This window comes from Streptomyces sp. RB17, from assembly GCF_009604455.1.
GTDB lineage: Bacteria > Actinomycetota > Actinomycetes > Streptomycetales > Streptomycetaceae > Streptomyces.
Genome location: NZ_WEGL01000005.1, coordinates 222,921 through 336,217, shown reverse-complemented (window position 1 = coordinate 336,217; position 113,297 = coordinate 222,921). Strand labels below are relative to the sequence as shown.

Below are 113,297 nucleotides of genomic sequence, written 5' to 3'. Positions count from 1 at the left end.
GCCCACGGCTACCGTCGGCGCACACAGGGACCGCCGCCGACCCCCCTCATCGAGATCGTCTTCCACGAGCTGGAGAGCGTCTGGGCGATGGAGCTCATCCGCGGCGTGGAGAACGTCGCCAAGCGGCACAACGCGACCGTCGCACTCACGGAGAGCGGGACGCGGCAGACCCCCGGACCCGAATGGATCGAGGGGGTTCTGCGCCGTCGGCCCCTGGGTGTGCTCCTGGTCTTCTCCACCCTGCCGGAGGACGTGAAGCGCCAACTCGTGTCCCGGGCCATCCCGTTCGTCATCGTGGACCCGGCCGGAGATCCCGACCCCGACGTCCCGTCCGTCGGTTCGGCGAACTGGGCCGGCGGGCTCGCCGCCACCCGCCACCTCACCGACCAGGGTCACCGGCGCGTCGCTGTCATCACCGGCCCGGAGGACCTGATGTGCTCGCTGGCACGTCTGGACGGATACCGCTCGGCACTGGCGATGGCAGGCCTCCGGGCGGACCCTCGACTGGTGCGATTCGGTGACTTCCATGTCCAGGGCGGCTTCGAGCACGCGATGGACCTGCTGCAGCAGCGGGACCGGCCCACGGCGATCTTCGCCGGCAGCGACCTGCAGGCCCTGGGAGTGCTGGAGGCCGCCCGGGTGCTGGGCCTGAGCGTGCCGGAGGACCTGTCGGTGGTGGGATACGACGACGTGCCGCCGGCCCAGTGGTCGAGCCCGCCGCTGACCACCGTCCAGCAGCCGCTTCAGCGCATGGCCGAGGAGGCGGCCCGGATGCTGCTCCAACCCGCGGACTCCAAGAGGACGGACTTGCGGATAGAACTGGCCACGCACCTGGTCGTCCGGCAGAGCACGGCGCCGCCTCGCCCGGGAGCTCGAAATTTTCGTTCGCGATGACCGAATGCGTTCGCTGAGTGTCTCGTCGTTCTGGGTGTGCGATTGAAGACCAATAAGGAATCGGTCGAGGTCAGTCACCCATCCTGGACCAGGCGGCGAAAGTTTCGACCACTTCTCGGGCGATTTCCGAGATAAATTTCGTTGCACTTTCCGAAACACGAGCGTTGACCGTCGTTCCGAGCCGGCCGCATACTCTCAGCGATCGAAACGCCCGCAGCAGACCGATCCACCTTGCTGCTTGGCGCGTGCATGTCAGTGCCTAACGGCCCCCACAGGAGGAAGCATGGACATGAACGACGCGCTCGACCACCCGATGAGCCGCAGGGGCTTCATCGGACGTGCCGGTGCGCTGGCACTGCTCACCACCACGTCCGGGCTGCTGCTGCCCGGCACCGCCCACGCCGCCACGACCATCACCACCAACCAGACCGGCACGAACAACGGCTTCTACTACTCGTTCTGGACCGACGGCGGCGGGTCGGTCTCCATGACCCTGGGGTCCGGCGGCAACTACAGCACCTCGTGGACGAACTGCGGAAACTTCGTCGCCGGCAAGGGCTGGAGCAACGGCGGGCGCAGGAGCGTGCAGTACGGGGGCAGCTTCAACCCGTCCGGCAACGGCTACCTGTCCCTGTACGGGTGGACCTCGAACCCCCTCGTGGAGTACTACATCGTCGACAACTGGGGCACCTACCGGCCCACCGGCACCTACAAGGGCACGGTCACCTCCGACGGGGGCACCTACGACGTCTACGAGACGACGCGCTACAACGCCCCCTCCGTGGAGGGCACCAGGACCTTCAACCAGTACTGGAGCGTGCGGCAGTCGAAGAGAACGGGCGGCACCATCACCACGGGCAACCACTTCGACGCCTGGGCACGCTACGGAATGCCGCTGGGCAGCTTCAGCTATTACATGATCCTCGCCACCGAGGGATACCAGAGCAGCGGGAACTCCAACATCACGGTGAGCGGGTGAGGTCATGCGCACCGCATGGCACTTCCCGGCCATGGGGTCGGCCGTCGCCGCGGCAGCCGTGGCCGGCACCCTCACCTTCACCGTCGAAGAAGCCCCGGCGCACGCCGCCGTCTGCGCCGGGTACGTCGGACTCACCTTCGACGACGGCCCGTCCAACGATCACACGCCGGCCCTGCTCGACGCGCTCAGGCAGAACGGGCTGCGGGCCACGATGTTCAACGAGGGCCAGTACGCCGCCGCCTACCCCGCCCAGGTGCGGGCCGAGGTCAACGCCGGTATGTGGGTCGGCAATCACAGCTACACGCATCCGCACCTGACCCAGCTCAGCCAGTCGCAGATCGACTCCGAGATCTCCCGTACCCAGCAGGCCGTCGCGGGCGCGGGCGGGGGGATTGCGCAGCTGTTCCGCCCGCCCTACGGCGAGACCAACGCGACCGTGCAGGGGGTCGCGGCCAAGTACGGCCTGACCCAGGTCATCTGGGACGTGGACTCGCAGGACTGGAACGGGGCAAGCACGGACGCGATCGTGCAGGCCAGTGCCCGGCTCACCAACGGCCAGATCATCCTGATGCACGAGTGGCCCCCCAACACGCTCGCCGCGATCCCGCGCATCGCGCAGACGCTCGCGAACAAGGGACTGTGCGCCGGCAGGATCTCGCCGCAGACCGGCCGCGCCGTGGCCCCCTGAGGCGCGGTCCTGGGCTCGTCGGCCCGTGGGTAGTTCCCGGCCCTGCAGAGCACGCTCCGCGTGACGGCCCGGTCCCGTTCGGGGCCGGGCCACCTCCTGTCCGGGGAGGAGGCCCGCGAAAGAGCGGCGGCCGGTGGGCACTTGCGGATGGCTGCCGGCACGCTCCGTGCTTCTGTCACGGGGCCGGATGATGATTGGCTTGGCCCTGCTTCGCACCACCACCCCGTACGGCAGTCTGGAGGACTCCGCACCATGAGCAGTGGCTACGCGTACGAGTACAAGGTCGTCACCTTCCGGGAGTCGCTGATCGGCGACGCGCTGGACAGCGACAAGCTGGAGAAGGTCCTGAACAAGCACGCCGAGGACGGCTGGGGCCTGAAGGCCATCACCTCCGCCGACGTCAAGGGCCGCATAGGGCCCGGAGCCGTGGAAGGACTGCTGCTGACCTTCGAGCGCGCGCGGCAGTAACGCGCGTCGGGCGGCCCCGGCACGGCATAGGTCGGATCGGATCGGGTCGGGCTGGATCGGATCGGGCTGGATCAGAAGCCCGTCGCCGGCCTCGGCCGGGCGGAGCCACCGGCACCCTCGCGCGGTCCCGCGTGGGAGACGGCGGCGCGCCCCTCTGTGGCCTGCGCGCATGCCGGGGCGGCCGGCCCGGAGACACGCCCGGGTCCATGTGAGACCGTGGTGTCAGTATCTCCGCCTGCGGATGCGGCCGACACGATGGTTCTCAGGGATCTGGCCGACAAGCAAGGGGACGATCCGTTCGGCATCACGTCTGCCGCCGTCGCCCTCGTGGACGTACACGGCCTCATCCGCTACTGGAGCCGCAGGGCGGAAGACCTCCTCGGGTATCCGGCACCCGGCGTGCTGGGGCGGCCCGCGATCTCCCTCCTCACGAGCGACCGTTCACCGGCGTCCTTGCTCGCCGCGGCGCAGCAGATCGGGGACGGCTGGGAGGGGCTGATCACCGCGCGTCACCGGGCGGGTCACCCGGTCGAGCTGGCCCTGCGGGTGTGTCCGCTGCACGCGGAGCAGGGTTCCGTCTGGCTCGCCGTGGCCTGCAAGGTCTCCGACTCGCGCCGGTGGGAACTCGATCAGGCCGTGGTGCGCGGCCTCCTGGAGGAGTCACCGATCGGCATCGCCGTCCTCGACAGCGAGCTCCGCTTCCAGTGGGTGAACCAGGCGCTGGCCACGATGGAGGGCCTGCCGGCGGACCTCGCGGCCCCGCGCACGGCCGCGCCCGCCGGCCTGGAACAGGTGCCCTCGGCCGTGGACTGGCAGGCGCGCCAGGCGCTGGTGTCGGGCCAGGTCACGCCGGCCGTGGAGCACGTGGCGCCCCGGCACGGCCTGTTCCGCCGGAACTGCCAGGGCCGGCTCAGGCTCCGCTCGTCGTTCCCACTGCGGGACGTCGACGGCAAGACGCTCGGGGTGTGTCACACGGCGGTCGACTTCACCGCCGAGGACCGGGCACGCGAGCGGCTCGCCCTGGTCAACGAGGCGGCCCAGCGCATAGGCACCACCCTGGACCTGGACCGCACGGTGCAGGAACTGGCCGAGGTCCTCGTGCCTCAGCTCGCCGACTTCGTGGCGATCGACCTCTTCCAGGGCGTGCTGGCGGCCCGGGACCTCGCCCCCGGACCGGTCACCGGCGGCACGCTCCAGCGGGCCGTGCACCTGTCGATCCAAGCGGAGGCGCCGGAGGCGATCGTTCCCATCGGGGAGTCCACCGAGTACCCGTCGATGTCCCCGCAACGACGGTGTCTGACGACAGGGCGGCCGATCCTCGATCCGGTGCTGGACCCGACGACGTGGTGGCTGGCCCGCGATGACCAGCGCCTGGCCAAGATCGTCGGTCTGGGTGTGCACACCCACCTGGTGGTGCCGCTCCGGGCGCGGGGCGCGACCATGGGAGTGGTCACGCTGCTGCGCTGGGAGAACCCCAGCCCGTTCGACGAGGACGACCTGCTGCTCGTGGAGGAGCTGGTGGCGCGGGCCGCGGTGTGCGTGGACAACGCCCGGCGGTTCGTCCGGGAGCACAGCGCGGCCCTGGCCCTCCAGACCAGTCTGCTGCCCCCCGAACTGCCCGATCACTGCGCCGTCGAGGTCGCCTACCGCTATCTGCCGGCCGACGCCGAGGCCGGCGTGGGCGGCGACTGGTTCGACGTCATCCCGCTCTCCGGCGCCCGCATCGCCCTGGTCGTGGGGGACGTCGTGGGCCATGGCATCCACGCGGCGGCCAGCATGGGCCGGCTGCGGGCGGCGGTCCAGACACTGGCCGACATGGATCTGCCCCCCGACGAGCTGCTCGCCCATGTCGACGATCTCGTCCTGCGCCTGGCCGACGAGGCGGAAGCGGCCGAGCACGGGCCGATGGTGTTCGGCGCGACCTGCGTCTACGCGGTCTACGACCCGATCTCGCGGAAACTGAACGTGGCGCGCGCCGGACACCCCACCCCCGCCATCGCCCACCTCAGCGAGCCGGTCGAACTGCCCGACATCCCCGCCGGCCCCCCGCTGGGACTGGGCGGTCTGCCCTTCGAGTCGGCCGAGATCGAGCTGGAGGAGGGCAGCGTCGTCGCCCTCTACACCGACGGGCTGATCGAGGCCTCGGACCGCGATGTCGACGTCGGTTTCGAGCGGCTCTGCTTCGCCCTGGCCCACCCCGACCGGCCGCTGGAGGAGATCTGCGACACGATGGTCCGCATTCTTCTGCCGGAGCATCCGCACGACGACGTCGCCTTCCTCATCGCCCGCACGCGCGCCCTCTCCCCCGGCCGAGTGGCCTCCTGGGAGGTGCCCGACGACCCCCAGGCGGTGCACGAGACACGCGACAACACCGCCCGCTGCCTGGCCGCGTGGGGTCTGGAGGACATCGCCTTCACCACCGAGCTGATCGTGAGCGAGCTGATCACCAACGCCATCACGCATGCCTGCGGACCGATCGGTCTGCGTCTGATCCACGAACGGACCCTGATCTGCGAGGTGTCGGACGCCAGCAACACCTCTCCCCATATGCGCCGTGCCCGCACCACCGACGAGGGAGGGCGAGGCCTCTTCCTGGTCGCGCAGGTCGCCCAGCGCTGGGGCACGCGCTACACCGCCACGGGCAAGACCATCTGGGCGGAGCAACAGCTGCCGGACGACGCGCCCTGCTGAGGGTGGTACGGGGCCTTCTCCCACTGCGAGTTCCGCGCGCGGCCGCCCGGCCGCTGCCGCGTCCGTCGTGCCTGCACATAGGACAGCCATGGCCGCAGGTCGCCGCGTCCGAGCAACTCGAAGCCGGCGCCGGTGACGAGGACATGGGTGTGGGGGACTTGGCCCAGGCCTCGTCCGTTACTAGTGCGCTCTAGTGCCCGCCCAACATGGATCGCCCTCTCACGGCACTCACGGCGCGTCGGACAACCACGGTCAGCCACGGGCGTCGACCCTTCCATGACTTTCAATGCGGGCCAAACTTCAGCCGCCGCCTCTACTTTGCAGGCACATCGCGGCCAAATCACTGCAATACAAAGGGCCATGCTTTATTCATTGACAACGAAAAAGAACCTCTCTAGGTTTCCGGCCATGCGCTCGGCCCCCTCGCACCAGGCGGCTCCGGACATGGCTCCGGCCGCTTCCCTGGTCTTCACCACGCTGCTCTCCCACGGTCCGCTCACCCGGGCCGAGGTGGGGCGGCGGACCCGGCTCTCTCCGGCCGCCGTCACCAAGGCGGTCCGTCCGCTGATGGAACTCGGCTATCTGGTCGAGGGCGTGGACGAAGAGGCGCGGCCCGCGGTGGGACGTCCCGCCAACCTGGTGTGGGTGGACGGGGGAAGGGCGCTGTTCATCGGGATCAAGGTGACGGGCGACGAGATCATCGCCGTACTGGCCGACCTGTGTTGCCGTGTCCGGCTGTCCCGGCACGTACGGCTCACGGGCCGCGAGCCGGAGGCGGTGCTCCCCGTCATCACCGCGCTGGTACAGGAGTTGCTCACGGAGGCCGACGGATTCGGTGTGCAGGTGCGCGGCCTGGGCATCGCGATCTCGGGGGATGTGGACCGCGCGGACGGTGTGGTCCGCTACTCGCCCTTCCTGGAGTGGCGGGACGTACCGCTTGCCGAGATCGCCGGGACCGCGACCGGACTGCCGGTCACGGTCGACAACGACGTGCGGGCGCTCACGGTCGCCGAGCACTGGTTCGGGGCCGGAGTCGGTCTCGCGGACTTCGCCCTGGTGACCGTGGGCGCCGGCATCGGTTGCGGCCTGGTGGTGCATGGGCAGGTGGTGTCGGGCGCGCACGGTGTGGCCGGCGAGATCGGGCACCTGTCACTCGACCCGCTCGGCCCGCGGTGCCACTGCGGCAACCGGGGGTGTGTGGAGGCGATCGCGGCGGATCCGGCGATACTCCGCGCGGTACGGGAGGCCACGGGCGGGCAGGTGACCGATGCGGCCGAGGCGCTGGAACTGGCCCACGGCGGAGACCCCGGGGTCAGAGAGGTCTACGCACGAGCCGGTGAGGCCATCGGCAAGGCCATCGGCTTCTTGGTGAACATCCTCGGTCCCGAACGGGTGGTCATCTCCGGCGAGGGCCTGGCCGCCTACGACCTGGTCGCCGAGGGCATCCGGGACGCGTTCGCCGCGGCCGCCTTCGGCACCGCTGCGCAGTGCGACGTGGTGACACGGCCGCTGCCCTTCGAGGAGTGGGCTCGCGGAGCCGCGGCCACCGCCATCCAGTCCTTCATGGGATCGGGCCTGTGAGAAGGAGGAGTGATGCCGCTGCGGAGCCGCAGCCCCCAGCATCCGGCCTCGTCGCGGCGGGGTTTGCCGTGACCGCGATCCGCACGCTCCTGATGTGCCGCACGGTGCGGCGCCGGTTCATCGGCGGGCTCCGCGTCGGCTCGGGCGACGGCTGAGCAGACGGCCCGCCATGTCTCTGCCCGGCCGGCCGACCTCGGCCCGGCTTCGGGCCCGGTAACACTCCTCTCCCGCGGAACAACGCCCCTCTCCCGCCCCGAACAACGCCCGGCCCCCACCGGGTGCCACCGCACGTTCCCCTTCACCTCACCTCAGGAGGCGACCCATGCGGTCATCCCCGTTCAGAGTCCTGCGCGGAGCCCGCCCCGGCTTCCCGCGTCGTACCGTCAGAGCGACGCTGGTCCTGGCCGTCACGGCCGGACTCGCCACGGTGGTCCCGGCCGCCGCCACCCAGGCCGTCGCTTCCGGCTCCGCCAGGGCGACCGCCACCTCGGCCGCTACCACCGACGACGCCGCCTCCGGCCTGGCGGCCAAGCCGTACATGGGCTGGTCCAGCTGGAGCATGCAGTCCTCCCAGTACCCGGGCCTGAACCCGGACGGCAACTACAGCTACCTCACCGAGGCGAACGTCCTGAAGCAGACGGACGCCCTCGCGGCCACGCTGAAGCCGTACGGCTACAACTACGTCAACATCGACGCCGGCTGGTGGATGGACAAGAACTGGACCTCCGAGTTCGACCAGTACGGCCGGCAGACACCCGACCCGGTCCGGTTCCCCGACGGCATGAAGTCGGTCGCCGACCACATCCACTCCAAGGGCCTCAAGGCTGGTATCTATCTGCCGGTCGGCCTGGAGAAGGGGGCGTACGGCGACGGCAAAGTGCCGGTCCACGACGCCCCGGGCTGCACCACGGCGGACGTCGTCTACCCGGATCTGCGCACCACCAACGGCTGGGACAGCGCATACAAGCTGGACTTCGACAACCCGTGCGCCCAGAAGTACATCGACTCGCAGGCGCAGATGCTCGCGGACTGGGGCTACGACTTCCTCAAACTGGACGGGGTGGGCCCCGGCTCGTCCAAGTCCGGTGACAACTACAACAACGTCCCGGACGTGGCCGCCTGGCACCAGGCCATCGCCGGCACCGGGCGCCCGATCCATCTGGAGCTGTCCTGGTCGCTCGACAGGGGCCACGCGGCCGACTGGAAGAAGTACTCCAACGGCTGGCGCATCGACACCGATGTGGAGTGCTACTGCAACACCCTGGTCACCTGGGAGAACTCGGTCAACGACCGGTGGAACGACGCCCCCGCGTGGAGCCATGTGGCAGGCCCGGGCGGCTGGAACGACCTCGACGCGATCGACGTCGGCAACGGCACGATGGACGGTCTCACCAACGCCGAGCGGCAGAGCTACATGACCCTGTGGGCCATCAACAAGTCGCCGTTGTTCACCGGTGACGACCTCACCGAGCTGGACAGTTACGGCCTCTCCCTGCTCACCAACCAGGAAGTCATCGCCGTCGACCAGAGCGACTCGCCCGTCGCACGCCCCGTCACGCCTATGGGTGACCAGCAGGTCTGGGGAACGAAGAACGCCAACGGCACATACACCGTGGCCCTGTTCAACCTCGGCGGCTCGCCGGCCTCCGTCACCGCCGACTGGGCGTCCTTCGGCTTCACCGGCGCGGCCTCCGTACGCGACCTGTGGAACCACCGGAACCTCGGCACGTACAAGAACAAGATCACCGCGACGCTGCCCGCCCACGGCTCACGGCTGTTCACCGTCAAGTCCGCCGGCACCACGCTCGCGACCACCCGCTACGAGGCCGAGTCCACGGACAACACCCTCGCCGGCAACGCCTCCGTCGCCGCATGCGACGCCTGCTCCGGCGGCAAGAAGGTCGGCAACCTCTATCTGGACAGCAAGCTGCAGTTCAACGACATCACCGTGAAGAAGGACGGCATCTACACCGTCACCATCGCCTACGTCAGCGGTGACCCGCGCTCGGTGACCGTCTACTCCAACAGCGGCAACGGCACCAGCCTGAAGTTCCCCTCCACGGGCGACTGGAGCACGGTCGACACCGTCAGCGTCCCGTTGGCGCTGAAGGCGGGCTCCAACACCGTCACGTTCGACAGCGGCTGGGACTACTCCCCCGACATCGACCGGATCGACGTACCCAAGTCCGCCTGACCCCTCGCACAGGGCCCGGGGGTGGCAAGACCCCGGGCCCACCCGGCCCCGCATGCGCCGTTCCCCCGACCTGGAGTGCACACCGTGGACACCCAGCACACCGAGCACACCCCATCGCGCGACGACCACCCGAGCCGCAGGGGCTTTCTCGCCCTCGCCGCCACCGCCGGCGCGGCAGCCGCCCTCGGCGGTCTGCCCGCCTTCACCGCCTCGGCGGCCCCGGTCCGCCCCACCTCCTCGCCCCTGCTGTCCGCGGCAGCCGCCGCGAAGAACCAGCTGTGGTGGCAGGCTCCCGGCTCCGCCGGCTCGATGATCCAGCAGGGCCTGCCGGTGGGAAACGGGCGCCTGGGAGCGCTCGCGAGCAACGACCCCGCCGCCGAACTGCTGACGATCACCGACGCCACCCTGTGGACCGGCGGCCGCAACGACACCCTGCAGAGCGACGGCCAGTTCCCCTACGGCCGGGACGACTTCGGCTCCCTGACCCTGCTGGCGGAGCTCACCGTCGACATCCCCGGGCACGACCTGGAATCCGTCGACGACTACCGCCGCTCCCTCGACCTGGCGCAGGGCCTCGTCAGCGCCTCCTACGACCTGTCCGGCGTCACCTACCGGCGGCAGATCTTCGCCAGCCGCCCCGACGACGTCATCGTCCTGTACTTCTCCCAGCAGGGCGGCGGCACCTACACCGGTAGCGTGACCCTCGCCGGCACGCATGGGGAGAGCACCACCGCCGACAGCGCCGGGCGCTGCGCCTCGTTCGGCGCCGCCCTGTCCAACGGGCTGAAGTACGGCGCCGCCGTCACGGCCCGCACGAGCAGCGGCAGGGTCGCCGTCGACGGTACGTCGATCTCCTTCAGCGGATGCAAGGACCTCACGGTCGTGGTCAGCGGCGGCACCGACTACGCACCCGACGCGGCCGCCGGGTTCCGCGACCCGTCCGTGGACCCGGAGCGCCTGGCGCGGACCAAGGTCCTGGGCGCGGCCGGCCACTCCGCGAGCACCCTGCTGCACACCCATGTCGCCGACTTCCGCCCCGTGTTCGAGCAGCTGGACATCGACCTCGGCACGTCGTCAGCCGCACAGCGCAGGCTGGACACCTGGCAACGCGTGCAGGCCCGCTACCGCGACGACATCCCCGACCCCGAACTGGAAGCCGCCTACCTGCAGTTCGGCCGCTACCTGATGATCTCCGGATCGCGGGGCACGCTGCCGATGGGCCTGCAGGGACCGTGGCTGGACGGCAACGACCCGGACTGGATGGGCGACTACCACACCGACATCAACATCCAGATGAACTACTGGATGGCCGACCGCGCAGGCCTGTCCGGATGCTTCGACGCCTTCGCGGACTACTGCCTCGCCCAGCTGCCCTCCTGGACGGACGCCACACAGCGGCTGTTCAACAGCCCGACCAACAGATACCGCAACTCCAGCGGGAGGCTGGCCGGCTGGACCGTGGCCATCTCCACCAACCCCTACGGCGGTGGCGGCTGGTGGTGGCATCCGGCCGGCAACGCCTGGCTCTGCCAGAGTCTGTTCGAGCACTACGAGTACACCCAGGACCGTGCCTACCTCGAGAAGATCTACCCCCTCGTCAAGGGTGCCGTGGAGTTCTGGGAGGCCCGCCTCCTCACCACGACCGTCACCGACGCCTCCGGAGCCGCACGCGAGGTCCTGATCGCCGACAGCGACTGGTCGCCCGAGCAGGGCCCGCTGGACGCCAAGGGCATCACCTACGCGCAGGAACTGGTGTGGAACCTCTTCGGCACCTACCGCACCGCGGCCCAGGTACTCGGCAGGGACACCTCCTACAGCGCGACGATCGACGGTCTGCGGCAGCGCCTGTACCTGCCCGTGGTCAGCCCCGAGACGGGCTGGCTGGAGGAGTGGATGTCGCCCGGCAACCTCGGCGAGACCACACACCGGCACCTCTCCCCGCTCATCGGCCTCTTCCCCGGCGACCGGATCCGTCCGGACGACTCCACGCCGAAGGACATCCTCGCCGGCGCGACGGCCCTCCTGACCGCCCGTGGCATGAACAGTTTCGGCTGGGCCAACGCCTGGCGCAGCCTGTGCTGGGCCCGGCTGAAGAACGCGGAGAAGGCCTACCAGCTCGTCGTGAACAACCTGAAGCCGTCGGTGAACGGCAGCAACGGCAGCGCGCCGAACCTCTTCGACATCTACGAGGTCGAGCAGGGGCGCGGCATCTTCCAGATCGACGCGAACTTCGGCACGCCCTCCGCGGTCATCGAGATGCTCGTCTACTCACGGCCGGGTCACGTCGAGTTGCTGCCCGCGCTGCCGGCCGCGTGGGGGGCATCCGGCTCGGTGTCCGGCGTCGGCGTGCGCGGTGGCTTCGTGGCCGACGTCAGCTGGAAGAACGGCAAGGTCACCCAGGTGACGCTCAGGAGTGTCGGCGGCCGTGACACGACCGTGTCCGCGGGCGGCACCTCACGAAGGATCAGCCTCGAACCCGGTGAGTCCGTCACCCTGGGCAACTTCGGCTGACGATGCGGACCACGAGAAGAGCGGAGAGACCCACGATGCCCCCCAAAGAGAGAAGCACGACAGCCGGTCGCCGACCGCGCCGTAGAACCCTGCTGCCCGTGCTCGGCGCGCTGACCGGCCTGGCCCTGACGGCCGTTCCGCTGAGCACCGCGCAGACGGCAAGCGCCGCCGCGTCCGCGTCCCAGGTCAAGGGCACCCGGGTGAGCGCCTGGTCGCCGAGCATGACGACCGGCGGCCCGTCCTTCACCGATGAGACCCTCCGGATGGTGGTGCACAGCGGCGTCTCGGGCTCGGGTGCCCGCATCACCCTGTCCAACCGGTACAGCACCGCCCCGCTCGACGTCAGTGCCGTGGACGTGGCCGTGCAGGCGAGCGGTGGCGAGGCGACGCGTGGCACCACGCGGAACATCACCTTCGGCGGAGCCCACCACGTCACGATCCCCGCCGGGGAAGAGGCGGTCAGCGACGTCGTCCCGATCTCGGTCAGCGCCGGGGAGAACCTGCTCGTCAGCCTCTACGTGCCCGGTACCGCGGGGATGTCGACCTGGCACTCCGACGCGTTCGACACCACCTACATCGCCTCCGGCAACCACACCGGTGACGACACCGCCGCCGCGTTCGGCACCACCACGACCTCCTGGTACTACCTGGCAGGGCTGGACGTCGTGTCACCGACCGCGCGGGGCACCGTCGTCGCCTTCGGCGACTCCATCACGGACGGCTACCACTCCTCGACCGGCACCTACAGCCGGTGGCCCGACGTCCTCGGGCGCCGGCTGGGCGCCGGACCGAACCCGCAGAGACTGAGCGTCGTCGACGCCGGCATCGGCGGCAACCGGGTCCTCACGGACGTCCCGAACCTGTGGCAGGGCGTCAGCGCCCTCAAGCGGTTCGGACATGACGCCCTCGGCCAGCCGGGCGTCAAGGACGTCATCCTCTTCGAAGGCATCAACGACATCGGCAACAACGCGGGCCCCGACGGCCGGCCGCTGACCGCCCAGGACCTCATCGACGGCTACCTCACCCTGATCGAGGAGGCGCATGCCGCCCATGTCAGCGTGATCGGCGCGACCCTGATGCCCGACGAGGGAAACGGGTACTACACGCCTGCCGCCGAGGCGATCCGCCAGAGCGTCAACCAGTGGATCCGCACCAGCGGTGCCTTCGACGGCGTCGTCGACTTCGATCGGGCCATGCGTGACCCCGCGAACCCGGCCGCCCTCAACCCGGCCTACGACTCGGGCGACCACCTCCACCCGGACGACGAGGGCATGAAGGCCATGGCCGACGCGGTGGACCTGCGACTCCTGCGCACCTGACGCCCAGCGCCGGGCGCAGGGTCCAGGGCAGTCACCGACGCCGCGACACCCCCAGTTCGATGAGTTGACGCTTGGTCACCCGGCCGCCGTACCGCTGCTCGACGAGTGCCGCGATGCACTCCAACAGCCCGGTTCTGGCGGCCGGTGGAAGAGCCCGGTGGCCGGAGTAGGTCCGCAGCAGCTCGAGATACTCCGCCGTGGTGTAGGTGAGGTCCTGCTCGTAGCGGCGAAAGGCGGTGGGGCCGAACCGGCCGCTGCGGGCCACCTCCTGCGCGTGGTCCGAGCCGTCGACGTCGGCGGCCGCGGGGAGCCGCAGCCCGGGCGGGGTCGCGGGGTCGAAGCGCTCGTAGCAGCGCTGGACCTCCACGAAGAACTGCTCGGTGCCGCCCCGCACATGCTGGGTGCGCACCACGGCGAGCGCGCCACCCGGGCGCAGCGCGTCGGCCGCCTTGGTCACGCGCACCGCCGGATCGATCCAGTGGAACGCCGTCGCGGAGACGACCGCGTCGAACGGCTCGTCGGGCAGCGGCCAGTTCTCGAACTCCGCCGTCACCACCTGGACCGTCCCGGCCCCGGCCAGGTTGCGGCGGGCGAGCGCTGCCATGCTCGGTCCCGCCTCGACGGCCGTGACACGACAGCCCCGCCGGGCCAGTGGCACCGTCGCCTGACCGGTCCCGCAGCCCACCTCCAGTACGCGGCTGCCGGGGCCGGCACCGGCGAGTTCCGCGAGGTCGTCGTACAGCTCCGGCGGATATGCCGGCCTGGCGCGGTCGTACAGCTCCGCCTCTTCGTCGAACGTCCGTCTCAGGTGCACCCGCCGGGATTCCTCGGGCCTGTCGTCGCGTCGCGCGTGCGTGATGTGGTCGGACACGCGGAGCAGACTAGCGAGGTCCGCCCGATCACGAGCGGAGCGATGTGCTCGGGGCAGGAGCATCGCGACGGTTCGCGGACACGCAGGGGGCGGGTTGCTGGAGAGCGTCGGGGAGCGCCTGCATCGGCCGGCGGTCCGCCCGCCGTCTCCAGAGCGGGCCGGAGCTGAGGGAGGCCGGGTCAGGCGTCGACCGGGCCGCTCTTCTCGCGCAGCACGCGGACCTCGCTGCCGTCGAGGGCGGCGAGCACCTCGGCGCAGATGGCCAGGGCCGTCTCGGCCGGGGTGCGAGCGCCCAGGTCGAGGCCGATGGGGCCGTGGATGCGCCCGAGGAGTTCCTCGCCGAGGCCGGCCTTGGTGAGATCCGCGGCACGGCGGGCCTGGGTGTGGCGTGAGCCCAGGGCGCCGACGTAGGCGATGCCGGTGTTCAGCGCGGCGGACAGGACGGGGACGTCGACGTCCGGTTCATGACTGAGGACGATCAAGCAGGTCGCGGCCGGACGTTCGGCGAACCGACGGAGGGCGTCCTCTACGCCGGACCCCACCGTGGCGTGCCACTCCAGCAGGTGAGCCTGTGCGACGAGCAGTTCGGCGAGTTCGCCTCCTCCCACGATGACCAGATGGGGTACGGCCGGGAACGTCTCGACGAGGACGAATCCGTCATCCGTGGAGCAGAGATCCCGGTCGGCCCGGCGGCGGGTGAGCAACTCCCGAGCACGTGCGACGGCCTCGGCCGGCCCGTCCCCCCTCTCCGGTGCCGGTGTCGCCACGGTGCCGGCCACCCGGGTCCGCGCCGCGTCCAGCCGGGTGATCAGGGCGGCGTCGGCTCCCTCGGCCAGCAGGTCCCACCAGCGGGCGGGAACGGTGTGGAGGGACTGCAGCAGTACTTCGGCCTGCCCGCCGCAGGTCAGGCCCGCCCGCTTCACCTCGTCGCCGTGGACGGACACCTGGCGCACGCCCGCGGTGTGGTCCGCGGGCAGGGCAGCGGCCTCCGCCGCCAGGTACGCGTCGAACGCCCCCTGGTACAGCCTGCCGTGGCAGTGACCGTCCTGGTCGATCAGGAGGGCGTCGGCCGGGCGCCGGGGGCCGAAGCCCCGCTCGGTGAGGGGCCGGGCGAGGACGCCCGTACGTCCCTGAGCCGCCCACTGCCGTGCTGTCTCCGCCAGTTCACGCATGATCGCGGCCCTCCTCCGATGGGGGTCGGCGCCGGGAACCGTCTGGTCGGCGCCGGTACCGTGACCGGAATTCTTGCATGATCACCGATCTCGGCGCCGCACCCGCCGTGAGAGAGGGACGATGAGGACTGCGGCGGCGTGCTCGGCGATGTCGTCCTGTACGACCGACAGGAAGCTCGGGTCGGGCTGAAGCCGAGTGCGGCGGCGCGTTCGCTGTCGAAGACGGCGGGCCATGAGGCCACGACGGCTTCGACGGCCGGGTCGTGCGTGATGCTCACGAGGTCGGCGACGGCGTCGCCGGCCACCTGCCCCAGGGTGGCGAGCATGTCGGCGACCGAGACCGTGAGCGCGGGCAGGTTGACCGGTGCCGTGCCGTGGAGCCGTCCGGGCCCGGTCCCACACTCGGCCTCGGGGAAGCCGGTCCGCGCCGCGTCCCCGGCCGGGCGCCGGCGAGGTGCTCCTCTCCGCGCGTGCCGCCTCCATCACCAACGGTGAACTCACATGGGACGCCACTTGGACCGACAACTTCGACGGGCCCGGCAGTGGGAGACGAGGTGCACGAGCTCATCCCGTTCACGCGGGACGGGGCCACCACTGCCGAGTACGTCGCCGTTCCCGCGGTCGCGCCGGCGGCCGGGCCGTCCCGGCTGGACCACGGCGGCGCGGCGGCCGTCCCGCCGGCGGCCCTCACCGCCTGGCAGGCCCTGGCCGGCCACGCCTCGCCGGCCCCCGCCATGGGCGTCGAACCGCAGGAAGCCGTGGACCAGATGATCAACGGCCTGGGCGGCCTCGCCACCGGTCGTTTCACCCGCCCCGACGAGGTCGCCGACCTCGTCCTGATGCTCGCCGGCCACCGCACCGCCAACATCACCGGCGCCGACTTCACCATCGACGGCGGTCTCATCAAGACGCTCTGATCAACCACCAGAGCACCTGTGCCCGATCCCTTCGCCCGGAGCGGGCACCGGCGCTTTCGGCCCCCCGGCACCGAGGTCCGCAGTCGCCGCGGCACGAGCGCGGTCCGGCGGCCCGACCGCACCTTTGGCCCGACACGCTCCCAGCCTGTAGACGCTCGACGCAGGTCGGATTCGATACTGGGGCGCATGCGCGTCGAGTACGACCCTGAGGCGATGAACAGCACGGCCTTCTACAGGTTCCTGACATCGGTCGTCGTGCCACGGCCGATCGCCTGGGTTTCCACGACCACCCCGGACGGACGCACCGAAAACCTCGCCCCGCACTCCTTTTTCAGCATCGCGAGCACCGATCCCCCCATCGTCCAGTTCACCTCGATCGGCCGCAAGGACTCTCTGCGCAACGTCGAGGACACCGGGGAATTCGTCGTCAACTTCTCGTCCGAACCGCTGCTGCAGCTGATCAACGCCACCGCCATCGACTTTCCTCGTGCGGTCAGCGAATTCGACACCGCGGGTGTCGAGCGCGAAGCCAGCAGATGTGTGCGGCCGCCCAGAGTGGCGGGCTCCCCTGTGGTTCTGGAATGCCGCTCGCACACCACTCTCCACATGGGCAACTCCACCCTGGTCTTCGGACGGGTGGTCCACGCCGCGGCGGACGAAGACTACATCGTCGACAACCTGCCGAGCAGCGGGCTGTTGCGTCCGCTCACCAAGCTCGGCGGCGACGAATGGGGCACTCTGGGCGAGGTCCTGCACTTGAGCCGCATCCCTTACGAAGATCCCGGGCGCGACGATCCGGACGAGCGGAACGGTTCCGGCCACCACGGATGCGGGCCATGAGCGTGATGACACCCGCTGGAGCGGTGAAAAGCCCCGGGAGGGCGTCGTAGACGGTGCTCGCGACGAGCGTGGTGGCGAGGCTGCCGACGACCGCGAGGATGCCGAGACCGAGCACTCGTCGCGCGAACGACAGCCACGGCGCCAACTGGTACGTCATCTGACCGAACAGACCCGTGGCATCGGGCCGCCGGTGGCCGACTGTGCCCGGGCGGCGTCGAGCAGGGCGCGGATCGTGTCCACGTCGGCGCGCATGCCGAGGTCGACGTCGGCCTCACATTCGACCGACACCGCGGCGGCGAGGTGGAAGAGCACATCGACGGGTTCCGCGAACACGTCGCCCAGGCGGTCGGTCAGCTCGCCGTGCACGACGTCCACCAGGGGGTCGGTCGCCGGTGGCGAGCCGGCGGCCCAGGAAGCCGAAGCCACCGGTGATGAAGACCCCCACGTGACACCTCCTCGTGTGGGCCGGCCGAGCCCTTCAACGCCTCTGTAGTGTCTGCCGGTCCGCGCCGTGGGGTGAGCGCCGTCGTGCGGGTGGGCCGGTGGGAGACGGGACTTGCGGGTGGAGGTGCCGGGCTGTGGTCGCTGCTCCGCTACGGGTCGGTGGGCGGGTGCGGTGCCGGTCCCGTTCTCCGGCTGCGAGGAGTTCAGCGGGTGCGGACGCTCGTGAGGACCAGTGCGGTGTAGTGCATGGTGAAGGCGCCGCCCATCGAGTCGATGGCGTCGCCGAACCCGGTGAGGAGCGCATCCAGCCGGTCCGGCGGGAGTTGGCCGTGGCCGCCGAAGGTCGGCACCTGGTCCAGCCAGTCGTCGCGGCTGTAGTCGCGGTCCCAGCCGAAGTGCCACTGCGCGGGCTCGGCGAACGCGCCGGAGTGCTCCAGCCCGTCGGACGCCTTGGCGAGCACGCCGGCGTAGCTCTGCCGGCCGGCCATCGCGAGCCGGTAGATCGGTGCGTCGGGCAACACCCGGGCGTAGACCGAGCCGAACGCCTCCGCCACCTCGGGGGCAGCCTGGAAGGCGTTCCAGAAGAGCGCCAGCCGGCCTCCGGGCCGCAGCGTTTGGGCCGCCTTGACGGCGCCGGCCACCGGGTCGATCCAGTGCCAGGCCGTTCCGGCGATCAGGGTGTCGAACGTCCGATCGGCCGGGTCCCAGTCCTCGAACGTGGCGATCTCGACCTCAAGGCCCTTGTGACGGGCGAACTCGGCCATCCGCGGGTCGGGCTCGACCCCGAGGACCGTGCAACCCGCGGCCTGGAACGCCAGCCCGGCGATACCGGTGCCCGCGCCTACATCGAGGACGCCTCGGCCGGGGCTGCCGGCGATGATGCGCTCCACCAGGGCGTCCGGGTAGCGGGGCCGCGTCCGGTCGTAGCGTTCGGCGTCTTCGCCGTACGACTCGGCTACTTCGCGCTGCGTATGTGACTCGTGCTCGGCACGGCGACCATGGCGGGCCGGAGGTAGAGTGGGCATGCGCCCACTCTAAGTGGGCGCATGCCCACTCGCAACGGAGAGCACGAACTGACGAAGGATCGAGGTGTGCGGTGCCGACAGGGGTCGCTCTGCGTGACGCGCGTGAGCAGCTGTTCGCCGCCGCGGAGCGCGTACTGCTCCGGGACGGTGCGAACGCGCTGACCAGCCGGGCGGTCACCACCGAGGCGGGCGTCGCCAAGGGCCTGGTGCACCGGCATTTCGCGGACTTCGACGAGTTTCTCACCGAGTTCGTGCTGGACCGTATCGGCCGGATCGAGATCCAGGCCGCCGTACTGCGCGACTCCGCCGGCACCGGCAGCGTCGTGGCCCACCTCACCCGTGCGCTGACCGACCTGTTCGGGTCGATCGCCCTGAGAATCGTCGGCCTGGTCATCTCCCGCGACGCCGTGCGCACTCGGCTGCGGGAACTCACCGGAGGCGGCGTGCCGGTCCTCAGGGAGGCCACCCGCATGATCTCCACCTACCTCACCGCCGAGCGTGAACGGGGCCGCATCGCGGCCGAAGCCGACATCGACACGCTCGCACCCACCCTGATCGGGGCCGCTCACCTGCTGTTCGCCGACCGGGAAGCCGCATCGCCCGCGCCCGCGGACGTCGAGAAGGTCGTCACCGCGGTCATCGCGGACGCCGTGACGTAGCGGATCCGGTTCCTCGAGCGGCGACGGTGGCCTCCCCACCGGCGGTCGTACGTGGCTGGCCATCGTCTCGGGCGCGGCGCGGCGGGCGGACGTCGAATCGGCAGCCGGCGGCTGATCACGCAGGGGGATGGAGCAGGACGCGGTGACGTACGACGGCCACGCCGGGGCGCGCACCCGGGACTCGAAACCCCGCCGACGCCCTTCAAGGTGCGTCCCCGTCCCAGTCGAAGTGGCGGGGGTCGCCGGGGCGCGGGGCGTACATCGCCCGGCCGCCGGCGCCGAACTGTCCCAGCTCGGTGGGGAGGGCCGCGACGGTGCCGACCTCGGCCTGCGGCCAGCCGGTTATGTCGAGCAGGAGCCCGTCCAGCGGACCGCCGACCAGTTCGGCGTACCGGCGTCCCGGCCGCGGGCCCGGCTGGTCGTGGTCCTGGCCGTAGACCCGGCGGCGCAGCAGTTGCTCATCGTCCCTGTCCATGCGGCCAGCCTCGCAGCCACCACTGACAACGCCCCGTGCTCCGCATCGCGGCGCGGACGCGTTCCCCGGCGAGGTCGCGGTCGGCGGCATGGGGCGTGATGGCCGGCGGCGCGGTGCCGGCCACTGGCGGCGGGCCGCGGAGCTTCGCAGGACATCCACCAGCGCGGCCACCGTCGGCCGGTGCTCGGCGAAGGAGCGGAAGAGGACCACGATGTGACGTTCCATCGTCTCCCGCAGGTGCAGGAGATCGAGGCATGAGGGGCGCAGCCGGAGCATCAGACCCGTCACCACGCTGACCCCGACACCGGCCTCGACCAGGGCCAGGGGCGGCAGCCGTGTCCGTCACCTCGTGCAGCACCCGCGGTTCGAAACCGGCCCGGCGGCAGGCGGTGAGCACGGCCCGGCCGTAGTGGCTGCCGGCCGACGGCAGGATCCAGTCCAGGTCCCCGGTGTCGGCCAGGGAGACCTTGTGCCGGCCGGGCACCGTTCCGCTGGGAACGGCCGGCGAGAAGGCTGCCGCCGGCGACGGCGTCGTACACCTCGTCCACGTCCATGTCCCGGCTGCGCACGGTCACTCCGGGTGCGTCTCGCGGACCCTGCGCAGGGCCGCCGGCAGGAGCTCGGCGGCGGCCGTGGCGAAGAGGCCGACCCGTAGCGTCCCGGATATCTCGCTGCCAGGCGCGGCACCATCACCGCGGTCGCGGAACGCAGCCGCGCACTCGTCCAGTCCATAGAGAAAGCCCGAAAGTTCAGAAGCACCAACCGTTGATGGACGTCAACGGTCGGCTTGCTGCACGATGGCGCACAGACAGCTGACCGGCATCACCCTGTCACTGACAGCCCCCGCCGCTCCGGCCACGGAACCGTCCGGCGCGGTGGCCTCCGGAAGGGAGTGGCCCGTTGTCCTCCTCCGCCTTCCGCACCGTTCCGGACTCCGCCGATGTAGTGATCATCGGTGGCGGCGTCATGGGGGCGAGCACCGCGTTCCACCTCGCCGAAGCGGGGGTGACGAACGTCGTCGTCCTCGAGCGTGGCGACCTCGGCTGCGGCAGTTCGGGCAAGCCGATCGGCGGCGTACGTGCCCAGTTCTCCGATCCGCTCAACATCGAGCTGGGCAGCCGCAGCCTGCGTGCCTACCGGGACTTCCCCCGACGGCCCGGCGCCGGCATCCGGCTCGACACCGTCGGCTATCCATTCCTGCTCGACAGCGAACGGCAGGCGCGCGACTTCGAGGCCGGCGTCACGCTGCAGAACAGCCTGGACGTGCCGAGCCGCATGACCAGCCCCGAGGAGGCCCGGCGCCTGTGTCCTTACCTGAGCACCGACGGCCTCGTGGCCGCCGCGTACTGCCCCACCGACGGACACGCCCGCCCCGGACCGGTCGTCCAGGGGTACGCGCGGGCCGCGGCCGGGGCCGGCGTCACCCTCGCCACCCACACCGAGGTCACCGGCATCGACACGGCCGGGAACCGGGTCGCCGGTGTGCACACCGGCCGAGGCCGCATCGCGTGCTCCACCGTGATCTGCACGGCCGGGGCCTGGTCGGCGCGGATCGGCGCCATGGTCGGTGTCGACCTCCCGGTACGGCCCGTGAAACGGCAGTTGGCGTTCACCGCGCCGCTCTCACCGCCCGTCCCGCGAATCCCGTTCACCATCGACTGCTCCTCGACCGCCTACTTCCACAACAGCGACGACGGTCTGCTGTTCGGGCTGGCCGACCCGGGGCAGGCGGACGGCTTCGACACCACCTGGACCCCTCGGTGGCTGGAGCTGTTCCGCACCGTCGCCCGCTGCCGCGCCCCAGCACTGGCCGGCATGGAGACCGTCGGCGGATGGGCGGGCCTGTACGAGGTCACACCGGACCACAACGCGCTGATCGGCCGCTCCGCCGAACTTCCCGGCTTCCTCTACGCCACCGGGTTCTCCGGCCACGGCTTCCTGCAGGCGCCCGCGGTCGGCGAGGTGATGCGCGACCTGTACCTGGAGCGCGCACCGTTCACCGACGTCTCCCCGCTCAGCGCCGACCGGTTCCGCCACGGCACCGGCATCCGACCCGAAGCGCACGTGGTGTGAGTGCCGCAGGCCCACGCGGTGTGGCCGACGACGGCTCACGCGCCGCGCGTACCGACGGCTCACGCGCCGCGCGTACCGACGGCTCACTTGGTGCCCCCGACCGAAAGGCCGAACCATGTCGACGATCAGTCAGTGGCAGCTGCGGGCCGCGTTCGCGGCGCGCCTGTCGGAGATGTACGGGCAGGAGGTTCCCGCCTACACCACGCTCGTGGACGTCTCCCGCGAGGTCAACGAGGACGTCCTGCGCGCCCGGGGAGCCTTCGCCGAACGCCTCGGATCCATCAGCCGGGTGACCGCCGAGCGGCACGGGGCCATCCGTGTGGGCACGCCGCGCGAACTGGGGCAGGTCGCCCGCGTCTTCGGCGCCCTCGGCATGCACCCGGTGGGGTTCTACGACCTGCGGGAGGCAGCGGCCAGCGCCGTCCCCGTCGTCTCCACCGCGTTCCGGCCGGTCGACGGCGAGGAGCTGGCACGCAACCCCTTCCGGGTGTTCACCTCGATGCTCACTCCGGCCGACCCCCGCTTCTTCGACGCCGACCTGCGCACGCGCCTCGACACCTTCCTCGCCGGCCGCGAGCTCTTTCCCCCCGAGTTGCTCGCCCTGGCCGACCGTGCCGCCGCCGAGCGGGAACTGCCCGAGGAGGCGGCCGAACGCTTCCTCCACCTGGCCGTGCGCGCATTCGAGTTGTCCCCCGAGCCGGTCGACAAGGCCTGGTACGAGACCCTGGAGCGGATCTCCGCCGTCGCCGCGGACATCGGCGGCGTGCGCAGCACGCACATCAACCACCTCACCCCGCGCGTCCTGGACATCGACGAGCTGTACCGGCGCATGACCGAGCGCGGCATCGAGATGATCGACACCATCCAGGGCCCGCCCGCCTGGAAGGGCCCCGATGTGCTGCTGCGGCAGACCTCCTTCCGGGCCCTGGCCGAACCCCGCGCGATGCGGACTCCGGACGGCAGCGTGGTCAGCGGCGCCCTGCGGGTCCGTTTCGGCGAGGTCGAGGCCCGCGGCATCGCCCTCACACGCGAGGGCCGCGCCCTGTACGACGAACTCCTCGGCCGTGTCGACGAGCAGGCGTCCCAGCGCGCCTCCGAGGCCCGCGGCGACATCGCGCGCGCCGTGTGGGAGCGGCACATGCCCGGCGGCGAGCAGGAACTCGCCGCCGAGGGACTGGCCTGCTTCACCTACCGGGTCGACCCCGACCGGCCGCGCGACGGCAGCCGTCCGCCCGCCGGCCTCGGCGAGCTGGTGCGGCGGGGCTGGGTACGCGCCGAGCCCATCGTCTACGAGGACTTCCTGCCCCGCTCCGCCGCCGGCATCTTCCAGTCCAACCTCAGCGGCGCGGGCGTCCGCGACAACGACCAGCAGGGCACCTCCTACGACGCCGCCCGGCTCTCCGGCGCCATCGGCCGCGACGTCCTGGACCCCTTCGACCTGTACGAACAGCAGCAGAACCGCTCCCTCGCCCGCGTCGCCCGCGAACTGGGCCTCACCGACATCCCCGGCTGACCTTTCACATCCCGAAGGACCACCATGACCAGCACCGCACTGCCCACCACGGACGACCTGCGCGCACACGCCCGTGCCGCCCTTCGGAACATCGGCGTCGACGTGGCCGAGGGCACCGGCCTCCACGCCCGCACTCCCCTGACCGGCGAGCACCTCTTCGCCCTGCCGGCCGCGACCGACGCCGATACCGGGGAGGCCATCGCCGCCGCCCGTACCGCTTTCCTCGGCTGGCGCACCACGCCCGCCCCACGCCGCGGAGAACTGGTCCGCCGCCTGGGCGAGTTGCTGCGCGAGCACAGGAGCGACCTGGCCGACCTCGTCACCATCGAGGCGGGCAAGATCCGCTCCGAGGCGCTCGGCGAGATCCAGGAGATGATCGACATCTGCGACTTCGCCGTGGGCCTGTCCCGTCAGCTCTACGGCCGTACGATCGCCTCCGAACGTCCCGGACACCGGCTGGCCGAGACCTGGCACCCCCTCGGCGTGGTCGGTGTCATCTCCGCCTTCAACTTCCCCGCCGCCGTGTGGTCCTGGAACACCGCCGTCGCCCTCGTCTGCGGCGACACGGTGGTCTGGAAGCCCTCGGAGCTCACGCCGCTGATCTCCCTGGCCTGCGACCACCTGCTCGCCCGTGCAGCCGAGGAGGTCGGCGCGCCCCGTGACGTCCACCGTCTGCTCCTCGGTGACCGCACGGTCGGCGAGAAGCTCGTCGACGATCCACGTGTCGCCCTGGTCAGTGCGACCGGCTCCACCCGGATGGGCCGCGAGGTCGGCCCCCGCGTGGCCGCCCGCTTCGGTCGCAGTCTGCTGGAACTCGGTGGCAACAACGCCGCGATCGTCGCTCCTTCCGCCGACCTCGGCCTCGCCGTCCCGGCCGTCGTCTTCGCCGCGGCCGGCACCGCGGGCCAGCGCTGTACGACGCTGCGCCGCCTGATCGTCCACCGCGACATCGCCGACACCCTCGTCGAGCGGCTGACCGCCGCCTACACCAGGCTGCCCATCGGCGACCCGTTCGACGACTCCACGCTGGTCGGCCCGCTCATCTCCACCGCCGCACTCGACGCCATGCGGGGCGCCCTGACCCGGGTCCAGGCCGAGGGCGGCAAGATCCTGGCCGGCGGAAACCGGCGCCTCGCCGAGGCGGCACCTGCGGCGGCGTACGCCGAGCCCGTCCTCGTCCGCGTCGACGAACAGACCGACGTCGTACGGGAGGAGACCTTCGCACCGATCCTGTACGTCCTCACCTACGGCACCCTCGACGAGGCGCTCGCCCTGCACAACGACGTCCCCCAGGGCCTGTCGTCCAGCATCTTCACCCGCGACCAGCAGGAGGCCGAGATCTTCCTGTCCACCGCCGGCTCCGACTGCGGCATCGCCAACGTCAACATCGGCACCTCCGGAGCCGAGATCGGCGGTGCCTTCGGCGGCGAGAAGGACACCGGCGGCGGCCGGGAGTCCGGCTCCGACGCCTGGAAGTCCTATATGCGCTCGGCCACCAACACCATCAACTACTCAGGCGAACTGAACCTCGCCCAAGGCGTCAGCTTCCTCTGACCGGACACCACGAGCCGCAGCCGACGGGAACCGTCTCCGCGGCGTTCGTGGAGAAGCCGGCGGCCACAATGGCGGCGTGGACACACGCGATCAGATCATCGTCGCCCTGGACTGCGACGACCGGGCCGGCGCCGAGCGCATCGTCGGTCAGCTGGGTGAGGAGTGCCGTTTCTACAAGGTCGGCCTGGAGCTTCTCACCGCGGCCGGACCCGACTTCGTCACGTTCCTCGTGGCGCAGGGCAAGGAGGTCTTCCTGGATCTCAAGCTCTTCGAGATCCCCAACTCGGTCGCCGGTGCGGTGCGCGCGGCGGGCACGCTGGGCGTCTCCATGGTGACGGTGCACGGCATGGGCGGCCTGGGCATCATGACTGCCGCCGTCGAGGCCGCCCGTGCCTTCCCCGGACTGCGGATCCTCGCGCTGACCGTGGTCACCAGCATGACCGACGAGGACCTCACCGACATCGGGATCGGGGGTTCGGCCGCGGAGCAGGTGCTCAGACTGGCCCGGCTCGCGGGCAAGGCCGGCTGTCACGGGCTGATCGCCTCGCCCCAGGACGTCGCGGCCCTGCGCAGCGCACTGGGGGCCGATCCCCTGATCGTCACTCCGGGAGTCACCCTGCCCGGTGACTCTCCGGCCGAGCACGCCCGCCCCGGAACACCACGCGCCGCCATCGCCGCCGGCGCCTCGCACATCGTGGTGGGACGAACGGTCACACGCGCCCCGGACCCGGCGGCCGCGTTCCGTCTCGTCCGCGCCGGCCTGTCCCGGTGAGGGCAAGGCATTCTGCTGTGGGCCGAGGTTGTGGCACCTCGGACGGCGCGCGGGGCAGCATCGTCGCATGCAGCCGGTCTTCGTTCTCGTACACAGTCCGTCCGTGGGCCCCTCGACCTGGCACCCCGTGGCCGAACACCTGGCGGCGGCGGGACACCAGGTACGGGTGCCGTCCCTGCAGCACATCGGTGCGAGTGGGCCGCCGTTCTGGCCCCGGGTCGTCGCGGCGGTCCGCGACGACCTGCGGCAGGTCCCGGCCGACCGCCCCGTGACGCTCGTGGCCCACAGCAACGCGGGGTTGTTCCTTCCCACGATCCGCTCGGGGCTCGACCACCGGGTGGCCGGCTCGATCTTCGTCGACGCCGCACTGCCGGCGCGCACCGGGCCCACTCCCGTCGCCTCGCCCGAGGTACTGGCGTTCCTCCGCCCCATGGCCGTGAACGGCAGGCTGCCGCGCTGGACCGACTGGTGGGACGAAGCAGACGTCGCCCCCATGTTCCCGGATCCGGTGACGCGGCGGACGGTCGTCGAGGAGCAGCCCACCCTGCCACTCTCCTACTACGAGCAGCGCGTCCCGGTCCCCGACGGATGGGACGACCATCCCTGCTCCTACGTGCTGTTCAGCCCGCCCTACGACGGCCTGGCCGCGGAGGCGCGCGCACGCGGCTGGCGCGTGGTCCAGCTGCCCGGCGAACACCTCCACCAGATCGTCGACCCTGCCGGCACGGCCCGCCACCTCGTCCGACTCGCCGGTACGGCGTGATTCCACCGTCAGTCGGGAGAGAATGATCAGATGACCGACGAGAAGGCGGCGACGCTGTCACGCAAGGCCTATGAGGCCGAACTGCTGCGACTGCAGATCGAGTTGGTGAAGCTGCAGGAGTGGGTGCGAGCCGAGGGCGCCCGGCTGGTCGTCGTCTTCGAGGGGCGGGACGCGGCCGGCAAGGGCGGCGCCATCCAGCGGGTCACCCACTATCTCAACCCTCGTGTCGCCCGGATCGTGGCGCTGCCCAAGCCGACGGAGCGCGAGCGCACGCAGTGGTACTTCCAGCGGTACGTCGCGCACCTGCCGGCCGCCGGCGAGATCGTGCTGTTCGACCGGTCCTGGTACAACCGGGCCGGCGTCGAGCGCGTCATGGGCTTCTGCACCGGGGAGGAGCACCGGCTGTTCCTGCGCCAGTGCCCCACCTTCGAGCGCATGCTGGTCGAGGACGGGATCCTGCTGCGCAAGTACTGGTTCTCGGTGAGCGACGCGGTGCAGCAGGAACGCTTCCAGCGCCGCCTGGAGGATCCGCTGCGGCGCTGGAAGCTGTCGCCGATGGACCTGGAGTCGATCACCCGGTGGGAGGCGTACTCCCGGGCGAAGGACGAGATGATGGTGCACACGGACATCGCCGAGGCGCCCTGGTACATCGTGGAGAGCGACGACAAGCGGCGCGCCCGGCTGAACATGATCGCCCACCTGCTGTCGTCCGTGCCGTACCACGAGGTGCCGCCACCGGTGCTGGACCTGCCGGAGCGGCCGCCGTCCACCGGCTACGAACGGCCGCCGCGTGATCTGCGGACCTACGTCCCCGACCACGCGGCACACCTGTGACCCGCCCCCGCCACCGGAACGCGGGAGTCCCGGATCCGTTCAGCCGTCCCACGACCAGTCGGCCACCTCCGGCAGGTCCGTGCCGTGTTCCCGGATCCAGACGTGGTGCCGCTGCCGGGCGTCCTCCATCCGCTGGCGTACGGCCGCCGCCCGCACCGCCAGACCCGGGACGCGGTCGATGACGTCCATCACGAGGCGGTAGCGGTCGAGGTCGTTGCGGACCACCATGTCGAACGGCGTCGTCGTGGTGCCGAACTCCTTGTAGCCGCGCACGTGCAGGTGCTGGTGGCCGGCGCGCCGGTAGGCAAGGCGGTGGATCAGCCACGGGTAACCGTGGTACGCGAAGATGACCGGCTTGTCGGCGGTGAAGAGACCGTCGTACTCGAAGTCGCTCATCCCGTGCGGATGTTCCTCGCTCGGCAGCAGGCGGGCGATGTCGACGACGTTCACCACGCGCACCGCCAGACCGGGCAGCTCCCGCCGCAGCAACTGGGCCGCCGCCAGCACCTCCTGCGTGGGCACGTCGCCCGCACAGCCCAGTACCACGTCGGGCTCGCGGGTACCGTCCTCGGTGCCGGCCCACTCCCAGATCCCGGCGCCGCGGGCGCAGTGGACCTTCGCCTCTTCCATCGACAGCCAGTCGAAGCACGGCTGTTTGCCGGCCACGACGACGTTGACGTAGTCGCGGCTGCGCAGCACATGGTCGGCCACCGACAGCAGGGTGTTGGCGTCCGGCGGCAGATAGACCCGTACCACCTCGGGGCTCTTGTTGAGGATGTGGTCGACGAACCCGGGATCCTGGTGGGAGAAGCCGTTGTGGTCCTGCCGCCACACATGGGAGGTGAGCAGGTAGTTGAGGGACGCGATGGGGGCGCGCCAGGGCAGGCGGCGCGTGGTGCGCAGCCACTTGATGTGCTGGTTGACCATGGAGTCGACGATGTGCACGAACGCCTCGTAGCAGGAGAAGAGGCCGTGCCGGCCGGTGAGGAGGTAGCCCTCCAGCCAGCCCTGGCAGGTGTGTTCGGAGAGGATCTCCATCACCCGGCCGTGCCGGTCGAGGTGTTCGTCGACGGGCAGGGTCGCGGCCTGCCAGGCCTTGCCGCTGGCGCCGTAGACGGCCTGCAGCCGGTTGGAGGCGGTCTCGTCGGGGCCGACCAGGCGGAAGTCGCGGCGCTCGGCGGTGGCCGCCATGACGTCCTGGAGCAGGTCGCCGAGGACACGGGTCGGTTCGTGCAGGGTGGCACCGGGCTTGTCGACCTCCACGGCGTACCGCTCCAGCGGCGGCACAGGCAGCTCGCGCACCAGGAGCCCGCCGTTGGCGTGCGGCGTGGCCCCCAGCCTGCGGGTGCCCTCGGGGATGCAGGCGAGTACGTCCGGGCGCGGCGCCCCCTGCTCGTCGAACAGCTCCTCCGGGCGGTACGACCGCATCCACTGCTCCAGCTGCCGCAGGTGCTCGGGGTTGTCCCGGACGGCGGCGAGCGGCACCTGGTGGGAGCGCCAGGTGCCCTCCACCGGCAGCCCGTCGACCTCGGCCGGGCCGGTCCACCCCTTCGGGGTGCTCAGCACGATCATCGGCCAGCGGGGGCGCTGCGTCGCGCCGCCCTCCCGCGCGGCCCGCTGGAGCGCCGCGATGCGGCTGACGGCGGTGTCCATGGCCTCGGCCATCGCGCGGTGCACGGCCGCCGGGTCGTCGCCGGTGACGTGGATCGGATCGTGGCCGTAGCCCCTGAGCAGCTCGTCGAGTTCCGCCTCGGGGATCCGGGACAGCACGGTCGGATTGGCGATCTTGTAGCCGTTGAGGTGCAGGATCGGCAGGACGGCGCCGTCGTCGACCGGGTCGAGGAACTTGTTGGAGTGCCAGGAGGCGGCCAGCGGTCCGGTCTCCGCCTCACCGTCGCCGATCACACAGGCGACCAGCAGGTCCGGATTGTCGAGGGCGGCGCCGTAGGCGTGGGAGAGCGAGTAGCCGAGCTCGCCGCCCTCATGGATCGAACCCGGGGTCTCCGGGGCGACGTGGCTGGGCACCCCGCCGGGGAAGGAGAACTGCTTGAAGAGCCGGGCCATGCCCGCCGCGTCCCGGGTGATGTCCGGATAGGTGTCGGTGTACGACCCCTCCAGCCAGGAGTTGGCCAGGACGGCGGGACCCCCGTGGCCCGGTCCCCAGATGCACAGGGCGTTCAGTCCGCGGGCCCTGATGAGGCGGTTGAGGTGGGTGTGCACGAGGTTGAGGCCGGGTGAGGTGCCCCAGTGGCCCAGCAGGCGCGGCTTGATGTGCTCCGGGCGCAGCGGTTCGGTCAGCAGGGGGTTGGCCATGAGGTAGATCTGGCCGACGGAGAGGTAGTTCGCGGCGCGCCAGTGGGCGTCCAGCGTGGCGAGCTCCTCGTCCGTGAGCCCGGCGGGCGCCTGCTGCGTGTCGACGGACATCGGGATTCCTTCCGGATCGGACGGCGGTCGGGGCGTGACGCATGCCCGGGCGGGCACAGCTCCACCCTCCGGCGGACCGCCGGGTACCCGACAGGGCCGTCCGGTCCACGGCCACCGGCAGGACGGCCCCTTCGGGCCGGCCCAGGTCCGGCGCCCACCCCGTACAGCGTCCGCCCACCGCCGGGCGCCGGCCCGGTGACCAGCTCCGACTGGAGGTGCGCGGACACCCGCTCGGGGGACGGCCGGCCGCTGTCACCAGGACCTCTTCGCCGACGTCGCCCGCACTCCCTACGACAAGGTGGCGGCGGCCGGTACGGCCGACCGGGCCCTGCCCGTCACGATGTGGCGCCGGTCCGGCCCGGGTCGTTGGGGTGAGCCTCCAGTGGGGTGACGGTGAGGGTCATCCACGGGCGCAGCGGGAGCGTGCCGAGCACCTTCTCGTGCAGCTCGTTGTCGTCGGTGGCACGCCAGACACCGATGCTGCGCAGCTCGCCGACCGGGCGCCACAGCCGTACCAGGTGGCCGGCGGCGGCCAGCTCACGAGCGCGGACGGCCTCGGCGGCGCGCCGGCGGTCGACCTCATCATCTGTGGTGCCCTCGGGAATCGTGGTGGTGATCTCGACCAGGAACTCTCGCATGTCCCCACTCCGCTCGCTGGGACGTCCGCCGGGCCGGAGAACGCCACGGACGGCTCGGCGCCGCCGTGCCCTCATCGTCCGTCGCTGTCGGTCCGGCGGCCACGTCCGGCCTCCTCACTGCTGATAGGCAGGGCCTCCTACAGCGCACCAGGGCCGGGGACGTCACAGAGACGGTCGGCGGCGTCACGGACCGCCTCTTCGACGAAGGGGGCAGGGGCTGCGTCGGCCTCGCGACTCACACCTCTGTGGTACCAGTCCGTGCCGACGATGTGGTGGTCGCGCAGGGTGTGCAGGGTGTGGTAGCCGGGGAACTGATCGGCCTCGGCGGCGTGCAGCCCGGCGCGGTGTTCGCTCAGCCACCGGTCGGCGATGCGTACCGCCCGGCCGGATCCGACTTCCGGTGCGCCGGGCCGGCGGGGTGCGGGCATCATTCCGTAGGCGGTGTTCCACATCATGGCCGGGCCGTACTCCAGGTGCGGGTGCCGCTCCCCGGGTCGAGGAGGACTTCGGTGGCGGGGCGGCCGTCGGGGCGGAGGAGTTCGGCCTGGTAGCCGTTGCTGAACCGCATCACCTCCCCGACGCGCAGGCCCCACCGGTCGGCGAAGCGCCCCGCGGCACGGTCCGCATCGGCCATGCCGTGGACGCGGCCTTCCCGGGGCCCGGCGCCCGCCATCACCCCGGGGCCGGGGCGCCATGGCCCGGTACCGGCGCCCGTGACCCACACCAGCGAGTCGATGAGCGCGGCCACCTCCGCGAGCAGCACGGCCAGGTACGGCCATCGGCGCGACAGCCCGGTCATCGGGGCCCGGCCTGTGGGCGGCCAGGCGTCGACGCGCCTCGGTGTAGGTGTCCGCGTCGATCTCGCCGGTGGCGAAGCGCCGGTCGAGGATCTCCTCCGGTGTCTCTCTCTGTTCCGGAGCGCGGTGGGTGTCGCCGCGCGCCGCGGGGTGCTGGGCGAAGCGGATTCCCGCCCACACGGCCAGAGCGATCAGCGCGATCCACAGCAACGGCATGAAGGCCATCCACGCCCAGCCGCCCATCCAGTACATCATCGCGGCTCACCTGCCCAGGAGGGTCCTGCTGCCCACTCTCCCCGGGGGCACGGAACGGCGGCAGGGGCCCTTCGGCCTCATCACGGGGCCTGTGGGCACCTCTGCGGCGGCGAGCGGCCTTCCCGCCTGCCGAAAATACCCCCCGGGGTACTCGTGCTACCGTCGATATATACCCCGGGGGGTAATTTCACCGGAAGGGAGCACCCGTGTTCTTCATCGACACGATCGAGGTGGCCGGGCTCGGCAACCGCAGCTATCTGGCGGGCGGCGAGCGGACGGCCGTGGTGGTCGATCCACCGCGTGACATCGACCACGTGATCGCCGCCGCCGCACGGCGTGGGGTGCGGATATCCCACGTCGTCGAGACGCACCTGCACAACGACTACGTCACCGGCGGACTGGAGCTGGCCCGGATCACGGGCGCCGCCTACCTCGTCCCCGCCGCGGCCCGGGTCTCGTACGAGCGCGTGCCGGTGCACGACGGCGACCACCACGAGATCGACGCCGTCGCCGGACTGGTGCTGCGCGCGATCGCGACCCCCGGCCACACCCCGCACCACACCTCGTACGCGCTGGAGGAGAACGGCACGGCCGTCGCCGTGTTCACCGGCGGCTCGCTGCTGATCGGCACCGTGGGCCGGCCCGACCTGGTCGAACCACGGCTGACGGAAGACCTCGCCCGGGCCCAGCACGCCTCCGCGCACCGCCTGGCCGGCGAACTGCCGGACGACACCACCGTGCTGCCCACGCACGGCTTCGGCAGCTTCTGCTCGTCGAGCCAGGCGGAGGGCACGTCCACCACCATCGGCAAGGAGAAGGCGTCCAACACGGCCCTGACCCGGGACGTGGACAGCTTCGTCGCCGAGTTGCTCGCCGGTCTGGACGACATTCCCGCGTACTACGCCCACATGGGCCCGGCCAACGCCGCGGGGCCCGCCCCGCTGGACCTGACCCAGCCCGCCCTCGCGGACGCCGGTGAGATCGCCGCCCGGCTCGCCGCCGGGGAGTGGGTGGTCGACCTGCGCAACCGGGTCGCCTTCGCCGAAGGCCATGTCGCCGGCTCGTTCAACTTCGAGGCCGACGGACAGCTCGCCACCTACCTGGCCTGGCTCATCCCGTGGGGCAAGCCGGTGACCCTGCTCGCCGAGTCCGCCGGACAACTCGCCGCCGCCCAGCGCGAGCTGGCCCGGGTCGGCATCGACCGCCCGGCGGCCGCGGCCACGGGAGAGCCGAGGAGCTGGGCCCGGGAGGGCGACGCTCTCGCCTCCTTCCCGCGGGCCACGTTCGCCGACCTCGCGGAGCGCTCCGGGGACGGCATCGTCGTCCTGGACGTCCGACGGGACTCGGAGCGGGCGTCGGGCCAGGTGCGGGGATCGGTCCACATCCCCGTCCACGCCCTGCACCGCCGCCTCGGCGAGGTCCCCGACGGGCAGGTGTGGGTGCACTGCGCCGGTGGCATGCGCGCCGCCGTCGCCGCCTCCCTGCTGGACGCCGCGGGCCGCGACGTCGTCGCGGTCGACGACCGCTTCGACTCGGCCGAGAAGGCCGGGCTGACCGTCCGCACCCTCTGACGGCCCCCGACTCTCTGACGGCGTCCGCCGCAGAGCACCCCAACCCAGAAGACGAACAGGAGCGAGAACCACGATGAGCCTCTTCGGACGCGGCCGGGGCGGCCCGGCCCGGGTGACCGTGCGGGAAGCCGCCGCCCGCACAGGGCACGCCCGGGCGGCAGGAGACAGCGGAGTCTGCGTGTTGCTCGACGTACGCGAAACCGGCGAGTGGCAGGCCGGTCACGCCCCCGGCGCCGTACACCTGCCCCTCACGGCGCTGGCCGCCGGTGCCGGGCTGCCCGCTGAGGCGCTATCGCGGCCGGTCGTCGTGATCTGCCGCTCGGGCCGCCGTTCCCGGCAGGCCGCGGAACTGCTGCGGGCCAGGGGCGTCGAGGCCGTCGACGTCGTGGGCGGCATGCAGGAGTGGGCCGGTGCGGGACTGCCGGTCGTGGACGCGCGGGGCGGGAACGGGACCGTCGCGTGAGCGCGGTGATACTCGCGCTGGCCGCCGGGGCCGTCATCGGTCTGGCGCTCGGCGCCCTGGGCGGCGGCGGCAGTGTGCTGACCGTGCCCGCCCTGATCTACCTGCTCGGTTTCACCCCGGTCGCGGCCACCACGGCCAGTCTGGTCATCGTCACCGTCACCTCCGCCACCGCCCTGTCCGCGCACGCCCGGGACGGGCATGTCCGCTGGCGTACGGGGCTGCTGTTCGCGGCGGCCGGGACCGGCCCGGCCATGCTGGGCGGCGCGCTCGCCGGACGCCTGCCGGCGGCCGTGCTGACCGTGGCCTTCGCCGTGGTCGCGGCCGCCGCCGCGGTACGCATGCTGCGGCCCCGCTCCGACCCGGACGGCACGGTCCGCGTACGGCCGGTGCGGGCGGCGGCCGCCGGCGCCGGACTCGGCGCGGTCACCGGCGTGCTCGGGGTGGGCGGCGGCTTCCTCGCGGTCCCCGCCCTGGTCGACGTCCTCGGCATGCGGATGCGGGCGGCCGTGGGCACCAGCCTGCTCGTCATCACCGTCAACTCGCTGGCGGCACTGGCGATGCGCGCCGGTACGGCCGAGGGCCTGGACTGGTCCGTCATCGGACCGTTCGCGGGGGCGGCGATCCTGGGTGCCTGGGACGGCAAGCGCCTGTCGGCGAAGCTGTCCGGACACACCCTGCAGCGGGTCTTCGCCCTCGTCCTGCTGGCGGTCGCGGGCTTCATGCTGGCCGATGCGGTGGTGGCATGACCCGGCGACCGCGAAGTCCTACGCCAGCGACAGGAACAGCTTCTCCAGCCGCGCGCGCATCGCCTCCGTGTCCTCACCGTTCTTGCGGCCCGATTCGATGTCGGCCACGCACTGCTGCAGGCCGGTGGCGATGATCGCGAAACCGGCCCGGTCCAGGGCCCGCGAGGCGGCGGCCAGTTGCGTGATGACGTCCTCGCAGTCCCGCCCCTCCTCGATCATCCGGATCACACCGGAGATCTGGCCCTGCGCACGCCGCAGCCGGTTCAGCACGGCCCTCAGGGACGCACCCTCAAGCTCCAGTTCCACGCTCACTCCTCGAAAAATACCCCTAGGGGTACTGTACGTCCCGGTTCGGGACGGCGGCGACCATCAAGGATCACATCTGCCATGACCACCACCCCCGTCACCCTCGACGCCGGCCAGGCCCGCGCCCGGCTGCACGAACTCACCGTCATCGACGTGCGCACCCCGGGCGAGTACGCCTCCGGCCACCTGCCCGGTGCCCTCAACATCCCCCTGGACCGGATCCGGAGCGCGCTGCCCGAGATACGGCACGCCGCCGGACGCGGCGACGTCCTCATGGTGTGTGCCTCCGGCGCGCGCTCGGAGCGCGCCTGCGGGCTGCTGGCCGAGGAGGGCATCCGGACGGCCACCCTCACCGGCGGCACCGGCGCCTGGGCCGGCGCGGGACACGACCTGCACCGGCCGGCCGCCTGCGACACCCGGGCCGGCTGGAGCATGGAGCGGCAGGTGCGCTTCACGGCGGGCACGGTCGTGCTCCTGGGCCTGCTCCTCGGTCTGCTGGTGCATCCGGCCTTCCAGATCCTCTCGGCCGGCATCGCGGGCGGCCTCGTCTTCTCCGCGCTCACCGACACCTGCGGCATGGCCGCCGTACTGGGCAAGCTGCCGCACAACCGCCCCCGCCCGGCGGACCTCGCCGCGACGCTCGCCGCACTGCGCCGGGGCTGACCGCCGCCACGAAGAGGACGCAGCTGGTCAGGAGGTGCCGCTCTGCGGCCGGGCACCGGCGGGCTGCTCGGCCGCACCGATCCGCTGAAGGAGCAGGTGGGCCAGACCACGCGCCTCGTCCGGGGTGAGTGCCGCCCAGACTCCCGGTTCGCCGCCCTGGTCCTCCCCCACCTCCAGGGCGATCCGGCTGACGGGCCGGCCCGGGTCTCCGAGGCGCAGGCACCGTACGTCGATCCTGCGTCCGCACCTCGTCACCAGAGGGTTCTCTTCCGTACGGCCCGCCTCGGTCCTGTGCAGCCGGTCGTTCCCCGCCGTCGCCATCGGTCTCACGCTCCTCCGCCGCTCGGTTCCGTCCCCAGCGGTGCGCCGGCCCTGTGGCCCCTCATACCCGCTGGGGTATGAGGGGCAGCGCTTCGTGCGGCGGAGTTGTTCCCGGGTGTCAGCACCGGAACCCCGGGTCCGAAAGCCGCCGGAAAGAGCCGAAGGGCCCTCGTGCCCCGACCGGAGCGGATGCAACCGTGAAGTCGGCGCCAAGTGCCGCACACCCGACTGGCAGCCCCGTGAAAGGCGGTGGGGACGATGGCACTCCCCCTGGTTGTCGGCGTCGACGGATCGGATTCGTGCCTGCTCGCCGTCGACTGGGCCGTGGACGAAGCCGTACGGCACGGCGTTCCCCTGCGGCTCGTCCACGGCTCCCTCTGGGAGCGTTACGAGGGCGCCCTGCCGGGAACCGGCGGCGGTCGGCCCTCCGAGCAGGTGCTGGCCGAGCACATCGTGGCCCACGCGGCGGAGCGCGCCGAGCGGCACCACCCCGACGTGAAGGTCACCACCGACACCCTCCCGGAGGACGCCGCGACCGCCCTCGTGCACGAGGGCGCCGCCGCATTCGCGGTGGTGACGGGCTCACGCGGGCGCGGCCCGCTCAAGGGACTGCTTCTCGGCTCAGTGGGTCTGGCCGTCGCGGCCCGGGCGCACTGCCCCGTGGTCGTGGTCCGGGGTGACCGAGCGGGTCTGGCCGGTACGCACGGACGGATCCTGCTCGGCCTCGGAGACGCCGACACCGGCTCCGAGGCCCTTCGGTTCGCCTTCCGCGAGGCCGACGTCCGGGGCTGCACCCTGGACGTCGTACGTGCCTGGCGCCACCCCGCCCACGAGGTGAGTGGTGAGGGGACCCGGGCGGACGAGCCGGCGGACGCGACGGCCTCCGCGCTGCTCGATGCGTCACTCCACGCCCTGAGCGCCGAGTATCCGCAGGTCCGCACCCACCGTTCGGCGCTCGAGGGGCCGGCGAGCAAGGTCCTTGTGAACCGGTCGGCGGCCGCGGATCTCGTCGTCATCGGCGCGCGCCGCAGGACGGGCCCTTTCGGACTCCAGCTCGGCCGGGTGGGCCACACCCTGCTGCATCACGCCCAGTGCCCGGTCGCGATCGTGCCCCAGCAGTCGTGAGCACGGTGCGGCGCTCTCAGCCGAACAGGCTGCGCACCCTGATCGTCTCGACGTGCCGCCACGAGCCGCCGGGCAGCAGCATCCAGTCGCCCTTCGCCGACGAGGCCCTGCGCCCCACGGCGGTCCGCGCCGCCCTGCGCGTCGGCAGCCGGGACCCGCATTCCCGCATCCCGGCCCGCGGCCGGGGCAGTGCCCCCTTGCTCATGGCTCCTCCCGCGACGTGAGGCGCGGTATGTCACGTGCGTTCACCTGCCTGAGCACGCACCCCCGAACATCATCGCCCTTTTCCCGGAGTATCGCCCTCGGACGGCACAGCGCGGGAGGCCGGACACCGACCGGATGGGTGCCCGTACACCCGGCCGCCGCCCGTCCGAGTGATCGGCGCGCCGGGACGGCCTGCCTGGATCTGTGGCGCCGCCGCGGTCTTCGAGTGTGGTGGGGCCCTGGCCAGGACACTCGGCCGACGGCGTACGCGGCACCACGGACGCATGTTGCCGTGGCGAGATCGCGGGACCGCGTGCAGCGTGGAAACGGACGTGGCCGATCGACGGGGTGGGAGAGCCGTAGGAGAGGTGGGACGCATGGACAAGGATGTCTCCGGTCCTCGGGTGGTCGCCGGTGTCGACGGATCGCCGTCCTCGTACGACGCCCTGCGCTGGGCCGTCCGCTACGCCGGCCTCGTGGGCGCCACGGTGGAGGCGATCGCGGTGTGGGAACTGCCGGGGCTCTACGGCTGGTCGGCGCCCGCCGTGGACATGGATGTCGACGAGGAGGAGACGCGGCAGCGGGTGCGCAAGGAGCTGACCGAGGTGCTCGGCGCGGACGCGGCCGGCTCGGTCCGCTGCCATGTGGTGCACGGCAACGCCGCCGACGTACTGCTGCGGGCCGCCGAGGGAGCCGAGGTCCTGGTCGTCGGCGGCCGGGGCCGGGGCGGGTTCGCCGCCGCCCTGCTGGGCTCGGTCAGCCAGCATGTGTCGCAGCATGCGAGCTGCCCGGTCGTGATCGTGCCTGCGCGGAAGCAGTGAGCTGTCCCGACGGGGAGTGTCGTCCGGGTCGCGCACTGCCCGGCCCGTTCAGCTCGCCTGCGACGCCCTGTCCGCTCCCGGCGGTCCCGGCGGTTCCCGCAGCACGCTCCAGGCGATCGGACCCAGCAGATCGGCCAGTCGCCGGAAGACGTCCAGAAGGAGGTCGTCGATCGTCACCACGCCCACCAGGCGGTGTCCGTCCAGCACCGGCAGGCGGCGCACGCCGATGCGGCGGAACGTGCCATAGGCCGTCTGGATGTCGTCCGCCGCATCGACCGTGACCACCCCCGAGGACATCACCGCTTCGACCGCTGTGCCCGGGGGCAGCCCACCGCCCAGCCCGCGCACCGCTATGTCGCGGTCGGTGACGATGCCGCGCAGCGTCCCGTCCTCGACGACCAGGACTGAGCCCACCCCGGACTCCGACATCCTCCGGGTCACCTGCTCCAGGGGGACGTGCGGTGGGACGGCCACAGCGGGAGCGGTCATCACCTCGGACACCTTCACCCGGCTTCTCCCTCCGCTCGGACGCCCACGGGCGTCCCGTCTCGTACGACGTCCAGCACGTCGGCGACGGGCCGACGGGGACTCGGACGGCCTTCGGGTTAGGCAAGCAGCTGCGGATCGGCCCGGTCGGGCAGCAGCCGGACCGCCGGATGCCGGCCGGCCGCGGCGGCGGCCACGCGCAGGTTGAACAGGGCCGCGCCACATCCGAGGTGCACGCCGCGGGTCCGGATCGGTGCACGGCGGGGCGCGCTCCAGGTCGGCGTGGAGGCGCAGGACACCGCTGTCGCTCCGGTAGCGGAACCTCCAGGTCTGTGCGTTGTGCAGCGAGGGGGCTGCCGCGGCGTCGGCCACGGGGGCGGTGATGTCGTACGGGGTGAGGGGTGGCGTGATCACGGTGGCCTCCCTGGGTCGCGGGCCCCGCCGTCGTATGAGGTGGCGCCGCATCTGCCGCGGGACGTCATACGAGTCCTGTCTCCAGCCTGAGTGGCACTCACTGTCGGCGGCAGGGGCCGAATGTCCCGGGCGGCAGAGCCGGTTGGCGGTCGAAAGGGCCGATCCGCCCCTCAGCTCAGCGCGCCGGCGGTGTGAGGGTGGGGGCAGGACAGGACCGCTGCGGTGCCCGCAGTCCGGCGAGAGGCGGTGCGGGTCATGCGTCCTCCCCTGGTGGTGGGTGTCGACGGATCGGACTCCGGCCTGCCGGCCGTGGACTGGGCCGCCGACGAGGCCGAAATGCACGGTCTGCCGCTGCGGCTCGTCCACGCGTCGCGGTGGGAACGTTACGAGGGCCGCCCGGCCTCGACCGGCTCCGCGCGTCCGGCCCGGCGGATGACGGCGTACGACATCGTCGGCGACACAGCGGAGCATGCCCGCCGACGGGCCCCGGCCGTCCCGGTGGACACCGCCGTTCTCCCGCAGGGCCCCGCTTACGCGCTCCTGCACGAGGGCCACAACGCCACCGCTCTGATCGTCGGCTGCCGCGGCCGCGGGGAGTTGCCGGACACCGCGGGCATCGCGGGCACCCACGGCCGGGGCGTCATCGGTGTCGGCGAACCCGGCACGAGCGGCATGGCGACCCGCTTCGCGTTCCGCGAGGCCGAGGCCCGCAAGTGCGGGCTGGACGTGGTGCGCACCTGGCGACGGCCGCCCCACCGGTCCGTGCTCACCGGCCGTGCCGGCCTCGGCGACGACGAGCAGGCCGTCGCGCTGATCGACGAGCTGCTGGAGGAACCCCTGACCGATCACCCGGACGCGCACGTACTCCGCTCGGTCGTCGAGGGGCCGGCTCGCGAGGTGCTGCTTCAGCGGTCCGCGGCGGCGGACCTCCTGGTCGTCGGGGTGGCACGGCGCCGCAGCCTGGGCGTACTGGAACTGGGGCGCGTGGCACACACGGTGCTGCACCACGCCAGGTGTCCCGTGGCCGTCGTACCGGACTTCCCGTGACGGCCCCTGGGCTCTCGGACTCGGCTCGGATGCGGTGGACGCTCAGGTCCGCGCCGGCGGAACGACGAGGACGGGACAACGGGCGTAGTGCAGCACTCCCTGGCTGACCGAGCCCAGCAGCATCCCCGCGAAGCCACCGTGCCCGCGCGTGCCCACCACCAACCCCAGTGCGTGGGCGGAGGCGTCGGTGAGGGCCTGCACCGGATGTCCGACGACCAGTTCGTGCCGCAGGTCCACGTCGGGACAGCGCGCTTGACGGCCGGCCACGGTCTCCGAGAGCAGCCGCCGGTACTCCTGCTGGACTCCGTGCTCGTCGAAGATCCTCAGTGGTCCGGGCTGCCAGACGTACAGTGCCCGCACCTCGGCACCGCGCAGACAAGCCTCCTCGAACGCCAGGTCCACGGCGGCGGCCGAGTGCTCGCTGCCGTCGACGCCGACGACGTAGAACGCGGGCTCCTGGGGGACGTGCTCCGCTTCCGGGACGACCACCACCGGGCAGAGCGCCCGCGCGATCAGGCGCAGGGCGACCGCGGACGAGCCGAACACCTCCTGGGCCCGGCTGAGGTGCTGCGAACCCAGCACGACGGCCGTGGCGGCACGGCTCTCCTCGCCCAGCACCCACACGGGGTCCCCCTCGGCGAGTACGGCGTCCACCTCGACCTCGGGGTGCCGGGCCGCGACGAAGTCCACGGCCTCGGCGAGGATCTGCTTCCCGCTGCGGTGCAGGGCCTCGTTCCACTCCTCCCAGGACGGCGGGACGTCCGGCCCCCGTAGCCCCCTGGTCGGCACGCCCTCGGCGCGCACGGGACGCAGCGGCACCCGCCGACGGGCCGCCTCGTCGGCCGCCCAGCCCAGCGCCGTCCGCCGGGCGGGGTCCGTGTCCACACCGACCACGATGGGCCGGCGCTCACTCGGCTCGGACATGATCGCCTCCAGGTGCCGCAGTGGCGCGACGGCGCGGACGGACGGTTGCCGCCGCAGGCCCGTTCCGCGGTGTTGCCGCACGGTCCCGTCCCATGCAAGTCGCGCACCGTACGAGGTGCCAGGGGCCGTTGGTCCCTGCCTCGGGCGGGTGGGCCTCACCCGCTTCAGGAGTCAGCCGCCGGATCCGGCGAGAGCGTCCGGGACTCGAGGTCCGCTGCCGCGTGTGGTCGTTCCCTGGTCATCAGTGTGACCTCCCGAGGAACGGGCAAAAGGGACTTTGAGGACCCATGACATGGGCTGTTCGGCCTCAACACGGGAACGCCGGGCGCGCTGCACTGGAATCAGGCGAAGACCGAGGAGGTAGGGCCATGGGCACACTCACCCGTATGCAGAGGATCCCGTTCCCGGACATGCCGGACTGGTTCGAGACCATTCCGAGCAAGTTCGCCATGCCTTCCGTCCGGATCGAGGACTTCACCGACGGCGACCGTTACGTCATGCGCGCCGAGCTTCCGGGCATGTCCCCGGAGGACATCGACGTGATCATCGGCGACGGGGTGCTCACGGTGAAGGCCGAGCGTGGCGAACGGGACGTGGACAAGAACCACAGCGAGATCCGGTACGGCTCGATGAGCCGCAGCGTGACGCTGCCGCCGGGCGCCGACGAGAACGACGTCACGGCCGACTACACCGACGGCATGCTGACCGTCAGCGTGGGCCTGGGTTCCGAGAAGGCGGAGGCCAGGCATGTCAAGATCAAGCGCGGCGGCTGACGCATCCGTTTACTCATCGGCGGGCCCCCTGCCGGGCCCGCCCGTCGCGCTCTGCGGCAATCTCAGCGGTGCGAGCCGTCCGTGGAGCTCTGCGGCTCCAGGTGGGACGCGAGGACCGCCGCCTGGACGCGGCGCTGGACTCCGAGCTTCGCCGGCATCCGATCTCGCGGTTGGTGAGACCGTCGCCGATCAGGGCGAGGATGACCCGTTCGCGTGGCGACAGGGCCGCAGCTCGGGCGGCACGGAGGGGAACTCGGCCTGGGCGGTGCGCAGCGTGCGCATCAGACGGGGTCCGGCAAAGCGTCCTCGTCGTCGAACGAGGTCAGCATCGGACACGCCGGCTCCGGCATCGGGCTGCGCGGCTCCCGGCGGTCCGAGATGCCGTCACCGTCCGGAAGCCGCACGTCGAGCGCGCCACGTCCGGGTGCAGCGCGGGCCCGCGGGTGAGGGCGTGCTCGGCGGTGTCCGCGTCACCGCCCACGGAGACGTCCGGTACGGCGTCGAGCAGTTCGGCCGGTCCGCGCCGTACGACCTCGTGGCCGTCCAGCAGGAACACCACCCGGATCGGGTGCTGTTCCGTGAAGGTGGATGCCCCGCTCAGCGCGGCCTCACTCCATGATCGGCGCGTGCGAGGTCGAACTGCACGTCCACCACGCCTTCCACGGCCCGCACCAGGCGCGCGGCCACCGGGACCAGGGCGGTGTCCCGGATCCGGCCCGTCAGCGTGACGACTCCGTCGTGCACGTCCACCTGGATCGCCGAGGCCGGTGACGGAAGGAGGGACGACACGATCTCGCGCCGTACCCCCTCGGCGATGTCGTCGTCATCGCGCAGGAAGACCTTGATCAGGTCGGCGCGGCTGACGATGCCCGCCAGCAGTCCGGCGTCGTCCACCACCGGCAGCCTCTTGACCCCCTCGTGCGCCATGGTGCGGGCGGCCTCGGCGAGGGTGGCGTTCGGCCGGACGGTGACGGCGGGCGACGACATGAGATCCCCGGCGGTCAGGCCGCCGGCCTTCGCCATGTCGACCGGCCGGCGCAGCTGGAGGTAGCCGGTGGCCGGGTCGTCCCGCAGTTCCTCCCTGGGCAGCAGGTCGGCCTCGGAGACCACGCCGATCACCCGGCCCTCGCCCTCGATCACGGGCAGAGCGCTCACCCGCCAGTCCTGCATCAGCTGCACGATCTCCTTGAACGGCGCCCGCCGGCCCACGGCGGCGACCGTCCGGCTCATGACATCGCTGACGGTGTGCGCGGTGCCGTACATGGTGACCTCCGTGAACCTGGTGGCGACGCTCCGGCTTCTTCCAGGGTGTGCCGGTGCCGGACACCCGGCCGCCACCGGTCCCCCAGGTGGGCCGTTCGGCTCCCGCGCTCGAGTCCTGGTGCTGCACCGGAGAGGTTCTGCGCAGGGCCGGTCGGTCCCGTGCAGGGACGTGCGGCCTCTCGTCCCGCGACCGCGGCGGCGCCACGCTGGAGACTGGATGCATCGTCGTCCCGGGAGGTGCAGGCGATGACCCGAACGGTCACGGCAGGTCTCGACGGGTCGCCCGAGAGCCGGGCCGCAGCCGAATGGGCGGCGCGTGAAGCAGGGTTGCGTGGTCTGCCGCTGAAGATCGTTCACGTGGCCCAGGCCCTGCCGCTCGGGGGTGAGACCCGGCAGCACTGGACCGAGGAGGTTCCCCGTGCGGCCGCCGAGGGGCTGCGGCTGCGCCATCCCGGTGTCGAGGTGATCACCGACCGGCTCACCGGGGATCCGGTCGACGCCCTGACCGAGGCGGCGGACTCGGCCGAGCTGATGGTGCTGGGCTCGCGCGGCCTCGGCGGGCTCGCCGGCTTCATGGTCGGCTCGGTCGGCCTGGCCGTCCTCGCCCACGCCGAACGCCCTGTGGTACTGGTCCGGGCCGGAGAGCAGGCCGCCGACGAGCACAAGCCGAACCCGGCGGGCGTACCGTCCGCCGCGCCCCCCTTCCGGCCCGTCGTTCTCGGCGTCGACATCGGCACCCCCGACGAGACGCTGCTCGGGTTCGCCTTCGACGCGGCCGCCCGCCGAGGCGCCTCCCTGCGGGTCGTACATGCCTGGAGCGAGCCGCCCACCATCTTCCACCGCTTCTGCGGCGACGCCGAGCTGTACGACGAGCTCGCCCGCGGGCAGGCCAAGGCCCTGGCCGAGCTGCTGCGGTCCTGGCGAGAGAGGTTCCCGGACGTGGAAGTGATCGAGGCGAGCCGATGCGGCAGCACCGCGCAGATTCTCGTCGACGCCTCCCGCGAGGCCTCCCTGGTCGTCGTGGGCCGGCGCGTCCGCACCAGCCCGCTCGGCGCCCACATCGGCCATGTGGCGCACGCCGTGCTGCACCACGTCGCGGCCCCGGTGGCCGTCGTCCCGCACAACTGACCCTTCGAGGCAACGGTGAACACGATGGACCTTCCGATCGTCGTCGGCGTCGACGGTTCCGAGCCGAGCCTGCGAGCCGTCGACTGGGCTGCCGACGAGGCCGCCCTGCGCGGGGCCCCGCTCCGGCTGGTGTACGCCTCCCTCTGGGACCGCTACGAGGGCGCCCTGCTCGCGCAGGAACTCGGCAAGCCGCTGGAGGAGGTGATGGCCCGGGACGTCGTCGGCACCGCGGAGCAGCGCGCCCGATGCCGCCGGCCCGGATTGAAGGTCACCACCGATGTGCTGCCCGAGGAGCCGGAGCACGGACTCGTACGGGAGAGCAGCACCGCCGTCGCCGTGGTGCTGGGGTGTCGTGGCCGCAGCGGCTTGGCCGAGGCGCTGCTGGGTTCCGTCAGCCTGGCGGTCGCCGGGCACGCGCGCTGTCCGGTGATCGTGCTGGGCGGCAGCCACGACAACCAGGCCCGCTCCGGGATCCGGGGGCGGATCGCGCTGGGAGTGGGCGACAAGCCGGCCCCCTCCGCCGGCTCGGCCGGTTCGGCCGGTTCGGCCGCCGTGCGGTTCGCCGTCGAGGAGGCGTCCCTGCGCGGGGTGTCCCTGGACGCCGTACGGGCCTGGCGGCGCTCCGCGTACGCGGCCACCGGTCACCGGCTGCTCGCAGGCGAGCGGGCACACCTTGGGGAGCACCAGGCCGCCGACGTGCTGGAGGAGGCCCTGCGCGACGCACCGGCCGGACTGAAGGTGGACCGCCGCGCCGTCGAGGGCCACCCCCGCGACGCCCTGATCGCCGTCTCCCGCGAGGCCGACCTGCTCGTCGTCGGCGCCCGGCGCAGGCACGGTCACCTCGGCCTCCACCTCGGCCGCGTCGCCCACGGGGTGCTGCACCACGCGGCCTGCCCGGTGGCCGTCGTACCGGAACCCGCCTGACGCCCCCGGCCCACCCACCACCGCCGGTCCCGACGACGGGATCCGCAGGAAACTCGCCGACGCCGCGCCGGCGCGCGCTGTGGCCGGTGCCGCCGGCTCTCCGCACCTGCGGGGGTGCCAGGAGAGCCACGTTCGCGGCATGTTCAGCCTGCGGCGGCGTGCCTGCGCGGAGGCGGGGGACGCGCGCCGGTCGGTGGCGACGGCGGTCCGCGTCAGCCCGTCCGGTGGCCCCAGCGGGGCTCCACCAGATCCCACTCACGGTCCCAGCGGGCCAGGCGCCGCCGGTCGAGCCACGCCCGTCCGAGCACGCCTGCCCCGTACACCGGGCCGGCGACGGCCAGGGCGGCCGTCGCGCCGAAGAGAGCGGCCTCGATCGCGCCCTCGGTGGGGTTCGTCGGCTTCGTGGGACTGAGGCCGCCGTGGTCGTCCTGCCAGACCACCAGCCGGGCGCCGGCCCGCAGACCGTTGTCCACGAGCGTGTCACCGGTCCGGGTCGTGCCGTCCGGTGCGGTCCAGCGCACCGTCGCCCGGACCAGACCGTCCGCCGGCCAGGCGGCCGCGGTGTCACGCGGTGCGTCGGCGAGCAGTACGGCACGGACGGGATGCCGGTGGGCCCGCTGCGCCGTGAACACATCTCCGGCGGCACGTGCGGTCAGCACGCCGACGACTGCCCCGCCGGCCACCACCACGATCCAGACCGCCAGGACGAGCCAGGCCTCCACGACGTCCTCGCGCCGCCGCAGCGGATTGCTCCGCCAACGCCACAGCCCCGACTTCGCGTTCATGACGCCGCTCCTCCCTGGGGTCCCGGCAGCGGCTGCGGCAGTCGTGTGTGCACCTCGAAGACGTCTCCGAGTCCCGTGACCCGGAGCATCCGCCGGAGGCCCGCGCTCTCCGTGATCAGCCGCAGCCGGCCCTGCCGGGCCAGTGTCCGGTTGCGGGCGCGGCACAGGACCCCGAGTCCGGCGCAGTCGATGAACGTGACCGGCCGCAGGTCGACCACCAGGTCGGGCTGGGAGCACGAGGTGAGCACGTCGAGCCGCCGCGACAGCACGGGGGCGGTCAGCACGTCGATCTCGCCGTGCACGGCCACGACGGTCGCTCCGCCGGCCACGCGGTGCCCCACGTGGACTTCCCGTGCGGTGTGGTGCTCCACGACCGGGGCCGTGCCGTTCTCGGACATGACACGAGGGAACCGGGCCCGGCGGACTGAGGGTAGGGCCGTCCGGCCCTGGCCGCGGGACCGTACGGGACACCGCTCGGGCACGCGACGGCCGCGGACCCCGATGGGGCGCCGTCCGGCCGCGGGCGAGGGCCGGACGGCCCAAGCGGCACCGCACCTCCACCGGCGAAGCTGAAGGCGCGGGCCGTTCCGGCGCGGTGCCGGGACCGGGTTTGCGCGGCGGACCGGCGAAGAGGCGACAAGGAGCTGCCATGAAGGGCTTCGTGTTCCACGGCCCGGGGCAGGCGTCCTGGCAGGACGTCCCGGACCCCGCCGTCGAGGAACCCACGGACGCCATCGTGAAGGTCGGCGCCGTGACCATCTGCGGCACGGATCTGCACATCCTCAAGGGCGACGTGCCCGAGGTCCGTTCCGGCACGGTCCTCGGGCACGAGGCGGTGGGCGAGATCGTCGAGGCCGGCAGCGACGTGCGCACCGTACGGCCGGGCGACCGGGTGCTGATGTCCTGCATCACCTCGTGCGGCCGGTGCCGGTTCTGCCGGGACGGCTCCTACGGCCAGTGCAGAGGCGGCGGAGGCTGGATCCTCGGCCATCTCATCGACGGCACCCAGGCCGAGTACGTCCGCGTCCCCTACGCCGACCTGTCCGTGCATCCGCTGCCCGGCGCCCTGCCCGACGAGGACGCCGTCCTGCTCGCCGACATCTTCCCGACCTCCTACGAGGTCGGTGTCCTCAACGGGCACGTGCGGCCCGGCGACACCGTCGTCATCGTCGGCGCCGGGCCCATCGGACTCGCGGCCGTGGCCACGGCGCGCCTGTTCGCCCCGGAACGGATCATCTCGGTCGACATGGTTGCGGCCCGGCTGGAGACCGCCCGGCGGCTCGGCGCCGACGCCGTCGCCGACGTCCGCGAGGAACCCGGCCAGCTGGTCGCCGATCTGACCGACGGACTCGGCGCGGACGTGGTCATGGAGGCGGTCGGCGTCCCGGAGAGCTTCGAGCTGTGCACCCGCATGGTCCGCCCCGGCGGGCACGTGGCCAACATCGGCGTGCACGGCAAGCCCGCCACGCTGCACCTCGAAGACCTGTGGATCAAGAACGTGACCATCACGACCGGCCTGGTGGACACCTGCTCCACGCCCACCCTGCTGCGGATGGCCGCCGCCGGCCGGCTGCCGACGGGGCACCTGGTCACCCACACCTTCCCGCTGGACCACATGGAGGAGGCCTACGACGTCTTCTCCCGGGCCGCCGAGACCGGCGCGCTCAAGATCGTGCTCGGCGGGGAGCAGCACGCCGAAGTGGCCGTTCCCACGGCCTGACGGAGAAGGAGCGTGACGGCCATGGCCGAACGGACGACAGCGTACGTGGCGATTGAGGCGCCGCGGGGCGATCTGGGCCGCCGCCTGGCCGCCCGGCGGGCCCTGCTCGGCCTGACGCGACGGGAGGCGGCCGCCCGCGCCGACGTGGCCGTCACCTACCTGCGCCATCTGGAGGAGCAGCCCGGTGCCGCACCGGGCCCCGGCCCCCTGACCAGACTGGCCGAGGCGCTTCAGACCACGGTGACCGAGCTGACCGGCGGTGCCGCCGATCTGCCACCGGGCACCGGACGCGCCGTACGCGCACCCCGGTTCTCGGAGCTGACACCGGGCGAGTGCCGGGCGCTGCTCGGCTCGCACGGGGTGGGACGACTCGCGGTACCCACCGCCTCGGGGCCGGTGATCGTGCCCGTCAACTACGGCGTCGTCGACGGTGCGATCGTCTTCCGGACGGTCCTCGGCGCGACACCGTCCCTCGCGGCGGGCCAGGAAGTGGCCTTCGAGATCGACCGCATCGACGACGCGTTCAGCCAGGGCTGGAGCGTCCTGATCCGGGGCAGCGCACGAAGGGTGGCGGACCCGCAGGAGCAGCGGTGGCTCACCGAGCAGGCGTACAGCGCCCCTTGGACGGGCGGCGAGCGTGACCTGTGGGTGCGCGTCGAGCCCCGCACGACGACCGGGCGCCGGATCACGGTCTGAGGACGGCCGGGGCGGTGCGCGTGCGCTGCCAAGCACACCGCCCCGGCCGCGGCCCGTGCCAACCGCCCGTGGATACGAGCGCGTTCAGCCGGATCGCCGGGCATCTCGCATCTCCGCCGGCGGCGAAGCGCTCGCCTCGGCCCTCTCGGGCCGAGGGGACGGCCCGGCTGCCCCGGCCGCCGCCCGGTGACGGCCTCCCGGCGCAGGTCAGGCGCTCGACGGCCCGATCGCGCCTCCGTCCGGCTCCGGACGGGATACCGTGTGGAGGACACCCATCGGTTCCGAGTCATGTGCTGATGGGAGCTGGAGGGCGCGGTGACCGGTGCGGAGGAACCCCGGGTACGACTGCCGCAGCTGAAGCTCGACGAGCTGCTGGAGGAGCTGCAGGCCCGTATCAACGCGGCCCGTGGCACGCAGGATCGGGTGCAGGGACTGCTGGAAGCGGTTCTCTCCGTCGGCCGGGAGCTGGACCTGGAGCAGGTCCTGCACTCCATCGTGGAGGCGGCCGCGGCGCTCGTGAACGCCGAGTACGCGGCGCTCGGCGTCATCGGACCGGACGGTACCCGGCTGTCCGCCTTCCTCACGGTGGGCGTCGCCGAGGAGCAGATCGCCACGATCGGCCCCTATCCGGAAGGGCACGGCATCCTCGGCGAGCTGATCCGGCACCCGGCTCCGCTGCGGCTCGCCAAGATCTCCGAACACGCGTCCTCGTACGGCTTCCCGCCGGGCCACCCGCCGATGAACAGCTTCCTCGGCGTCCCGATCCGGGTGCGCGACCAGGTCTTCGGCAATCTCTACCTGACCGAGAAGCGCGGCGGCGTGGTGTTCGACGAGGAGGACGAGTCGGTGCTGTCCACGCTGGCGGTGGCCGCCGGCGTGGCCATCGACAACGCGCGCCTGTACGAGGACTCCCGGCTGCGCGAGCGCTGGCAGCGCGCGAACGCCGAGATCAGCCACAGCCTGATGTCCGGCACCGACCGTGCCGAGTCCCTGAACCTGATCGCCGAGCGTGCCCGGCAGATCTCGGGCTCGGCCCTGGCGGCGGTCGCCATGCCCATGGAGGGCACGAAGTCGCTCACCGTGGAGATCGCCGTCGGAGTGGACGCGGAGGCCCACCGGGGACTGGTGCTGCCGCTGGACGCGAGCCTCATGGGGCTGGCGTACACCGCGACCGCCCCGGTCACCAGCGCCGACGTCGTCCACGACGCACGGATCAACCCCGAGCCGCCGCGCTTCGAGGGGCTCGGTCCCGCCGTGGCCGTCCCGATCGGCACGGGTGGCGGCGGGATACGTGGCGTGGTCCTGGTGGCCCGCGAAGCCGGCCGGCCGCTCTTCCTCCAGAAGGAGACCGAGTTGCTGCAGGGGTTCGCCGCCCAGGCCGCGATCGCGATGGAGCTGGCCGACGGCAGGCAGGACGCCCAGCAGATCGCGCTGCTGGAGGACCGCGACCGCATCGCCCGCGACCTGCACGACCTCGCCATCCAGCGGCTGTTCGCCACGGGGATGACCCTGCAGAGTGCGGGACGTTTCATCGACCATCCGGAGGCCGCGGAGCGGGTGCTGCGGGCCGTGGACGACCTCGACGAGACCATCAAGATCATCAGGTCGACGATCTTCGGGCTCCGGGCGCGCACGGGCACCGCCGGCGGCAGCCTGCGGGCCAGGGTCGTCCGTGCGGCCGGTGAGGCCGCCCCCGTACTGGGCTTCACCCCCAGTCTGCGCATGGAAGGCCTCGTCGACACCGACGTGCCGCCCGAGACCGCCGACCACGTCGTGGCCGTGCTGACCGAGGCCCTCACCAACATCGCCCGGCACGCCCACGCCGACCGGGCCCAGGTGGTCCTGACCGCCCACGGCCACGAGGTGCGCCTGAGGGTCTCGGACAACGGCGTGGGCATCCCGCCGGGCGGCCGGCGCAGCGGACTGCTCAACATGGCCGAGCGGGCGGAGAACCTCGGCGGACGGCTCGAGGTGACCAGCCCCGAGGGAGGCGGTTCGGCACTGGACTGGCACGTCCCGCTGCCCGCCGAGTAGGCCGCGCCGTCCTCGGCCCCCGCACCACGGGACGCGCAGGGCCGACGGGGCAGGGTATCGGGGCCACTGGGCCCATGTCGCACAGGGATCCGCCGCCGCAGGCTGAAGGTGTCCGACGACGGCACACACGCCTCTGGAGGACGCCATGAACGGCGCTCCGGCCCTCGTGAACGACGTGATGACGCACAAGGTCGTCGCCCTGCGCGCGGGCGCGGCCTTCAAGGACATCGTGAAGGTCATGCGCGAGTGGCAGGTCAGCGCCCTGCCGGTGCTGGACGGGGCCGGCCGTGCCGTGGGCGTGGTCTCCGAGGGGGATCTGCTGGCCAAGGAGGAGTACCCGGGCGGTGACATCGGCCACTACGCGGAGGTCCGGTTCCCGGCCGAGGTCCGCAAGGCGGACGCCGTGACCGCGGCCGAGCTGATGACCGCCCCGGCCGTCACCGTGGCGCCCGAGGCCACGCTGGCCCACGCCGCGCGTCTCATGGCCCGCGCCAGGGTCAAGCGGCTGCCGGTCGTCGGCCGTGACGGCACTCTCCGTGGCATCGTCAGCCGCTCCGACCTGCTGAAGGTCTTCCTGCGGGGCGACGAGGAGATCGCCGAGGAGGTCCGGCGCGAGGTCGTCGTCTCTTCGGCCCGCGCGCCGTCACGGTCCGGGTCGAGGTGCGCGACGGTGTCGTCACGGTGGCCGGCCGGGTCCGTGAGACGGCCCTGATCCCGCTTGCGGCGCGGCTCGCACGGGCTGTGGCGGGTGTGGTGAACGTGCACTGCGCACTGGCCGGACCGCCCCGCCGTCCGGACCTCGACCCCGACCTCCCCGCGCCCGGCCGGGCGCACACGCCTTGACAGACGGCGTCCGGCGCACGGCAGACGGCGGCGATGACGCGGACACCTCCCACGACGGCCCACCGGGTACGGTTTCGGCGCTGGCGCCGCAATCCTCTCAGGCGGCACTGCGACGTCGTCGAGGGCTGGGGCGTACTCGTCGCCCGGCTGCTCGCCCTGATCGGCGGAGCCCTCGCGGGCACCCTGGCGGCCCAGGTCACCGACGCGGCGTTCGCGGCGCGGACGGCCCCGGTGCATGCCGTGTCCGCCGTACTCACCGACGACGCGGCGAAGACGCCCGTCACCGTCGGCGGACACGACGCCGGCCGCGTGTGGGCCGCCGTGCGCTGGACCGAACCGGACGGCTCCGTGCACACGGGCCGGGCACAGATCTTTCCGGGTGCCCCGGCGGGCACCCAGGTGTCCGTGTGGTCGGATCGCGCCGGCCATCCGGTGTCGGCGCCCGTCACCGGTACGGCGGCGACGCTGGAGGCGGCCCTGACCGGCGCCCTCGTCGCCGTCCCGGCCGGTGCCGCGCTCTGGGCCGTGGGCCGGGCGGTCCGCTCCCGGCTCGTCGGACAGCGCAGGCCCTGTCGTCAAACGCCCTCCCCCAGCCTTCGGCCGGGGGGACCCCAGAGCACGCGCCTACGACGTGCATGGCCGCACCCCGGCGGGCGCGAGGCACGTCCTCCGGGCGGACGACGGGAGTTCGACGACCGGACCTAGCGGGTCTTTCGGTGAAGCAGCGACCGCTCGGACGGTGTGCGCAGCTCCGGGGGCCGAGGCCGCTCGGCGGGGGCCGCATCGCGCGGGAGGGCGCCGGATCAGTCGTCGTGGCCCTTCGAACCCGTCGCCGTCTTCGAGTAGGCGTCGTGCCAGGCGGCCTTCGCTCCGGAGTCGCCGATCCGGTAGACGTCCACGACCGCTCCCACCGCGACGGCCAGCGAGAGCACGCCGACGACGATCCGTACCGGCAGGGCGGACCAGCGCGACCGGCTGCGCTGTGCGGGCTCGGCAGGAGCGCGCCGCCCCGCCCACCACACGACCGCCGCCAGCACGAACAGGCCCAGGGCCCAGGGCAGCAGTCCGTCGCCGAGTTCGGTGTGCCGGCGTACCAGGGCGTCGTCGTCCACGTGCCGTTCGAGCCACTCGCCGGCGTGCGTGGTCAACGGCACGCTGGCCAGGGCCAGGAAGGCGAGCACCGGGAGCAGGGCGCCCAGCCGCCGGGCGGCGCGCGGCCAGATCGCGGCCGTCACCAGGGCCAGCGCGGTGAGGGGTATCAGCACGACGACCACATGGACGAACAGGACATGAGCGGGCAGACCGTTGATCAGAGTCATCCAGGGGCTCCTGAGGGGGGTGTAGGCGCGCCACCCTGGCACAGCCACCTCTCAGTTGGCTCTGAGCCTCCTCAGCCGGACGCGTCGGCGCGGGCGTTCACCTGTGGAGGCGGTGCTCGTGCAGGGCCGCCGCGTACACGTCCGCCGTCGCCGCGGCGGCCGTGTCCCAGCCGAAGCGGCGGGCGTGCCGGGCCGCTGCCGCGCCCATCCGGCCGGAGAGGGACGGGTCGTCGGCGAACGCGCACAGGGCCCGCGCGTAGTCCGCCGGATCGTGACCGCGTACGAGAACGCCGCTCACGCCGTCGCGCACCGCCACCGGAAGACCGCCCACCGCGGCTGCGATCACGGGCGTGCCGCAGGCCTGCGCCTCGACGGCGACGAGGCCGAAGGACTCGCTGTAGGACGGCATGACCAGGACGGACGCTGCCCGGTACCAGTCGGCGAGCCGGTCCTGGCCGACGGGCGGGCGGAACAGGACGACGTCGGAGATGCCGAGCCCGGCCGCCAGCTTCTGCAGTCCTTCCGGCTCGGCCAGACCGCTGCCGCTCGGCCCGCCCACCACCGGCACCGTGATCCGCTCACGCAGCCGCGGCCGGTCCGCGAGCAGCCGGGCCACCGAGCGCAGCAGGACGTCGGGCGCCTTCAGCGGCTGTATGCGCCCCGCGAACAGGGGGATCAGGGCGTCCTGCGGGAGCCCGAGGCGGGCCCGGGCCGCGGCGCGGCCGGCCGCGATGCCGGACGTACCGGGCCGGAACCGTTCCAGGTTGACGCCCGGGTGGACGACGGCGACCCGGTCGGTGCCGGCGTCGTAGTGGCGCAGGAGCTCCTCCGCCTCCCGCTCGGTGTTCGCTATCAACCGGTCGGCCGCCCGCACGACCTGGGTCTCGCCGCTCACGCGGTGCGCGGGTTCGGGGGTGTCTCCCTCGGCGAGGGAGGCGTTCTTGACCTTGGCCATGGTGTGCATGGCGTGCACGAGCGGGACGCCCCAGCGTGCGGCGGCGAGGCGGCCGACGTGGCCGGAGAGCCAGTAGTGCGAGTGGAGCAGGTCGTAGTGGCCGGGGCGGTGGTCGGCCCAGGCCTGGGTCACGCCGTGCGTGAAGGCGCAGAGTTGCGCGGGCAGGTCCTCCTTGGCCAGACCCTCGTAGGGCCCGGCGGTCACATGCCGTACCAGGACTCCGGGTGCCAGTTCGACGGTGGACGGGAATGCGGCGGAGGTGGCCCGCGTGAAGATCTCCACCTCGATGTCGAGGGCGGCGAGGCGCCTCGCGAGCTCGACGATGTAGACGTTCATCCCGCCGGCGTCACCGGTGCCCGGCTGGTGCAGCGGTGAGGTGTGCACGCTGAGCATCGCGACGCGCCGGAGGCGGCCGCGGGCGCCGGACGACCGAGGTCCCGGCGGGGCTGTGCGCGGCGCACGTCCTCGTTCGGTGACCCGTCCCATGGCCTCACTCCCGGTTCTGCAGCTGCTGGTTCCGAACGCGCGCGCAATGTCCTCCTCAGCACTCGATGACGTTGACGGCGAGTCCGCCGCGGGCGGTCTCCTTGTACTTGACCTTCATGTCGGCGCCGGTCTCCTTCATGGTCTTGATGACCTTGTCGAGGGAGACGTGGTGGCGTCCGTCGCCGCGCAGGGCCATCCGGGCGGCCGTCACGGCCTTGACCGCGGCCATGCCGTTGCGCTCGATGCACGGGATCTGGACCAGGCCGCCGACCGGGTCGCAGGTCAGGCCGAGGTTGTGCTCCATGCCGATCTCGGCGGCGTTCTCCACCTGCTCGGGGGAGCCGCCGAGGACCTCGGCCAGCGCGCCCGCGGCCATCGAGCAGGCGGCGCCGACCTCGCCCTGGCAGCCGACCTCGGCGCCGGAGATGGAGGCGTTCTCCTTGAAGAGCATGCCGATCGCGCCGGCGGCGAGGAGGAAGCGGACCACGCCGTCCTCGTCGGCGCCCGGCACGAAGTTGACGTAGTAGTGCAGGACCGCGGGGATGATGCCGGCCGCGCCGTTCGTCGGGGCGGTCACGACCCGGCCGCCGGCCGCGTTCTCCTCGTTGACCGCCATCGCGTAGACCGTCACCCACTCCATCGCCCGGCCCGCCGGGTCGCCCTCGCTGCGCAGCGCCCGGGCCGCCGTCGCGGCCCGGCGGCGGACCTTCAGCCCGCCGGGGAGGATGCCCTCGCGCGACAGGCCGCGGGAGACGCAGCCTGCCATGACCCGCCAGATCTCCAGCAGACCCGCGCGGATCTCGTCGTCGCCGCGCCAGGCCTTCTCGTTCTCCAGCATCAGCGCGGAGATGGACAGGCCGGTCTCGCGGGCGAGTCGCAGCAGTTCGTCACCGGTGCGGAACGGGTGGGCCAGTGCGGTGTCGTCGGGCTTGATCCGGTCGGCGCCCACGGCGTCCTCGTCGACCACGAACCCGCCGCCGACCGAGTAGTACGTCTTCTCCAGCAGCGGCAGACCGTCGGCATCGTACGCACACAGCGTCATGCCGTTGGCGTGGTACGGCAGTGTGCGCCGGCGGTGCAGGACGAGCTGGGTCGAGGCGTCGAAGTCGATCTCGTGGGCGGAGCCGATCTCGGCGCCGAGGAGGCGGATGCGCCCGGTGCCGCGGATCCGTTCCACGTCCAGGTCGGCCCGGGTGACGTCGACGGTGTGCGGTTCGTTGCCCTCCAGGCCGAGCAGGACGGCCTTGGGGGTGCCGTGGCCGTGGCCGGTGGCGCCGAGGGAGCCGAACAGCTCCGCTCGTACCGCGGCGGTCTGGGCGAGTATGCCGTCCTTCTTCAGGCGGGCGGCGAACATCGCGGCGGCGCGCATCGGGCCGACGGTGTGCGAGCTGGAGGGTCCGATGCCGATGGAGAACAGGTCGAAAACGCTGATTGCCACGCCAGACTCCGTGGGGTGGGCGGGGCGTGCCGAGCATGTCCCGGGCGCGCCCGTGCGGGAGGGTTGTCGGTTACGGGCCGGGGTAGCCCGCGGCGTATGTGTGCCGGCGGAACCGGGTCATCGGCACTCTCCTCGGGAGTGGGCGCAGTGGGCGGCGTACGCGTCGGGGGACAGCGCGCCGGCGATGTTCTCGACCCGCGGCCTGAACAGCCAACCACCGGTGTAAGGGGCGGAGTTGACCACTCCGGGGTGGTCGGTCAGCGCGGGGTTGACTTCCAGGACCCGGCCGGTGGCGGGGGCGTACAAGGCACCCGCACCGGTCGACGATGTGATCTCCCCGCAGATCTCCCCGGCCTCGACCCAGGTGCCGACGTCGGGCAGCCGGAGGTGCACGACGTCGCCGAGGATCCCGGCCGCGAACGCGGTGATGCCGACGGTGGCATTCCCGTCGTCCACGACGAGCCACTCGTGGTCCCAGGTGTAGCGCAGGTTCCGCGGAATCTTCATGGCGGTCTCCCGGTCGGGCCGGAGGAGGAGTTGACCCGTGGAGTCATGAGCCGGCATGCACGGCGGCGGGGGTGAGGGTGCGGCGGAGCCGGTTGAACAGCTTCGGCTGGTTCAGGGAGAGCACCGCGACGGGCGTGTCCTCGCGGCGGTAGACCGCGGTGAAGGAACGGCTGTCGGGGTCGCCGTCGACGACCTGGGGCTCGGCGCCGGGAGCGACGTGTCCGGCGAGCTGGATGCGCACCTGGTACTGGTCGGACCAGAAGTACGGCGCGGTGACGGGGGCGGGCGCCGACACGCCCGAGAGCAGCGTGCGGGCGGCGGTCCTCGCCTGCTCCGTGGCGTTGCTCCAGTGCTCGATGCGGGCGTGCCGTCCGGTGAACGGGTTGGGGCAGCGGGCGACGTCACCGACGGCGACCACGCCCGGGACGCCCGTGGCGCAGCCGGCGTCGCACACCACGCCGTCGTCCACCTCGACGCCGGAACCGGCGAGCCAGTCGGTGGCGGGGCGTACTCCCACCCCGACCACGACGATGTCGGCGGGCAGTACGCGCCCGTCCGTCAGGCGTACGCCGGTCACCCGGCCGTTGCCGGTGAGTCCCGCCACGCCTGTTCCGCACAGCAGGCCGACCCCGTGATCGCTGTGCAGCGAGGAGCACACCAGCCCCATCTCGCGGCCGAGCTGGCGTTCCAGCGGCACGTTCAGCGCTTCGACGACGGTGACGTGGAGCCCGAGCCGGTGGGCGGTGGAGGCCACCTCGGCACCGATGAAACCGGCGCCGATGACGACGACCCGGGGCAGACCGTTCAGCAGCTCGGCGCGCAGGGCCCGGGCGTCGTCCAGGGTGCGCAGGGTGTGGACGCCGGCCAGTCCGTCCGCGCCGGGGAGCGTACGGGGGGTGGCGCCGGTGGCGACGACGACGCCTTCGGTGCGCACATGCCGCCCTCCGGCCAGGGTGACGGTCCGGGCGGCGGGGTCGAGCCGTACCGCGCGCTCGCCGAGCAGCCACTGCACGTCCAGGGCCTCGTACTCGTCCGCGTCGCCGAGCGCGAGCGCGTCGGCGTCCAGGTCGCCCTTGAGGAAGTCCTTGGACAGCGGCGGACGGTCGTAGGGGGCGTGCCGCTCCTCCCCGACGACGACGATCTCGCCGTCGTAGCCCTCTGCGCGCAGCGCGCGGACCGTGCTCAGGCCGGCCAGCGACGCGCCGACGACGGTGATGCTCCTCATGCGGGCTCCCCGAAGAAACTGTCTTTCACGGTTGTCTCGAATGACACAACCAAACTCGTTATGCGCAACATGCTTTCGGCCGCTTCGGACGACTGTCAAGAGGAAGGGGCGTCCCGGTCTCCTATGGCGGAGAAAATTGCGCGATGTGCAACAGAGTGGCGGTGGGAGGGGGCGAGGCCCGGTCTCAGAGGGCGGGCTCGTCCCACTGGTCCAGCGGGGCGTCACCCATGTCCTCGAGTCCGCCCCCGGCGGCTTCCCGTGCCTGTTCGCACCAGATGACCTTGCCGCGAGGGGTGTACCGGACTCCCCAGCGGCTGGCGAACCGGGCGACGAGGAACAGGCCTCGGCCGCCCGCGTCGGTGGTGGCCGCGCCGGTCGTCGCGTTCAACGGGCAGGTGGTGGCCGCGCTCAGCGCCCCGGGCCCGTCCTTCCGGCTGACCGCGCAGCGGCTGCGGGAGGTCGCCGCCCTGGTGCGGACCGCGGCCCGGGACATCTCCGGCCGGCTCGGCCATCTCGGCTGACCCCGAGGCCCACTTGTTGCACATGGCGCATCTTCTAGCTCCCTTCGGAACAAGCCTCTTGACCCGCCGCCGTCTACACCGGACGATGTTGCGTATCACTCTCAGCGTTGCGTATTACGCATTTACGGAGGATGTCATGTCCCCTCGCCCGCAGCCCGGCCGCGAGTTCGTCCTCACCCTCTCGTGCCCCGACCGGGCCGGCCTCGTCCACGCCGTGACCAGCTTTCTCGTGAGTCACTCCGGCAACATCCTCGAGAGCCAGCAGTTCGACGACCGCCTGCAGGACCGCTTCTTCATGCGGGTGCACTTCGAGGTCTCGCATCCGGCAACGACCCTGGAGCAGTTGCGCACGGACTTCGGGCCGGTCGCCGAGGCGTACCGCATCACCTGGCAGCTGCACGACGCCACGACCCCGACCCGCACCCTGATCATGGTGTCGAAGTTCGGCCACTGCCTGAACGACCTGCTCTTCCGCCGGTCCACGGGCTCGCTCAACATCGAGATCCCGGCGATCGTCTCCAACCACCGCGACTTCGAGCCGCTGGCCCGCAACTACGGCATCCCCTTCCACCACATTCCGGTGACCCGGGAGACCAAGGCCGAGGCCGAGGCCCGGCTGCTGGAGCTCGTCGACGAGCTCGGCATCGACCTGGTGGTGCTCGCCCGCTACATGCAGATCCTCTCCGACGACCTGTGCAAGCGGCTCGACGGCCGGGCCATCAACATCCACCACTCCTTCCTGCCGAGCTTCAAGGGCGCCCGGCCGTACGTGCAGGCGCACCAGCGCGGCGTCAAGCTCGTCGGAGCCACGGCGCACTACGTCACCCCCGACCTCGACGAGGGCCCGATCATCGAACAGGACGTCGTCCGGGTGGACCACTCCCACACCCCGGACGAGCTGGTCACCATGGGCCGCGACGTCGAGGCCCGGGTCCTGTCCCGCGCCGTGCAGTGGCACAGCGAGAGCCGTGTACTGACCAACGGCAACTGCACGGTCGTCTTCCGCTGACGAACGGGCAGCCCTAAGGTACGGGGGACAGTCGGCCGCGCAGGGCCAACGGGTCCCCCTCAACCGGTCACGAAGGCCCTTCGCGACACCCTGGGTCTGCGTATAGTTGCGCCATGGGCAACTACACCGCAGATGGCGAAACAACGGCTCCGGCGGTGAACGGGGTGCAGTCCGTCGACCGCGCCGTCAGCGTCCTGGAGATCCTCGCCCGGCGCGGGGAGGCGGGTGTCAGCGAGGTCGCCGTCGAGATAGACGTCCACAAGTCGACCGCGTTCCGCCTGCTCGGGGCGCTGGAGGCGCGCGGACTGGTCGAGCAGACGGCCGAGCGCGGCAAGTACCGGCTGGGCTTCGGGATCGTGCGCCTGGCCGGCGCGGTCACGGGGCGTCTCGACATCACGCAGCAGGGCCGGGAGGTGTGCGAGCGGCTCAGCGAGGAGATCGGCGAGACCGTCAACATCGCCGTCCTGCAGGAGCACTACGCCGTCAACCTCTACCAGGTGCGCGGCCCGGGCGCCGTCGGCACCCACAACTGGGTCGGGCAACTCACCCCGGTGCACGCCACGTCCAGCGGCAAGATCCTGCTGGCCTGTCTGCCGGCGACGGAGCGAGCCGAGGTGCTCGCGGCCTCCGGGCTGCAGAAGCTCACGCCGCACACCCTGACCGCCAGGACGAAGCTGGAGAAGGACCTCACGGAGGCCCGGGAGCGCGGGTACGCGGTGACGCTGGAGGAGCTCGAGGTCGGACTGCACGCCATGGCGGCCCCGATCCGCGCGCACCACGGCGAGGTCGTCGCCGCGCTCAGCGCCTCCGGTCCCGCGTACCGCTTCACCGCGGAGCGCATCCACGAGCTGGCGCCCCTGCTACTCAAGGGCGCGGAGGAGATCAGCCACCGGATGGGGTACGTGGGCTGAATCCCCTCCTGGTCCCAGCGTCGCAGTGACGAGGAACCGCCCTCACACGCCCAGGCGTTGCAGGGGCAGCGGCACCGTGGCCGCCGTCTCGGCACCCCAGCGGGCCGTCACCCGTACGGCGTCGAGGGTGGAGCCCACGTCGTGCACGCGCAGGCACCAGACGCCCTGCGCGGCGGCGAGGACGGACACGGCGGTGGTCGCGGCGTCACGCGACGACGCCGGACGCGGTCGGCCCGTCGCCGGATCGGCCAGCACCTGGCCCAGGAACGACTTGCGGGAGGCACCCACGAGAACGGGACGGCCCAGCGCGCGCACCTCCCCCAGCCGGGCCAGCAACTCCCAGTTGTGCCCGGGCGCCTTGGCGAAGCCCAGCCCCGGGTCGACGACCAGGCAGCCGGGAGGGACTCCCGCCTCCAGCGCGGCATCGATTCGCAGCCGCAGCTCGTCGACCACGTCGGTGACGACGTCGTCGTAGCGGGCGTTCGCCTGCATGCCGGCGGAGTGGCCGCGCCAGTGCATCAGCACGTACGGCGTGTTCGCCCGGGCCATCAGCGGCAGCATCGCCGGGTCGGCGAGTCCGCCCGAGACGTCGTTGACCATCCGGGCACCGGTGTCGAGGGCGCGGGCGGCCACCTCGGCCCGCATGGTGTCCACGCTGACGGTGGCGCCCGCCGCCGCGAGTTCCCGGACGACGGGCAGGACGCGCCGCAGCTCCTCCTCGGCCGGCGGACGCGCCGCGCCGGGGCGGGTCGACTCGCCGCCCACGTCCACGATGTCGGCTCCCTGCTCCAGCAGGGCGAGTCCGTGCGCCACGGCGGCCTGCGGTGCGAACGACCGCCCGCCGTCGGAGAACGAGTCCGGCGTGACGTTCACGACGCCCATGACCAGCGTCCGACCCGGCCGCGGCAGCCCGTGCGGATGAACGTCCGGTGTTCCGGGGCCGGTCGAGACGGTGGCACAGGCGGCGGCGTTCACGGGAACCCCGCCCCCCGCGCCGCCGCTACGGCCGGCTGCCGGTGACCGGCGAGGCGGCACAGGCCGTCCGCCGCCCCCTTCTCGGTGGCCACGCCGCCGCGTCCGGACGCACCTGCAGCGAACCGGAGGCCTGCGCCGTACCGATCGGGCCGGACGCACGGCGGTCGCGGCGGCTCGGACGCGCCGAGGCGTCCGCCGTGGCCCCGGGTGCGCGGCGCGCGGGCGGCCCGAGCCCCGGCCGGCGAGGCGCCGACGACCGCCGCGGTCCTCACGCGCCGCCTCCGGCGACCGGGACGCCGCCGAGCCGGGCGGCGACGCAGGAGGGCGGAAGATTCGGCGGGGCGTCGGAGAGCTTGACGTAGATCATGCCGTCCTCGACGAGGACCTGGTGGGTGCGCACGGGGAGCCGGGCCGGCGGGGCGTCCACGCGGCCGGTGCGCAGATCGAACCTCGAAGCGTGCAGCGGGCATTCGACCTCGCACCCCTCCAGCCAGCCGTCGGCCAGCGAGGCGTCCTGGTGCGTGCAGGTGTCGTCGATCGCGTAGACCTCGCCGTCCTCGGTGTGGAACACGGCGACGGGCGGGTCGTTCTCGAGCCGGAACGCCTCGCCTCGGGGCAGATCGGCGAGAGGGCACACGGGAATCATCAGGACCACCTCGGTGCGTATTAAGAAACTTAGTGCGCAAAGCGCAACGTCAGTCTGAGGTCGGCCCCCACCGTTGTCAAGAAGTCGCCCATGCGTCCACGGGAGTTCGCCGGCCGGCCGCTACCGCGAGCAGCCGGGAGGCCTTCAGCTCGGTCTCCCGCCACTCCCCCTCGGGGTCCGAGCCCCAGGTGATCCCGGCGCCCGTGCCGAAGCGCAGCACCCCCGCACCGCGGTCGATCCAGAAGGTGCGGATGCCCACGGCCAGCACACCGACGCCCCGGTCGGCGTCGACCCAGCCGATACCACCGCAGTACGGCCCGCGCGGGGCCGCCTCCAGCTCCTCGATGATCCTCAGGGCGCTCGACTTGGGCGCACCCGTCACCGAGCCCGGCGGGAAGGCCGCGGCCAGCAGCTCGGCCCAGCCGGCATCCGCGCGCAGCTCGCCGCGCACGGTGGAGACCAGGTGCACCAGGCCCGGGTGCTTCTCCACGGCACACAGATCGGGCACCGTCACACTGCCGGTGGCGCAGACCCGCCCCATGTCGTTGCGCACCAGGTCCACGATCATCACGTTCTCGGCGTAGTCCTTCTCCAGCAGGTCCGCCTCGGTACGCCCGGTGCCCTTGATCGGCCCCGACTCCACGACACGCCCGACCCGGCGCAAAAACAGCTCGGGCGAGGCGGTGGCGATCTCCACACCGTGCCCCGGCAGCCGCACCGTCCCGGCGTACGGCGCCGGGTTCCCACGCGCCAGCAGCGCCGTCAGCGCATCCACGTCCGCCTCGGCACCGACCGGCGCGGACAGCACCCGGCACAGGTTCGCCTGATAGACCTCGCCGGCCGCGATGTACTCACGTATCCGGCGCACGCCCGCCGTGTACCCGGCCCGGTCCAGGGACGACGCCCAGTCCCCCACCGCCGGCCCCCGCCACCCGCCCGGCACCGGCGCGGGCACCGGCTCCTCACGCACCTCCGCGAAACGCGCACAGGTCAGCCGACCCTCGAAATCGGCACAGACAGCCCAGAACCCGGACGAGTCCAGGGCCGCCGGATCGCTGGTGACATCGAGCAGACCACCGGCCACCAGGCTTCCGAAGCGGGCGAGGGGGACGATGTCGCGCACGGCTGGGAGCCCTTCTCGTGCTCGTTCTTCGGCAGGCGGCCGGCCGGGCCGGTGGGTATGGAACGGCGGTGCCGGGCCGACCGTCCGTGTCGGCCCGGCACCGCCGGGTCATGTGTGCCGCCCTGCCCGGCGGCTCACCGGTATTCGACGGCCGCGTCCAGCAGCCAGTCCGCCAGATAGCCGGCGAAGGAGGAGCGCACCAGCACCCAGAAACCGGCCCTGGGTTCGTCGCGGGCCACCAGGACCACCTGGGTGCGGGCCAGCGCCGTCTGGGCGCAGCGGCCGGGGCCGAAGGCACGCGGGTGCAGGTCCAGCGCACACCCGTGGGCCAGCAGGTCGCGGGCACGGGGGCCGCCGACCAGGAGTGTGGTGCGCTGAGCGGAGACGTCGGTGACGGAGACCGGTTCGTCCCCCGCCGCCGAGCGGATCCGGCTCTCCAGGTCCCGCTCGGTGCCGCGCAGGCCCACCACGAGCCATTCGTCGGGGCCGAGCCACACCGCGGTCACGTCCCCGGCGTGCACGACGGTGTCGGGTTCCAGGGGCAGTTGCAGTCCCAGGGCCAGTCCGACGGCGTCCGCTGCCGGGCCCTTGGCGTCGAGGCGGACGTTCACCTGTGCCAGGAAGGGGAGTTCGGCCAGCCGGATCGCGCCCCGGGAGGAGCGGGTCGCGGCGGCCAGGCGGTGGGCGGCGTCGGCCAGCGGGCTGCGCTGCCGTGCGGTCAGGGCGGTGTCAGCCATCGCGGCGGGCTCCCTCGGGGTCGTAGAGGACGGGGCTTGCGACGGTCACCGGGACCAGCCGGTCGCCGACGGGCGCGTAGAGGCGTTCGCCGATCCGGTCCCGGCCGCCCTTGATCAGGGCGAGCGCGAAGGTCCGGCCGAGCGCCGCGCTGCGGTAGCTGGAGGTGACGTGACCGAGCATCGGCACCGGCGGGGCGGGCAGTTCGCCGTCGGCGACCAGGTGCGTGCCCTCCGGGAGGAAGACGGCCGGGTCCTCGGGGAGCAGCCCGACGAGGTGCTTGCGGTCGGGGCGGACGGTGTCGGCGCGGGCGTAGGAACGCTTGCCGACGAAGTCCGGCTTCTTCTTCGACACCGCCCAGCCCATGCCGAGGTCCTGCGGGGTGACCGTCCCGTCGGTGTCCTGGCCGACGATCGGGTAGCCCTTCTCGGCACGCAGCACATGCATGGTCTCGGTGCCGTACGGGGTGATGCCGTAGGGGGCACCGGCCTCGTAGAGCGCCTCCCACAGGGCGAGGGCGTCCCACGGTGACACGTTGATCTCGTAGGCGAGTTCGCCGGAGAAGCTGATCCGGCAGACGCGCGCGTCGATGCCGGCGACGGTCGTCTCCCGCCACGCCATGAACGGGAAGTCATCGTTGGACACGGCCAGCCGGGGCGCGAGCGAGCCGAGGACCGCGCGGGACTTCGGGCCGACGAGGGCCACGGTGGCCCACTGCTCGGTGACCGAGGTGCAGTGGACCCGCAGTTCGGGCCACTCGGTCTGCAGCCACTCCTCCATCCAGTCCAGGACGGCCGCCGCGTTGCCGGTCGTGGTGGTGACCAGGAAGCGGTCCTGGGCGAGCCGGATGACCGTGCCGTCGTCGAAGACCATGCCGTCCGGGCGGCACATCACGCCGTAGCGGATCATGCCGACCTTCAGGGTGCTCATCATGTTGGTGTAGAGCCGGTCGAGGAAGAGCGCCGCGTCCGGGCCCTGAACGTCGATCTTGCCGAGGGTGGAGGCGTCCATGAAGGCCACGCCCTCGCGGGCGGCGCGGCACTCGCGCAGCACGGCGGTCTCCATGTCCTCGCCGTCCTGCGGGTAGTACCAGGGCCGCTTCCACTGGCCGACGTTCTCGAACCGCGCGCCGTGCGCCACATGCCACTCGTGCAGGGCCGTCGTGCGGACCGGGTCGCTCAGCGCGCCGCGGTCGCGCCCCGCGAGGGCGGCGAAGGAGACCGGGGTGTACGGCGGCCGGAAGGTGGGCAGGCCGAGCGCCGAGATGTCCACGCCGAGAAGTTCGGCGACGACCCCGCTGGCCAGGACGCCGGCCGTCCTGCCCTGGTCGCCGCCGGTGCCGGCGGTGGTGTAGCGCTTGGTGTGCTCCACCGAGCGCAGGCCCGCCCCGGTCGCCCGCGCCAGGTCGTCCACCGTGACGTCGCGCTGGAGGTCGACGAACCGGGGGGCGCCGATGTCGGCCGGGACGGTGAAGACCTGCATGGGCGGGGTGTGCGGCTGGGCGGCCACGGCCGGGAGGGCGGGTGCCTCCACGGTGTAGCCCTCCGCCTCGACCGCGCGGGCGCCGGCTGCCGCGCCCTGCGTGAGGACGGTGGCGAGGTCGAAGGCGCCGTTCGCGCTGCCCGCGACCTCCACCGCCTGACGGGCGGTGTCCGGGACGAAGCTGCCGATCTCCTCGTCGTGGCGGAGCCTGCCGCCCGCCTGGCTGAACAGATGCGCGACCGGGTTCCAGCCGCCGGAGACCAGCAGCAGGTCGACGGCGAACTCCCGCTGCCCGGCGGACTCCCCGTACGGCGCGACTCTCACTCCGGTGAGGCGCTCGGCGCCCTCCGTGCCGGTGACCGCGTGTCCGGCGAGCACCTCGATCCCGGCGGACCGGGCCCGCTCGGCCCACTCCCCCGGTTCGGTCCGGGTGTCGACGATCGCGGCGATGTCCACGCCCGCGGCCGCGAGGTCGAGAGCGGCGGCGTAGGCGCTGTCGTTGGTGGTGAACACGACCGCGTGCCGGCCGGGCAGGACGGCGTACCGGCGGAGGTACGCGCGGGCCGAGGAGGCCAGCATCACGCCGGGGCGGTCGTTGTCGCCGAACGCCAGCGAACGCTCGTGGGCGCCGGTGGCGAGGACGACGTGCCGGGCGCGGATCCGCCAGACGCGCTCGCGGGAGACGTTCGCCGGGGCCTCGGCGCCGAGGTGGCTGGTGCGGCGCTCGACGGCGAGGAGGTGGTTGTCGTCGTAGTGGCCGAAGACGGTGGTGCGGCGCAGGACGCGTACCTCGGGCGCGGCGTCGAGCTGGGCGCCGATCTCGTCGGCCCAGTCGAGGAGTTCGCCGGTGCCGAGGAGGCTGCCGCCGAGCTCTGGCTGATCGTCGGCGAGGATGACGCGGGCGCCGCTCTTCGCTGCGGCTGCTGCCGCGGCCAGGCCGGCCGGGCCCGCGCCGACGACCAGCAGGTCGCAGTGGGCGTGTACGGCGTCGTAGCGGGCGGGGTCGGGTGCGGTGGCGAGGCGGCCCCGGCCGGGGAGGCTGCTCGCGACCAGGCCGTCGTACAGCTCGACGGTGGTCGCGGGGAGCATCGGCTCGGGGAAGGGTTCCTCGATCTGGATGACGGCGTTGGGTTCTTCGACGCCGGCGGAGAAGATGCCCCGCGGGCGGCCCAGCTTGATGCTGGTGCCGGCCTGGATGACGCCGTTGGCGAGGAGGGCGGAGGCCAGGGTGTCGCCGCGGTATCCCTGGTATTCGGTGCCGTCGAAGGTGAAGGTGAGGGGGGTGCCGCGGTCGATGCGGCCGCCGGTGCGCGTGCGGAGTGTCTCGCCCCCGCCGCCCCTGCCCGTCCCTTCCTCCAGGGGCTCTGCCCCTTCGACCCCGCTGGGGGCTGCACCCCCAGACCCTCCTTCGGCCTGAACGGCCTCGTCCTCGAGCTCCCCCAGAGGGGGTGCCCCGAGACGGGCTGATACGGACGAAGCCGGATGAGGCGTGACCGCAGGTCGCTCCACCGTCCGCGGACGCGACTCCCCCACCTTGTAGACGGCGAGGATCTCGTTCGTCGCCGTGTTCCGCACGGCGTTGAACCACTTGCGGCAGCCCGCCGCATGGCTCCACCGCTCGGCGAACGGGCCCTTGGGGTTGTCGCGGAAGAACAGGTACCGCGCCCACTCCTCGTCGGTGAGGGCGGCGGGGTCCTCGGGGTACGGGACGTGGGCCTGGCCACCGTAGTGGAACTCGGCCTCGTCGCGGGGCCCGCACCACGGGCAGGGGATGAGCAGCATGGTTCGGCTCCCTAGTGGGCCACCGCGGCCGCGCCGTGCTCGTCGACGAGCGCGCCGGTGGTGAAACGGTCGAGCGAGAAGGGGGCGTTCAGGGCGTGGGGGGCGTCGTGGGCGATGGTGTGGGCGTAGACCCAGCCGACACCCGGGGTGGCCTTGAAACCGCCTGTTCCCCAGCCGCAGTTGAGGTAGAGGTTGTCGACCGGGGTGAGGCCGACGATGGGCGAGGCGTCGGGGCTGACGTCGACGATGCCGCCCCAGGTGCGCAGCACATGGGCGCGGGCGAAGACCGGGAAGAGTTCCAGGGCCGCCGACATCTGCTCCTCGATGATGTGGAACGCGCCGCGCTGGGTGTAGGAGTTGTAGGCGTCGATGCCGGCGCCCATCACCAGTTCGCCCTTGTGCGCCTGGCTGACGTAGACATGGACGGCATTGGACATCACCACGGTCGGGTGCACCGGCTCCAGCAGCTCGGAGACCAGGGCCTGCAACGGGTGGCTCTGGAGCGGCAGTTCGATGCCCGCCATGGCGGCGAGGACCGAGGTGTGGCCGGCCGAGCACAGGGCCACCTTGCCCGCGGCGATCGGACCGAGCGTGGTCTGTACGCCGACCACCCGGCCGTCGGCCACGTCCAGCCCGGTGACCTCGCAGTTCTGGATGATGTCGATGCCGGCCGCGTCCGCGGAGCGGGCGAAGCCCCAGGCCACGTAGTCGTGCTTGGCGATGCCGGCGCGCGGCTGGTAGGTGCCGCCGAGGACCGGATAGCGCACGTCGGGTGAGGTGTTGACGATCGGGCAGACCTCTTTCACCTGCTCAGCGTCGAGCCATTCGGCGTCGACCCCGTTGAGCCGGTTGGCCTCGACCCGGCGCACGCTGTCGCGGACGTCCTGCAGGCTGTGGGCGAGGTTGAGCACGCCGCGCTGGGAGAAGAGGATCGGGTAGTCGAGCTCCTCCTCCAGTCCCTCCCAGAGCTTGAGGGCGTGCTCGTAGATGCCGGCGCTCTCGTCCCAGAGGTAGTTGGAGCGGATGATCGTGGTGTTGCGGGCCATGTTGCCGCCCGCGAGCCAGCCCTTCTCCAGGACGGCGACGTTGGTGATGCCGTGGTTCTTGGCCAGGTAGTGGGCGGTGGCCAGGCCGTGTCCGCCGCCGCCCACGATCACGACGTCGTACGACCGCTTGGGCTCGGGGGTGCGCCAGAGCCAGTCCGGGTGGTCGGGCAGGTCGGCGCCGGGGGTGCGGGGGCTCATCGGGCGTCTCCGTCGTGCGAGAGGTGCGGGTAGAGCGGATGCTTGGCCGCGAGAGCCTCCGTGCGGGCGCGCAGTGCGGCCACGTCCGGCTCGGGCTGGAGGGCCAGCGCGATCACGTCGGCGACCTCGGCGAAGTCCGCCTCGGTGAAGCCCCGGGTGGCAAGGGCCGGGGTGCCGATGCGCAGGCCGGAGGTGACCATGGGCGGGCGCGGGTCGAAGGGGACGGCGTTGCGGTTGACGGTGATGCCGATCTCGTGGAGCAGGTCCTCGGCGTGCTTGCCGTCGAGTTCGGAGTCCCGCAGGTCGACGAGAACCAGGTGGACGTCCGTGCCGCCGGTCAGGACCCTCACGCCGGCCGCGGCCGCGTCGGGCCGGGTCAGGCGTTCGGCGAGGATGCGGGCGCCGGCCAGGGTGCGGGCCTGGCGTTCGGCGAACTCGGGCGAGGCCGCGACCTTGAAGGAGACCGCCTTCGCGGCGATGACGTGCTCCAGCGGGCCGCCCTGCATGCCCGGGAACACCGCCGAGTTGATCTTCTTGGCGAGGTCGGCGTCATTGGTGAGGATGACTCCCCCGCGTGGACCGCCGAGGGTCTTGTGCGTGGTGGTGGTGACCACGTGGGCGTGCGGGACGGGGCTCGGGTGCAGTCCTGCGGCGACCAGGCCGGCGAAGTGGGCCATGTCGACCATGAGGAGGGCACCGACCTCGTCGGCGATCCGCCGGAAGGCCGCGAAGTCCAGCTGCCTCGGGTACGCCGACCAGCCCGCGATGATCATCTTGGGGCGGTGCTCCTTGGCGAGCCGTTCCACCTCGTCCATGTCCACGAGGTTGTCCGCCTCGGAGACGCGGTAGGGCACGACGTCGAGCATCTTGCCGCTGTAGTTGATGCGCATGCCGTGGGTGAGGTGGCCGCCGTGCGCGAGGTCCAGGCCGAGGATCGTGTCGCCGGGCTTGAGGAGGGCGAAGAACACGGCGGTGTTCGCCTGGGCGCCCGAGTGCGGCTGGACGTTGGCGTAGCCGGCGCCGAACAGGGACTTGACGCGCTCGATCGCCAGCCGCTCGGTGACGTCGACGTGTTCGCAGCCGCCGTAGTAGCGGCGGCCGGGATAGCCCTCGGCGTACTTGTTGGTCGCGACCGAGCCCTGCGCCTCCATCACGGCGGTGGGCGCGAAGTTCTCGGAGGCGATCATCTCCAGGGTGGACTGCTGGCGGTGCAGTTCGGCACGCAGGGCCTCGTGGACCTCGGGGTCCAGCTCCGCCAGGGGCGTGTTCAGGGCGTTCATACGGTGGTCGCGTTCCTCTCGGCGGCCTCGACGACGTTGGCGAGCAGCATGGCTCGGGTCATGGGTCCCACTCCCCCGGGCATCGGGGCGAGCCATCCGGCGACCTCGGCGGCCTCCGGGTGGATGTCACCGACGAGCCCGTGCTCGGTGCGGGTGATGCCGACGTCCAGGACGGCCGCGCCGGGGCGCAGCATGTCCTTGGTGATCAGTCCGGGCGAGCCGGCCGCCGCGACGACGACGTCCGCCTCGCGTACGTGCCAGGCCAGGCCCTTGGTGCCGGTGTGGCACAGGGTGACGGTGGCGTTCTCGGACCTGCGGGTGAGCAGGAGTCCGATGGGCCGTCCGACCGTGATGCCCCGGCCGACGACGCACACCCGCGCTCCGGCGAGCGGGACGTCGTAACGGCAGAGCAGTTCGACGATGCCGCGCGGGGTGCACGGCAGCGGGGCGTCCACGCCGAGGACGAGCCGGCCGAGGTTGACCGGGTGCAGTCCGTCGGCGTCCTTGGCGGGGTCCATGCGCTCCAGGACGGCGTTGGCGTCCAGGTGGCGCGGCAGCGGGAGCTGGACGATGTAGCCGGTGCAGGCCGGGTCGGCGTTGAGTTCGTCGATGACCTCCTCGACCTGCCGCTGGGTGGCGTCGGCGGGCAGCTCGCGCCGCAGGGAGGCGATGCCCACCTGTGCACAGTCGCGGTGCTTTCCGGCGACGTAGGCGTGGCTGCCGGGGTCGTCACCGACGAGTACGGTGCCGAGGCCCGGGGGACGTCCCGTGAGGGCGGTCGACTTGGCTACCCGTTCGGCGAGTTCACGGCGGATGACGGCGGCGGTGGCCTTGCCGTCAAGGAGTTGTGCGGTCACCGATGGTGTTCCTTTCCGTCGAAACCCACGGAGTGTCAGCCGCGGAGCCGGGACATCGCCGGGTCGAACAACGGCTCCTCGGCGACGACCGCCTCCACGCGCTGGTCGAAGTAGCCGATGTGCACGGTCGTACCGGGCTCGGCCAGCTCCGCCGGGAGCCAGGCGTAGGCGATGCCCTTGCCGATGGTGTAGCCGTACGCGGCGCTGGTGACGTAGCCGACGGCGCGGTCACCGTCGTACACGGGCTCCTTGCCCATGACGACCGCCCGCGGGTCGTCGATGGTGAGGCAGCTCAGCCTGCGCCGCACGTCGGCCTTGCGCCGCTCCAGTGCGGCCTTGCCGATGAAGTCCTTGTCGAGCTTGACGGCGAAGCCGACGCCGGCCTCGTACGGGTCGTGCTCGTAGGTCATGTCGGTGCCGAAGGAGCGGTAGCCCTTCTCCAGGCGGAGGCTGTTGAAGGCGCCACGGCCGGCGATGATTCCGCCCAGCGGCTCGGCAGCGGCCCAGAGGGTGTCCCACAGCTTCTGGCCCTGGTCGGCGGTGGTGTAGATCTCCCAGCCGAGTTCGCCGACGTACGACAGGCGCATCGCGGTGACCGGAACCGAGCCGATGTAGGCGCGCTTGGCACGGAAGTACTTCAGGCCGTCGTTCGAGAAGTCCGCGTCGGTGAGGGGCTGGAGCACCTCGCGGGCGAGCGGTCCCCACAGGCCGATGCAGCAGGTGCCGGCCGTGATGTCACGGACCTGGACCCTTCCGTCGGCGGGCAGGTGCCGGGTGAACCAGTCGAGGTCGAGGTTGCCGTTGGCGCCGACCTGGAAGAGGTCGCGGGCAAGGCGAGCGACGGTGATGTCGCTGCGGATGCCGCCGTCGTGGTCCAGGAGCAGCGTGTACGTCACCGAGCCGACGGACTTGGCGACCTTGCCGGTGACCAGGCCCTCCAGGAACTCGGCGGCCCCGGGGCCGCTCACCTCCAGGCGCTTGAGGGCCGTCATGTCGTACATCGCGACCTTCTCGCGGGAGACCTGGGCCTCGGCGCCGACGATGGGCGACCAGTAGCGGGCGGCCCAGTCGTTGGGCGTGGGGATGTCACGGCCGTCGACCAGGGACGCGTTGGCCTCGTACCACTGGGGGCGCTCCCAGCCGTTCGCCTCCAGGAAGAACGCGCCGTGTTCCTGCTGGCGGGCGTAGAAGGGGCTGGTGCGGATCGGGCGCGGCTTCCCGGACGGCTGGAGGGGGTGGAGGATGTCGTAGACCTCGACGAAGTTCTGGCAGTCGCGCGCCAGGACGTACTCCGGCGACAGCTGGTGCGGCTCGAAGCGGTTGACGTCGCACTCGTGCAGGTCGAACGACGAGCAGTAGCCGTCGACCAGCCATTCGGCGACGGCCCGGCCGACGCCCGCGGAGTGGGTGACCCACACGGCCTCGGCGACCCAGAAGCCCTTGACGTCCGGGGACTCGCCGAGCAGCGGGTAGCCGTCCGTGGTGAAGGAGAACAGGCCGTTGATGCCCTCCTCGACCTTGGCCTCCCTGGTCGCCGGGAGCAGGGACTGAGTCTCGGTCCAGGCGGGCTCGAAGTCCTCCTCGGTGAACTTCAGGACGGAGGGCATCTCCTCGGCCTCGTCCACGGAGAGGATGTCGTCGGCGGAGACCGGCATGGGGCGGTGGCCGTAGTAGCCGATGCCGAGGCCGTCGAAGCGGTCGCGGTAGTAGAGGTCGGCGTCCTGGTGGCGCAGGATCGGGCGGACCGCCTCCTCGGTCTGGCCGGCGAGGGCGGGGACCGGGCCGGTCCAGGCGAGCTGGTGGCCGAGCGGGGTCAGCGGCAGGTTCATCCCGACCATGCGGGCGATCTTCGGGCCCCAGATGCCGGCGCAGCACACGACGATGTCGGCGGGGATCTCGCCCTGGTCGGTCACCACCGCGGTGACGCGGCCCTCGCTCTGCGTCACGTCGAGGACCTCGTGCCGGGCCAGGAAGCGTACGCCGCGCTCGCCGGCCCGGCGGATCTGCGCCTCGACGGCCAGGACGGCCTTGGCGAGGCCGTCGGTGGGGACCAGGAGGCCGCCGAGGATCTTGTCCCGGTCGACCAGCGGGTGCTTCTCCACGCACTCGTCCGGGGTCAGCAGGCGCGCCTCGATGCCCCAGGCGGTGATCCAGCCGTGGCGCCGCCTCAGTTCGGCGAGACGCTCGGGGCCGGTGGCCACCTCCAGGCCGCCGACCTGGAGGAAGCAGGGCTTGCCGTCCACCTCGAGGGAGCAGAACTTCTCGACCGTGTACCGGGCCAGCTCCGTCATGGTCTTCGAGGCGTTCGTCTGGAAGACCAGGCCCGGGGCGTGCGAGCTGGAGCCCCCGGTGGCCGGGAGGGGGCCCTGGTCGACCACGGTCACCTCGGTCCAGCCGCGCGCGGAGATCTCGTCCGCCAGCGCGGCTCCCACGACGCCCGCTCCGATGATGACCACTCGGGGTCCCGCCATCGCCCAACCTCCGAACTTGAGACCGGTTCAGTTGCTTGTTGCGCAACTTGATTCAGGTTGCGCAACTCAATGTGCCTGTCGTCGAGGGGGGTGTCAAGGGGTCGGTGACGTCGGAAAACAGCCCGGAACACGGCAATGCCCGGCGGGCGGTGCGCACCTGTGCGCACCGCACGCCGGGCGTTCTCAGCCGGCCTTTTCCGACCCCTGCTACTTCAGCCAGGCGTCGACCTTGTCGCGGTTGGCGTCGACCCACTTCTTGGCCGCCGCGTCGTCCGACATCTTGTCCACGGCGATGTACTTGGCCACGGTGTTCTGGTCGTCGTTCGTCCAGTGGAAGTTCTTCACCAGCTTGTACGCCGGGCTGCCGGACTTGGCGAACTGCGCACTGACGACCTTGTCCAGGTCGTAGACGGGGTAGTCGCAGGCGATCTTCGCCGCATCGGCGTCGCAGCCCTTCGTGTACGCGGGCAGGTTGACCTTCACCAGCGGGACTTCCGACATGAACCACTGCGGTTCGTAGAAGTAGCCGACCATCCATTGCTTGTTCTTCTCGGCGGTGCGGAAGGCCTGGATGAGCGCGGTCTCGCTGCCCGCGTACACCACCTTGAAGTTCAGCTTCAGGTTCTTCACCAGGGCGGCGTCGTTGGTGACGTACGACGGGTCCCCGTCGAGCAGCTGCCCCTTGCCGCCGGACTCGGAGGTCTTGAATTTGTCGGCGTACTTGTCGAGGTTCTTCCAGTCGGTGATGTCCGGGTGAGCCTTGGCCAGCCACGGCGGCACGAACCAGCCGATGACGCCCTGGTTGCCGGTCGAGCCCGCCTCCACGGCGGTCTTCTGCCCCGTGATGTACTTCTTCTTCAGATCGTCGTGTCCCCAGTTCTCCAGGACGGCGTCGACCTCGCCGGTCCCGAAGCCCTGCCAGGCGATCTCCTCTTTCAGATCCTTCTTGTTGACCGTGCAACCGAGGTCGTGCTGCGCCACGTACGCGACGACCGCCGCGTCCGCCTCGTAGCCGACCCACGGGTTGACGGCCAGGTTGAAGGTGCCGCACTTGCCGCCCGAGGACTTCGATCCGGCGGAGGTGCTGTCGCCGACCTTCGCGCCCGAGCAGGCCGTGAGGGTGAGGCCGAGGACGGCCAGGCCGGCCGCGCCGGCTCGCCAGTGTCTTGCCATGGTGTCGTGCTCCTTAAGCCCTGGTGCGTCGTGCCGCAGCCTGAGTGATCCGGTCGAACATGACTCCCAGCAGTACGATGGCGAGCCCCGCCGCCAGCCCCTTGCCGTACAGCTGTCCCTGCGAGAATCCGGCCACGACGTCGTAGCCGAGGGCGCCTGCCCCTACCAGGCCGCCCACCACAACCATCGACAGCACATAGATCAGGCCCTGGTTGGTCGCGAGAGTCAGGGCGCTGCGGGCCATCGGCAGTTGGACCTTGGTGATGATCTGCCAGGTGTTGCACCCGGCCGAGGTGGCCGCCTCCACCGTGGACTCGGACACGTTCCGCACACCGTCCGCGATGATCTTGATCGCGACGGGCGCCGCGTAGACGACGGCCGCGACGATCGCGGTGAACCGGGTGGCACCGAACAGCGCCAGGAACGGCACGAGATAGACGAACGGCGGCATGACCTGCGCGGCGTCCAGGGTGGGCCGCACGACCCGGTCCACCAGCGTGCTGCGTCCCATCCACACGCCGAACACGGCGCCGAACAGCATCACCAGCACGGTGGCCACGGCCGTCGAGGCGAGGGTCGTCATGCTGTCCGACCACAGACCCGTACCGACGAGCAGCCCGACACACACCGCGGCGGTGACCGCGGCACCCCGGCCGCCGAGCACCGCGCCGAGCGCGACCAGGGTGACGCCGACGAGCCACCACGGGGAGTCCGTGAGCAGCGTCTGGAACGGGTTCAGCAGGCCGTTGGTGATGACGTCCCGTACGCCGTTGGTCAGTCCCGAGAGGTGGTCCTGCAGCCAGGTGGTCGTCGTGTCGGCCGCGCTCGCGATGTGGCTGCCGGTGCTGCCGCTGCCGGGGAACTCGGCCGCCCAGACATAGGTGTGGGACAGATAGACCAGGACGGCGGCGCCGATCCCGCCCGCCGCCAGCAGCGGGCGGCGCCACGTCGCCAGACGGCCGGCGCCGCGCCGGGCCGCGTCGGCGCGGCCGGCCGCCGCCGTGGTCACCCGGTCGAGCACGATGGCCATGACGACGATGGCGAGGCCGGCGTTGAAGGCCGTACCGACGTCGAGCGACTGCAGGGCCTGTACGACGGTCTTGCCGAGGCCGGGCGCGTCGATCAGGGCGGCGATGGTCACCATGGCCAGGGCGGCCATGATGGTCTGGTTGACGCCCATGACCACGGTGCGCTTCGACATCGGCAGCAGCACCTTCAGCAGTTGCTGCGACCGTGTGGTGCCGAGGGAGTCGGCCGCCTCGACGGTGGTCTCGGGCACGGAGCGGATGGCGTGCGCGGTGATACGGATGGCGGGCGGTGCCGCGTAGATCACCGTGGTGATCACGGCGGAGGCCCCGCCGATGAGGAAGATCAGGGTCAGCGGGGCGAGGTAGACGAAGGTCGGCATCGTCTGCATGAAGTCCAGGAAGGGCGTCATGATCCGGTTGAACCGGTCGGAGAGACCGGCCCACACGCCCAGCGGGATGCCGATCAGCAGTGCCACCAGGACCGCCGACAGGGTCAGCGCCAGCGTGTCCATGCTCTCCTGCCACAGGCCCTGGAGCCCGAAGAAGGTGAAGCCCGCGACCGCCAGCAGCGCCACCCGCCAGTTGCCCACGGCCCAGGAGACATAGCCGGTGAGCCCGACGACGCCGAGCCAGCCGATCTGCGGGACCGGGCGGCTTCCGGTGGGCTGGGAGATCAGGGACTGGACGAAGGTCACCAGATTGTCGATGGCCAGCCGGATCTCGTTGAAGAAGTACAGGAAGAGCGGGTTGGAGTTGCGGTTGGCCCCGATGCTGTCGTTGAGGTCGTTCAGCCGGCGGTGCAGTCCGGTCAGGTCGGCCGCCGCGAGGGTCAGCGTCTGCCGGCCGCGCAGCACGGCGAAGAGCACCAGCCAGGCGAGCAGGATCGCCGCCACCACCATGGGGCGGCTGACCCTCTTGCGTGTCGTCGCGACCGGTGCGGTCGCGTCGGCGGCGACGGCCATCACGCACCGCCTTGCTGACCGGCGACGACGGAGAGGATCTCCTCGTCGCCGACGATGCCGAGCAGCTTGCCGTTCTCCACGACCTTGACCGGCTTGTGCGCCGCCAGCACGGTACGGGTGGCCTCGCGCACCACGACGTCCGGCCCCAACTCGGGCCCGTCCACGGCGTCGTCGGGTTCGGCGGGACGCATGATCCAGCGCAGGGTGAGGACGTCGCCGCGCGGCACGTCCTTCACGAAGTCCCGTACGTAGTCGTCGGCGGGGGCGCCGACCAGTTCGTCACCGGTGCCGCACTGGACCGTCTTGCCGTCGCGCATGATCAGGATGCGGTCGCCGAGCTTCAGGGCCTCGGACAGGTCGTGGGTGATGAACACCATGGTCTTGCCGACCTCGTGGTGCAGGCGGACGACCTCGCTCTGCATGTCGCGGCGGATCAGCGGGTCGAGCGCGGAGAACGGCTCGTCGAAGAAGAGGACGTCGGGGTCGCCGGCCAGGGCGCGGGCGAGGCCGACGCGCTGCTGCATTCCGCCGGAGAGCTGGTCGGGGTAGGAGTTCTCGTATCCGGCGAGGCCCACCAGTTCGACGACCTCCAGCGCCTTCCTGGTGCGCTCGGCCTTGCCCATGCCGCGTATCTCCAGGCCGAACGCCACGTTGTCGACGACCCTGCGGTGCGGCAGCAGGCCGAAGTGCTGGAAGACCATGGAGAACTTGCTGCGCCGCAGCTCGCGCAGCCGCCTCGGGTCGGCGCCCCGGATGTCCTCGCCCTCGAAGACGACTTCTCCGGAGGTGGGTTCGATCAGCCGGGTCAGACATCGCACCAGGGTGGACTTGCCGGAGCCGGACAGGCCCATGACGACGAATACCTCGCCGGGCGACACCTCGAAGTCGACGTCCCGTACGGCGGCGGTGCATCCGGTGCGGTCCATGAGCTCGCGGCGGGTGAGTCCGCACAACTCCTTCGAGCCCGGCACCTCGTCGGCCTTCGGCCCGAACACCTTCCACAGCCGGCGCACGGAGATGACCGGGGTGCGCGCCTGGGGATCCTGGGACGTGTCGCGCTGCCGCGACACCTCGGTCTGGGCTGGGGTCATGATCGGTGCCTCTCTTCGGCGGTCAGCCGCGGAACCAGTGCTGCGGCCGGGGTTGGATGTTCTGCCAGACATGCTTGGGCTCTCGGTATTCGTCGAGGCCGGAAGGTCCCAGCTCACGGCCCACGCCCGAGTGCCCGAAGCCACCCCATTCCGCCTGCGGCACATAGGGGTGGTAGTCGTTGATCCACACGGTGCCGTGGCGCAGCCTGCGGGCCACCCGCTGGGCCTTGCCCGCGTCCTGCGTCCAGACGGCTCCGGCGAGGCCGTACTCCGTGTCGTTGGCGATGCGGACGGCGTCGTCCTCGTCGTCGAAGCGCTCGACGGTGAGCACCGGCCCGAAGGACTCCTCGTGGACCACGCGCATGTCCTGCCGGCACTCGTCGAGGACGGTGGGCGGGTAGTAGAAGCCGTTCGCCAGCGCGGGATCGTCGGGGCGTGCGCCGCCGCAGCGCAGTACGGCGCCCTCGGCCAGTCCTGCGGCGACGTACGCCTCGACCTTCTCGCGGTGCTGTGCGGAGATCAGCGGTCCGGTCTCGGCGTCGGGGTCGAAGGGGCCGCCGAGCCGGATCCGGCGGGCGCGGCGTACGACCTCGTCGACGAAGGCGTCGTGGATCGAGTCCTCGACGATCAGGCGGGCGCCGGCCGAGCAGACCTGCCCGGAGTGCAGGAAGACGGCGGTGAGCGCGAAGTCGACGGCGGTGGCGAAGTCGGCGTCGGCGAAGACCACGTTCGGGTTCTTGCCACCGAGTTCCAGCGCGACCTTCTTCACCGTCGCCGCGGCGGTGGCCATGATGTGCCGACCGGTCTGCAGGCCCCCGGTGAACGACACCATGTCGACGGCCGGGTGCTCGGCCAGCGGCGCGCCCGCCTCGGCTCCGGCGCCCAGCACCAGATTGGCGGCGCCGGCCGGAAGTCCCGCCTCCGCCAGGGCCTTCATCAGCAGGATGGAGGTGGAGGGCGTGAGCTCGCTGGGCTTGAGGACGACCGTGTTGCCCGCGAGCAGGGCAGGGGCGATCTTCCAACTGGCCTGGAGCAGCGGGTAGTTCCAGGGGGTGATCAGTCCGCAGACGCCTACGGGCTCGTAGGTGACCCGGCTGAGGGCGTCGTCGCGTCCGGTGTCGACCACCCGTCCCGCGCTGGTGCCGGCGATGCCGCCGTAGTAGCGGAAGCAGGAGACGACGTCGGCGATGTCGTACTCGCTCTCGACCAGGCGCTTGCCGGTGTCGAGGGACTCGGCGCGGGCGAACTCCTTGGCGTCGCGCTCGATGATGTCGGCGGTGCGCAGCAGCAGCGCCCCGCGCTCACGCTCGGGGGTGCGGGGCCAGGGGCCCTGGTCGAAGGCGCGCCGGGCGGCGGTGATCGCCGCCTCGGTGTCGGGGCGGGTCGCCTCCGAGACCGTCGCGACCGGCGTGCCGTCCGCCGGACAGCGGATCTCCCGGTGGCCGCCGGCCACCGCAGCGCGCCATTCTCCGTCCACGTACAGATCTGCCACGGTCGCGCCCTTCGAAGGAATTCGTTGCGCATTGTGCATTGAATTGCTTGTGGTGGAACACCCTGGCCGAATCGGCCGAGACCCGTCAAGGGGTCGGTCTATCTCGATTCGGCCGCCTCCGCGTCGCTCTTCCGCGCGCGTCAGCCGCCCAGCCGGTCCAGTGCCGCACGGCGCCAGCGCTCCGCCTCGGCGATCTGGTTGAAGGTGAAGAGGTGAAGGCCGGCCACCGCGGCCGCGGGCCCGGTGAACGCCTCCGCGCCGCGGCTGAGCAGCCGCTCGGGGGCGTATCCGCCGGGTGCCGCGAACCGCAGGAACCAGGAGGGGTGCCGGGTGAGAAAGCGCGCCGACTCCCCCACCCCGATCTTCGTCGCCATGGCCAGCAGCTTCGCCCGCTGGACGGGCCCTGCGACGCCCACGTACACGGGCAGGGTGATGGCGCGGCGCCGGATCCTGGTGATCCAGTCACCCAGCACGCGCGCATCGAAGCACAGGTTGCTCACGATATACGTGGCGTGCGTCCGCTTGTCCCACATCGACTGGATGGTGATGTCGTCGTGGATGAGCGGATGGCTCTCCGGATAACCGGTGATGCCCAGGTCGGCGAAGGGACTGCCCAGGTCGCTCAGTCCGCGCAGCACCGGCAGCGCTCCGTCGTACGGCCCGGCCGGCGGGTCGGCGTCACCGGCCGGCACGAAGACGTCGTCGACGCCCGCCGCGCGCAGCCGCTCGGCCACGTCCTTCAGGTGGGTGTCGTCCCGCAGCAGCCGCGCCGGCACGTGCGGGACGACGCGGTAACCGTGTGCCGCGAGCCGCTCGGTGAGCCCGAGCGTCGGCTCCAGCCCCTTGACCGGCGACGCCGTGACCGTGACCACGACGTCGCGCGGCACATGGGCGAGGACCTTCTCCTCGGTCGCCTTCGCCGGCAGCACCTCGTAGCGGACCCGGGCGAGCAGCGCCCGCAGGGCGTCGGCACCCATGGCTCACCCGGCCTCCTTCCGGGCGTCGCCGTGCCGGTAGTAGGCGGCCTTCGACGGCTCCAGCGGCTCCTTGCCGAGGACGATGTCGGCCGCCTTCTCGGCGATCATCATCACCGGTGCGTAGATGTTGCCGTTGGTGACGTACGGCATCACGGAGGCGTCCACCACGCGCAGCCCGTCCAGTCCGTGCACCCGCAGGGTCAGCGGGTCGACGACGGCCATCTCGTCGGTGCCCATCTTGCAGGTGCACGAGGGGTGCAGGGCGGTCTCGCCCTCCTTGGCGACCCAGGCGAGGATCTCCTCGTCGGTCTCGACCGCGGGTCCGGGCGAGATCTCCCCACCGTTGTAGGGGGCGAGGGCGGGCTGGTTGAGGATCCGGCGGGCGACGCGGATCGCCTCGACCCACTCCCGGCGGTCCTGCTCGGTGGAGAGGTAGTTGAAGCGCAGCGCGGGCTTGACCCGCGGATCCGTGCTCTTGATCTTCACCGATCCGATCGCGTCCGAGTACATGGGCCCGACGTGCACCTGGTAGCCGTGCCCGCCGGAGGGAGAGGAGCCGTCGTAGCGGACGGCGACCGGCAGGAAGTGGAACATCAGGTTGGGGTAGTCCACGTCGTCGTTGCTACGCGCGAAGCCGCCCGCCTCGAAGTGGTTGGTGGCGGCGGGGCCCTTGCGGAACAGCCACTGCAGTCCGATGAAGGGGGCGCGCCACTTCGCCATGTACGGCTGCATGGAGACGGGCTCCTTGCAGGCGTACTGGACGTACACCTCCAGGTGGTCCTGCATGTTCTCGCCGACGCCCGGCAGGTCGTGGACGACGTCGATGCCGAGGGCGGACAGTTCGGCGGCGTTGCCGACGCCGGAGAGCTGCAGCAGCTGCGGGGAGTTGATCGCGCCGCCGCACAGGACGACCTCGCCGGCGCGGACCTGCTGGGGAGCGCCCTTGCCGCGCCGGTACTCGACGCCGACGGCCCGCTTGCCCTCGAAGAGCACCCGGGTGACCAGGGCACGCGTCTTCACCGTGAGGTTCGGCCGCTTCATCGCGGGCTTGAGGTACGCCTTCGAGGCCGACAGCCGGCGCCCGCGGTGGACGTTGCGGTCGAACTTGGCGAAGCCCTCCTGCCGGTAGCCGTTGACGTCGTCGGTGGGGTCGTAACCGGCCTCCTCGGTGGCCTGCTGGAAGGCGGTGAAGAGCGGGTTGGTCGCGGGGCCGCGTTCGAGGACGAGGGGTCCGTCATGGCCGCGGAACTCGTCGTCCGGGTCGGCCGCGAGGCAGTTCTCCATCCGGCGGAAGTACGGCAGGCAGTGGGCGTAGTCCCAGGTCTCCATGCCGGGGTCGGCCGCCCAGCGCTCGTAGTCCATGGGGTTGCCGCGCTGGAAGATCATGCCGTTGATGCTGCTGGAGCCGCCGAGCACCTTGCCGCGGGCGTGGTAGATGCGGCGGCCGCCCATGTGGGGCTCGGGCTCGGACTCGTACTTCCAGTCGTAGAAGCGGCTGCCGATGGGGTAGGTGAGCGCCGCGGGCATGTGGATGAAGACGTCCCAGGGGTAGTCGGAGCGGCCGGCCTCCAGGACGAGCACCCGGTTGCCGGGGTCGGCCGAGAGCCGGTTCGCCAGTGCGCTGCCGGCCGATCCACCGCCGACGATGACGAAGTCGTACTGGAGGGGAGCCATGGTGCCTCGTCTCGCTCGCGTCGTTGATGTGCCGGGCATGCTAGTACGGGTATCGCTATGCGCACCAGGTTGCGGACGGCGCAACTTGTAAGATCTTTGTTCACAGCGCGTTACTTGCCTGTGCGTTGTTTACTGCGCGTATAGTTCCGTCATGAGCAACTACAGTCCGGATACCGAAACGAACGGTTCACCCCCCGGCGGAGTGCAGTCCGTCGACCGCGCCATCAGCGTCCTGGAGATCCTGGCCCAGCGGGGCGAGGCGGGCGTGAGCGAGGTGGCCGCCGAGATCGATGTGCACAAGTCGACAGCGTTCCGGCTGCTCGGCGCCCTGGAGGCGCGCGGCCTCGTGGAACAGTCGGGCGAGCGCGGAAAGTACCGGCTGGGCTTCGGCATCGTACGCCTGGCCGGCGCCGTCACGGGACGCATCGACATCACCCAGCAGGGGCGTCCGGTGTGCGAGCGCCTGGCCGAGGAGATCGGCGAGACGGTCAACATCGCCGTGATGCAGGAGCAGTATGCGATCAACCTCTACCAGGTGCGCGGCACGGCCGCCGTCACCGCGCACAACTGGGTCGGCCAGCTGACCCCGCTGCACGCCACCTCCAGCGGCAAGATCCTGCTGGCCCACCTGCCCGCCAAGGAACGCGCGACACTGCTGACCGAGGCCGGCCTGAAGAAGCTGACCCCGCACACGATCTCCGCGAAGGCGAAGCTGGAGAAGAACCTCGCCGAGGCCCGGGAGCGTGGTTACGCCTGGACGCTGGAGGAGCTGGAGATCGGGCTGCACGCCATGGCCGCCCCGATCCGCGACCGGGAGGGCCAGGTCATCGCGTCGATCAGCGCCTCCGGACCCTCCTACCGGTTCACCGAGGAGCGCATGCACGAGCTCGCTCCGCTGCTGGTCAAGGGCGCGGACGAGATCAGCCACCGGATGGGATACCTCGGCTGAGCGCACGGAGCACGACCGCCGTACGGCCCGCGTACGCCCCCCGCGCGGGCCACGGGCGCTCCCTCCGCACCGCACATCGCCTCCCGCGTCACTCCGGCCGCAGCGTGCCGAGGCGTTCGTTCACCCAGTCGTGAAAGGCGCCGATGTGGTGCTCACTGGGCACGAGCACGCCGCCCTTGGCGTACAGCCGTGAGCTCATACCCGGCTGGGTGCGTTCGCAGGCGTCGAAGTCCTGGCGGTTGACCCGGTCGAAGAGCTCCACGGACCGGCTGACGTCCTTGCCGCTCTCCACGACGTGCGGGAGGTAGAGCCAGTCGCACTCGACGATCGTGCGGTCGACGGCGACCGGGTACATCCGGTGGAAGATCACGTGGTCGGGCACCAGGTTGATGAACACCTGCGGCTTGACGGTGATCGCGTAGTAGCGGCGGTCCTGCTCCTCGGAGACCCCCGGAATGCGGTCCAGCCCCTGGGAGCCGTCCACGGTGAAGCCCTGGACCTCCGCGCCGAACTCGGCGCCGTGCCCGACGTAGTACTGGGCGGCGTAGCCGTCGGCGAACTCCGGCAGCACCTCGGTGAGTTCGGGATGGATGGTGGCGCAGTGGTAGCACTCCATGAAGTTCTCGATGATGAGCTTCCAGTTCGCCTTGACGTCGTAGGCGATCCGCTTGCCCACCGACAGGCGGTCGATGTCGTAGCGCTCGATCGACTCCACGTCGCCGAGGCGTTCGACGACCGCCCCGATGACGTCCTCCTCGAAGGAGGGCGGGTTCTCCGCCAGGCACACCCAGACATAGCCGAGCCACTCGCGGACGGCCACGGTCACCAGGCCGTACTCGGTGCGGCCGACGTCGGGCATCTTGGTGAGGTTGGGCGCCGCGACGAGCTTGCCGTTCAGGTCGTAGGTCCAGGCGTGGTACGGGCACTGGAAGGCCCGCTTGACCTCGCCCGTCTCCTCGGTGCAGAGCTTGGCTCCGCGGTGCCGGCATACATTGAAGTAGGCACGTACGGCGTTGTCGCGCGCCCGGGTGACGAGGATGCTCTCTCGGCCCACGTCCACGGTGCGGAAGGCACCGGGCCCGGCCAGGTCGGACGAGCGCGCGACGCAGAACCACATCGCCTCGAAGATGTGCTCCTGTTCCTGGGCGAAGATGCCGGGATCCGTGTAGGCGGAGCCGGGGAGAGTGGCGATCAGGCTGTCCGGCAGGCTGGTCGAGGTCACGGTGCACTCCTCGGGAGACGTCGTGGATCGGTAGGTCACGCGCCGGGAAGAGCAACTTCGGGCGGCGTTGTGTATGAAGCAACACTGCGTTTCATGTGCAACGCAGAATGAGTTGCCGCAGGGGCGGTGTCAAGACGTGGCGGAGGTGAACTGCTTGCGCCGGCGGGTGAACAGCCGCGGCTGGTTCATGCCGAGCACGGCGACCGGCCGGCCCGCCCTGCGGTAGACCGCCAGAAAACTGCGGTCGTCGGTCGAGCCCTCCTCGACCGTCACACTGTCGGCCCCGGCCGCGTGGCCGACGAACTGGATCTTCACGCCGTACTGATCGGACCAGAAGTACGGCGGCCGGGGCGCACCCGGCTCGGTCGCACCGTGGGCGAGCAGCACGGCGACGGCGGCGTCCGGCCGTTCCAGCGCGCCGGTCCAGTGCTCGACCCTGCGGTGGGCCCCGGTGTGCGGGTCGTACCAGTTGGCGCAGTCGCCCACGGCGACGACCCCGGCGACACTCGTGCGGCCGTCAGCGCCGCACTTCACACCGTTGTCGAGTGCGACGCCCGAGCCCTCCAGCCACTCGACACAGGGCCGCGCCCCCACACCGACGACGACGGTGTCCGCGGGGATGCTGCGACCGTCCTCCAGCAGCACCGCGTCCACCCGGTGCTCCCCGCTCAGTCCCTTGACCCCGACTCCGCACAGCAGCCGTACCCCGTGATCCGCGTGGAGGGCGGAGACGACCCCGCCCATGGTCTCGCCGAGCGGTCCGGCCAGCGGCGTCGGCGCCGCCTCGATGACGGTCACGTCCAGGCCGAGGGCGTACGCGGTGGAGGCGACCTCGGCGCCGATGAACCCGCCGCCGATCACCACCAGGCGTCCGCCCCGGGCCAGGTCGTCCCTGAGGGCGCGGGCGTCGTCGAGCGTGCGCAGCACATGGACGCCGGCGAGACCCTCGGTGCCGGGCAGGGTGCGGGCGGCGGCGCCGGTCGCGATGACCACGCCGTCGGCGCGTATCTCCCGGCCGTCGGCGAGCCGGACGGCCCGCTCGGTGCGGTCGAGTCCGGTGGCGCGGGCGCCGAGCACCCACTCCGCCCGGAGCTCCTCGTCGTCCCTCTCCAGTGCCAGTTCCGCTTCGCCGACGGCACCGGCCAGGAACTCCTTGGACAACGGCGGCCTGTCGTACGGGCGGTGGAGCTCGTCACCGACGACGACCAGCCGGCCGTCGTACCCCCGCTTCCGCAGCGAGCGCGCGGCCGACAGTCCGGCCAGCGAGGCGCCCACCACGGCGACGGTCCTCACGCGGGGTCTCCGGCCAGGCGGGCGGCGACGCACGGCGGCAGGTTGGGCGCCTGAGTGGAGAGCCGCACGTAGACCATGCCGTCCTCGACGACGACCTCGTGGGTGCGGACCGGGAGCTTGGCCGGCGGGGCGTCCACGGCTCCGGTCCTCAGGTCGAACCTGGAGGCGTGCAGGGGGCATTCCACCTCGCAGCCCTCCAGCCAGCCGTCGGCGAGCGACGCGTCCTGGTGGGTGCAGGTGTCGTCGATGGCGAAGAGCTCGCCGTCGTCGGTGTGGAACACCGACACGGGCGGGTCGATGTCGAGCCGGTGGGCCTCGCCTCGCGGGAGATCCACGAGTCGGCACGCGGGAATCATCATGACACCTCGGTGCGTATAGCGAAACGGATTGCGATGAGCGCAACGTCAGTCTGCTGGCCGCTCTGAAGGGTTGTCAAGGCATCCAGAGGGCCCTTTGCGCGGTCCGCGGCGACCGGTTTCCGGGCATGCCGGAGCGGTCTCGAAAGCGCAGGTCAACAGGCAGATCAGGGTGGTGCCGGAGGTGCGGCGACGGCCCTGCCGCCGGTGCCGTCCGTGTCGGTCCGTCACCGGGGCAGGGCCGCTTCTCGCCGGGCGGTCAGAAGCCGCGCTCGATCCACTCCTGAAGATGCGGCGCCTCGGCGCCGACGGTGGTGGTGTCGCCGTGGCCGGTGTGCACGACGGTGTCGTCCGGCAGGGCGAGGAGCCGTTCCCCGATCGATCGGATGATGGTCGGGAAGTCGCTGTACGACCGTCCCGTGGCCCCCGGCCCGCCGGCGAACAGCGTGTCGCCGCTGAACAGCGCGGACAGCTGCGGGGCGTACAGACACACGGCCCCGGGGGCATGTCCCGGGGTGTGCAGTACGGCCAGCTCCACCCCGGCGACGGTGAGGCGCTGTCCGTCGGTCAGCTCGCCGTCGGGCGCCCGGTCGGGATGGGTCTGTTTCCACAGCGGCAGATCGTCGGCGTGCAGCAGGACCGGGGCGCCGGTACGGGCGGCGAGGTCGGGTGCGGCGTCGATGTGGTCGTTGTGCGCGTGGGTGCACACGATCGCCCGCAGGGTGCGACCGCCCAGGGCCCGGGCGATGGCCTCGGCGTCATGAGCGGCGTCGATCACCACCGCCTCGGTGTCGTCACCCACGATCCACACGTTGTTGTCCACGTCCCAGGTGCCGCCGTCGAGCGAGAACGTCCCGGACGTGACGAGACGTTCGATGCGGGCGCCGCCCGCCATCAGAGGAGCACCACCGAACGCAGCACGTCGCCGCCGTGCATCCGCTCGAAGGCCTTCTCGACCTCGTCCAGCGCGATGGTCTCGGTGACGAAGGCGTCCAGGTCGAGACGGCCCTGCAGATAGAGGTCGATGAGCATCGGGAAGTCACGGGAGGGCAGGCAGTCGCCGTACCAGGACGACTTCAGGGCGCCGCCGCGGCCGAAGACGTCCAGCAGGGGCAGTTCCAGCTTCATCTCGGGGGTGGGCACGCCGACGAGGACGACGGTGCCGGCGAGGTCGCGGGCGTAGAAGGCCTGCCGGTACGTCTCCGGGCGGCCGACGGCCTCGATGACCACGTCGGCGCCGAAGCCGCCGGTCAGCTCGCGGATCGTATCGACCGCGTCGCCTGCCTTGGAGTTGACCGTGTGGGTGGCGCCCAGCTTCCTGGCGGTGTCCAGCTTGCGGTCGTCGATGTCCACGGCGATGATCCTCGCCGCGCCCGCCAGCTTCGATCCGAGGACCGCCGCGGCGCCCACACCGCCACACCCGATCACGGCGACGGTGTCCCCACGGCCGACGTTCCCCGTGTTGATGGCCGCGCCGATGCCGGCCATCACACCGCAGCCGAGCAGCCCGGCGGCGGCGGGCGAGGCGGCCGGGTCGACCTTGGTGCACTGGCCGGCGGCGACGAGCGTCTTCTCGGCGAAGGCGCCGATGCCCAGCGCCGGCGACAGCTCCGTGCCGTCCGTCAGGGTCATCCTCTGCTTGGCGTTGTGCGTGTCGAAGCAGTACCAGGGCCGGCCGCGCAGACAGGCCCGGCACTGCCCGCACACGGCACGCCAGTTGAGGATCACGAAGTCACCGGGCGCCACATCGGTGACCCCTTCGCCGACCGCCTCGACGACACCCGCGGCCTCGTGCCCCAGCAGGAAGGGGAAGTCGTCGCTGATACCGCCCTCGCGGTAGTGCAGATCGGTGTGGCAGACCCCGCAGGCCTCGATCTTGACCAGCGCCTCGCCCGGGCCGGGGTCGGGCACGACGATCGTTTCCAGACTGACAGGGGCGCCCTTGCTCCGCGCGACGACCCCACGGACCTGCTGGGACATGGCCACTCCTCGGCTCACAGCGGATCGAAGATGTTGCCTATTACGGCACACCTCTCACGTTTCGCAACACAGCATCGCGGAGGCCGAAGCAGCGGTCAAGGATCCGTCGGCTGCCAAAAGGTTCGCCGGCGGCTCGTCCGTCAAAGGTTTCGCCGACGACCCGGCCGGCCGGCTCCGGGAAGGGGAGTCGGCGTGCGCGGCCGGGTCGTCGGCGACGGAGGTGTCGAGTCTCTTGGGCGATCAGGCGGGGGCGTACACCCGGTGGACGAACTCCGCGAGCTGGTTGTCGTTCAGGTGCCGGGCGATGTCGGTCTCGCTGATCATTCCGATCATGCGCTTGTTCTCGACGACCGGGAGGCGCTTGATCTGGTGACCCTCCATCTCCCGCAGGGCGTCCGAGATGTCGGCCGCGGCATCGATCCAGCGCGGTGTGCCCTCGCAGATGTCACCGCACGTCATCCGCGCGGGGTCGCGCCCCGCGGCGATGCACTTCACCACGATGTCGCGGTCGGTGATGATGCCGCACATACGGTCGGCGTTGTCCGGGTCGCTGACCGGAAGTGCGCCCAGCTTGTGGTCCCGCATCATCTGCGCGGCCCGGTCCAGCGTCTCGTGCCGGGGTATCCACTGGGCACCCGGGCTCATGATGTCCTTCGCAGTCGTCATCGCTCGTCCCTTCACGGCTGTGCCGGCGCGAGCAGTCAGCCCGCCCGGAAGTCCTGGGTCGTCGGAGCGGATCGGCGCGACCGCCGGGCGACGGCGGCCGCCCGTGTCCGCCCGTTCCGCTCCCTCAGGTAAGTGACCAGGTCGGTGCACAGGTAGCGCCGGGCGGCGGCGGCCGCCTCCCGGGGGTTGCGCTCGCCCATCAGCACGCACAGCGTGTAGCCCGAGTCCTCGAAGGCGGCACGCGAGGCGAGATCGGCGGGTGCCGCGACCGTGGCGCGCTCGCACACCCGGTAGCGTCGCAGCAGACGGCGTACTTCGGATTTCGCCGGTAGCAGCATGGTGAGTTCACCACCCCAGGGAACTCGGCGGACTTCCGGTGGTGGCGCCGATACCGCAGCGCACGAACACGTCCATCGCCCGAACAAGGCCTTCAGCCATGGTGCACGAGGCACGGGGCGCTGTCTTGTTGGCCTTTCAATCGCCGCGCCCCCGGGGAACGCGGGGGGCGTCTGCCAGGCTCGGGTGTCCGCAACTCTCCGGCTTGTTCTCGCTGCACCCGGTGACGTCCGGCGCCCTGCACATCACGAGCCCGAGCCCGCAAACCCCGCCACGACGCCGAGCGTTCCGTCGGGCTCCGTGCCGATGTGCACGCCGTGGCAGATCCGGTCGAGGGTCGAGCGCAGCCATGCCCGGTCCCGGTCCCCCGCGGGTTCCAGCCGCATCCGGCGGGCCTGCCAGGGGACCATCCGCATGCCGGTGGGGCGCCCCGTGTCCGCGTCCAGCGTGACGAGGTAGCCCAGCCGGAGGTCGTCGCGGTACTCCTCGTAGCCCGTGATGCCCTCGTAGTCGTCGATGAAGTCGCCGCAGCCGTAGAGGATCAACCGGCCTCGGTACACCTCGACGGGCCGGGGGTGGTGCGAGGAGTGCCCGTGGACGACGTCGGCGCCGCCGTCGACCAGGGCGTGCGCGAAGCGCTTCTGCTCGCGGGGGACCAGATAGCCCCAGTTGGAGCCCCAGTGCACCGACACGACCACGATGTCTCCGGGCCGCTTGTCCCGCCGTACCCGCTGGGCGGCCTCCTCGGCTGCCGCCGCCGACAGCTCTTGGACGTAGGCGACACCGGGGTCGTCGGTGGTCGCGGCCCAGTCGGGCGGGATGCCGCTGGACAGTGCGCCGAGGGCGAAGACCAGGATGCGGCGGCCGGGACCGGCAGGGACCGCCGCGGGCGCGTGCGCCTCGTCGGCGTCGCGCCCCGCCCCCACGGTCCGCAGGCCCGCACCGGCGAGTGAGTCCAGGGTTTCCTCCAGGCCCGGCCGCCCGAAGTCCAGCACATGGTTGTTGGACAGGACGCACACATCGGGCCGGGCCACCGTCAGGGCGGGCAGGTTGGCCGGATGCATCCGGTAGTGCACCGCCTTGCCCGGCTCGAACGCGTCGCTGCGCGTGACGGCCGTCTCCAGATTCATGATCCGGGCGTCCGGTGCGGTCTCCTCCAGCAGCCGCAGCGCCTCGCCCCACGGCCAGGCGGGGTGGACCGGCGCGGGGATCGGACCGCTGGCCCGCTCGGCCAGTTCCACGTACGACCGGGCATCCGTGACGTACCCCTCGCGCAGCTCCGGGTTTCCGGGGTGCGGAAGGATCTGGTCGACGCCGCGCCCGAGCATCACGTCACCGCACAGAAACAGCGTCACCGTGCCGCCGCCCATACCCCCACCCTAGGCGGCGTCTCCCCGGCACGGTCCAGCCCAGGTCCCTTGTCGACTGGCTCAACGGCAACAGAAAGCGCTGACCGGTGGGATTCACTCGCCACAGGGTGAACTTGTCCAGACACCTTTTCTCCATGAGGCGATCGGACGAAGTTCCCCCAGGGGTACCGGCAGGCAATCTAGAGTCACCAATGTCATGTACGCGACCGAACAATCGGTCGCCGCCCGGACCCACCCATGTCAACAGGAGAGCGCATGGTCTCGCGTCGTACAGCTACCGCCCTCACCTCCGCGGCGGCAGCTCTGCTGCTCGGCTTCAGCGGCTACGCGGCCCCCACCGCGAGCGCGGGCACCGGCACCGGCCTCTCGGTGTTCGCGTGGAACGTCGATCTCGGCACCGCGATCGTCGACAGCACCCAGAACGAGAAGGCGGCGCAACGCACCCCGACCATCGAGTCGATCATCCGCAGGCACGGCGCGGACGTGGTGGTGCTGGACGAGGACTTCAACAACAGCTCGACCGCCGACATCACCAGCAAGCTCGCCGACCTCTACCCCTACCACACCCCGGTCGTCGGCCAGACCTGTTCCGGTGGTGGCTGGACGGGCATCAGCGGTGACTGTTCCAACTCGTGGTTCGTCATCAACGGCGGCACCATGATCCTGTCCAAGTATCCGATCACCGCCCAGTACGCCCACGTCTTCAGCAACTCCACCTACGGCACCTGGGACTACCACGCCAACAAGGGCGCGGCGCTGGTGCAGATCCAGAAGGACGGTGTGAAGAGCTGGGTGGTCGGCACCCACCTGCAGGCCGACGAGTCCGACACCTCCACGGACACCACGCAGTCCACCCGGCTCGCCCAGCTCGGCGAGATCCGCACCTGGGTGGACGGCATCGCCGGCTCGACCGCGCCGGTGCTGATCGGCGGAGACCTGAACGTGGAGTACTACGGCGGCCGTTCGCGCGGTGACTACGCAGGCGCCCAGACCGCGGTGAACGGTGTGCTCGGCACCCCGGCCACCGACGCCGGTCAGACCCTGAGGACCATGGACTGCCCGGTCTCCGCCTGGTGCCAGTACATGTCCGGCATCGAGTCCTTCCCGAAGGACTACCGGGACGACCTCGACTACATCGGCTATCTCAACGCCCCCGGCCGCCCGACGCCGGCCGCGATGTCCACCGTCACCGTGGACTTCGACCCCCAGTCCGGCTGGACCACGGGCCAGGCCGACACCAACGCTCCCAGCGACCACTACCCGGTCGAGGCGACGTTCCAGCTCGCCTGACACCGCGCCGGTCCGACCGGCCTGCCGGCACAGAGCCCCTGGGACACCGTGTCCCGGGGGTTGTCCGCAGAAGGCCGGACCAGAGAGCCCGCGTCACTTCCGGCGGCGGGTAACCCGAACCCACGCGCGGAAGGCGGGCGTTCGGACGTAGGTTGTGCGGTGAGTGATCCACGCCTGGACACGCCTCGACTCGCCTTGGCACGCCTTCACCGAGAGACGGACACGACTCATGACCGACCCCGCGACGACGCCCGAGACGGCGATGGGCCAGAAGATCGACACATCGGTACCGCACTCCGCCCGTATCTGGAACTACTGGCTCGGCGGCAAGGACAACTACCCCGTCGACGAGGAGGCCGGCGACGCGTACACCGCGGTCTTCCCCGGCATCGTCACCATCGCCCGCAGCAGCCGCGCCTTCCTGCGCCGCAACATCACCTACCTGGTCCGTGAGGCGGGCATACGGCAGTTCCTGGACGTCGGCACCGGCCTGCCGACCGCCGAGAACACCCATGAGGTCGCGCAACGGCTCGCCCCCGAGGCGCGGATCGTCTACGTCGACAACGATCCGATGGTCCTGGCCCACGCCCGCGCCCTGCTCTACTCCTCCGCCGAGGGCGCGACCGCCTACATCGACTCGGACGTGACCGCCCCCGACCGGATCCTGGAGGCCGCCGCCGAGACACTGGACCTCGGCCGCCCCGTCGGGCTGATCCTCAGCAACATCCTGGGACATGTCGCCGACCACGACCAGGCCCGCTCCATCGCCAACCGCCTGATGGACGCCCTGCCGTCGGGCAGTTACCTCTCCGTCAACGACGGCTCGCGCGGCGTCGACCCCGTATTCGAGCAGGCCCAGGACGCCTACAACAGCAGTGGCGCCGTCCCGTACAACCTGCGTACGGTCGACGAGATCACCGCGTTCTTCGACGGCCTGGAACTCGTCGACCCCGGCGTCGTCTCGGTCACGCAGTGGCGTCCGGACCCCGGTTCGCCCGCCCCGGAGGTCATCGCCGAGCACGGCGGGCTCGCCCGGAAGCCGTAGCCGACGACGGACCGATGCCAGAGCCTTCTTGGACAGCCTCGTGACGTGAGGCAGCCGTAGCTGTTCAGAACAGTGGCGGGCCCGCCTCGATGCGGCGCAGCACCGGTGTCAGGCGGTCCAGGTCGGGGCCGGTCTGCACCTGCCGCTCGTCCCACCAGGTGGCGCCTGCGTCGTACAGCGGACCGATCACGTCCCTGGCCTTGGCCGGGGCCGGGGGCGTGGCACCGCCGAGCACGAACTCGAAGGGGTGCCCGGTTCCGGCCGTGCGCTGCCCGCGCACATAGCCGACCAGTTCCCGTACCTCCGCCACGTCCGGCACATGACCGTGCCGGGCCGTCTCGAAGAGCGGCACCGCGCCGTCCCATCGCGCCGCCCGGCGCATGGGCGGGCGGCGCGGCCAGAATCCGCCGATCCACACCGGCGGCCCGGGCCGCTGCACGGTGGCGGGCAGCAGCGACACGTCCCGCACCTCGTAGTGCCGGCCGTGGTGGTTCACCGGCTCGCCGGACCAGAACCGCCGCAACAGCCCCAGCCCCTCGTCGAGCCGCTCGGCGAGGAGGCGCGGATCAGTGGTGTCGCCGAAGCTGCGGTATTCGTCCTCGATCGGACCTCCCAGGCCCGCGGCGAAGATCACCCGGCCCCCGCTGAGGTGGTCCAAGGTGGCCACCTGACGGGCGAGTTGCTGCGGACGGTACCGCGGGACCGGCGTCAGCAGGGTGCCCAGCCGGATCCGGGAGGTCGCGAGCGCGGCGGCGGTCAGCAGCATCCAGGGGTCCCCGAAGGGACGGCCCTGGTGATGTCGGTGCAGCACGTGGTCCCAGACGAACAGGCCGTCCCAGCCCGCCTCTTCGGCGGCGGCCGCGACGGTGGCGACGTTGCGGGGATCGGCGAAGTCGCCGAAGTTGGGGATGTTGACGGAGAACCGCATTCCAGCAGGATGCGCACCCCACGACGATGGGGCAACCGGTTTTGCGGCCAGGCGACTTGGGGACCGGCCTGCCCGGCGTACGGCATCGGCACCCGCCGCACATCACCCATGAACCCTCAGAGTTGGGGGACGGTGGAGCCGCCGCCTGCCTTGACCGCTTCCACGGCAGCTTGATGCAGTTGCCGGCTGTGCACCTCGGAACGGCAGGGCACGGGGCTTCCGCTGAGGGTGAACCAATCGGAGGTGCCCGTGTACTGGACCGCCACGTCGGCCTCGTTGCCGTCCCAGGTGGTGTGGACGGTCAGGTCGCCGACGACGATCCCCGCCTCGTCGGTTCGTGCGCCGCCCCGGCCGGTGAAGACCCCGGGGGTGGTCCATGATGCCCAGACCATGACGTCAGCCTTCCCTTCTGAGTGTGCGGGCCCCATGAGCGGAACCTCTACGGAATGGGGATTCCTCGTTCCCGCGCTGCGCGGCGAGGCGGCAGCCCGTCCGGGGCGGCCCGTCCGGGGCTCCGGCCGACGGCTTCGGCGGGGGTGTGCAGGCCCGCGGCGGCAGCCACGAAGTCCCGGGACGTGAGCAGGCCGACCAGCCGTCCGCGCGCATCCGTGACCGGCAGGGCGTCGAGGTGTTCCTCGGTCATCACCGCGGCCGCGCGCAACGTCGACTCCTCGGGGTGGACGGTGGCGGTCCGGCGGGCGTGCACCAGCTCGCGCACCGTGCGGCGGGACAGCGTCACGGCCGCGGCGGCGCAGGCGACGGCGAGTTCGGCACGGTCCAGGACCCCGGCGCAGCAGCCGTCCCCACGGACGACCGGCAGCTGACGCTGCTCGGACCTCTCCATGACCTCCCAGGCCAGCAGCAGGCTCTCGTCCTCGCCGATCGAGTACGGGGCGGCATCCATCAGGCTCCGCACCGCGAGTCGCTCGTTCACGGCTGCCTCCTCGCGCCGGGCGTCCGGCCCCGGTCCTCTCCGGGCGCCGGTGTCGCCCCATGCTCTTCCACGCTCGTCGGACGGGCGGCCCCTGTCATGGGGCCGTACGGCCTCTCCGCGGGCCATTGGCCCCACGGCCGGCCCCGGCTCCGGGCCGGGGCGCCGCACTCCGCGGTCGGCCTCTGCCACCAGTTTCCTCCGCCGTGCCCGCCGACCACGATTCGAGCCACGGTGAAGTCCGGGAAGTCGCCTCCGGGCCTCCTCGCAGTGACGGGTCAGCTGTGTGCGACGACCGCGACGGGGACGGTGATGTGGTGGATGGCCGCGTGCACGACATGCCCGATGTGGCCGCCGAACACGCCGGTGCGGATCCGCCGGCCGACGACGGCCAGCGAGGCGTCGCGGGCGTCCTCGACGAGGTTCTGTGCGGCGCTGCCGGACCGGCTCGACTCGATCACCTCGACGTCGGGGAACTTCTGCCGCCACGGTCGCAGCACCTTGCCCAGCAGTTCGGCCTGCCCGTGCGCGAGCGACTCGTGGAGCTCGACGTCGCCGGTGAAGCGGTAGAAGGAGGTCGGCGGCTCGGGCCAGCTGTGCACGGCCCGCAGGGGGGCCTTCCGGCGCGCGGCGGCGTCGAAGGCGAACCGCAGCACGGTGTCGTCCGGATCATCGATGTCGAGACCGAGCACGACGGGCCGGAAGGGCGCCGCGGCGGACGGCACGCCCGCGCGATCCGTCCGGTGCTCGTCCGCTGCCCGCTCCCCGGCCCGCACCAGCACCACCGGACGCTCGACGCGGGCCACGACGGAAAGACTCACCGAGCCGGCCAGGAACCCGCCGATCCCGCCGAGGCCCCGCGAGCCCAGCACCAGCAGTTCGGCGGAAGCCGACGCCTCGCAGAGGATGTCGGCCACGCTTCCGGTGAGCTGCTCGGTGACCACCGCGATGCCCGGGTGACGCAGCCGGATGCCTTCCGCGGACTCCCGCACCATCTGCTCGGCCCAGTGCTGGTAGGTCTCGGCGGCCAGCAGCGGATTCTGCGCCAGGCGCCTCGGCACCGGCTCACTGACGTACACGATCTTCAGCGGCAGCCCGCGCAGCAGCGCCTCACGCGCCGCCCATTCGGCCGCGGCCCGGCTCTCGGGCGAGCCGTCGATGCCTGCCGTGACGGTTCCGGACATGGTCTCCGCCTCTCCTGACCGACCTCCTGCAGCACCGCGTTCAGCGCCGCGGACGGCGGGGAAGGCCTTGTCGTGCTGTCAGCCCACTAATGCAGCATGTCGGGTGTGATCGCCCGTCGACAGAGCCATGCGGCCGGGCGGGCTGGGCCGGTCGGTCCCCCCCGGCCGCAGCGGAGCGGACGGCGGTGATCCCGAGGGCAGGCATCGAAGCGGTCCGGTCACGGGGGTCACCGCGCTCGATGACGTGCGGAGAGGACGTACGTTCGGCCCTCACAGCCCCACTCCCCGTACTCGGGGGTCAGTCCGGCGTCCATGGCTCTCAGACACGGTCGGCCGATGTGCGCGTACACCAGGCGTCCGACCCGGTTCCGAGCCGCCAGTTCGCCGACGTCCCGTACGGGGGCGTGCCCGCCCACTCCGCCGCTAAAGCGGATGGGGCGGTCCCAGGACGAGGCCTCGGCGAACATCAGGTCCGCCGCTGCCGCCCAGGCCGGGAAGGTCCGGAACTCCGGTGCCCACACCACCGCCCCCGGCTCTGCCTCGATGCGGTAACCGCAGGTGGGATGGGAGGTGTGGGCGACCGGCAGCGCGTGGATGCGCAGCGTGCCGAGGTCCATGTCCGTCATGTGTGGCTCCAGCCCGCGCTCGGCGGCGAGACGCCGCAGGGCGGAGCGCAGTTCGGCGTGCTCGTCGGTGACGAGCCAGGCGTCCAGCCGGCCCTTCGGCGGCTCCGCGCCGGGGCCGCCGTCGAATGCGACGCGATGACGGCCGTACGCGACCAGCAGACCGGCCGGCGCGAAACGCGGAGACGCCATGGCGCCCACGCCCAGCAGCGTCAGCCGGAGCCGAAGCGGCATGCCGTCACCTCCCGGGCTCGTGACCTGTCCATCGTCGCAGGCGGGCGGCAACCGTGAACTCGCCGGAGCCGAGGACGAACACGCCGGTGCGCCGCCGGGAGGTGATCGGTCGGCTTCCCGGACCGGACGCCGGTCCCACAGGGACGTTCGGCCCTGTGACCGATGGCCTGCGCCGCTCGATGGTGGGACGGGTGGGGCATCCGGCACGGCGGCTGGCCGGACGCCGGGCGGCGTACCAGTCGCCGGACCGGGGCGGGCCGGGCCATGGTCGACCTCGCCACCCGCCCCCGTGCGGCGATGTGTCCCGCGTGGCAGGTTGGTATACAGCACGACTCTGAGGAGAGGGCGGCGATCATGCGAGCTCACCTCGGCGACCAGCTCATCGTGGAAAGCCCGGCGACCGGTGCCACCAGGCGCGACGGCGAGATCGTCGGACTCCACCATGAGGACGGAACACCTCCCTACGAGGTGCGCTGGTCGGACACGGACGAAGTGACCCTGGTCTTCCCGGGACCCGACGCACACATCCGTCCCCTGTACCACGAGCCGGCCACGCCCCCACACGAGCCACGACCGGACACGGGCGAAGGGACCTTCGTGTCCCCCGCCGCCCCACCGCAAGGAGCGGCCAACCCTGGCGACATCGGCCGGCGCGTGGCCGCCGAACGCCGCAGGCGGGGCCTCACCCGTGAGGAGACGGCGGGCCGCGCCCGGATGTCGCCGGACTATCTGGCGTACCTGGAGGAGCGGCCCGCCGACCCGACCCTGGCGACGCTCGTCAGGCTGGCCGACGCGCTGGGCACCACGGTCGCCGCCCTGCGCGGCGGAGGCATCGATCTCCCACCCGGTCAGGGCCACGCGCTGCTCCGTCCCGAGCTGCGCGACCTCGGCCCGGAGGAATGCCGCGCGCTGCTGTCGACGCACGGCGTGGGACGCGTCTCGGTGTCGACGTCCGACGGCCGCCCGGCGGTCGTCCCGGTCGACTACGACGTCGTCGACGACGCCATCGTCTTCCGGACCGCACCCGATTCCGTGGCCGCGGCGGCCGCGGAACGGGACGTCGCCTTCGAGGTCGATCACCTGGACGAGGCCCTGAGCCAGGGCTGGAGCGTCCTCGCCGTCGGCCCGGCGAGCGTCGTGACGGATCCGGACACCGTACGCAGACTCACCCGGCACGCCCACTCCACGCCATGGGCGGGTGGTGCACGCGCGATGTGGGTGTCGATCCGGCCCAGGAGCCTCACGGGCCGCCGGATCGGTCCGGCCGAGCGCTAGAGGATTCCTTGGGCGCCCCTGGAACAGAGCCGACCGCATCATTACGCGCCCGTCAGGGACCGGCGCCGTGCCATGGCGCGTCGGGGCGGGTGGGATGCGCGGCGGCGGCGAGCCGCAGAGCGCAGGTGTGTGGTCCGGTGCCGGGGACGGCGCCGTACCGACGTGCCGAGAGCCCCGCTAGCGCTCGCCGGCCGGCCCGGGTTGCGACGGGAGTGCGCCGCTCATGCCGGCTCCGCCGCGTCCACGGGCATCTCGGCCAGGCGCCATTCCAGCATGCCGTCGCTGAGGCGGACGGCGCGGCGCCCGCGGTCGGTCAGGAGGCGAACCGCGTCGTAGGCGAGGACGCAGTACTCGCCGCGGCAGTAGACGACGATCTCGGTGTCCTCGGACAACTCGTTGATGCGGTCGGCGAGTTCATCCACGGGGAGGGAGATCGCGCCGGGGATGTGCCCGGCCCGGTACTCCTCGACCGGCCGCACATCGAGCACCGTCACCTCGCCCGCGGCGACGCGGGCGCGGAGTTCCTCGCGGCCGACCTCCGCGGCGCCGTCGTCACCGAGGTAGGCGTCGCGGGCGGCCGGCACGGCGGCCTGGTGGTTCTCGGCGACCTTGCGCAGCAGCGCGAACAGAAGGGCCACGTCGTCACCGGCGAGCCGGTAGTGGATGCGCACGCCCTCCCGGCGGGTGGCGACGAATCCGGCCTGCTTGAGCGTCTGCAGGTGCGCCGACGCGGTCGTGAGGTTCAGCCCGGCCGCCTTCGCGAGGGCGTCGACGGTCCGCTCGCCCTGCGCCAGCAGATCGAGCAGTTCCAGGCGTTTTCCGCTGGCCAGCGCCTTGCCGCTGGCCGCGAACGCGTCGTACAGCTGCGCCTTCGAGCCGGTTGCCGTGGTCTCCGCCATACAGTCCTCCATAAATCCATGGAATATAGTAGAGGATGGGAGGGCGATATGTGTACCGGACCTTGGAGGAAGCCGTGGGCTTCGCGGACGAGCATCTGATTCCGCTGGTGGACGAAGGGCTGGGCAACAGCGCCTACCTCGTCGACCTGGGCGACGGTCGTGCCCTGGCCGTCGACGCGAGCCGCGATCTGCGCGCCCTGCACGCCGCCGTCACCCGGCGCGGGCTGCGTGTCGCGTTCGCGGCCGACACGCATCTGCACGCCGACTTCCTCTCCGGTGCCGTCCAGCTCGGCCACGACCACGGGGCCACCGTGCTGGCCTCCGTCGCCGGCCGCCGCGCCTTCCCGCACCGGGCTCTCGCGGACGGCGACGAGGCCGACCTGGGCGGGCTGACGCTGCGCGCCCTCGCCACCCCCGGGCACACCGACGACCATCTGTCCTTCCTGCTGCTGGACGACAGCCGCCCGCTCGGGGTGTTCACCGGCGGCTCGCTGATCGTGAACTCCGCCGCGCGCACCGACCTGCTCGGCGCCGCACGCACCGAGGAGCTGGCCCGCGCGCAGTACCGCTCCCTGCGGCGGCTGACCCGGCTGCCGGACGAGACCGCGGTATGGCCCACCCACGGAGCCGGCTCGTTCTGCTCGGCCCCGCCCGGCGCCGCACGCACCACCACCGTCGGCACCGAGAAGCGGGCCAACCCGCTGCTCGCCGCACCCGACGAGGACGCCTTCGTGTCCCGGCTGCTCGCGAGTCTCGGCAGCTACCCCGCCTACTTCGACCGGCTCGCCGAGCTCAACCGGCGCGGCCCCGCCGTGCTGACCGCCACGCCGACGCTGCCCGCCCTGGACACCGGGCAGGTGGGCGCGCTGCTCGCCGACGGCGGCCATGTGGTCGACGTCCGTCCCGCGGCCCGGTACGCCTCCGCCCACATACCGGGCTCGCTCTCCATCCCGCTGCGTGGCCAGTTCGCCACCTGGCTGGGCTGGCTGCTGCCGAGCGAGGCGCGCATCGCCTTCGTGGCCGACGAGGAGCAGGATCTGTCGGAGATCGTCTGGCAGGCGTACAAGATCGGTTACGAGCGTCTCGCCGGCTGTCTGTCGGGAGGCATGACCGCGTGGCAGGAGGCCGGCCTCCCCACCGCGGCCACCGCGTTCGTCACCCCCGACCGGGCGCCGGCCGCCCCGTACCTCGACGTACGGCAGACGGCCGAGTACTCCGCCGGACACGTCCCCGGCGCCGTCCACCTCGAACTCGGCGCCCTCGCCGCCCATGCCGCCGAGGTTCCCGGGGGCGCGGTGGTGGGCTGCGGGCACGGGGAGCGCGCCATGACCGCGGCCAGTGTCCTGGAGCGCGCCGGCCGCACGGGCCTGACCGTGCTGAACGGCGGCCCCGGCGACTACGCCGCCGCCCACGGCCGCCGGCTCACCGAGGGCGCCGCCCGGTGAACGCGACCACCGAGTCCGCGGCCGGGCCTGTCCAGCTGGGACTGCGCGAGAACTGGCCGCAGTTCACGCTGCTCGTCGTCGTGAACGTCTGCGTGGGCGGCCTGGTCGGCCTGGAACGCACGACGGTCCCGCTGATCGGCGCCCGCACCTTCGGCCTGACCGATGACCTGGCCGTCTTCTCCTTCATCATCGCCTTCGGCCTGACCAAGGCCCTCACCAACCTCGCCGCCGGCGCGCTGACGGCCCGCTACCGCCGCAAGCAACTCCTGGTGACGGGCTGGCTCATCGGCATCCCCGTGCCGTTCGCCCTCGCCTGGGCACCGTCCTGGGGGTGGATCGTCGCCGCGAACGTGCTGCTGGGCCTCAACCAGGGTCTGACCTGGTCGATGACCGTCAACATGAAGATCGACCTCGTGGGACCGGCCCGGCGAGGACTGGCCATGGGCCTGAACGAGGCGGCCGGCTACACCGCCGTCGGCACCACGGCCCTGGTCACCGGCTATCTCGCCACCGCGTACGGCCTGCGTCCGGTTCCGGAACTCATCGGTGTGGTCTTCGTCGCCGCCGGGCTGGGCCTCGCCCTGACCGTGCGGGACACCGCCGCGCACGTCGCGCTCGAACTCTCCCGGCACCCCGAGTCCCTGCCCGCCGGCGAGAGCACCGCCCTGGCCGCCGTCTTCGCCCGGACCTCCTGGCACCACCGTTCCCTGCGCGGCGCGAGCCAGGCCGGTCTGGTCAACAACCTCAACGACGGCCTCACCTGGGGCGTCTTCCCCCTGCTCTTCACCGACCACGGTCTCGGCCTCGCCGCCGTCGGCCTCATCAAGGGCCTCTACCCCATCCTCTGGGGCCTCGGCCAGATCCCCACCGGCCACCTCTCCGACCGGGTCGGCCGGAAACCGCTCATCGTCATCGGTATGCTGACCCAGGCCGCCGGATTCGTCCTTGCCCTCGCCCTGTTGGACACCCCTCTCCTGGCGGGCGTCCTGTCGGCCGTCGCGCTCGGACTGGGCACCGCCATGGTCTACCCGGCCCTCATCGCCTCGGTCTCCGACCACGCGCACCCCGCCTGGCGGACGGGCGCGCTGGGCACCTACCGCTTCTGGCGTGACATCGGCTACGCCGTGGGCGCCCTCGTCGCGGGCATCCTCGCCGACGCCCTCGGCCTGAACGCCACGGTCGTCGCCGCCGCGGCTCTCACCGCCGGCTCCGGTCTGCTCGCCGCCCGCTGGATCAGTGAACACGACGCCGGCCGCTGACGCGGCTCACGGCAGGTGCGCCGGTCGGTCAGGGGCCGGAGGGATGTTCTGGTTGGCGTGGAACAGGTTGTCCGGGTCGTAGGCGCGCTTGACCGCAGCCAGGCGGTCGTAGTGGCCGCGGTAGGTGGCCCGGACCCGTTCCTGGCTCTCCCCGGGGCCGATGAAGTTGACGTAGGAGCCGCCCATGGAGTGCGGGTGCAGGTCGGTCCAGTAGTCGACGCACCACTGCCGGATCGCCTCGGCGTTGGCGGGGTCCGGGTCGATGCCGGCGATGATGCCGGACCAGACGGCGTCCCGGTGGGCCCAGGCCGCGTCGTCGGCGCCGGCCTGGTGGGCCGCGCCGTCCACCGGGTACAGGTGCATGGTCGACAGGCCGGTCGGGATGTTCTCGCCGTACTTGTGGTGCACGTCGATCGCTGCGTCGGGGATGGTCTCGAAGCAGTCGCCGCGCCAGTACCACTGCAGTCCCTCGGGGAGCAGCTGGTCGAACATGGTCTGCAGGGCGGGGTAGGGCATGGGGGTGGTGAAGTGGAAGGCCGGCGGCGCCGGCTCGTTCACCACGGCGAACACCTCCGTCAGGCGTTCGTCGGAGAGGTCGCCCGTGTAGCACCACACGACCCCGCACATCTTCTGACCGTGGAGCGGCTCGGGGAAGGGCGGGCCGGGCGGTACGACGAGGAGGGCGAAGAACCCGCTGAGCTCGTCCGGCGCGGCGGGCAGGAACTCCCGGTACCAGCGCAGTACTTCGGGCGTGCGGTCGACCGGCCACACCGTCACCGCGACCCCGACCGCGGACGCCGGGTGCAGCCGGAAGGTGAACGACGTCACCACGCCGAAGTTTCCGCCCCCGCCCCGCAGCGCCCAGAACAGGTCCGGGTGGCTCTCCGGGGACGCGGTGACATAGCTGCCGTCGGCGAGGACGACGTCGGCCGACAGCAGGCTGTCGACGGTCAGGCCGTACCTGCGGGTGAGATGGCCGTGGCCGCCGCCGAGCGTGAGACCGCCGACGCCGGTGGTCGACACGATCCCGGCCGGCACGGCCCGCCCGAAGGCGTGTGTCGCATGGTCGAGGTCGCTGAGCAGGCTGCCGCCGCCCACCTGGGCGGTGTCCGTCTCCGGGTCCACCCTGACCCAGCGCATCGGCGACAGGTCGAGGACGAGTCCGTCGTCGACCAGGCACAGACCCGGGCCGCTGTGTCCGCCGGCGCGCACGGCGAGCTCGGTGCCGGTGTCCCGCGCGAAGGAGATCACCGCCCGTACGTCCGCCACGTCCACGCACGGGGCGAAGGCGGCCGGCCGCCGGTCGATCATGGCGTTGTAGATGCTGCGGGCCGCGTCGTAGCCGGGGTCCTGCGGTGTGATCACGGATCCGCGCAGTGCCTCGCGCAGACCGCCGACCGTCGTTTCGTCGATCGTGTTCATGGCCGAGTGCCTTCTGAGAGGTGCGCATCCTGTCGGTCAGCGCTTGGTCGCCACGTAGTAGACGTTGAGCGGGTCGCCCTCCACGGCCTTGATGTCGATGGACCCGAAGCCCGCCTCCTCGAGCATCCGCACGGCCGTCTCCCGGCCCCAGACCGAGCCCAGGCCGGCTCCGCCCGTGCTGAGCGAGGTCGTCATGCAGTAGAAGACGGAGAAGCAGTAGAGGGCGGGGGCGAAGGGATGCCCGATGTTCTGCTCCAGCCTGCTGGAGGCGGCGATGTCGCCCATGAGGAAGGTGCCTCCGGGGCGCAGGGCGCGGGCGATCACCGCGAGGGTCTCGGCCGGCCGGGCCAGGTCGTGGATGACGTCGAAGGCGGTGATGAGGTCGTACTCGCTGGTGATCCGTGTCGAATCGGCGACGGTGTAGTCAAGGTTGTGCAGACCGGCGACCGCCGCCTCGGCCCGGGCGGTCGCGATGGCGGCCTCCGACTGGTCCAGGCCGTGGAAGCGGCTCGCGGGAAACGCCTTGGCCAGCACGAGCGGGGCACGGCCCTGCCCCGTGCCCACGTCGAGAACGTCGAGGCCGGCCCGCAGCCGCTCGGCGAGCCCCGGTACCAGCGGCACGATCACATCGACCAGGGCGGCGTCGTAGACCCGGGCGGTCTCCTCGGCCTGCAGCGCCTGGAAGCGGGGATACGCCGAGTACGGCACTCCCCCGCCCCTGTGGAAGCACCGTACGACCCGTTGTTCCACCTCGCCCATGAGCGCGACGTACGGCATCATGGCCGCCACGTTGTCCGGGCCGGCCGCCGTGGTCAGCGACGCGGCGTGCTCCGCCGGCAGCGCGTACGTGTCCCCCGCCGGGTCGTACTCGACGAATCCGCCGACGACCATGCCGCCCAGCCACTCCCGCACATAGCGTTCGTCGAGGTCCGCCGCCTCGGCTATGGCGGCACTGGACGACGGGGGCAGGGCGGCCAGGGTGTCGAACAGGCCGCACTGGTGACCGACGCTGGTGAGCAGGGCCAGGGCCGCTTTGTTGAGGACGTCGAGCATCTCGGCCGCGAACGCCTCCTGCCCGGCGGGATCCGGTGGTGCCTGCCGCTCCTGGGAAACGGACATGTTTCCTCCCTCACCGGTGAGCTGCGGCGTGTTTCACCGGCGGTGCGGTCGCACACTGCCCGCAAAGCCGCCTCTTCGCCAGGCTATGCCCGTACGGGATCCCCGCACCTCACGAACCAGGGACGCCTGCCGAAGCCACGGCCGCACGGCCACGGCGGCGACGCCGGCCGCCGGCAGCCCGCGAGCCAGGAGCTCCATCTCCGGGAGCGTCCCTCGGAGGTCACCGCTCAGCACCTGGCTCAGCAGCGCCTTCGCGTTCACCAGGTCGACGCCGAGTTCCGCCCGCGGCACCCGCACGATCACCGCGCCCTTCGCCGACGGCCCGCGAACTCGCAGCGTCGCCGGCCCGCTCCGATCAATTCCCTTGTGCCGGCGTCACGTCGGCGGCATCAGGAACCTTCTACGTCGACCTGACCGTCGGCGGGGCACCGAACATGCATGGAACGTCGAGGCCCCTTGGCCGGCGTGCAGCCGGCCAAGGGGCCTCGACGGGTCAGCCTGGGTCAGCCGTCGGACTCCGACGACGGGATGTAGGCGCCGGGAACGTCGTTCGGTGCGTAGATCTTCTTCTCACCGGGGTACGGCGTCTTCCAGTTGTGCGTCTGGTACCACGTGAAGTGGTTCATCTGCTCGGGGTTGGCGTAGTCGGGCCTGGCCTGCGGACCGGTCAGCCGCTGCTTCGCCTTCCAGGCGTCCCACTCGGCGGCGAGGTTCTGCATGTCCGCCGGCACCTTCGTCGCCGGTACGGCCGCCGCCTTCGGGTCCTGCGCCGCCGGGGTGTCGACACCGCAGGAGGGCGGGGTCTTCAGACCGTCGGTCAGCGAGGTCCGGTTCGGCTGCGCCGTGAACGGCGTGTAGTCCGGGTGCTGGGTGAAGGCGCCGCGCATCGGGGTGGCCGCGCTGTCCTTCTGGTTCATCGGGTGGATCCCGAGGATCTGCTCGATGGTGCGGATCATGGTGATCTGCGAGTAGTAGTGGTTGTCGACGGTGCCGTGCTGGGCGAAGGGGCTGATGATCTGGATCGGGGCACGGTGGCCGTCGACGTGGTCGAGGCCCGCCTGGGAGTCGTCCTCGACGACGAAGATCGCCGAGTCCTTCCAGTACTTGCTGTGCGAGATCGTGTCGACCATCTTGCCGACCGCGAGGTCGTTGTCCGCCACCTGGGCCGCCGGGCTCGCCGGACCACCGGTGTGGTCGTTGGAGAGCCAGAACATGTTCAGGTTCGCCGGGCCGTTCTTCTCGAAGTCCTGCTTCCAGATCTCGTACTTGTAGATGTCCGGGACACTGGTGTCGAACATCGGGAAGCCGGGCACCGACACGTCGTTGAGCGACGGGATGGCCGAGCCCGTCTGTATCGGGTAGGCGGTCTTCTGGCCGGTCGCGGCCATGTTCTTGGCGTCGCAGTACAGGTTCTGCCAGGTCGCGTCGGACGGCTTGTTCTCGATCGACTGGAACTCGCCGAAGTCCCGGACGGTCTTCCCGGCCGCCTGCGCACCGGTCCAGATGAAGCCGGTCTTCTGGTGGCCGAGCGCGTCGTTCTCGGTGTCGTAGCTGCGCGCGTACTCACCTGCCGAGGACTCGGTGTACTCCGGGTCGTCGGCCTGCATCAGCCAGTTGTGACCCTCGGCGGAGTTCGTGCCGATGTCGTAGGTGTTGTCGTACAGCCCGAACTGCTTGGCCAGGGCGTGCTGGTTCGGCGTCACGTTCTCGCCGAACTGCGTCACGGACGGGTCGCCGTTGCCCTCCGGCACGTCGCCGAAGACCTGGTCGTAGGTCCGGTTCTCCTTGACGATCAGGAAGACGTGCTTGATCGAGGAGGGGTCGCCGAGCCGCTGCGGGACCGGCACCGGCCGGGCCTTGCTCCCGCCGCCGGCCAGCGAGACCGAGCCGGGGGTCCACCCGTTCTGCTGGAAGACCTTGGCCGTCTCGGACCTGATCACGCTGTCGTCCGGCAGCGTGAACCGCGTCAGGCTCGAGGTCGTGTCGTGGGTACCGTGCCCGGCGGGGTTGTTCGGGCGACGGGCGTCGATGCCACGGGTGTTGGAGACCAGCACCTGGTTGCCGACGGTGGTGATCTCCGACGGGAAGTAGTCCGTCGGGAGCAGACCGACGTAACCGACCGGCTCCTGGGGGCTCTTGTACCGGTAGACGGCGACCGCGTTGGCCCTGCCGAGCGTCACCAGCAGCCGCCCGTCGTCGGTGAGCGTCACCGCGTTGGGCTCGTAGCCGACCTTCGCCTCCGGCCACGGCCGGGTGTCGATGGTCTGCACGACCTTGTTCTTGCCGGTGTCGATGACCGACACGTTGTTGTCGGCGGTGTTGGTGACGAACAGCGCCTTGCCCTTGGCGTACAGGGCGGTCGGGTGCAGACCGACGTCGATGCTCGACGGGGCGGCCTGCGGGTTCGCCAGGTCGATGACGCTGACCGTACCGGTGGTGGTGGCACCGGTCTTCGGGTCGGCCGGCACCTGGGTGCCGTACGAGTTGATGGTGGTCTCGCCCGGCTTGGCCGGACGGCCGCCCTCGTTGCTGACGTAGAGCTTGTCGCCGACCTGGACCATGTCGCGGGGCGCGTTGCCCACGGTCCAGCTCTGCTTGATGGCGCCGGTGGCCGCGTCGATGGCGACGACCCGGTTCTGGCCGTTGACCGCGGAGTACACGGTGGAGCCGTCGGCCGAGAACACCGCCTCGCCGACCAGCGCGTGCTTGGACCCGTCCGCCGGGATCGTGATCGACGTCGGGTTGCTGACCGTGCCGTCCGGGTTGACCGTGAACCTGGTGTAACCGTCGGTCTGGCCCAGCCACAGCTGCTTGCCGTCGGGCGAGTACGTGGGGCCTTCCTGGCCCACGGAGTTGCTGCTCAGGCGCGGGGTCGACGAGGCGGCGGTGCCGACGACCTGCTGCACCTTCCAGTTCTTCACGTCGACGATGGCCAGCGCGCTGCCGCCGTCGGTGACCGAGGCCGCGAGGTGGGTGCCGTCCGGGCTGGGCGAGGACGACATGATCTTGCCGTTGTTGATGACGAGGCGCTCGCCGTACGGGGCGATGTACTGGTCGCTGGAGATCACCTGGCCGCGATCGGTCGTCTGGCCGACCTGGTCGGTGCCGAACTGGTGCGTCTGGGCGTAACCGACGCCGGCGGTGACGGCGAGGACCACAGCCGTGGCCCCCACCGTGAGGGCGCTGCGGCGCCCCACTCGTCTACCGCGGAACTCCGTCTCCACCGGTCGGCGGTTGCGGGTTACCTGCATGGGAAAGTCATCCCTTCGAGGTGCTGAGTAGTTCGACGTTGCCGTCGAACTGCCAAAGTGGGTTCGGTGCATCGCCGGTCGGCGTCCGCACCAGGAAGTAGCCGTTCACTTCCTTCGGTCCGTCGCCGTCGGCGACGAACCGCCCGTCTGAGGTGACGTCGAGTTGGTAGACGGCCGTCCCGGTGGCCTCGACGCCCGGGAGATGCCAGGACACGACGCAGCGCCAGTCGTTGCCGGGGCCCTCGGCAGCGACCCTGACGCTGCCCTTGTCGCACGTCGCCGTGGCCTTCAGCTGCGCCTCGGTGACGTCGGGACGGTTGAGCTGCTTGGTCTGCAGGCGATAGAGATGGGCGAACTCCGTGGCGAGGGAGCGCTGCACCTTGTCCTGCGAGATGCCGGAGCCCATGGCCCCGGTCGCCGAGGCGACGACGGCGACGGTCAGGCCGGCCAGTCCGACGAGCGGCAGGAGACCGGCGGTGACCGCGCGGCGGGCCGAGCCGTCGACGGTGAGATTCGTGAAGTCGCGCCGCAGGAACAGCAGGTACGCCAACGTTGTCGCGAGCAGGGCCCACACCAGGCTGACCACGACGCCGATGAGGAGCGGGCCGAGCTGTGCCGGGCCGGTGAACAGGCCGTTCCAGGCGATGAAGGCGTAGCTCGGCAGGGCGAGGCGTACGGCGACGGGGAGCGGCAGCATCTGGGCGAGCTGCATCGCGAGCGCGACGATCGCCGGCAGCAGCAGCCCCATCGGGGACCGTCCCAGCGCGACGGACCCGAGGAGTCCGATCGCGGCGAGGGCCAGGGTCGGGGCGAGCACGCACACCCAGGCGAGGGCGACCTTGCCGGCCGCGTCCGACGGCGTCAGCTGGTGGCCGTCGAGGCCGACCAGCGGCCGGTTGCCGACGGCCAGGAGACCGCCGGCCGCGCTGGAACAGGCCAGCCCGGCCACGAGCAGCAGGATGACGGTGAGGCTGGCCAGCGCCTTCGCCGCGAAGATCCGCCGTGGCGAGCGGACCGCCACGAGCAGGTGCCGCCAGGTGCCGAGCCGGTCCTCGGAGGCGAACACGTCACCCGCGACCACCGAGGTCAGCAGCGGCAGCGCCCAGGTGCCCGCGAACCCGAGCATCACCAGCGGTCCGGCCCATCCTGTGGCGAGCATCCAGCGGCCGAAGAGGGTGTCCGAGGGGAGTGTGCTCTGCTGGCCCACCGCCGCGACGAAGAGCGCCGGGGCGATCCAGCAGGCGAGCACCAGCAGGCGGACGCGCCACTGCGAGACGAGCTTGACCAGTTCGAAGCGGTAGCCGCGGGCCACCGAGACGCGGCCGGCGCCGGTGGACCGGTCGGGGGCGGGGGCGGGGGCGGGGGCGGTGGCGGTCATCGGCCGGCCTCCTGCTGCTGGTCGTGGGTGTCGGGCGGCTGGGCGCCGACTTCCTGTTGCTCCTCGGCGCCGGCGCCCGGCTGCTCGACGGCGGCCTCCCGCCGGCCCTGGCCGGACTCCGGCTGCTCGACGGCGGCCTCCCGCCGGCCCTGGCCGGACTCCGGCTGCTCGTTGACGGACTCGGGTTGCCCGGCGCCGGATTCCGTCCGCTCCGTTCCGGTCCACTGATGGTCCGTCAGGGCCAGGAAGGCGGCCTCCAACGGGGACACCACGGGGGCGAGTTCGCGCAGGGCGATGCCCGACCGCACCAGTCGGAGCACCAGTTCGTCGAGGGCCGGCACCAGGGCGCGGACGACGAGCACCTCGTCGTCGGGGCGTCCCACGGCGTCGTCGACGAGGCGGATGCCGGGCGTGTCGGCAGCGAGCCGGCGGGCGGCCTGCGGATCGGAGGCGATCAGCCGGTAGTCGAGCTCACGGTGCTCCGCGGCCAGCTTGCGCAACGGACCGGAGAAGACCACCCGTCCGGTGGCGAGGATCGTGACCTCGGAGCACAGTGCCTCGAGGTCGTCCATGCGGTGGCTCGACAGCACGACGCCGGTTCCCTCCGCCGCGAGCCGGGCGAGGACACCGTGGACGTGTTTCTTGCCGGCCGGGTCGAGGCCGTTGGACGGCTCGTCGAGCACGAGCAGACGGGGCTTGGTGAGCAGGGCGGCGGCGAGGCCCAGCCGTTGCCGCATGCCCAGGGAGAAGCCACGGATCCGGTCGTCGGCGACATCGGTGAGCCCGACCTGGTCGAGCACGTCGTCGATGCCCGCCATCCGCGCGTCCTGGCCCCGCAGGGCGGCCAGCGCGGCGAGATTCTGCCGGGCGGTGAGCGAGGGGTAGAGCCCCGGCCCGTCCACGAACCCGGCGACACCGTCGGGTGCGGCGAACGTCCTGCCCACCGGCGTACCGAGGATCTCCAGACGGCCGCTGTCGGCCACGGCCAGCCCGAGCAGGAGCCCGAGAAGCGTCGTCTTGCCGGCGCCGTTCGGGCCGACCAGTCCGTGGATCTGCCCCTGCGGCACATCCAGATCGATGCCGTCGAGTGCGACGACATCACCGAAGCACTTGGTGATCCCGCGAGCCCGGATCGCGAGGAGTGAGTCCATGAGCCCCTTCTTTCGAAAGCCTCATGGACCCTAGGGAGGGCACACCGTACGCACAGGAATCGCCAGTTGAACGCTCACGGAACGGAAGACAACAGCCGTCCACGACGCTCACAGGTACAAAGGCCGCGCCAGCATCCCCGCTGTCCAGGGAAGCTGACGCGCCGCCAGTGAACGCGTGCGTCAGTACACCGCGCGCACCTCTCCCACCTCCTGTCCTCGGCCCAGCACCGGCGTACGACCGATGCGGTCCACGACCGGTGCCGTGACCCCCATCAGTCGCAAGGCGCGGGCCAGGACCGGGCCGAGGGCCCGTACTCCACCGTCCTCGATCTTGAGGGCCAGGGCGCGGCCGTCGGGCAGGGCGAGGGCCTGTACGGCTTCCGCACCCACCTTCGACAGGGCGCCCGGTATGTCCTTCATGAGCCAGGTGTCGTGGCGGTGGGTGCCGGCGACGTACTCGGGGTGGGCGCGCATGGCGTCGGCGACCCGCCGTTCGGGGGTGCCGGGCGCGGCGAGGACGCAGGAGCGGAAGGCCCGGGCCAGGCCGGTCAGGCTGATCGCCATCAGCGGCGCCCCGCAGCCGTCCACGCCGACGGCGGCCACCGGTTCACCGGCCGCCTCCTCCACGACCGTGTGGATGAGGCGCTGGAGGGGATGGCCAGGGTCGAGGTAGGAGTCCAGCGGCCAGTCCCGCAGCGCGGCGGCCGCCAGCATCGCCGTGTGTTTGCCGGAGCAGTTCATGGCCACGCGGTCGCGTCGGCCGCCGGCCGCCAGGTAGGCCTCCTGCTCCTCCTGGTCCAGCGGGAGGGCGGGCGGGCACTGGAGGTGGTCCGGGGTCAGCCCGTGCTCGTCGAGCATCGCCCGCACCAGGTCGCGGTGGAACGGCTCGCCCGAGTGGCTCGCTGCGGCCAGCGCCAGCCGCTCCCCCGCGAGGTCGAGGCCGGCTCGCACCATGCCCGCCGCCTGCATCGGCTTGTTGGCGGAACGAGGGAAGACGGGGGACGTCGCGTCACCGATCGCCCACTCCACCGAGCCGTCCGCGGCGAGCAGCACCACGCTGCCCCGGTGCCGCCCCTCGACGAATCCGGAGCGGACGACCTCGGCGAGGACCGGGACGCTCGGCGCGCTTGCGGTGGGGGGCACGGCGGACTGGGGCATCGGCGGATCACCTTCCGGGACGGGAATCGGGGCCGACCCGCCCGACCGCGCCCGGGGTCACCGGACACGCCGACCGGATGAGCGGGTCGCTCCGCACGGTACTCGGAGGCGGGCCGTGCGCTGCGGCAGGCCTCGTACTCCTGCCCCCGCTGCACCCGCAACCGACCGACCGAGGACCCTTGCCTGTACGGGCCGGGCATAGGTTGGGGCCATGAGTGACGACTGGCGTACGGATCGGATCGGGGCTGCTCTGCGGGGTGAGAACCCGACGGTGCTGCGGCGGCTCCAGGCGGGGTTCGCGGTGATCGGCGACGTGCAGTTCCTGCCGGGCTACTCGGTCCTGCTGGTGGACGAAGCGGGTGTCCAGCGGCTGTCCGACCTGCCGAGGGCCAAGCGGCTGGCGTTCCTGTCCGACATGGACCGGCTCGGAGAGGCCGTGGAGCGGGCCTGCCGGCGGCTGGATCCCGCGTTCCGCCGGGTGAACCTGGAGATCCTCGGCAACACTGACCCGTTCCTGCACGCCCACGTCTGGCCCAGGTTCGCGTGGGAGTCGCCCGAGGCCGTGGGGAAGCCCGTATGGCTGTATCCGCCGGACCGGTGGCGGGACGAGCGGTTCCGGCTCGGTCCGGAGCACGACGCGCTGCGGGAAGCGATCGGGAGCGAGCTGGACCTGCTGGCGTCCACCCTCTGACGGGCCGTGTTACGCCCCTGTGACGCCGAACTGACGGTTCCAAGATCAGTCCCTGCCAAGCTCGGTCTGACCGAACGACCCGACCTGTCCACATTCCTGGGGGAATTCAGACATGACCACCCGTACCCGCACCATGGCGGCCGCCATCGCCGTGGCTGCAGCCGTCACCGGCACCGCCCTGCTGGGCGCCGGCGGTGCCTCCGCCGCCTCCGGCGCCTCGCACGGAACCCTGACCATCAGCAACGGGACCAAGTACGTGCTGATCAACGGCCACAAGGTGAACTTCGGGGTGCCCGTCCGGGACCTCGCCTGGTCCCCGGACGGCAAGAAGACCGCCTTCGTGGACGGCTCGGGCAACCTGGACGTCGCCAGCCCCGACGGCAGTGGGCGTGTGGTGGTCGCCAGGAATCCGGGCAACCAGAACTGGTCCCACCCGACCTGGCAGGTGACCGCGAAGGACACCCAGTACAACATCCCGGCCAAGGACAACCTCATCTTCGCGGCGCGTGCGGGCGGTGTGTCCCGGCTGAAGTACGTCTCCGCCAAGGCCGTTCACGGCACGCCGAAGACGCTGTCCCTGAACGGCGACCCGGGTCCGGGCGGGGCGCTGCCGCAGACCGGCAACGTCTGGCCGAACGCGGCCGGCCACTACGGCACCTCGGTCTACGCCAACGACCACACCGGTGCCGTCTACATCCGTGACGACTACCTGCGCCAGCAGGGCGGCAAGCTTACTCAGGGCTCACAGCCGGCGCTGTCCCCGAACGAGGAGGAGGTCGTCTTCGTGCGCTCGGTCGCCGGCCACGACCACGTGCTCGTGGAGGACTTCATGCACGGCAACCACGTCAAGGACCTCACACCGCACGCCACGACCGACTACACCGAGCCGGCCTGGTCCCCCGACGGCAAGACCCTCGCGGTGCGCACCCCGTCCGGCACCGTGACCCTGCCGGCCGACGGCACGGGTCATCCGGTCAAGGTCACCTCGACGGCCGGCCTGGCGGCATACCGCCCCTGACGTCGTACGAGGGAACGGGCCGGGCGTGTCCGGGGCGCGGAGTGCGGGTCACTTCGCGTTCCGGGCGAGCTCGGCCCGCAGCTCGTCCAGGTGCGCGTCGGCGGTGTCGTGCGGCAGGAACTCGACGACGTCGAGGAACCGGAAGAGCACCCGGTCGGCGGTGACGGCGTACTCGTACTCGCCGAACCCCACCACGGCGCCCAGCGCACCCCGGACGGCGCCCCGCACCACATGCGAGGTCATGTCGTCCGGTTCCGCCGCCGACATGCCGCGCCGGGCGTTGGGCCGGGCGAGATAGGGGCACACCATCGAGGCGTACAGCATGCACGCCCGGTGGCCCGGTCCTTCGAGGGTCGGCGCGAGATTGCGGTAGGGCCGTCCGGCGGCCAGGGCCTCCCCGATGGCCGCGCTCTCCGCGGCGCCGACCACCCGCCACACCGGTCCCTGCGGCATGCCCCGGTTGCACACCGAGCACAGACGCTTGCGCGCGCACGCGGCGCTGCGGTCGTAGTCGGTGAGCGCGAACCGGGGCTCCTCCCCTTCCCAGGGGGTGATCGCCGGCACCGGATACCCACGGGCGTCACGGGGCCGTGCCTCGACCGCCGCCGGCATGGGAACACTCTCGAATCGCACAGGCCATGACTACCAGGACCAGCGGCTTTTGGCCAAGGCGGCGCATGCGGCCACCTGGTGCGGGAACGATCCGCAAGGATCACTGCATGAACGAGATCGTGCTGATGTCGGATCCAAGGGTCGCGGCCGTCCCCGTGGCCGACTGCGGTGAACCGCTCGTCGACGTCCGGCTGCGGGATTCTCTCGCCGTGGATGCGCGCAGGGCGGAACCGACGGGGGCGTTCGCGTATCTGCGCGAAGGGGTTCTGATCCGTCTTCTCAGGGCTCAGCAACTCCTCCCGGACGGCGTGCGCCTGTTGTTCGTCGAGGGATACCGGCCGCCCGCGCTGCAGCGCCGGTACTTCGAGCGGTACGCCGGCACGCTGCGGACCGCTCACCCGGACTGGTCGCCGGCGCGGGTGCGCGAGGCCGCGAGCCGGTATGTGTCGCCGCCGGAGATCGCGCCGCACAGCGCCGGCGCCGCGGTGGACCTCACGCTCGTCGACGCCGAGGGGCGGGAACTCGACATGGGCACGCGGGTGAACGCCAACCCTGAGGAGAGCCACGGCGCTTGTTACACGGACGCCGCCACCATCGGTCCCGACGCCCGGGCCAACCGGCGCGTGCTCGGCGCGGCGCTGAGCAGCGTGGGACTGGTCAACTACCCGACCGAGTGGTGGCACTGGTCCTACGGCGACCGTTACTGGGCTCTGTCCACGGAGTCCTGCCGTGCTCTGTACGGGCCGCGGGAACCCGGATGAGCCATGGTGGGGCCCGCCCCGACGGCCGCTGCCCGGACGCGCCCCCGCTCGATCCGGAACTGGCTGTCGCGCTCTCGGAGCTGGGGCATGACGTGAGGGAGCCGTTCACCCCGGAGAACCTCGCGGCCCGGCGGGAGCGGGATGCCGCCGCGCGCCCCAGGCCGACCGCGGGGGATCTCCGGGCCGGCGGCCGCTTCGAGGTGGAGGAGCTGCGGGTGCCGGGGCCGCCGGGCGGGCCGGACGTCACGCTCGTGATGGCACGGCGCGCGGGGCTCGCCGGACCGCTGCCCCTGCTGTACTACATGCACGGCGGCGGAATGATCACGGGCAATGCGTGGTCCGTGCTGCCGCGGCTGCTTCGCGAGTGGGCCGCTCCCCTGGGGCTGGCCGTCGTCTCCGTCGAGTACCGGCTGGCACCCGAGGCGCGGTATCCCGCGGCGGTGGAGGACTGTTACGCGGGGCTCGTCCGGGTGGCTGGGCACGCGGTGGAGCTGGGCTTCGACGCCGGCCGTGTCGTCGTCGGGGGGAAGAGCGCCGGCGGCGGACTCGCCGCCGCCCTCGCCCTGCTCACCCGGGACCGGGGCGGGCCGGCCCCGGTCGGGCAACTGCTCCTGTGCCCGATGCTCGACGACCGAAACGACTCGTTCTCCAGCCGTCAGATGGCCGGCATCGACACGTGGGACCGGACCTCCAACGCGACCGCATGGCAGGCGCTGCTGGGCGACCGGTACGGCGCCGCGGACGTGTCGCCCTACGCGGCTCCCGCCCGCGCGACCGATCTGTCCGGGCTGCCCCCGGCCTATGTCGAGGCCGGATCGGCCGAGACCTTGCGGGACGAGGCCGTGGCCTACGCCCAGGCGATCTGGCGGGCCGGAGGCCAGGCGGAACTGCACGTCTGGCCCGGTGCCTGCCACGGCTTCGACACCTTCGCGCCACGGGCGGCGCTCAGCCAGGACACCCGCGAGGCCCGTACCCGCTGGCTGCGGCGCGTCCTCGCGCAGACGCGATGACCCCGCAGGTGACCAGGCCGTAGGCCAGGTGCGGGATCGCGTCCGAGGTCCAGTCGGCGGGCGACCAGGTGCGCGGGTCGCCGATGTCGAGGCCGGCGATCGGCGCGTCGGCCGGCGCCATCGCCAGGGCTCCGGTCAGCAGGGCGCCCAGCCAGGCGTGCGGGCGCAGGCCGGCGCGGTGCGGCAGTGACACGAAGGCGCCCGTCCCGACACGTACGGCGATGCCCGGCAGCGCCCCCGGTCCGGAGAGCCGGTTGTCCCGTCCTGCCCCGTCCGGGACTGGGTGTCCCGCCCTGGTGGTGATCTTCTCCACGACGGCCTCGGGGGTGCTGCTCGAAGGCCGGCCGCACAGCGCCATGTCCAGGCAGGACACGGCGTTCAGCGCGGTGGTGCCGGCCGCCCCGGCGGCACAGCCACGCGCGATGGTTCGGAACATGTCGCTCCGGATCTCCCCGCCGTGACACGGGCCA

102 protein-coding genes and 7 pseudogenes (1 of these 109 only partly in view) are annotated in these 113,297 nt (G+C 71.8%); 46 read left to right on the top strand and 63 right to left on the bottom strand.

Annotated elements, in window-relative coordinates; genetic code table 11:
- From SRB17_RS23275 to SRB17_RS23235, 9 genes and pseudogenes are all read left to right on the top strand, one after another.
- Nucleotides 1–894: the 3' portion of a LacI family DNA-binding transcriptional regulator gene (locus tag SRB17_RS23275; protein ID WP_416237076.1), read on the top strand. The gene continues 168 nt to the left of window position 1, outside the view; only the last 894 of its 1,062 coding nucleotides appear in the window; the start codon falls outside the window, past its left edge; its stop codon occupies nt 892–894.
- A gap of 283 nt (nt 895–1,177) precedes the next feature.
- Nucleotides 1,178–1,873 carry a glycoside hydrolase family 11 protein gene (locus tag SRB17_RS23270; RefSeq protein WP_153541830.1) on the top strand — a complete coding sequence of 232 codons (696 nt, stop codon included), beginning with the start codon at nt 1,178–1,180 and terminating at the stop codon, nt 1,871–1,873.
- Between the two features lie 4 nt (nt 1,874–1,877).
- Nucleotides 1,878–2,558: pseudogene (locus SRB17_RS23265) on the top strand (polysaccharide deacetylase family protein); the annotation flags it as partial.
- Nucleotides 2,559–2,813: 255 nt separating this feature from the next.
- Complete coding sequence (locus SRB17_RS23260; RefSeq protein WP_153541828.1) at nt 2,814–3,029, top strand: DUF4177 domain-containing protein; 216 nt, start codon at nt 2,814–2,816, stop codon at nt 3,027–3,029.
- A gap of 255 nt (nt 3,030–3,284) precedes the next feature.
- Nucleotides 3,285–5,720, top strand: a complete 2,436-nt coding sequence (locus SRB17_RS23255) for a SpoIIE family protein phosphatase (protein WP_153541826.1) — start codon at nt 3,285–3,287, stop codon at nt 5,718–5,720.
- A 408-nt stretch (nt 5,721–6,128) separates the two neighbouring features.
- Complete coding sequence (locus SRB17_RS23250) at nt 6,129–7,301, top strand: ROK family transcriptional regulator (protein WP_194294105.1); 1,173 nt, start codon at nt 6,129–6,131, stop codon at nt 7,299–7,301.
- 322 nt (nt 7,302–7,623) lie between these two features.
- Nucleotides 7,624–9,495 carry an alpha-galactosidase D gene (locus tag SRB17_RS23245; protein ID WP_153541824.1) on the top strand — a complete coding sequence of 624 codons (1,872 nt, stop codon included), beginning with the start codon at nt 7,624–7,626 and terminating at the stop codon, nt 9,493–9,495.
- An 84-nt stretch (nt 9,496–9,579) separates the two neighbouring features.
- Nucleotides 9,580–12,006 (top strand): glycosyl hydrolase family 95 catalytic domain-containing protein, encoded by a 2,427-nt coding sequence (locus tag SRB17_RS23240; RefSeq protein ID WP_323376131.1) that lies wholly within the window; start codon nt 9,580–9,582, stop codon nt 12,004–12,006.
- A 98-nt stretch (nt 12,007–12,104) separates the two neighbouring features.
- Nucleotides 12,105–13,325 (top strand): SGNH/GDSL hydrolase family protein, encoded by a 1,221-nt coding sequence (locus SRB17_RS23235; RefSeq protein ID WP_323376130.1) that lies wholly within the window; start codon nt 12,105–12,107, stop codon nt 13,323–13,325.
- Nucleotides 13,326–13,356: 31 nt separating this feature from the next.
- On the opposite strand, the gene SRB17_RS23230 is transcribed toward SRB17_RS23235, so the two are convergent.
- The 3 genes and pseudogenes from SRB17_RS23230 to SRB17_RS46505 all read right to left on the bottom strand — a co-directional run.
- Nucleotides 13,357–14,196, bottom strand: coding sequence for a class I SAM-dependent methyltransferase (locus SRB17_RS23230; RefSeq protein WP_323376129.1), 840 nt, complete (start codon nt 14,194–14,196; stop codon nt 13,357–13,359).
- 179 nt (nt 14,197–14,375) lie between these two features.
- Nucleotides 14,376–15,368 (bottom strand): XdhC family protein, encoded by a 993-nt coding sequence (locus SRB17_RS23225; RefSeq protein ID WP_153541818.1) that lies wholly within the window; start codon nt 15,366–15,368, stop codon nt 14,376–14,378.
- An 81-nt stretch (nt 15,369–15,449) separates the two neighbouring features.
- Nucleotides 15,450–15,778: pseudogene (locus SRB17_RS46505) on the bottom strand (NAD-dependent epimerase); the annotation flags it as partial.
- 144 nt (nt 15,779–15,922) lie between these two features.
- On the opposite strand from SRB17_RS46505, the gene SRB17_RS46500 reads away from it, so the two are divergent.
- Together SRB17_RS46500 and SRB17_RS23210 are read left to right on the top strand one after the other, a co-directional pair.
- A complete protein-coding gene (locus SRB17_RS46500; protein ID WP_228396202.1) occupies nt 15,923–16,285 on the top strand; it encodes a hypothetical protein in 363 nt (120 codons plus the stop codon).
- 186 nt (nt 16,286–16,471) lie between these two features.
- On the top strand, nt 16,472–17,125 hold the full coding sequence (locus tag SRB17_RS23210) for a flavin reductase family protein (protein ID WP_153541816.1): 654 nt from the start codon (nt 16,472–16,474) through the stop codon (nt 17,123–17,125).
- Nucleotides 17,126–17,293: 168 nt separating this feature from the next.
- Here SRB17_RS23210 and SRB17_RS23205 read toward each other — a convergent pair.
- Nucleotides 17,294–17,524: pseudogene (locus SRB17_RS23205) on the bottom strand (NAD-dependent epimerase); the annotation flags it as partial.
- Between the two features lie 248 nt (nt 17,525–17,772).
- Entirely contained in the window at nt 17,773–18,594 is an 822-nt protein-coding gene (locus SRB17_RS23200) for a class I SAM-dependent methyltransferase (protein ID WP_153541814.1), read from the bottom strand.
- Between the two features lie 71 nt (nt 18,595–18,665).
- Here SRB17_RS23200 and SRB17_RS23195 point away from each other — a divergent pair, with 71 nt between their 5' ends.
- Nucleotides 18,666–19,253 carry a TetR/AcrR family transcriptional regulator gene (locus SRB17_RS23195; protein WP_323376127.1) on the top strand — a complete coding sequence of 196 codons (588 nt, stop codon included), beginning with the start codon at nt 18,666–18,668 and terminating at the stop codon, nt 19,251–19,253.
- A gap of 202 nt (nt 19,254–19,455) precedes the next feature.
- Here the strand turns inward: SRB17_RS23195 and SRB17_RS23190 are convergent, their stop codons facing one another.
- Nucleotides 19,456–19,728, bottom strand: a complete 273-nt coding sequence (locus SRB17_RS23190; protein WP_153542380.1) for a hypothetical protein — start codon at nt 19,726–19,728, stop codon at nt 19,456–19,458.
- A 900-nt stretch (nt 19,729–20,628) separates the two neighbouring features.
- Here SRB17_RS23190 and SRB17_RS23180 point away from each other — a divergent pair.
- From SRB17_RS23180 to ppk2, 6 genes are all read left to right on the top strand, one after another.
- Nucleotides 20,629–21,801: an NAD(P)/FAD-dependent oxidoreductase gene (locus tag SRB17_RS23180; RefSeq protein ID WP_153541812.1), complete on the top strand. Its 1,173-nt coding sequence runs from the start codon at nt 20,629–20,631 to the stop codon at nt 21,799–21,801.
- 115 nt (nt 21,802–21,916) lie between these two features.
- A complete protein-coding gene (locus tag SRB17_RS23175) occupies nt 21,917–23,314 on the top strand; it encodes a VOC family protein (protein ID WP_153541810.1) in 1,398 nt (465 codons plus the stop codon).
- Nucleotides 23,315–23,338: 24 nt separating this feature from the next.
- Nucleotides 23,339–24,868, top strand: coding sequence for an aldehyde dehydrogenase family protein (locus SRB17_RS23170; protein WP_153541808.1), 1,530 nt, complete (start codon nt 23,339–23,341; stop codon nt 24,866–24,868).
- Between the two features lie 76 nt (nt 24,869–24,944).
- Nucleotides 24,945–25,640 carry an orotidine-5'-phosphate decarboxylase gene (gene pyrF, locus SRB17_RS23165; protein ID WP_323376126.1) on the top strand — a complete coding sequence of 232 codons (696 nt, stop codon included), beginning with the start codon at nt 24,945–24,947 and terminating at the stop codon, nt 25,638–25,640.
- Nucleotides 25,641–25,743: 103 nt separating this feature from the next.
- Nucleotides 25,744–26,403 (top strand): alpha/beta hydrolase, encoded by a 660-nt coding sequence (locus SRB17_RS23160; RefSeq protein ID WP_323376125.1) that lies wholly within the window; start codon nt 25,744–25,746, stop codon nt 26,401–26,403.
- A 30-nt stretch (nt 26,404–26,433) separates the two neighbouring features.
- Entirely contained in the window at nt 26,434–27,237 is an 804-nt protein-coding gene (gene ppk2, locus SRB17_RS23155; RefSeq protein WP_153541804.1) for a polyphosphate kinase 2, read from the top strand.
- A gap of 39 nt (nt 27,238–27,276) precedes the next feature.
- Here ppk2 and SRB17_RS23150 read toward each other — a convergent pair whose 3' ends face one another.
- The 4 genes from SRB17_RS23150 to SRB17_RS23135 form a co-directional block, all read right to left on the bottom strand.
- The gene (locus SRB17_RS23150) at nt 27,277–29,661 is read right to left on the bottom strand and encodes a phosphoketolase (RefSeq protein ID WP_153541801.1); all 2,385 of its coding nucleotides are present in this window, start codon (nt 29,659–29,661) and stop codon (nt 27,277–27,279) included.
- 335 nt (nt 29,662–29,996) lie between these two features.
- On the bottom strand, nt 29,997–30,299 hold the full coding sequence (locus SRB17_RS23145; protein ID WP_153541799.1) for a muconolactone Delta-isomerase family protein: 303 nt from the start codon (nt 30,297–30,299) through the stop codon (nt 29,997–29,999).
- A gap of 137 nt (nt 30,300–30,436) precedes the next feature.
- Entirely contained in the window at nt 30,437–30,754 is a 318-nt protein-coding gene (locus tag SRB17_RS23140; RefSeq protein WP_153541797.1) for a hypothetical protein, read from the bottom strand.
- Complete coding sequence (locus SRB17_RS23135; protein ID WP_153541795.1) at nt 30,751–31,098, bottom strand: hypothetical protein; 348 nt, start codon at nt 31,096–31,098, stop codon at nt 30,751–30,753. Before SRB17_RS23135 ends, SRB17_RS23140 begins: the two co-directional genes overlap by 4 nt.
- Nucleotides 31,099–31,557: 459 nt before the next feature.
- Here SRB17_RS23135 and SRB17_RS23130 point away from each other — a divergent pair, with 459 nt between their 5' ends.
- The 3 genes from SRB17_RS23130 (at nt 31,558) to SRB17_RS23120 (ending at nt 34,131) form a co-directional block, all read left to right on the top strand.
- A complete protein-coding gene (locus SRB17_RS23130; RefSeq protein WP_323376124.1) occupies nt 31,558–32,922 on the top strand; it encodes an MBL fold metallo-hydrolase in 1,365 nt (454 codons plus the stop codon).
- Nucleotides 32,923–32,995: 73 nt separating this feature from the next.
- A complete protein-coding gene (locus SRB17_RS46495) occupies nt 32,996–33,385 on the top strand; it encodes a rhodanese-like domain-containing protein (RefSeq protein WP_153541793.1) in 390 nt (129 codons plus the stop codon).
- The gene (locus tag SRB17_RS23120) at nt 33,382–34,131 is read left to right on the top strand and encodes a sulfite exporter TauE/SafE family protein (protein ID WP_323376123.1); all 750 of its coding nucleotides are present in this window, start codon (nt 33,382–33,384) and stop codon (nt 34,129–34,131) included. Before SRB17_RS46495 ends, SRB17_RS23120 begins: the two co-directional genes overlap by 4 nt.
- A gap of 18 nt (nt 34,132–34,149) precedes the next feature.
- Here the strand turns inward: SRB17_RS23120 and SRB17_RS23115 are convergent, their stop codons facing one another.
- The gene (locus SRB17_RS23115; protein WP_323376122.1) at nt 34,150–34,437 is read right to left on the bottom strand and encodes a metal-sensitive transcriptional regulator; all 288 of its coding nucleotides are present in this window, start codon (nt 34,435–34,437) and stop codon (nt 34,150–34,152) included.
- Between the two features lie 81 nt (nt 34,438–34,518).
- Here SRB17_RS23115 and SRB17_RS23110 point away from each other — a divergent pair, with 81 nt between their 5' ends.
- The gene (locus SRB17_RS23110) at nt 34,519–35,100 is read left to right on the top strand and encodes a rhodanese-like domain-containing protein (protein ID WP_153541791.1); all 582 of its coding nucleotides are present in this window, start codon (nt 34,519–34,521) and stop codon (nt 35,098–35,100) included.
- Nucleotides 35,101–35,127: 27 nt separating this feature from the next.
- Here the strand turns inward: SRB17_RS23110 and SRB17_RS23105 are convergent, their stop codons facing one another.
- Nucleotides 35,128–35,421, bottom strand: a complete 294-nt coding sequence (locus tag SRB17_RS23105) for a hypothetical protein (RefSeq protein ID WP_228396201.1) — start codon at nt 35,419–35,421, stop codon at nt 35,128–35,130.
- Between the two features lie 258 nt (nt 35,422–35,679).
- Between SRB17_RS23105 and SRB17_RS23100 the strand changes: the two genes are divergently transcribed.
- Complete coding sequence (locus SRB17_RS23100) at nt 35,680–36,546, top strand: universal stress protein (RefSeq protein ID WP_153541789.1); 867 nt, start codon at nt 35,680–35,682, stop codon at nt 36,544–36,546.
- A 16-nt stretch (nt 36,547–36,562) separates the two neighbouring features.
- Here the strand turns inward: SRB17_RS23100 and SRB17_RS23095 are convergent, their stop codons facing one another.
- Nucleotides 36,563–36,751, bottom strand: a complete 189-nt coding sequence (locus SRB17_RS23095) for a hypothetical protein (RefSeq protein ID WP_153541787.1) — start codon at nt 36,749–36,751, stop codon at nt 36,563–36,565.
- A gap of 376 nt (nt 36,752–37,127) precedes the next feature.
- Between SRB17_RS23095 and SRB17_RS23090 the strand changes: the two genes are divergently transcribed.
- Complete coding sequence (locus tag SRB17_RS23090) at nt 37,128–37,571, top strand: universal stress protein (RefSeq protein ID WP_153541785.1); 444 nt, start codon at nt 37,128–37,130, stop codon at nt 37,569–37,571.
- 48 nt (nt 37,572–37,619) lie between these two features.
- Here the strand turns inward: SRB17_RS23090 and SRB17_RS23085 are convergent, their stop codons facing one another.
- Complete coding sequence (locus SRB17_RS23085; protein ID WP_153541783.1) at nt 37,620–38,060, bottom strand: CBS domain-containing protein; 441 nt, start codon at nt 38,058–38,060, stop codon at nt 37,620–37,622.
- Between the two features lie 666 nt (nt 38,061–38,726).
- Here SRB17_RS23085 and SRB17_RS23075 point away from each other — a divergent pair.
- Nucleotides 38,727–39,518, top strand: coding sequence for a universal stress protein (locus SRB17_RS23075; protein ID WP_153541781.1), 792 nt, complete (start codon nt 38,727–38,729; stop codon nt 39,516–39,518).
- A 42-nt stretch (nt 39,519–39,560) separates the two neighbouring features.
- Here SRB17_RS23075 and SRB17_RS23070 read toward each other — a convergent pair whose 3' ends face one another.
- On the bottom strand, nt 39,561–40,442 hold the full coding sequence (locus SRB17_RS23070) for a universal stress protein (RefSeq protein ID WP_153541779.1): 882 nt from the start codon (nt 40,440–40,442) through the stop codon (nt 39,561–39,563).
- Between the two features lie 368 nt (nt 40,443–40,810).
- Between SRB17_RS23070 and SRB17_RS23065 the strand changes: the two genes are divergently transcribed.
- A complete protein-coding gene (locus tag SRB17_RS23065; RefSeq protein ID WP_153541777.1) occupies nt 40,811–41,215 on the top strand; it encodes an Hsp20/alpha crystallin family protein in 405 nt (134 codons plus the stop codon).
- 62 nt (nt 41,216–41,277) lie between these two features.
- Here the strand turns inward: SRB17_RS23065 and SRB17_RS23060 are convergent.
- A pseudogene (locus SRB17_RS23060) lies at nt 41,278–41,816 on the bottom strand (response regulator transcription factor).
- Nucleotides 41,813–42,478 (bottom strand): CBS domain-containing protein, encoded by a 666-nt coding sequence (locus SRB17_RS23055; RefSeq protein WP_153541775.1) that lies wholly within the window; start codon nt 42,476–42,478, stop codon nt 41,813–41,815. Before SRB17_RS23055 ends, SRB17_RS23060 begins: the two are co-directional and overlap by 4 nt.
- 246 nt (nt 42,479–42,724) lie before the next feature.
- On the opposite strand from SRB17_RS23055, the gene SRB17_RS23050 reads away from it, so the two are divergent.
- Together SRB17_RS23050 and SRB17_RS23045 are read left to right on the top strand one after the other, a co-directional pair.
- Nucleotides 42,725–43,606 carry a universal stress protein gene (locus SRB17_RS23050; protein ID WP_153541773.1) on the top strand — a complete coding sequence of 294 codons (882 nt, stop codon included), beginning with the start codon at nt 42,725–42,727 and terminating at the stop codon, nt 43,604–43,606.
- 24 nt (nt 43,607–43,630) lie between these two features.
- Nucleotides 43,631–44,530, top strand: a complete 900-nt coding sequence (locus tag SRB17_RS23045) for a universal stress protein (RefSeq protein ID WP_153541771.1) — start codon at nt 43,631–43,633, stop codon at nt 44,528–44,530.
- Between the two features lie 212 nt (nt 44,531–44,742).
- On the opposite strand, the gene SRB17_RS23040 is transcribed toward SRB17_RS23045, so the two are convergent.
- Nucleotides 44,743–45,315 carry a hypothetical protein gene (locus SRB17_RS23040; RefSeq protein WP_153541769.1) on the bottom strand — a complete coding sequence of 191 codons (573 nt, stop codon included), beginning with the start codon at nt 45,313–45,315 and terminating at the stop codon, nt 44,743–44,745.
- Complete coding sequence (locus SRB17_RS23035; protein WP_153541767.1) at nt 45,312–45,713, bottom strand: STAS domain-containing protein; 402 nt, start codon at nt 45,711–45,713, stop codon at nt 45,312–45,314. The genes SRB17_RS23040 and SRB17_RS23035 overlap by 4 nt, the downstream gene beginning before the upstream one ends.
- A 251-nt stretch (nt 45,714–45,964) precedes the next feature.
- Between SRB17_RS23035 and SRB17_RS23030 the strand changes: the two genes are divergently transcribed.
- The 5 genes and pseudogenes from SRB17_RS23030 (at nt 45,965) to SRB17_RS23010 (ending at nt 51,313) form a co-directional block, all read left to right on the top strand.
- Complete coding sequence (locus SRB17_RS23030) at nt 45,965–47,035, top strand: zinc-dependent alcohol dehydrogenase family protein (RefSeq protein WP_153541765.1); 1,071 nt, start codon at nt 45,965–45,967, stop codon at nt 47,033–47,035.
- A 21-nt stretch (nt 47,036–47,056) separates the two neighbouring features.
- Nucleotides 47,057–47,731 (top strand): pyridoxamine 5'-phosphate oxidase family protein, encoded by a 675-nt coding sequence (locus SRB17_RS23025; protein ID WP_153541763.1) that lies wholly within the window; start codon nt 47,057–47,059, stop codon nt 47,729–47,731.
- A gap of 315 nt (nt 47,732–48,046) precedes the next feature.
- On the top strand, nt 48,047–49,765 hold the full coding sequence (locus SRB17_RS23020) for a GAF domain-containing protein (protein ID WP_323376121.1): 1,719 nt from the start codon (nt 48,047–48,049) through the stop codon (nt 49,763–49,765).
- A 145-nt stretch (nt 49,766–49,910) separates the two neighbouring features.
- Nucleotides 49,911–50,608: pseudogene (locus SRB17_RS23015) on the top strand (CBS domain-containing protein).
- 33 nt (nt 50,609–50,641) lie between these two features.
- On the top strand, nt 50,642–51,313 hold the full coding sequence (locus SRB17_RS23010) for a hypothetical protein (RefSeq protein ID WP_153541759.1): 672 nt from the start codon (nt 50,642–50,644) through the stop codon (nt 51,311–51,313).
- 98 nt (nt 51,314–51,411) lie between these two features.
- Here the strand turns inward: SRB17_RS23010 and SRB17_RS23005 are convergent, their stop codons facing one another.
- From SRB17_RS23005 to SRB17_RS45505, 6 genes and pseudogenes are all read right to left on the bottom strand, one after another.
- On the bottom strand, nt 51,412–51,927 hold the full coding sequence (locus SRB17_RS23005; protein WP_153541757.1) for a DUF2231 domain-containing protein: 516 nt from the start codon (nt 51,925–51,927) through the stop codon (nt 51,412–51,414).
- A 97-nt stretch (nt 51,928–52,024) separates the two neighbouring features.
- A complete protein-coding gene (gene mshA / locus SRB17_RS23000; protein ID WP_153541755.1) occupies nt 52,025–53,368 on the bottom strand; it encodes a D-inositol-3-phosphate glycosyltransferase in 1,344 nt (447 codons plus the stop codon).
- 55 nt (nt 53,369–53,423) lie between these two features.
- Nucleotides 53,424–54,806, bottom strand: a complete 1,383-nt coding sequence (locus SRB17_RS22995) for an L-serine ammonia-lyase (protein WP_323376120.1) — start codon at nt 54,804–54,806, stop codon at nt 53,424–53,426.
- Nucleotides 54,807–54,923: 117 nt separating this feature from the next.
- Nucleotides 54,924–55,313 carry a glycine cleavage system protein H gene (locus SRB17_RS22990; protein WP_153541753.1) on the bottom strand — a complete coding sequence of 130 codons (390 nt, stop codon included), beginning with the start codon at nt 55,311–55,313 and terminating at the stop codon, nt 54,924–54,926.
- 43 nt (nt 55,314–55,356) lie between these two features.
- Nucleotides 55,357–56,538: an NAD(P)/FAD-dependent oxidoreductase gene (locus tag SRB17_RS22985; protein ID WP_153541751.1), complete on the bottom strand. Its 1,182-nt coding sequence runs from the start codon at nt 56,536–56,538 to the stop codon at nt 55,357–55,359.
- 184 nt (nt 56,539–56,722) lie between these two features.
- A pseudogene (locus SRB17_RS45505) lies at nt 56,723–56,908 on the bottom strand (ATP-binding protein); the annotation flags it as partial.
- Between the two features lie 28 nt (nt 56,909–56,936).
- On the opposite strand from SRB17_RS45505, the gene SRB17_RS48095 reads away from it, so the two are divergent.
- The 3 genes from SRB17_RS48095 to SRB17_RS22970 all read left to right on the top strand — a co-directional run bounded on the left by SRB17_RS48095 (nt 56,937) and on the right by SRB17_RS22970 (nt 58,979).
- Entirely contained in the window at nt 56,937–57,059 is a 123-nt protein-coding gene (locus SRB17_RS48095; RefSeq protein WP_194294103.1) for an IclR family transcriptional regulator C-terminal domain-containing protein, read from the top strand.
- A gap of 136 nt (nt 57,060–57,195) precedes the next feature.
- A complete protein-coding gene (purU, locus tag SRB17_RS22975) occupies nt 57,196–58,068 on the top strand; it encodes a formyltetrahydrofolate deformylase (RefSeq protein ID WP_153541747.1) in 873 nt (290 codons plus the stop codon).
- A gap of 113 nt (nt 58,069–58,181) precedes the next feature.
- Nucleotides 58,182–58,979 (top strand): IclR family transcriptional regulator, encoded by a 798-nt coding sequence (locus SRB17_RS22970; protein ID WP_153541745.1) that lies wholly within the window; start codon nt 58,182–58,184, stop codon nt 58,977–58,979.
- Between the two features lie 42 nt (nt 58,980–59,021).
- Here the strand turns inward: SRB17_RS22970 and folP are convergent, their stop codons facing one another.
- The 15 genes from folP to betA form a co-directional block, all read right to left on the bottom strand.
- Complete coding sequence (gene folP, locus SRB17_RS22965) at nt 59,022–59,861, bottom strand: dihydropteroate synthase (RefSeq protein WP_153541743.1); 840 nt, start codon at nt 59,859–59,861, stop codon at nt 59,022–59,024.
- Between the two features lie 361 nt (nt 59,862–60,222).
- Nucleotides 60,223–60,603 (bottom strand): bifunctional 3-phenylpropionate/cinnamic acid dioxygenase ferredoxin subunit, encoded by a 381-nt coding sequence (locus tag SRB17_RS22960; RefSeq protein WP_194294131.1) that lies wholly within the window; start codon nt 60,601–60,603, stop codon nt 60,223–60,225.
- A 73-nt stretch (nt 60,604–60,676) separates the two neighbouring features.
- On the bottom strand, nt 60,677–61,723 hold the full coding sequence (locus SRB17_RS22955) for a chorismate-binding protein (RefSeq protein WP_323376119.1): 1,047 nt from the start codon (nt 61,721–61,723) through the stop codon (nt 60,677–60,679).
- A 134-nt stretch (nt 61,724–61,857) separates the two neighbouring features.
- Nucleotides 61,858–62,460, bottom strand: coding sequence for a sarcosine oxidase subunit gamma (locus tag SRB17_RS22950; protein ID WP_153541739.1), 603 nt, complete (start codon nt 62,458–62,460; stop codon nt 61,858–61,860).
- Entirely contained in the window at nt 62,453–65,722 is a 3,270-nt protein-coding gene (locus SRB17_RS22945) for a sarcosine oxidase subunit alpha family protein (protein ID WP_153541737.1), read from the bottom strand. Before SRB17_RS22945 ends, SRB17_RS22950 begins: the two co-directional genes overlap by 8 nt.
- A gap of 11 nt (nt 65,723–65,733) precedes the next feature.
- Nucleotides 65,734–66,966, bottom strand: a complete 1,233-nt coding sequence (locus SRB17_RS22940; protein ID WP_153541735.1) for a sarcosine oxidase subunit beta family protein — start codon at nt 66,964–66,966, stop codon at nt 65,734–65,736.
- Nucleotides 66,963–68,246 (bottom strand): serine hydroxymethyltransferase, encoded by a 1,284-nt coding sequence (glyA, locus tag SRB17_RS22935; RefSeq protein WP_153541733.1) that lies wholly within the window; start codon nt 68,244–68,246, stop codon nt 66,963–66,965. The genes SRB17_RS22940 and glyA overlap by 4 nt, the downstream gene beginning before the upstream one ends.
- Nucleotides 68,243–69,103, bottom strand: coding sequence for a bifunctional methylenetetrahydrofolate dehydrogenase/methenyltetrahydrofolate cyclohydrolase (locus tag SRB17_RS22930; RefSeq protein ID WP_323376118.1), 861 nt, complete (start codon nt 69,101–69,103; stop codon nt 68,243–68,245). The genes glyA and SRB17_RS22930 overlap by 4 nt, the downstream gene beginning before the upstream one ends.
- 35 nt (nt 69,104–69,138) lie before the next feature.
- Nucleotides 69,139–71,574 (bottom strand): GcvT family protein, encoded by a 2,436-nt coding sequence (locus tag SRB17_RS22925; protein ID WP_153541729.1) that lies wholly within the window; start codon nt 71,572–71,574, stop codon nt 69,139–69,141.
- Nucleotides 71,575–71,781: 207 nt separating this feature from the next.
- A complete protein-coding gene (locus SRB17_RS22920) occupies nt 71,782–72,747 on the bottom strand; it encodes an ABC transporter substrate-binding protein (protein WP_153541727.1) in 966 nt (321 codons plus the stop codon).
- A 13-nt stretch (nt 72,748–72,760) separates the two neighbouring features.
- Nucleotides 72,761–74,737, bottom strand: coding sequence for an ABC transporter permease (locus SRB17_RS22915; protein WP_153541725.1), 1,977 nt, complete (start codon nt 74,735–74,737; stop codon nt 72,761–72,763).
- Nucleotides 74,737–75,828, bottom strand: coding sequence for a quaternary amine ABC transporter ATP-binding protein (locus tag SRB17_RS22910; RefSeq protein ID WP_153541723.1), 1,092 nt, complete (start codon nt 75,826–75,828; stop codon nt 74,737–74,739). The genes SRB17_RS22915 and SRB17_RS22910 overlap by 1 nt, the downstream gene beginning before the upstream one ends.
- Nucleotides 75,829–75,850: 22 nt before the next feature.
- On the bottom strand, nt 75,851–77,320 hold the full coding sequence (locus SRB17_RS22905) for an aldehyde dehydrogenase family protein (RefSeq protein WP_323376117.1): 1,470 nt from the start codon (nt 77,318–77,320) through the stop codon (nt 75,851–75,853).
- A gap of 140 nt (nt 77,321–77,460) precedes the next feature.
- The gene (locus tag SRB17_RS22900) at nt 77,461–78,297 is read right to left on the bottom strand and encodes a 5,10-methylenetetrahydrofolate reductase (protein ID WP_153541719.1); all 837 of its coding nucleotides are present in this window, start codon (nt 78,295–78,297) and stop codon (nt 77,461–77,463) included.
- Between the two features lie 3 nt (nt 78,298–78,300).
- Nucleotides 78,301–79,971, bottom strand: coding sequence for a choline dehydrogenase (gene betA, locus SRB17_RS22895; RefSeq protein WP_153541717.1), 1,671 nt, complete (start codon nt 79,969–79,971; stop codon nt 78,301–78,303).
- 151 nt (nt 79,972–80,122) lie between these two features.
- Here betA and SRB17_RS22890 point away from each other — a divergent pair, with 151 nt between their 5' ends.
- Nucleotides 80,123–80,920, top strand: coding sequence for an IclR family transcriptional regulator (locus tag SRB17_RS22890; RefSeq protein WP_153541715.1), 798 nt, complete (start codon nt 80,123–80,125; stop codon nt 80,918–80,920).
- Nucleotides 80,921–81,008: 88 nt separating this feature from the next.
- On the opposite strand, the gene SRB17_RS22885 is transcribed toward SRB17_RS22890, so the two are convergent.
- The 8 genes from SRB17_RS22885 to SRB17_RS22850 all read right to left on the bottom strand — a co-directional run bounded on the left by SRB17_RS22885 (nt 81,009) and on the right by SRB17_RS22850 (nt 88,143).
- Entirely contained in the window at nt 81,009–82,142 is a 1,134-nt protein-coding gene (locus SRB17_RS22885; protein WP_323376116.1) for an aromatic ring-hydroxylating dioxygenase subunit alpha, read from the bottom strand.
- Nucleotides 82,143–82,271: 129 nt separating this feature from the next.
- Nucleotides 82,272–83,435, bottom strand: a complete 1,164-nt coding sequence (locus SRB17_RS22880; RefSeq protein ID WP_323376115.1) for an NAD(P)/FAD-dependent oxidoreductase — start codon at nt 83,433–83,435, stop codon at nt 82,272–82,274.
- Complete coding sequence (locus tag SRB17_RS22875) at nt 83,432–83,794, bottom strand: bifunctional 3-phenylpropionate/cinnamic acid dioxygenase ferredoxin subunit (protein WP_153541713.1); 363 nt, start codon at nt 83,792–83,794, stop codon at nt 83,432–83,434. The genes SRB17_RS22880 and SRB17_RS22875 overlap by 4 nt, the downstream gene beginning before the upstream one ends.
- Before the next feature lie 256 nt (nt 83,795–84,050).
- Nucleotides 84,051–84,686 carry an MBL fold metallo-hydrolase gene (locus tag SRB17_RS22870; protein WP_153541711.1) on the bottom strand — a complete coding sequence of 212 codons (636 nt, stop codon included), beginning with the start codon at nt 84,684–84,686 and terminating at the stop codon, nt 84,051–84,053.
- Nucleotides 84,686–85,771 (bottom strand): S-(hydroxymethyl)mycothiol dehydrogenase, encoded by a 1,086-nt coding sequence (locus SRB17_RS22865; RefSeq protein ID WP_153541708.1) that lies wholly within the window; start codon nt 85,769–85,771, stop codon nt 84,686–84,688. The genes SRB17_RS22870 and SRB17_RS22865 overlap by 1 nt, the downstream gene beginning before the upstream one ends.
- Before the next feature lie 240 nt (nt 85,772–86,011).
- On the bottom strand, nt 86,012–86,437 hold the full coding sequence (locus SRB17_RS22860) for a CBS domain-containing protein (protein WP_153541706.1): 426 nt from the start codon (nt 86,435–86,437) through the stop codon (nt 86,012–86,014).
- Nucleotides 86,438–86,472: 35 nt separating this feature from the next.
- Nucleotides 86,473–86,775, bottom strand: a complete 303-nt coding sequence (locus SRB17_RS22855; protein ID WP_153541704.1) for a DUF5133 domain-containing protein — start codon at nt 86,773–86,775, stop codon at nt 86,473–86,475.
- A 243-nt stretch (nt 86,776–87,018) separates the two neighbouring features.
- Nucleotides 87,019–88,143 (bottom strand): CapA family protein, encoded by a 1,125-nt coding sequence (locus SRB17_RS22850; RefSeq protein WP_153541702.1) that lies wholly within the window; start codon nt 88,141–88,143, stop codon nt 87,019–87,021.
- 255 nt (nt 88,144–88,398) lie between these two features.
- On the opposite strand from SRB17_RS22850, the gene SRB17_RS22845 reads away from it, so the two are divergent.
- Nucleotides 88,399–89,433 (top strand): sphingomyelin phosphodiesterase, encoded by a 1,035-nt coding sequence (locus SRB17_RS22845; protein ID WP_153541700.1) that lies wholly within the window; start codon nt 88,399–88,401, stop codon nt 89,431–89,433.
- A 229-nt stretch (nt 89,434–89,662) separates the two neighbouring features.
- On the top strand, nt 89,663–90,478 hold the full coding sequence (locus SRB17_RS22840) for an SAM-dependent methyltransferase (RefSeq protein WP_153541698.1): 816 nt from the start codon (nt 89,663–89,665) through the stop codon (nt 90,476–90,478).
- A gap of 64 nt (nt 90,479–90,542) precedes the next feature.
- Here SRB17_RS22840 and SRB17_RS22835 read toward each other — a convergent pair whose 3' ends face one another.
- The 5 genes from SRB17_RS22835 to SRB17_RS22815 form a co-directional block, all read right to left on the bottom strand.
- Nucleotides 90,543–91,406, bottom strand: a complete 864-nt coding sequence (locus SRB17_RS22835) for an LLM class flavin-dependent oxidoreductase (RefSeq protein WP_153541696.1) — start codon at nt 91,404–91,406, stop codon at nt 90,543–90,545.
- A 116-nt stretch (nt 91,407–91,522) separates the two neighbouring features.
- Entirely contained in the window at nt 91,523–91,798 is a 276-nt protein-coding gene (locus SRB17_RS22830) for a hypothetical protein (protein WP_153541694.1), read from the bottom strand.
- Between the two features lie 47 nt (nt 91,799–91,845).
- Nucleotides 91,846–92,340, bottom strand: a complete 495-nt coding sequence (locus SRB17_RS22825; RefSeq protein ID WP_194294102.1) for an HPP family protein — start codon at nt 92,338–92,340, stop codon at nt 91,846–91,848.
- 275 nt (nt 92,341–92,615) lie between these two features.
- A complete protein-coding gene (locus tag SRB17_RS22820; protein WP_153541689.1) occupies nt 92,616–93,521 on the bottom strand; it encodes a universal stress protein in 906 nt (301 codons plus the stop codon).
- Between the two features lie 227 nt (nt 93,522–93,748).
- Nucleotides 93,749–94,378, bottom strand: coding sequence for an MBL fold metallo-hydrolase (locus SRB17_RS22815; RefSeq protein ID WP_153541686.1), 630 nt, complete (start codon nt 94,376–94,378; stop codon nt 93,749–93,751).
- 354 nt (nt 94,379–94,732) lie between these two features.
- On the opposite strand from SRB17_RS22815, the gene SRB17_RS22810 reads away from it, so the two are divergent.
- Nucleotides 94,733–95,653, top strand: coding sequence for a DUF1918 domain-containing protein (locus SRB17_RS22810; protein WP_153541684.1), 921 nt, complete (start codon nt 94,733–94,735; stop codon nt 95,651–95,653).
- Between the two features lie 221 nt (nt 95,654–95,874).
- Here the strand turns inward: SRB17_RS22810 and SRB17_RS22805 are convergent, their stop codons facing one another.
- Entirely contained in the window at nt 95,875–96,552 is a 678-nt protein-coding gene (locus SRB17_RS22805) for an ArsR/SmtB family transcription factor (protein ID WP_153541682.1), read from the bottom strand.
- Nucleotides 96,553–96,602: 50 nt separating this feature from the next.
- Here SRB17_RS22805 and SRB17_RS22800 point away from each other — a divergent pair, with 50 nt between their 5' ends.
- Nucleotides 96,603–97,997, top strand: coding sequence for an MBL fold metallo-hydrolase (locus SRB17_RS22800; RefSeq protein ID WP_323376114.1), 1,395 nt, complete (start codon nt 96,603–96,605; stop codon nt 97,995–97,997).
- Nucleotides 97,994–99,256, top strand: a complete 1,263-nt coding sequence (locus tag SRB17_RS22795; protein WP_323376113.1) for an MFS transporter — start codon at nt 97,994–97,996, stop codon at nt 99,254–99,256. The genes SRB17_RS22800 and SRB17_RS22795 overlap by 4 nt, the downstream gene beginning before the upstream one ends.
- A gap of 6 nt (nt 99,257–99,262) precedes the next feature.
- Here the strand turns inward: SRB17_RS22795 and SRB17_RS22790 are convergent, their stop codons facing one another.
- The 7 genes and pseudogenes from SRB17_RS22790 to SRB17_RS22760 form a co-directional block, all read right to left on the bottom strand.
- On the bottom strand, nt 99,263–100,678 hold the full coding sequence (locus tag SRB17_RS22790; RefSeq protein ID WP_153541678.1) for an FAD-binding oxidoreductase: 1,416 nt from the start codon (nt 100,676–100,678) through the stop codon (nt 99,263–99,265).
- Between the two features lie 36 nt (nt 100,679–100,714).
- Entirely contained in the window at nt 100,715–101,797 is a 1,083-nt protein-coding gene (locus SRB17_RS22785) for a class I SAM-dependent methyltransferase (RefSeq protein ID WP_153541676.1), read from the bottom strand.
- Nucleotides 101,798–101,830: 33 nt separating this feature from the next.
- Nucleotides 101,831–102,100, bottom strand: coding sequence for a hypothetical protein (locus SRB17_RS46485; protein WP_153541674.1), 270 nt, complete (start codon nt 102,098–102,100; stop codon nt 101,831–101,833).
- Between the two features lie 200 nt (nt 102,101–102,300).
- Nucleotides 102,301–105,048: a phosphoesterase gene (locus tag SRB17_RS22775; RefSeq protein ID WP_153541672.1), complete on the bottom strand. Its 2,748-nt coding sequence runs from the start codon at nt 105,046–105,048 to the stop codon at nt 102,301–102,303.
- Nucleotides 105,049–105,055: 7 nt separating this feature from the next.
- Nucleotides 105,056–106,426 (bottom strand): ABC transporter permease, encoded by a 1,371-nt coding sequence (locus SRB17_RS22770; protein WP_153541670.1) that lies wholly within the window; start codon nt 106,424–106,426, stop codon nt 105,056–105,058.
- A 224-nt stretch (nt 106,427–106,650) separates the two neighbouring features.
- Nucleotides 106,651–107,577, bottom strand: a pseudogene (locus SRB17_RS22765) (ABC transporter ATP-binding protein); the annotation flags it as partial.
- 180 nt (nt 107,578–107,757) lie between these two features.
- Entirely contained in the window at nt 107,758–108,735 is a 978-nt protein-coding gene (locus SRB17_RS22760; RefSeq protein ID WP_153541666.1) for an asparaginase, read from the bottom strand.
- A 211-nt stretch (nt 108,736–108,946) separates the two neighbouring features.
- On the opposite strand from SRB17_RS22760, the gene SRB17_RS22755 reads away from it, so the two are divergent.
- Nucleotides 108,947–109,426 carry an HIT family protein gene (locus SRB17_RS22755; protein ID WP_153541663.1) on the top strand — a complete coding sequence of 160 codons (480 nt, stop codon included), beginning with the start codon at nt 108,947–108,949 and terminating at the stop codon, nt 109,424–109,426.
- 112 nt (nt 109,427–109,538) lie between these two features.
- Nucleotides 109,539–110,444 carry a PD40 domain-containing protein gene (locus SRB17_RS22750; protein WP_153541661.1) on the top strand — a complete coding sequence of 302 codons (906 nt, stop codon included), beginning with the start codon at nt 109,539–109,541 and terminating at the stop codon, nt 110,442–110,444.
- Between the two features lie 48 nt (nt 110,445–110,492).
- Here SRB17_RS22750 and SRB17_RS22745 read toward each other — a convergent pair whose 3' ends face one another.
- A complete protein-coding gene (locus tag SRB17_RS22745) occupies nt 110,493–111,056 on the bottom strand; it encodes a hypothetical protein (RefSeq protein ID WP_153541659.1) in 564 nt (187 codons plus the stop codon).
- Nucleotides 111,057–111,163: 107 nt separating this feature from the next.
- Here SRB17_RS22745 and SRB17_RS22740 point away from each other — a divergent pair, with 107 nt between their 5' ends.
- Complete coding sequence (locus SRB17_RS22740) at nt 111,164–111,817, top strand: M15 family metallopeptidase (RefSeq protein WP_153541657.1); 654 nt, start codon at nt 111,164–111,166, stop codon at nt 111,815–111,817.
- A complete protein-coding gene (locus tag SRB17_RS22735) occupies nt 111,814–112,827 on the top strand; it encodes an alpha/beta hydrolase (RefSeq protein ID WP_153541655.1) in 1,014 nt (337 codons plus the stop codon). Before SRB17_RS22740 ends, SRB17_RS22735 begins: the two co-directional genes overlap by 4 nt.
- Here the strand turns inward: SRB17_RS22735 and SRB17_RS22730 are convergent.
- A complete protein-coding gene (locus tag SRB17_RS22730) occupies nt 112,763–113,263 on the bottom strand; it encodes a hypothetical protein (protein WP_153541653.1) in 501 nt (166 codons plus the stop codon). The two genes, SRB17_RS22735 and SRB17_RS22730, sit on opposite strands and share 65 nt — an antisense overlap.
- Between the last annotated feature and the right edge of the window lie 34 nt (nt 113,264–113,297).

Coding starts and splice junctions, on each gene's coding strand:
- SRB17_RS46495 (WP_153541793.1), top strand. CDS start 32,996: ATGAGCCTCTTCGGACGCGGCCGGGGCGGCCCGGCCCGGGTGACCGTG.
- SRB17_RS22855 (WP_153541704.1), bottom strand. CDS start 86,775: ATGCTGCTACCGGCGAAATCCGAAGTACGCCGTCTGCTGCGACGCTAC.
- SRB17_RS22840 (WP_153541698.1), top strand. CDS start 89,663: ATGACCGACCCCGCGACGACGCCCGAGACGGCGATGGGCCAGAAGATC.
- SRB17_RS23190 (WP_153542380.1), bottom strand. CDS start 19,728: ATGGACAGGGACGATGAGCAACTGCTGCGCCGCCGGGTCTACGGCCAG.
- mshA (WP_153541755.1), bottom strand. CDS start 53,368: ATGGGACGGGTCACCGAACGAGGACGTGCGCCGCGCACAGCCCCGCCG.
- SRB17_RS23145 (WP_153541799.1), bottom strand. CDS start 30,299: ATGCGAGAGTTCCTGGTCGAGATCACCACCACGATTCCCGAGGGCACC.
- SRB17_RS22915 (WP_153541725.1), bottom strand. CDS start 74,737: ATGGCCGTCGCCGCCGACGCGACCGCACCGGTCGCGACGACACGCAAG.
- SRB17_RS23085 (WP_153541783.1), bottom strand. CDS start 38,060: ATGACCGCTCCCGCTGTGGCCGTCCCACCGCACGTCCCCCTGGAGCAG.
- SRB17_RS22740 (WP_153541657.1), top strand. CDS start 111,164: ATGAACGAGATCGTGCTGATGTCGGATCCAAGGGTCGCGGCCGTCCCC.
- SRB17_RS22990 (WP_153541753.1), bottom strand. CDS start 55,313: ATGAAGATTCCGCGGAACCTGCGCTACACCTGGGACCACGAGTGGCTC.
- SRB17_RS22940 (WP_153541735.1), bottom strand. CDS start 66,966: ATGAGCCCCCGCACCCCCGGCGCCGACCTGCCCGACCACCCGGACTGG.
- SRB17_RS23005 (WP_153541757.1), bottom strand. CDS start 51,927: ATGACTCTGATCAACGGTCTGCCCGCTCATGTCCTGTTCGTCCATGTG.
- glyA (WP_153541733.1), bottom strand. CDS start 68,246: ATGAACGCCCTGAACACGCCCCTGGCGGAGCTGGACCCCGAGGTCCAC.
- SRB17_RS23150 (WP_153541801.1), bottom strand. CDS start 29,661: ATGTCCGTCGACACGCAGCAGGCGCCCGCCGGGCTCACGGACGAGGAG.
- SRB17_RS23065 (WP_153541777.1), top strand. CDS start 40,811: ATGGGCACACTCACCCGTATGCAGAGGATCCCGTTCCCGGACATGCCG.
- SRB17_RS23245 (WP_153541824.1), top strand. CDS start 7,624: ATGCGGTCATCCCCGTTCAGAGTCCTGCGCGGAGCCCGCCCCGGCTTC.
- SRB17_RS23175 (WP_153541810.1), top strand. CDS start 21,917: ATGTCGACGATCAGTCAGTGGCAGCTGCGGGCCGCGTTCGCGGCGCGC.
- SRB17_RS22945 (WP_153541737.1), bottom strand. CDS start 65,722: ATGCTGCTCATCCCCTGCCCGTGGTGCGGGCCCCGCGACGAGGCCGAG.
- SRB17_RS22790 (WP_153541678.1), bottom strand. CDS start 100,678: ATGAACACGATCGACGAAACGACGGTCGGCGGTCTGCGCGAGGCACTG.
- SRB17_RS22860 (WP_153541706.1), bottom strand. CDS start 86,437: ATGACGACTGCGAAGGACATCATGAGCCCGGGTGCCCAGTGGATACCC.
- SRB17_RS22745 (WP_153541659.1), bottom strand. CDS start 111,056: ATGCCGGCGGCGGTCGAGGCACGGCCCCGTGACGCCCGTGGGTATCCG.
- SRB17_RS22970 (WP_153541745.1), top strand. CDS start 58,182: ATGGGCAACTACACCGCAGATGGCGAAACAACGGCTCCGGCGGTGAAC.
- SRB17_RS22810 (WP_153541684.1), top strand. CDS start 94,733: ATGCGAGCTCACCTCGGCGACCAGCTCATCGTGGAAAGCCCGGCGACC.
- betA (WP_153541717.1), bottom strand. CDS start 79,971: ATGGCTCCCCTCCAGTACGACTTCGTCATCGTCGGCGGTGGATCGGCC.
- SRB17_RS22760 (WP_153541666.1), bottom strand. CDS start 108,735: ATGCCCCAGTCCGCCGTGCCCCCCACCGCAAGCGCGCCGAGCGTCCCG.
- SRB17_RS23210 (WP_153541816.1), top strand. CDS start 16,472: ATGCGCGTCGAGTACGACCCTGAGGCGATGAACAGCACGGCCTTCTAC.
- SRB17_RS23090 (WP_153541785.1), top strand. CDS start 37,128: ATGGACAAGGATGTCTCCGGTCCTCGGGTGGTCGCCGGTGTCGACGGA.
- SRB17_RS22900 (WP_153541719.1), bottom strand. CDS start 78,297: ATGGGTGCCGACGCCCTGCGGGCGCTGCTCGCCCGGGTCCGCTACGAG.
- SRB17_RS22830 (WP_153541694.1), bottom strand. CDS start 91,798: ATGGTCTGGGCATCATGGACCACCCCCGGGGTCTTCACCGGCCGGGGC.
- SRB17_RS23255 (WP_153541826.1), top strand. CDS start 3,285: ATGGTTCTCAGGGATCTGGCCGACAAGCAAGGGGACGATCCGTTCGGC.
- SRB17_RS22775 (WP_153541672.1), bottom strand. CDS start 105,048: ATGCAGGTAACCCGCAACCGCCGACCGGTGGAGACGGAGTTCCGCGGT.
- SRB17_RS23095 (WP_153541787.1), bottom strand. CDS start 36,751: ATGAGCAAGGGGGCACTGCCCCGGCCGCGGGCCGGGATGCGGGAATGC.
- SRB17_RS22925 (WP_153541729.1), bottom strand. CDS start 71,574: ATGGCGGGACCCCGAGTGGTCATCATCGGAGCGGGCGTCGTGGGAGCC.
- SRB17_RS22845 (WP_153541700.1), top strand. CDS start 88,399: ATGGTCTCGCGTCGTACAGCTACCGCCCTCACCTCCGCGGCGGCAGCT.
- SRB17_RS23010 (WP_153541759.1), top strand. CDS start 50,642: ATGACGCGGACACCTCCCACGACGGCCCACCGGGTACGGTTTCGGCGC.
- SRB17_RS22735 (WP_153541655.1), top strand. CDS start 111,814: ATGAGCCATGGTGGGGCCCGCCCCGACGGCCGCTGCCCGGACGCGCCC.
- purU (WP_153541747.1), top strand. CDS start 57,196: ATGTCCCCTCGCCCGCAGCCCGGCCGCGAGTTCGTCCTCACCCTCTCG.
- SRB17_RS23035 (WP_153541767.1), bottom strand. CDS start 45,713: ATGTCCGAGAACGGCACGGCCCCGGTCGTGGAGCACCACACCGCACGG.
- SRB17_RS22730 (WP_153541653.1), bottom strand. CDS start 113,263: ATGTTCCGAACCATCGCGCGTGGCTGTGCCGCCGGGGCGGCCGGCACC.
- SRB17_RS23040 (WP_153541769.1), bottom strand. CDS start 45,315: ATGAACGCGAAGTCGGGGCTGTGGCGTTGGCGGAGCAATCCGCTGCGG.
- SRB17_RS23050 (WP_153541773.1), top strand. CDS start 42,725: ATGACCCGAACGGTCACGGCAGGTCTCGACGGGTCGCCCGAGAGCCGG.
- SRB17_RS23260 (WP_153541828.1), top strand. CDS start 2,814: ATGAGCAGTGGCTACGCGTACGAGTACAAGGTCGTCACCTTCCGGGAG.
- SRB17_RS23170 (WP_153541808.1), top strand. CDS start 23,339: ATGACCAGCACCGCACTGCCCACCACGGACGACCTGCGCGCACACGCC.
- folP (WP_153541743.1), bottom strand. CDS start 59,861: ATGGGCGTCGTGAACGTCACGCCGGACTCGTTCTCCGACGGCGGGCGG.
- SRB17_RS23270 (WP_153541830.1), top strand. CDS start 1,178: ATGGACATGAACGACGCGCTCGACCACCCGATGAGCCGCAGGGGCTTC.
- SRB17_RS23110 (WP_153541791.1), top strand. CDS start 34,519: ATGACCACCACCCCCGTCACCCTCGACGCCGGCCAGGCCCGCGCCCGG.
- SRB17_RS22890 (WP_153541715.1), top strand. CDS start 80,123: ATGAGCAACTACAGTCCGGATACCGAAACGAACGGTTCACCCCCCGGC.
- SRB17_RS22875 (WP_153541713.1), bottom strand. CDS start 83,794: ATGATGATTCCCGCGTGCCGACTCGTGGATCTCCCGCGAGGCGAGGCC.
- SRB17_RS22950 (WP_153541739.1), bottom strand. CDS start 62,460: ATGGCTGACACCGCCCTGACCGCACGGCAGCGCAGCCCGCTGGCCGAC.
- SRB17_RS23025 (WP_153541763.1), top strand. CDS start 47,057: ATGGCCGAACGGACGACAGCGTACGTGGCGATTGAGGCGCCGCGGGGC.
- SRB17_RS22870 (WP_153541711.1), bottom strand. CDS start 84,686: ATGGCGGGCGGCGCCCGCATCGAACGTCTCGTCACGTCCGGGACGTTC.
- SRB17_RS23105 (WP_228396201.1), bottom strand. CDS start 35,421: ATGGCGACGGCGGGGAACGACCGGCTGCACAGGACCGAGGCGGGCCGT.
- SRB17_RS23045 (WP_153541771.1), top strand. CDS start 43,631: ATGGACCTTCCGATCGTCGTCGGCGTCGACGGTTCCGAGCCGAGCCTG.
- SRB17_RS22850 (WP_153541702.1), bottom strand. CDS start 88,143: ATGGGCGGCGGCACGGTGACGCTGTTTCTGTGCGGTGACGTGATGCTC.
- ppk2 (WP_153541804.1), top strand. CDS start 26,434: ATGACCGACGAGAAGGCGGCGACGCTGTCACGCAAGGCCTATGAGGCC.
- SRB17_RS23200 (WP_153541814.1), bottom strand. CDS start 18,594: ATGCCCACTCTACCTCCGGCCCGCCATGGTCGCCGTGCCGAGCACGAG.
- SRB17_RS23030 (WP_153541765.1), top strand. CDS start 45,965: ATGAAGGGCTTCGTGTTCCACGGCCCGGGGCAGGCGTCCTGGCAGGAC.
- SRB17_RS23055 (WP_153541775.1), bottom strand. CDS start 42,478: ATGTACGGCACCGCGCACACCGTCAGCGATGTCATGAGCCGGACGGTC.
- SRB17_RS22815 (WP_153541686.1), bottom strand. CDS start 94,378: ATGCCGCTTCGGCTCCGGCTGACGCTGCTGGGCGTGGGCGCCATGGCG.
- SRB17_RS22835 (WP_153541696.1), bottom strand. CDS start 91,406: ATGCGGTTCTCCGTCAACATCCCCAACTTCGGCGACTTCGCCGATCCC.
- SRB17_RS23140 (WP_153541797.1), bottom strand. CDS start 30,754: ATGATGTGGAACACCGCCTACGGAATGATGCCCGCACCCCGCCGGCCC.
- SRB17_RS23075 (WP_153541781.1), top strand. CDS start 38,727: ATGCGTCCTCCCCTGGTGGTGGGTGTCGACGGATCGGACTCCGGCCTG.
- SRB17_RS23135 (WP_153541795.1), bottom strand. CDS start 31,098: ATGACCGGGCTGTCGCGCCGATGGCCGTACCTGGCCGTGCTGCTCGCG.
- SRB17_RS22985 (WP_153541751.1), bottom strand. CDS start 56,538: ATGAGGAGCATCACCGTCGTCGGCGCGTCGCTGGCCGGCCTGAGCACG.
- SRB17_RS22865 (WP_153541708.1), bottom strand. CDS start 85,771: ATGTCCCAGCAGGTCCGTGGGGTCGTCGCGCGGAGCAAGGGCGCCCCT.
- SRB17_RS22755 (WP_153541663.1), top strand. CDS start 108,947: ATGAGTGACGACTGGCGTACGGATCGGATCGGGGCTGCTCTGCGGGGT.
- SRB17_RS22805 (WP_153541682.1), bottom strand. CDS start 96,552: ATGGCGGAGACCACGGCAACCGGCTCGAAGGCGCAGCTGTACGACGCG.
- SRB17_RS22910 (WP_153541723.1), bottom strand. CDS start 75,828: ATGACCCCAGCCCAGACCGAGGTGTCGCGGCAGCGCGACACGTCCCAG.
- SRB17_RS22920 (WP_153541727.1), bottom strand. CDS start 72,747: ATGGCAAGACACTGGCGAGCCGGCGCGGCCGGCCTGGCCGTCCTCGGC.
- SRB17_RS23250 (WP_194294105.1), top strand. CDS start 6,129: ATGCGCTCGGCCCCCTCGCACCAGGCGGCTCCGGACATGGCTCCGGCC.
- SRB17_RS23225 (WP_153541818.1), bottom strand. CDS start 15,368: ATGCGTGAACTGGCGGAGACAGCACGGCAGTGGGCGGCTCAGGGACGT.
- SRB17_RS22750 (WP_153541661.1), top strand. CDS start 109,539: ATGACCACCCGTACCCGCACCATGGCGGCCGCCATCGCCGTGGCTGCA.
- SRB17_RS23100 (WP_153541789.1), top strand. CDS start 35,680: ATGGCACTCCCCCTGGTTGTCGGCGTCGACGGATCGGATTCGTGCCTG.
- SRB17_RS22770 (WP_153541670.1), bottom strand. CDS start 106,426: ATGACCGCCACCGCCCCCGCCCCCGCCCCCGCCCCCGACCGGTCCACC.
- SRB17_RS22820 (WP_153541689.1), bottom strand. CDS start 93,521: ATGTCCGGAACCGTCACGGCAGGCATCGACGGCTCGCCCGAGAGCCGG.
- SRB17_RS23070 (WP_153541779.1), bottom strand. CDS start 40,442: ATGTCCGAGCCGAGTGAGCGCCGGCCCATCGTGGTCGGTGTGGACACG.
- SRB17_RS22785 (WP_153541676.1), bottom strand. CDS start 101,797: ATGTCCGTTTCCCAGGAGCGGCAGGCACCACCGGATCCCGCCGGGCAG.